At 57.9% G+C, this 115,343-nt stretch carries 78 protein-coding genes and 3 pseudogenes (1 of these 81 running past the window's edge); 30 read left to right on the top strand and 51 right to left on the bottom strand.

The window, feature by feature from the left end; genetic code table 11:
• Both PAN31117_RS25435 and PAN31117_RS25430 read right to left on the bottom strand, forming a co-directional pair.
• Positions 1–2,973: the 5' portion of a multidrug efflux RND transporter permease subunit gene (locus PAN31117_RS25435; RefSeq protein ID WP_150740645.1), read on the bottom strand. 180 nt of this gene lie to the left of the window's left edge; only the first 2,973 of its 3,153 coding nucleotides appear in the window; it begins with the start codon at positions 2,971–2,973; its stop codon lies beyond the left edge, outside the window.
• Positions 2,974–2,978: 5 nt separating this feature from the next.
• The gene (locus tag PAN31117_RS25430) at positions 2,979–4,247 is read right to left on the bottom strand and encodes an efflux RND transporter periplasmic adaptor subunit (protein WP_150740644.1); all 1,269 of its coding nucleotides are present in this window, start codon (positions 4,245–4,247) and stop codon (positions 2,979–2,981) included.
• A gap of 318 nt (positions 4,248–4,565) precedes the next feature.
• Between PAN31117_RS25430 and PAN31117_RS25425 the strand changes: the two genes are divergently transcribed.
• From PAN31117_RS25425 to PAN31117_RS25415, 3 genes are all read left to right on the top strand, one after another.
• Positions 4,566–5,438 carry a LysR family transcriptional regulator gene (locus PAN31117_RS25425; RefSeq protein ID WP_174991124.1) on the top strand — a complete coding sequence of 291 codons (873 nt, stop codon included), beginning with the start codon at positions 4,566–4,568 and terminating at the stop codon, positions 5,436–5,438.
• A 5-nt stretch (positions 5,439–5,443) separates the two neighbouring features.
• Positions 5,444–6,547, top strand: a complete 1,104-nt coding sequence (locus tag PAN31117_RS25420) for a helix-turn-helix domain-containing protein (RefSeq protein WP_174991123.1) — start codon at positions 5,444–5,446, stop codon at positions 6,545–6,547.
• A 114-nt stretch (positions 6,548–6,661) separates the two neighbouring features.
• Positions 6,662–8,944 carry a hypothetical protein gene (locus PAN31117_RS25415; protein ID WP_150740642.1) on the top strand — a complete coding sequence of 761 codons (2,283 nt, stop codon included), beginning with the start codon at positions 6,662–6,664 and terminating at the stop codon, positions 8,942–8,944.
• A gap of 210 nt (positions 8,945–9,154) precedes the next feature.
• Here the strand turns inward: PAN31117_RS25415 and PAN31117_RS25410 are convergent, their stop codons facing one another.
• On the bottom strand, positions 9,155–9,613 hold the full coding sequence (locus PAN31117_RS25410; protein WP_150740641.1) for a YaiI/YqxD family protein: 459 nt from the start codon (positions 9,611–9,613) through the stop codon (positions 9,155–9,157).
• 164 nt (positions 9,614–9,777) lie between these two features.
• Here PAN31117_RS25410 and PAN31117_RS25405 point away from each other — a divergent pair, with 164 nt between their 5' ends.
• A complete protein-coding gene (locus PAN31117_RS25405; RefSeq protein ID WP_150740640.1) occupies positions 9,778–10,203 on the top strand; it encodes a GFA family protein in 426 nt (141 codons plus the stop codon).
• A 58-nt stretch (positions 10,204–10,261) separates the two neighbouring features.
• On the opposite strand, the gene PAN31117_RS25400 is transcribed toward PAN31117_RS25405, so the two are convergent.
• The gene (locus tag PAN31117_RS25400) at positions 10,262–11,338 is read right to left on the bottom strand and encodes a zinc-binding dehydrogenase (RefSeq protein WP_150740639.1); all 1,077 of its coding nucleotides are present in this window, start codon (positions 11,336–11,338) and stop codon (positions 10,262–10,264) included.
• Positions 11,339–11,429: 91 nt separating this feature from the next.
• On the opposite strand from PAN31117_RS25400, the gene PAN31117_RS25395 reads away from it, so the two are divergent.
• Entirely contained in the window at positions 11,430–12,356 is a 927-nt protein-coding gene (locus tag PAN31117_RS25395) for a LysR family transcriptional regulator (RefSeq protein WP_150740638.1), read from the top strand.
• Here PAN31117_RS25395 and PAN31117_RS25390 read toward each other — a convergent pair.
• From PAN31117_RS25390 to PAN31117_RS25375, 4 genes are all read right to left on the bottom strand, one after another.
• Positions 12,353–24,562, bottom strand: a complete 12,210-nt coding sequence (locus tag PAN31117_RS25390; protein WP_174991122.1) for a filamentous hemagglutinin family protein — start codon at positions 24,560–24,562, stop codon at positions 12,353–12,355. The genes PAN31117_RS25395 and PAN31117_RS25390 overlap by 4 nt on opposite strands.
• Positions 24,563–24,718: 156 nt before the next feature.
• Positions 24,719–25,720, bottom strand: coding sequence for a FecR family protein (locus PAN31117_RS25385; RefSeq protein WP_174991121.1), 1,002 nt, complete (start codon positions 25,718–25,720; stop codon positions 24,719–24,721).
• Between the two features lie 22 nt (positions 25,721–25,742).
• Positions 25,743–26,276 carry an RNA polymerase sigma factor gene (locus PAN31117_RS25380; protein ID WP_174991120.1) on the bottom strand — a complete coding sequence of 178 codons (534 nt, stop codon included), beginning with the start codon at positions 26,274–26,276 and terminating at the stop codon, positions 25,743–25,745.
• A 2-nt stretch (positions 26,277–26,278) separates the two neighbouring features.
• A complete protein-coding gene (locus PAN31117_RS25375) occupies positions 26,279–27,040 on the bottom strand; it encodes an STN domain-containing protein (RefSeq protein WP_150740634.1) in 762 nt (253 codons plus the stop codon).
• A 450-nt stretch (positions 27,041–27,490) separates the two neighbouring features.
• On the opposite strand from PAN31117_RS25375, the gene PAN31117_RS25370 reads away from it, so the two are divergent.
• Positions 27,491–28,756, top strand: a complete 1,266-nt coding sequence (locus PAN31117_RS25370) for a tyrosine-type recombinase/integrase (protein ID WP_150740633.1) — start codon at positions 27,491–27,493, stop codon at positions 28,754–28,756.
• A 578-nt stretch (positions 28,757–29,334) separates the two neighbouring features.
• Here PAN31117_RS25370 and PAN31117_RS25365 read toward each other — a convergent pair.
• From PAN31117_RS25365 to PAN31117_RS25295, 15 genes are all read right to left on the bottom strand, one after another.
• Positions 29,335–29,889 (bottom strand): cytochrome b, encoded by a 555-nt coding sequence (locus tag PAN31117_RS25365; RefSeq protein ID WP_150740632.1) that lies wholly within the window; start codon positions 29,887–29,889, stop codon positions 29,335–29,337.
• Positions 29,890–30,144: 255 nt separating this feature from the next.
• Complete coding sequence (locus tag PAN31117_RS25360; RefSeq protein WP_174991119.1) at positions 30,145–31,158, bottom strand: helix-turn-helix domain-containing protein; 1,014 nt, start codon at positions 31,156–31,158, stop codon at positions 30,145–30,147.
• Between the two features lie 33 nt (positions 31,159–31,191).
• Complete coding sequence (locus PAN31117_RS25355; RefSeq protein ID WP_150740630.1) at positions 31,192–32,202, bottom strand: helix-turn-helix domain-containing protein; 1,011 nt, start codon at positions 32,200–32,202, stop codon at positions 31,192–31,194.
• Positions 32,203–32,854: 652 nt separating this feature from the next.
• Positions 32,855–33,280, bottom strand: coding sequence for a lysozyme family protein (locus tag PAN31117_RS25350; protein WP_150740629.1), 426 nt, complete (start codon positions 33,278–33,280; stop codon positions 32,855–32,857).
• A gap of 130 nt (positions 33,281–33,410) precedes the next feature.
• Positions 33,411–34,505, bottom strand: a complete 1,095-nt coding sequence (locus PAN31117_RS25345; protein ID WP_150740628.1) for an ATPase, T2SS/T4P/T4SS family — start codon at positions 34,503–34,505, stop codon at positions 33,411–33,413.
• Between the two features lie 39 nt (positions 34,506–34,544).
• On the bottom strand, positions 34,545–35,639 hold the full coding sequence (locus tag PAN31117_RS25340; protein WP_150740627.1) for a type II secretion system F family protein: 1,095 nt from the start codon (positions 35,637–35,639) through the stop codon (positions 34,545–34,547).
• 3 nt (positions 35,640–35,642) lie between these two features.
• Positions 35,643–37,055, bottom strand: coding sequence for a GspE/PulE family protein (locus PAN31117_RS25335; RefSeq protein ID WP_217426851.1), 1,413 nt, complete (start codon positions 37,053–37,055; stop codon positions 35,643–35,645).
• A 143-nt stretch (positions 37,056–37,198) separates the two neighbouring features.
• Entirely contained in the window at positions 37,199–37,756 is a 558-nt protein-coding gene (gene pilP, locus PAN31117_RS27860; RefSeq protein ID WP_370855789.1) for a type IV pilus biogenesis protein PilP, read from the bottom strand.
• A gap of 43 nt (positions 37,757–37,799) precedes the next feature.
• On the bottom strand, positions 37,800–39,089 hold the full coding sequence (pilO2, locus tag PAN31117_RS25325; protein WP_150740624.1) for a type 4b pilus protein PilO2: 1,290 nt from the start codon (positions 39,087–39,089) through the stop codon (positions 37,800–37,802).
• Positions 39,090–40,823 (bottom strand): PilN family type IVB pilus formation outer membrane protein, encoded by a 1,734-nt coding sequence (gene pilN, locus PAN31117_RS25320; RefSeq protein WP_150740623.1) that lies wholly within the window; start codon positions 40,821–40,823, stop codon positions 39,090–39,092.
• Positions 40,816–41,388, bottom strand: coding sequence for a toxin co-regulated pilus biosynthesis Q family protein (locus tag PAN31117_RS25315; RefSeq protein ID WP_174991118.1), 573 nt, complete (start codon positions 41,386–41,388; stop codon positions 40,816–40,818). The genes pilN and PAN31117_RS25315 overlap by 8 nt, the downstream gene beginning before the upstream one ends.
• Before the next feature lie 74 nt (positions 41,389–41,462).
• Complete coding sequence (locus PAN31117_RS25310) at positions 41,463–42,047, bottom strand: hypothetical protein (RefSeq protein ID WP_150740621.1); 585 nt, start codon at positions 42,045–42,047, stop codon at positions 41,463–41,465.
• Positions 42,048–42,248: 201 nt separating this feature from the next.
• Complete coding sequence (locus PAN31117_RS25305; protein ID WP_150740620.1) at positions 42,249–44,066, bottom strand: prepilin-type N-terminal cleavage/methylation domain-containing protein; 1,818 nt, start codon at positions 44,064–44,066, stop codon at positions 42,249–42,251.
• A 20-nt stretch (positions 44,067–44,086) separates the two neighbouring features.
• Complete coding sequence (locus tag PAN31117_RS25300; protein WP_150740619.1) at positions 44,087–44,872, bottom strand: prepilin peptidase; 786 nt, start codon at positions 44,870–44,872, stop codon at positions 44,087–44,089.
• 85 nt (positions 44,873–44,957) lie between these two features.
• Positions 44,958–45,497: a type 4 pilus major pilin gene (locus PAN31117_RS25295; RefSeq protein WP_150740618.1), complete on the bottom strand. Its 540-nt coding sequence runs from the start codon at positions 45,495–45,497 to the stop codon at positions 44,958–44,960.
• A gap of 517 nt (positions 45,498–46,014) precedes the next feature.
• Here PAN31117_RS25295 and PAN31117_RS25290 point away from each other — a divergent pair.
• A pseudogene (locus PAN31117_RS25290) lies at positions 46,015–46,608 on the top strand (transposase); the annotation flags it as partial.
• Between the two features lie 716 nt (positions 46,609–47,324).
• Here PAN31117_RS25290 and PAN31117_RS25285 read toward each other — a convergent pair.
• The 4 genes from PAN31117_RS25285 to PAN31117_RS25275 form a co-directional block, all read right to left on the bottom strand.
• Positions 47,325–48,017 carry a DUF2968 domain-containing protein gene (locus tag PAN31117_RS25285; RefSeq protein ID WP_150740617.1) on the bottom strand — a complete coding sequence of 231 codons (693 nt, stop codon included), beginning with the start codon at positions 48,015–48,017 and terminating at the stop codon, positions 47,325–47,327.
• 319 nt (positions 48,018–48,336) lie between these two features.
• Positions 48,337–49,842, bottom strand: coding sequence for a PglL family O-oligosaccharyltransferase (locus tag PAN31117_RS25280; RefSeq protein ID WP_174991117.1), 1,506 nt, complete (start codon positions 49,840–49,842; stop codon positions 48,337–48,339).
• Between the two features lie 139 nt (positions 49,843–49,981).
• Complete coding sequence (locus PAN31117_RS27295; protein ID WP_174991116.1) at positions 49,982–50,200, bottom strand: hypothetical protein; 219 nt, start codon at positions 50,198–50,200, stop codon at positions 49,982–49,984.
• A 96-nt stretch (positions 50,201–50,296) separates the two neighbouring features.
• Positions 50,297–50,524: a PAAR domain-containing protein gene (locus tag PAN31117_RS25275; RefSeq protein WP_150740650.1), complete on the bottom strand. Its 228-nt coding sequence runs from the start codon at positions 50,522–50,524 to the stop codon at positions 50,297–50,299.
• Positions 50,525–52,322: 1,798 nt separating this feature from the next.
• On the opposite strand from PAN31117_RS25275, the gene PAN31117_RS27290 reads away from it, so the two are divergent.
• Positions 52,323–52,472, top strand: coding sequence for a hypothetical protein (locus PAN31117_RS27290; RefSeq protein WP_174991115.1), 150 nt, complete (start codon positions 52,323–52,325; stop codon positions 52,470–52,472).
• Between the two features lie 570 nt (positions 52,473–53,042).
• On the opposite strand, the gene tnpC is transcribed toward PAN31117_RS27290, so the two are convergent.
• The 4 genes from tnpC to PAN31117_RS25255 all read right to left on the bottom strand — a co-directional run bounded on the left by tnpC (position 53,043) and on the right by PAN31117_RS25255 (position 57,540).
• Complete coding sequence (tnpC, locus tag PAN31117_RS25270) at positions 53,043–54,623, bottom strand: IS66 family transposase (RefSeq protein ID WP_150740615.1); 1,581 nt, start codon at positions 54,621–54,623, stop codon at positions 53,043–53,045.
• A gap of 32 nt (positions 54,624–54,655) precedes the next feature.
• Entirely contained in the window at positions 54,656–55,009 is a 354-nt protein-coding gene (gene tnpB, locus PAN31117_RS25265; protein ID WP_150740614.1) for an IS66 family insertion sequence element accessory protein TnpB, read from the bottom strand.
• Positions 54,985–55,509, bottom strand: coding sequence for an IS66-like element accessory protein TnpA (gene tnpA, locus PAN31117_RS25260; RefSeq protein ID WP_150740613.1), 525 nt, complete (start codon positions 55,507–55,509; stop codon positions 54,985–54,987). Before tnpA ends, tnpB begins: the two co-directional genes overlap by 25 nt.
• Before the next feature lie 940 nt (positions 55,510–56,449).
• Positions 56,450–57,540, bottom strand: a protein-coding gene (locus PAN31117_RS25255) for an IS3 family transposase (protein ID WP_150740612.1) whose coding sequence is annotated in 2 segments (ribosomal slippage) — positions 56,450–57,282 and positions 57,282–57,540 — 1,092 coding nt in all. Because the reading frame shifts where the segments join, the coding sequence is not laid out codon by codon here.
• A 407-nt stretch (positions 57,541–57,947) separates the two neighbouring features.
• Here PAN31117_RS25255 and PAN31117_RS25250 point away from each other — a divergent pair.
• The gene (locus PAN31117_RS25250; RefSeq protein ID WP_246185870.1) at positions 57,948–58,187 is read left to right on the top strand and encodes a hypothetical protein; all 240 of its coding nucleotides are present in this window, start codon (positions 57,948–57,950) and stop codon (positions 58,185–58,187) included.
• Positions 58,188–58,433: 246 nt separating this feature from the next.
• On the opposite strand, the gene PAN31117_RS27285 is transcribed toward PAN31117_RS25250, so the two are convergent.
• Positions 58,434–58,607 (bottom strand): hypothetical protein, encoded by a 174-nt coding sequence (locus PAN31117_RS27285; protein WP_174991114.1) that lies wholly within the window; start codon positions 58,605–58,607, stop codon positions 58,434–58,436.
• Between the two features lie 1,086 nt (positions 58,608–59,693).
• Between PAN31117_RS27285 and PAN31117_RS25240 the strand changes: the two genes are divergently transcribed.
• The 5 genes from PAN31117_RS25240 to PAN31117_RS25220 all read left to right on the top strand — a co-directional run bounded on the left by PAN31117_RS25240 (position 59,694) and on the right by PAN31117_RS25220 (position 64,382).
• On the top strand, positions 59,694–60,470 hold the full coding sequence (locus tag PAN31117_RS25240) for a beta-propeller fold lactonase family protein (RefSeq protein ID WP_174991113.1): 777 nt from the start codon (positions 59,694–59,696) through the stop codon (positions 60,468–60,470).
• 383 nt (positions 60,471–60,853) lie between these two features.
• The gene (locus tag PAN31117_RS25235) at positions 60,854–61,120 is read left to right on the top strand and encodes a transposase (RefSeq protein ID WP_150740610.1); all 267 of its coding nucleotides are present in this window, start codon (positions 60,854–60,856) and stop codon (positions 61,118–61,120) included.
• 32 nt (positions 61,121–61,152) lie between these two features.
• Positions 61,153–61,848, top strand: coding sequence for a DDE-type integrase/transposase/recombinase (locus PAN31117_RS25230; RefSeq protein WP_150740609.1), 696 nt, complete (start codon positions 61,153–61,155; stop codon positions 61,846–61,848).
• Positions 61,796–62,916 (top strand): IS3 family transposase gene (locus PAN31117_RS25225; protein ID WP_370855788.1). Its coding sequence is split into 2 segments (ribosomal slippage): positions 61,796–62,024 and positions 62,024–62,916, totalling 1,122 coding nucleotides; the frame shifts between segments, so codons are not numbered across the junction. Before PAN31117_RS25230 ends, PAN31117_RS25225 begins: the two co-directional genes overlap by 53 nt.
• A 365-nt stretch (positions 62,917–63,281) precedes the next feature.
• Positions 63,282–64,382, top strand: a complete 1,101-nt coding sequence (locus PAN31117_RS25220; protein WP_150740608.1) for a porin — start codon at positions 63,282–63,284, stop codon at positions 64,380–64,382.
• A 57-nt stretch (positions 64,383–64,439) separates the two neighbouring features.
• On the opposite strand, the gene PAN31117_RS25215 is transcribed toward PAN31117_RS25220, so the two are convergent.
• The 4 genes from PAN31117_RS25215 to PAN31117_RS25200 form a co-directional block, all read right to left on the bottom strand.
• Positions 64,440–66,809, bottom strand: a complete 2,370-nt coding sequence (locus tag PAN31117_RS25215; RefSeq protein ID WP_150740607.1) for a CoA transferase — start codon at positions 66,807–66,809, stop codon at positions 64,440–64,442.
• Positions 66,810–67,592: 783 nt separating this feature from the next.
• The gene (locus PAN31117_RS25210; RefSeq protein WP_150740606.1) at positions 67,593–72,545 is read right to left on the bottom strand and encodes an autotransporter outer membrane beta-barrel domain-containing protein; all 4,953 of its coding nucleotides are present in this window, start codon (positions 72,543–72,545) and stop codon (positions 67,593–67,595) included.
• Between the two features lie 2,291 nt (positions 72,546–74,836).
• On the bottom strand, positions 74,837–76,219 hold the full coding sequence (locus tag PAN31117_RS25205) for a hypothetical protein (RefSeq protein ID WP_150740605.1): 1,383 nt from the start codon (positions 76,217–76,219) through the stop codon (positions 74,837–74,839).
• Positions 76,220–76,322: 103 nt separating this feature from the next.
• On the bottom strand, positions 76,323–77,723 hold the full coding sequence (locus PAN31117_RS25200) for a hypothetical protein (RefSeq protein WP_150740604.1): 1,401 nt from the start codon (positions 77,721–77,723) through the stop codon (positions 76,323–76,325).
• Between the two features lie 1,135 nt (positions 77,724–78,858).
• On the opposite strand from PAN31117_RS25200, the gene PAN31117_RS25195 reads away from it, so the two are divergent.
• Positions 78,859–79,967 (top strand): IS3 family transposase gene (locus PAN31117_RS25195; RefSeq protein WP_150740603.1). Its coding sequence is split into 2 segments (ribosomal slippage): positions 78,859–79,108 and positions 79,108–79,967, totalling 1,110 coding nucleotides; the frame shifts between segments, so codons are not numbered across the junction.
• A gap of 43 nt (positions 79,968–80,010) precedes the next feature.
• Here the strand turns inward: PAN31117_RS25195 and PAN31117_RS25190 are convergent.
• Both PAN31117_RS25190 and PAN31117_RS25185 read right to left on the bottom strand, forming a co-directional pair.
• Positions 80,011–81,213, bottom strand: a complete 1,203-nt coding sequence (locus PAN31117_RS25190; RefSeq protein WP_150740602.1) for a hypothetical protein — start codon at positions 81,211–81,213, stop codon at positions 80,011–80,013.
• 453 nt (positions 81,214–81,666) lie between these two features.
• Entirely contained in the window at positions 81,667–83,232 is a 1,566-nt protein-coding gene (locus tag PAN31117_RS25185) for a complex I subunit 4 family protein (RefSeq protein ID WP_150740601.1), read from the bottom strand.
• 819 nt (positions 83,233–84,051) lie between these two features.
• Here PAN31117_RS25185 and PAN31117_RS25180 point away from each other — a divergent pair.
• The 5 genes from PAN31117_RS25180 to PAN31117_RS25160 all read left to right on the top strand — a co-directional run bounded on the left by PAN31117_RS25180 (position 84,052) and on the right by PAN31117_RS25160 (position 90,215).
• Positions 84,052–84,858, top strand: coding sequence for a bestrophin-like domain (locus PAN31117_RS25180; RefSeq protein WP_150740600.1), 807 nt, complete (start codon positions 84,052–84,054; stop codon positions 84,856–84,858).
• 1,003 nt (positions 84,859–85,861) lie between these two features.
• Positions 85,862–86,992 carry a hypothetical protein gene (locus PAN31117_RS25175; RefSeq protein ID WP_150740599.1) on the top strand — a complete coding sequence of 377 codons (1,131 nt, stop codon included), beginning with the start codon at positions 85,862–85,864 and terminating at the stop codon, positions 86,990–86,992.
• Positions 86,983–88,059 (top strand): hypothetical protein, encoded by a 1,077-nt coding sequence (locus PAN31117_RS25170; RefSeq protein WP_150740598.1) that lies wholly within the window; start codon positions 86,983–86,985, stop codon positions 88,057–88,059. Before PAN31117_RS25175 ends, PAN31117_RS25170 begins: the two co-directional genes overlap by 10 nt.
• A gap of 81 nt (positions 88,060–88,140) precedes the next feature.
• Positions 88,141–88,809, top strand: coding sequence for a hypothetical protein (locus PAN31117_RS25165; protein ID WP_150740597.1), 669 nt, complete (start codon positions 88,141–88,143; stop codon positions 88,807–88,809).
• 17 nt (positions 88,810–88,826) lie between these two features.
• Positions 88,827–90,215, top strand: coding sequence for an LpoB-related protein (locus PAN31117_RS25160; RefSeq protein ID WP_174991112.1), 1,389 nt, complete (start codon positions 88,827–88,829; stop codon positions 90,213–90,215).
• A gap of 947 nt (positions 90,216–91,162) precedes the next feature.
• Here PAN31117_RS25160 and PAN31117_RS25155 read toward each other — a convergent pair.
• On the bottom strand, positions 91,163–93,055 hold the full coding sequence (locus tag PAN31117_RS25155) for an amidohydrolase (protein ID WP_174991111.1): 1,893 nt from the start codon (positions 93,053–93,055) through the stop codon (positions 91,163–91,165).
• A 1,427-nt stretch (positions 93,056–94,482) separates the two neighbouring features.
• Between PAN31117_RS25155 and PAN31117_RS25150 the strand changes: the two genes are divergently transcribed.
• On the top strand, positions 94,483–95,079 hold the full coding sequence (locus PAN31117_RS25150; protein ID WP_150740594.1) for a hypothetical protein: 597 nt from the start codon (positions 94,483–94,485) through the stop codon (positions 95,077–95,079).
• Positions 95,080–95,140: 61 nt separating this feature from the next.
• Here the strand turns inward: PAN31117_RS25150 and PAN31117_RS25145 are convergent.
• The 5 genes and pseudogenes from PAN31117_RS25145 to PAN31117_RS27280 form a co-directional block, all read right to left on the bottom strand.
• Positions 95,141–96,243: pseudogene (locus tag PAN31117_RS25145) on the bottom strand (IS3 family transposase).
• Between the two features lie 376 nt (positions 96,244–96,619).
• Entirely contained in the window at positions 96,620–97,195 is a 576-nt protein-coding gene (locus PAN31117_RS25140) for a hypothetical protein (protein ID WP_246185871.1), read from the bottom strand.
• A 99-nt stretch (positions 97,196–97,294) separates the two neighbouring features.
• Positions 97,295–97,504: an autotransporter outer membrane beta-barrel domain-containing protein gene (locus tag PAN31117_RS25135; protein ID WP_150792044.1), complete on the bottom strand. Its 210-nt coding sequence runs from the start codon at positions 97,502–97,504 to the stop codon at positions 97,295–97,297.
• A 294-nt stretch (positions 97,505–97,798) separates the two neighbouring features.
• Positions 97,799–98,158, bottom strand: coding sequence for a hypothetical protein (locus tag PAN31117_RS25130; RefSeq protein WP_150740592.1), 360 nt, complete (start codon positions 98,156–98,158; stop codon positions 97,799–97,801).
• 989 nt (positions 98,159–99,147) lie between these two features.
• Complete coding sequence (locus PAN31117_RS27280) at positions 99,148–99,285, bottom strand: hypothetical protein (protein WP_174991110.1); 138 nt, start codon at positions 99,283–99,285, stop codon at positions 99,148–99,150.
• A 114-nt stretch (positions 99,286–99,399) separates the two neighbouring features.
• Here PAN31117_RS27280 and PAN31117_RS25120 point away from each other — a divergent pair, with 114 nt between their 5' ends.
• Together PAN31117_RS25120 and PAN31117_RS25115 are read left to right on the top strand one after the other, a co-directional pair.
• Entirely contained in the window at positions 99,400–100,380 is a 981-nt protein-coding gene (locus tag PAN31117_RS25120) for a DUF932 domain-containing protein (protein WP_150740591.1), read from the top strand.
• Between the two features lie 369 nt (positions 100,381–100,749).
• A complete protein-coding gene (locus tag PAN31117_RS25115; RefSeq protein ID WP_150740590.1) occupies positions 100,750–101,052 on the top strand; it encodes a hypothetical protein in 303 nt (100 codons plus the stop codon).
• Positions 101,053–101,099: 47 nt separating this feature from the next.
• Here PAN31117_RS25115 and PAN31117_RS25110 read toward each other — a convergent pair whose 3' ends face one another.
• The 3 genes from PAN31117_RS25110 to PAN31117_RS25100 form a co-directional block, all read right to left on the bottom strand.
• Positions 101,100–101,357, bottom strand: coding sequence for a helix-turn-helix domain-containing protein (locus PAN31117_RS25110; protein ID WP_150740589.1), 258 nt, complete (start codon positions 101,355–101,357; stop codon positions 101,100–101,102).
• 144 nt (positions 101,358–101,501) lie between these two features.
• On the bottom strand, positions 101,502–101,870 hold the full coding sequence (locus PAN31117_RS25105; protein ID WP_150740588.1) for a helix-turn-helix domain-containing protein: 369 nt from the start codon (positions 101,868–101,870) through the stop codon (positions 101,502–101,504).
• Between the two features lie 69 nt (positions 101,871–101,939).
• Positions 101,940–102,239 carry a hypothetical protein gene (locus tag PAN31117_RS25100; protein ID WP_150740587.1) on the bottom strand — a complete coding sequence of 100 codons (300 nt, stop codon included), beginning with the start codon at positions 102,237–102,239 and terminating at the stop codon, positions 101,940–101,942.
• Between the two features lie 155 nt (positions 102,240–102,394).
• On the opposite strand from PAN31117_RS25100, the gene PAN31117_RS25095 reads away from it, so the two are divergent.
• The 7 genes and pseudogenes from PAN31117_RS25095 to PAN31117_RS25065 all read left to right on the top strand — a co-directional run bounded on the left by PAN31117_RS25095 (position 102,395) and on the right by PAN31117_RS25065 (position 112,528).
• Positions 102,395–103,732: a toxin-antitoxin system YwqK family antitoxin gene (locus tag PAN31117_RS25095; RefSeq protein WP_150740586.1), complete on the top strand. Its 1,338-nt coding sequence runs from the start codon at positions 102,395–102,397 to the stop codon at positions 103,730–103,732.
• 352 nt (positions 103,733–104,084) lie between these two features.
• Positions 104,085–105,113, top strand: a complete 1,029-nt coding sequence (locus PAN31117_RS25090) for an AraC family transcriptional regulator (RefSeq protein ID WP_150740585.1) — start codon at positions 104,085–104,087, stop codon at positions 105,111–105,113.
• A gap of 1,244 nt (positions 105,114–106,357) precedes the next feature.
• The gene (locus PAN31117_RS25085; RefSeq protein ID WP_150740584.1) at positions 106,358–106,540 is read left to right on the top strand and encodes a hypothetical protein; all 183 of its coding nucleotides are present in this window, start codon (positions 106,358–106,360) and stop codon (positions 106,538–106,540) included.
• Positions 106,541–107,312: 772 nt separating this feature from the next.
• Positions 107,313–109,880, top strand: coding sequence for an autotransporter-associated beta strand repeat-containing protein (locus PAN31117_RS27765; protein WP_150740583.1), 2,568 nt, complete (start codon positions 107,313–107,315; stop codon positions 109,878–109,880).
• Positions 109,772–110,527 (top strand): annotated as a pseudogene (locus PAN31117_RS27600) (autotransporter domain-containing protein); the annotation flags it as partial. The gene PAN31117_RS27765 and the pseudogene PAN31117_RS27600, both read left to right, overlap by 109 nt.
• A gap of 367 nt (positions 110,528–110,894) precedes the next feature.
• Positions 110,895–111,080: a DUF3311 domain-containing protein gene (locus PAN31117_RS27855; protein ID WP_150740581.1), complete on the top strand. Its 186-nt coding sequence runs from the start codon at positions 110,895–110,897 to the stop codon at positions 111,078–111,080.
• 44 nt (positions 111,081–111,124) lie between these two features.
• Positions 111,125–112,528, top strand: a complete 1,404-nt coding sequence (locus tag PAN31117_RS25065) for a sodium:solute symporter family protein (RefSeq protein ID WP_150740580.1) — start codon at positions 111,125–111,127, stop codon at positions 112,526–112,528.
• A 119-nt stretch (positions 112,529–112,647) separates the two neighbouring features.
• Here PAN31117_RS25065 and PAN31117_RS25060 read toward each other — a convergent pair whose 3' ends face one another.
• From PAN31117_RS25060 to PAN31117_RS25045, 4 genes are all read right to left on the bottom strand, one after another.
• Positions 112,648–113,475, bottom strand: coding sequence for a methyltransferase domain-containing protein (locus tag PAN31117_RS25060; protein WP_150740647.1), 828 nt, complete (start codon positions 113,473–113,475; stop codon positions 112,648–112,650).
• Between the two features lie 40 nt (positions 113,476–113,515).
• On the bottom strand, positions 113,516–113,812 hold the full coding sequence (locus PAN31117_RS25055) for a hypothetical protein (RefSeq protein WP_150740579.1): 297 nt from the start codon (positions 113,810–113,812) through the stop codon (positions 113,516–113,518).
• Positions 113,813–114,044: 232 nt separating this feature from the next.
• The gene (locus PAN31117_RS25050; RefSeq protein ID WP_150740578.1) at positions 114,045–114,638 is read right to left on the bottom strand and encodes a hypothetical protein; all 594 of its coding nucleotides are present in this window, start codon (positions 114,636–114,638) and stop codon (positions 114,045–114,047) included.
• Between the two features lie 177 nt (positions 114,639–114,815).
• Positions 114,816–115,343 (bottom strand): autotransporter outer membrane beta-barrel domain-containing protein (locus PAN31117_RS25045; protein ID WP_150740577.1); only part of this gene is annotated, 528 nt, incomplete at its 5' end.

The following is a 115,343-nucleotide window of genomic DNA, read 5'->3' as shown; positions in this document are numbered from 1 at the left end:
ACCCGACGCGGGGCCGGTCGCAATCGCCAGCGGCACCACGCCGAAGCCGAACGCCAGCGACGTCATCACGATCGGACGCAAACGCAGTCGCGCAGCTTCCACCGCCGCATCGAACCATGTCATGCCCTGCTTCGCGAGATCGTTGGCCACTTCCACAATCAGAATGGCGTTCTTCGCCGACAGACCGATGGTCGCAATCAGGCCGACCTTGAAGTAGATGTCGTTGGGCATGCCCATCAGACTCACCGCACCGAGTGCACCGATCACGCCGAGCGGCACCACCATGATGACCGCCGCCGGAATCGCCCAGCTCTCGTAAAGCGCTGCGAGCGCGAGGAACACCACCAGCACCGACAGCGCAAACAGGATCGGTGCCTGCGCGCCCGACGCCCGCTCTTCAAGCGACTGACCGCTCCACTCGTGCCCGATGCCCGCAGGCATCTCCGACATCAGTTGCTCCATACGCGCCATGGCTTCGCCACTGCTCTTGCCCGGGGCCGATTCGCCCTGAATCGTGAACGACGGATAACCGTTGTAGCGCTTCAACTGCGGCGAACCGAGCTTCCATTTGAGCGTGACGAACGACGCCAGTGGCACCATCTCACCGCTGGCGTTGCGCACACGCAGATTGCCGATGTCTTCCGGCGACACACGCTGACGCCCGTCCGACTGCACGACCACGCGACGATTCTCGGCACCGAGCATGAAGTCGCCCACATACTCCGAGCCGAACATGGTGGCGAGCGTGGTGTTCACGTCGTCCATGCTGACCTTGAGCGCTTCCATCTTGCGACGGTCGATAGCGATGTCGATCTGCGGCACCTCGCCCTGCCCGGCAAAGATCACGTTCTTCAGCACGGGATCCCTGGCCGCCTTTTTCAGCAACTCGTCGCGCGCGGCGGTGAACACTTCTGTGCCCACACCGGCACGATCCTGCAAGCGCAGATTGAAGCCGTTCGACGAACCGAGTTCCGGCAGCGCCGGGCTGTTCATCGCGATCATCATGCGGTCCGGTTGGCCGGTGAACTTCGCGTTCACACGCTCGACGATGGCGTTCACGCCGTCATGCTTCGACGTGCGCTCATGCCAGTCCTTGAGCGTGACGTACAACATGCCGCCGCCGGGGCCCGCGCCGAACTCGTTCCAGCCACCCAGCACGAACACGTGCTTGACCGGCTCGTTCTGCATCAGATAGCTCTCGATGCGCTCCAGCGCCGTCATCGCCTCGGGCAACGTTGCGCCTTGCGGTTCGGAGGCCATCACCATGAAGCTGCCGGTGTCTTCCTCCGGCACGAAGGCGGACGGCAGACGCATGAACGCCAGCGGCACCGCGATCAGGATCGCGCCATACACCAGCATCGAGCGCCACGGATGACGCAGCGTCTTGTCGACCCGGCGCGTGTAGCGCTCGGTGCCCATCGCGAACGTGCGGTTGAACCAGCCGAAGAAGCCGCGCTTCTCGTGGTGGTCGTGCGCCACCGGCCGCAGCAACGTCGCGCACAGCGCCGGAGTCAGCGAGAGCGCGAGGAATGCGGAGAAGCTGATCGACACCGCGAGCGTGACCGCGAACTGCCGGTAGATGTTGCCCACCGCCCCCGAGAAGAACGCCATTGGAATGAACACCATCACCAGCACCACCGTAATGCCGATGATGGCGCCGCTGATCTGCTTCATCGCCTTGACCGTCGCCGCGTACGGGGACAACCCCTCCTCGACCATGATCCGCTCGGTGTTCTCCACCACGACGATGGCATCGTCCACCAGAATGCCGATGGCCAGCACCATGCCGAACATCGTGAGTGTGTTGACGGAGTACCCGAGGCCCAGCAACACGCCGAACGTGCCCAGCAACGCCACCGGTACGACGAGCGTCGGGATCAGCGTCGCACGCAGGTTCTGCATGAACAGGTACATCACGATGAACACGAGCACGATGGCTTCGAGCAGCGTCTTCACGACCTTCTGGATCGACACCTTCACGAACGACGCCGTCTCGTAGGGCATCTGATATTCGACGCCCGCCGGGAACAGCTTCGCCTGCTCGTCCATCACGGCGCGCACCGCCTTCATCACCTCGACGGCGTTCGAGCCCGCCGCGAGCTTGATGCCCATGGCCGTGGCTGGCAACCCGTCGACGCGCGACGAATAGTTGTAGTCCGACGCCCCCAGTTCCACACGCGCGACATCGCCCAGCCGGATGGCCGAACCGTCGGCGCGCACGCGCAACGGAATGCTCGCGAACTGCTCCGGCGTGGAATAGGTGGTGTCGGAGACGACGTTGGCGTTGATCGGCGCGGACGTCGGCGTCGAGCCCGCGCCCAGATCGCCGACCGTCACGCGCGCGTTATAGGCGCGCACCTTGGAGACGATGTCCGAGGCCGTGAGATCGAGCGCGACGAGTCTGGCCGGATCTGGCCAGATGCGAATGGCCTTCTCCGTCCCCCAGAACTGCACCTGACCGACGCCCGGCACACGCTTGAGCTGATTGACGACCTGCGACGCCGCCAACTCACCAAGATCGAATTCGCCGATGGCCGGATTGCGCGACGATAGCGTCACCACCATGTGGATGTTGTCGGCCGCACGTTCGACCTTCACGCCATAGCGACGCACGACTTCCGGCAAGCGCGACTCGACCGTCTTCAGACGGTTCTGCACCTCCACGGCCGCCAGATCGAGGCTGGTGCCCTGACGGAACGTGAGGTTGACCGACGACTCGCCGTTACCGCTCGTGGCAGACGTATACATCAGCCCCGGCGCACCGTTCATCTGACGCTCGATGATGGCCGTGACCGAGTCTTCGACGACCTTCGCCGAAGCGCCCGGGTAGCTGCTATACACGCTGACCATCGGCGGCGCGATGTCAGGGTATTGCGCGACGGGTAGCGCTCGAATGGCCAGCAAGCCGACGAGCGTAATCATCAGCGAGATCACCCAGGCAAAAACCGGGCGATCGATAAAGAAACGAGCCATTTGGATTACGTCTCCGTTTTGGAGGCCGGACTGCCGTTGCCCTGAGGCTCGGCGTCGGTGGACTTGGTGGTGCCTTCGCCCGCGCGCTTCACGTCTTTGGCGTCATTGCCCGCGACCTTGGTCTTGACCTTCATGCCGTCGGAGAACTGCGTCAGGTTCTGAACGATGACCTGCTCGCCGCCCTTGAGACCGTCCGTCACCAGCCAGTCATGACCTTCGATGGCGTCGGCGTGGACCTTACGGTCATGTACCTTGCCGTCGGTGTCGACCACACGGACGATGGCGCCCGCCGTGGTACGCGTGAGCGCTTCGCGCGGCACACGCACCACGTTCGGATTCACCGCGCCCTGCATCCGCACCTGCACGAACGCGCCGGGCAGCAGCACGCCGTCCGGGTTCGGCAGCAATGCGCGCATGGCGATGGTGTCCGTGCCGGGGTCGACCGCAAGATCCGTGAAAAGCAGTTTGCCGGGCAAGGTGTACTCGCGCCCGTCCGGCAGCGTGACATGGACCTGCGGCGCGGACGCCTCGTTGCCATGCTCCAGCTTGCCTGCCCGCAGGTCGCGCGTCATGGCGTAGACCTGCGCCGCTGGCTGCGAGAAGTTCACGTAGATCGGATCGATCTGTTCCACTCGCGTGAGCAGTGTGGGCGAGTCGAGGCCGACCAGTGCGCCTTCGGTGACTTCGGCACGACGCACGCGTCCAGCGATCGGAGAGACGACGCTCGTGTAGCCGAGGTTGAGTTCCGCTTTACGTACTTCGGCGCGGGCGGCCAGCACTTCGGCACGCGTGCGCGCTTCGGCAGCACGGGACTCCGCGTCTTCACGGGCGCTGATGGCGCGTTCCTCAAGCAGGCCACGATAGCGCTCGATCTTGTCTTTCGCGGAATCGTGTTCGGCTTGCGCTTTGGCGAGCGCACCGCGTGCGGCATCAAGTGCAGCGGACAGCGGCTGCGGGTCGATGCGGAACAGCACATCCCCCTTGGCGACCTTCTGGCCTTCCTGATATTTCCGCTCCATGACGACGCCGCCCGCGCGGGCGCGTACGTCGGCACTGCGGTAGGCCTCGAGACGACCGGGCTGCTCGGTCATGAGTGGCTCGGCGCGACGCTCGACCGTGCGCACGACGGCCTCCGGTGTGGCGTCGGCCTCTTCCTTTTTGTCACGGCCAGAGCACGCGGCGAGAAGCAACACGCTGGCGATCAGAGTGACGGAGACACCCGTCAGGACTCCGAAACGGGTACGGAGAGTTCGGTTATCGATTTTCGATGACATGTAAGCACGTTGGATTTACGACATCCGGTCAAGGGTGTCGCAACCGCGTTCGGTGCGCGGCGTCGAGCGACGGGCTGGCTGCAAGTGAGCCAGCGATGGGGGAGGACCGGGGGCCCCGCATCGCTCCGGAGACACCATGGACGGCAGGTACGCATTGCGCGAAGGAGGTCTATGCCCGAGACCACCGGACCGGGGGATCCGGTCGTCTGCCGCCAAGCCTATGTTGGCATTTCAATCTGGCGTTTCATATTGGAGCTGCGCGATTCTGCCGCGAAATTGTTGTTAGAAAAAGTTGGAACCTATCTATAAAATGAATGGATGAACTGGACAATAGAACAATTGCGCTACTTTGTGGCGGCAGCGGAGGACGGCTCGATATCTGCTGCCGCCCGTCGTATGGGGAAAGCCCAGTCGGCGGTGAGCACGGCGATTTCGTTGCTCGAAGCGGATTTGGGATTTGAGCTATTCGACCGCAGCCGACGAAATGCGCGCCTCACCGACCAGGGGGAGGTGATGCTGCTCGAAGCCAAGGAGTTGCTGCGGCAGGCCGAGGGGCTGAACCATCGTGCGAACGCGCTGGCGTTCGGCGAGCAGCCACAGTTGTCGCTGGCGCTGGACGAGGCGCTGCCGTATCAGGCCGTCAGCGAACTGGTGCGCGACCTCGCCTACCAGTTCGCCTATCTTGAACTGACGCTGCTTAACGGTACTTCGACGGAAGTCGCCGAGTATGTGGAGAAGCAGCGCGCGGATATCGGCTTTCACGTCGACCGTGGCGCGATTTCGTCGGCGCTCGGCCACAAGTACGTCGGCTCGGCCGTGCAGGGCGTGTTCGTCGCAGGCGACCATCCGCTGGCCTATCGCGATCAGGTCACGCGCGGCGATCTCGCAAAATATCGTCAGATTCTGTTGCAAATGGACGACATCACGCCGTTACAACTCAGCCCGTCGATCTGGCGGGCGGACAGCTCCTATGTCATCGCCAGCATGGTCGTGGACAAGCTAGGCTGGGCGGTGCTGCCCATCGATATTGCGGAATACGAAGATCTGCATGAGCTTCGCTGCGACGATCTCGGTCTTCCTCAGTTGCCGGTGCGCATGCTATGGCGGTTCGGTCGCGAACCCAACGATGTCATGCGCTGGTGCGAAGCTCGCTTCGGGGAGTTGTTGCGGGCGAGTTCACAGGGGACCTGAAAACAATGCACGACGCGTCGCGGCAATTCTTCGCCCGGTTCGACAGCCGGACACACCCGGAAGCGCCGGAGATCTGGCGCACGTTGGTGCGACCTTATGTCGACGTTGGCATCGAAGCGAGCCCGCAGGGGTTTCAGGGGGAGATGAGCGGCACGCATCTGGGCGATTGCCTGATCAGCCGGAGCACCTGCTCGGCCTTGATGACGCATCGGCGCAGCGCGGCAGACGTGCGGCGCAGCCACGTCGATCACCTGATGATCCAGTTGGTGACCTCTGGCGGCATCGAGGGTGAGTACGGCAAGCGCACGGTCAATGCCCGTGCCGGGGCCATCAGCGTGCTCGATCTCGGGCAGACAGTGAACAGCCGCACGCCATCGTTTTCGACGATCACGCTCACCGTGCCGCGCGACCGCCTGCCGACGTCGCTGCGCAACCGCAAGCTGCATGGTGCCGTACTGGATCCTGCGCTAGGCACCTCCCGACTACTCGCCTCGCACCTGAGCGAACTCATGCGAAGCGCGCACACGCTTTCGAGTGAGGAGATGGCCGCGTCCGTGAATGCGGGACTGATTCTGCTCGGCGGCGCGCAGTCGAAGCTTCTGGACAGCGACGCGCAGACGCAGCAAGTGCTCCGCGACGGCGTCAAACGACTGGTGCAGGCGCATATCGAGCGTCATTTGCACGCCGAACAGTTGTCGCCGGAGCAGATCGCATTGGCGATGGGGGTCTCGCGCTCCAATCTGTACCGATGGTTTCAGGATGACGGCGGAGTACAAGCCTACATTCAGGCCCGCAGGCTCGACCGGTGTTTCGACGAACTTCTGCTCTCCACCGGCCAGCGAATCGCCATCATCGAGATTGCCTACCGTTACGGCTTTTCGAGCGAGAGCGTGTTCAGCCGAGCGTTCCGTCGTCGGTTCGGTGTCAGTCCCGGAGAGGTGCGCGCGAGTGCGCACAAGACCATGGTTCGCCATCCCCATCCCACCGGCTTACCCGGCTCCGATGGCGCAGCGCTGTCACGAGACGAGACGACCATCCGGACATGGCTGGAGGGCCTTCAGCGCTCGCGTCCCGGCCCATCCCACACCGCATCCGACGTGTCGGCCTGAGCGTGGTGAGCATGCGTCCCGCCGTTGGGACGCGCAGTCAATCTTTCCGGGACGCCGTGCGGGGCGGGCCATTATTGGTTCGTCGAAGATCGGGCTTTTTTACGATCCTTCACGATGGCCTTCGCTCATACGCGCCCGCACTCGCGCCCCCGCCCCTCTCTGGTTGCCCTGGCGGCCGGCGCACTGCTTAGCCCGACCGCCTACGCCGCAGATTCGGTGAGTGCGGAAACGCCCATCTTCTTCTCGTTGCCACAAGCGAACGCTACGAATTCCGCGGGTATGAGCGCGGACGGTTCGACCGTGATCGGTACTTTGACGACGCCAGCGGGCCTTCGCGCCTTTCGCTGGACCAACGCTACCGGCGTCCAGATCATCAGCGACGTGGGCGGCGAAGCCAACGCGGTGAACGCCGACGGCAGCGTCGTGGTCGGCTACGTACGCACGGGGTCCAGCACGAGCTATGCCTTTCGCTGGACGGCTGACGGGGGCACGCAGAGTCTCGGTTCCCTCGGTGGCGTCTCGTCGAACGCGTTCGGCGTAAGCGCAGACGGCACCACCGTCGTGGGCGGCACGCTGGTGAACGGCATGGCCGACCAGCGCGCGTTTCGCTGGACGGCGGCCGGCGGCATGACGAATCTGGGCACGCTCGGCGGCGATGCCTCGATTGCGATCACCGCGAACGCCAACGGCAGCGTTGTGGTCGGCTGGTCCGGCGCGTCGGCCACCGACGCCTCGGTGATACACGCGTTCCGCTGGACCGCGTCCACGGGCATGCAGGACCTGGGGACGATCGGCGGCACTATGTCCAATGCGAAAGCGGTGAGTGCCGACGGTAACATCGTGGGCGGCATGGCCAACACGGCGAGCAACGCTCAACGGGCATTCCGCTGGACAAGCGCGACCGGCATGAAAGATCTTGGCACCCTGGGCGGCGATGAAACGGCATTTAGCGCCATGAGTACCGATGGCACGACGATTGTCGGTGGCAGCCAGACCCCGGGCAACCCCTATTGGCACGCATTCCGCTGGACAAGCGCCACCGGCCTGGTCGATCTGGGAACAATGGGCGGGCCGCTATCCGTGGCAACCCACGTCAGCGCCAACGGCGCCGTCGTGGTGGGGGGATCCTACACAGCGCAAGGTGAACTGCGCATGTTCCGGTGGACAAACGTCACCGGCATGCAGGATCTGCTCACGCTGCTCTCCAATGCCGGGGTTTCCACGAGCGGCATCTCGCTGAGCACTATCTCGGGTCTTTCGGCCAACGGGCAGTACATCGCGGGAGACGGTTTCCGCTCCGGGCTCAATAGCCCCCCTCAGGTGTATGTCATCCGCTATCTCGATGCGACGGTGTTGCCGAAGCCCGATCCGGACCCAGCAACCCCGGAGACGCCCTCCACCAAGCCTGACGGCAGCACCTCCCCCGGGACGTCTCCCGGCACCGCCACCCCGACGCCGCCGGTCATCGCCGGTATCACGACCCCCGCATCGGTGCAGGCGTCGGCCGATCAAATGGGCCGTGCGCGACAGGGCGTGATGGGACAGATGCACGGCTTCGCCGATCAGATGCTGGGCGAAGGTCAGATGTCCGGGGCATCCGGCACGTCCGGCGCTTCGGGGCCGACGGGTGGTGTCGCCGCGTTTGGCGCTGTCGGCTCGCTCTCCGCAGGGATCACGGGGCACCTGAATCTCGCACCGTTCGAGATCGTGGCCGGGGTGGGCTACGCGTCCGAGACCTACGCCGACACGCAGATGAAAGGAGCCTTCACGGCAGCGCTCAAATTGCGTTACGAGCACCGGCTCGGTGAGCGCTTCGGCTGGTTCGGCGAGATCGGCGGCTTCTACTCGCCGGACAGCAATTACCGCTTCTCGCGCAACTACGCGAACGGGTCAGGCACGGCCACGGGCAGCGCCAATGCGTCCGGGCGACAGGCCTATGGCTTTGCCCGCCTCGGCATGCGCATCGATGCGACCGACAACGATCAGTTCAGCCAATCGATTGAACTCGGACGTCAGGTCATGCACACGTCGACGTATAGCGAAGTGCTTTCTCCGGGCAACCCCTTCGAGGCCAGCATGGGGGCGTCGTCGTCGTCGATGAACGTCTTGAAGATCCGCGAGAAGTGGGTGCATGCCTTCACGTCGAGCATCGATGCGGCGGTCTGGGGCGCGTGGGCGCACGGTTTCAATTATCGCGACGGTTCGCAGTTGAATGTCGGCGGCATCGGCAGTCTCACGCCGCAGGTCTCAAGCCGTCTGAACTGGGTGGAATACGGCGCGCGGGTGGGCTACCTGATGACGAAAAAGGCGAAGGTCTCGGCGTTCGTGAACGGCGTGGCAGGCGGCGACGTCGGTTCGCGAACGCACGTCGGGGTCAACCTGGAAATGTTCTTCTGATTGTGCTGGCATACTGCGGGGCGAGCACGGCCCGCAGAATTGCCGATTGCCACACTGCGCCTGCTGATCGATACGGGGGCAGACCCCGCGATTGCCGACGACCGTGGACGAGATTGTGTGGACATAGCCCGCGAACGGAAGCTGCCGAGCGATATCTTGGAGATGTTGGTCGCGCCGAGGGCGCGCAGGCTTGGCGAGGCTGAACGGGGCTTAACGAGGTGACTTGCGCTGGCGCGCCAGAAAGCGGTCCAGCTCACCCGCAAACGCCTTGCTGTCACGCGGACTGAACGGGGCGGGACCACCGGTCTCGATCCCGGAGGTGCGCAACTGCTCCATCATGTCGCGCACGGACAAGCGCTCTCTGATGTTTTCCGGCGTGAACCAGCTGCCGCGCGGGTCGAGCGCACACCCGCCCTTCTCGATGACCGCCGCCGCGAGCGGAATGTCGGCGGTAATCACCAGATCCCCGGCTTCGACCATCTCGACGATACGTGCGTCCGCCACATCGAACCCCGACGGCACCTGAATCGATCGGACGAACGGCGACGGTGGCGTGCGCAGGAACTGGTTCGCCACCAGCGTCACCATCATTTCTTCACGCTTGGCCGCGCGGAACAAAATGTCCTTGATGACTGCGGGGCAGGCGTCGGCGTCGACGAGGACTTGCATTTCAGGGCTTTTCCGGGAGAGAGGCCGTCATGATACGGCAAGGCGCGAACGGTGCCGTCTTGACGAATGCTAGACTCGGGCGCTACGCGAATTCGTGACACGGGTTCGCAATACGAATTCGTTCCCCCCGAAAAGATTGTCGACATCATCTTAACGAGAGACTCATGTCACTGAACGTCACGTGTTTGTGCGGAAATATGGCCCTGAAATTGCACGGAAGTCCTGCCGCGCGGGCGAACTGTCACTGTTCGTCATGCCGGGACTTTTACGGCACGTCGGTCTTTTCCGCGACGGCTTGGGCGTCTGAGGCGGTCAGCGTTGGCGAGCGCGCCGGACGCACGTTCAAACATCCGGAAAAGCAGATGACGAAGACGTTCTGCGACGTCTGCGGCGAAGTCGTCTTCGGTACCAATCGTCTTGGCATGCGTGTGGTGCCGAACGCACTCACCGCCCGCGCGACCGGCGGAAAACTCGACGCCGCACTCGCGCCGACAATGCACCTGTTTTACCGGGAGCGCGTGGTGGATGTCGTCGACGACTTGCCGAAGTACCTCGACGGCTGGGACGGCCCGACTTACACGGTGGCGTAAGCCCCCGACGACGGCACCACGCATGCACCAGCGTCGTGACGCACACCCACGATCTCACTCAGTCGCGGGCAAACGAAACCACAGTGGCATCTAACCCCGCCTGCATACCTGCGGCGTCGATCGCGGCTTCGATATCGTCGAAGGCGAAGGTTTTCACGCCGATCGTCTCAAGAGAAAGCTGGTTCGCACGCACCATGGCCACCAGTGCGCGATAGTCGGACGGCGCGTACATGAAGTGCCCCATCACCTCCCAGCTGTTGCGCAACATCTCGCCATAGGGCAGCGGCAAGGGCACGTTCATGCTGCCCATCAGCACCATGCGCCCACGGCGTTTGAGGCTTCGCAGTGCGGCCAGCGTGCTGGACGGGTCCGTCGCCTGCCCCACCATATCGAACGCCAGATCGACGCCCGAGGGCGCGACCGACCTGATCGCCGCAGCGTCACGCACCGCGTCGCCGGACAAGACGACCGGGCGTACCCGTTCGCCGCCGGGTCGGGCGAGCGATTCAAGCGGCTCGATGCGGCGTCCCAGCGCGATGACGCTCGACGCGCCCATCGCCAGCGCAGCCAGCACGGCGGCCGAACCGAAGGCCCCCGTCGCGCCGTTCACGACCACCGTCTCACCCGCCACCAGACGCCCGCGACGCAGGCCGCCCATCGGTACGGCGAATTTGGAAAGCGTGGCCAGCCGTTCCGACGGGACATGCTCCAGCCCCTCCAGACTCACCAGCGCCGACGCAGGAAACTCGGCGATCTCACGCAGCGTGCCGTGCGGAAAGTCTCGCAGTAGCGGCGCGCTGTCGTCGCTGATGCCCGTCAGCCCGATCAGGACTTCCGCAGGCGAGTCGACGTTTTCGCTGCTCGTCAGATACGGATTGACCGCCACGCGCTGACCGACACGAAAGTGATGAACGCCTGCCCCCGTCGCCACGATGGTGCCGACGCCATTCGTCCCCGGTGTGAACGGGCCTTCCGGGTATTGATACGGAAGCTCGCCCTTCAGATAGGCCCGCGTGTAGCTGAGAAGCGGAACCGCCTCCATGCGCACGAGCACGGCACCGGGGCGCACGTCGGGGGTATCGACGTCGCGCAGTACGAGGGGTTGTCCGACACGTTCGAGAATCCAGACTTTCATGATCGACACTCCGGGTTGAGATGACATGCCTTGCACTCTAGGCGCGCCGGACGTATGTTTGAAATAGATTACAAACATACGAGACATAACCGTGGTCGATTTCAAGGGTGTGGACCTAAATCTACTAGTGACGCTGGACGCGCTGCTCGCGGACCGGAATGTGACGCATGCCGCCGAGCGACTTGGGCTGTCGCAGCCTGCCGTGTCGGCGCAGTTGGCGCGATTGCGACGCCTGTTCGGCGATCCACTCTTGATCCCGGCCGACACCGGGCGCGGCATGATTGCCACAGCCCGTGCACTGACGCTGCTCACGCCGTTGCGCGCAGCGTTAAGCGACCTGGCGACGGTCGTGCATCAGTCGCCGACGTTCGATCCGATGTCCGATGCGCGCCGCTTCGTCATCGCGGCAAGCGATAACGCGACGTCGACGATCGGCATGGCGTTGCTGGAGGCACTGCCCTCCGTAACGGGAAAAGGGGTGCAGATTGCTTTCGTCCACGCACGTGCAACGGACATCGCGGCGCAACTCGAATCCGGCGAAGTCGATCTGCTGATTGGCTCCGAGCGCATGGTGCCGCCCACGATGCGCGCACGCAAGCTCGTGGATGAGACTTTCGTGATGGCACAGCGCAAGGCGCATCCTCGTGGCACCCGCAAGCTCACACTGAGTGCTTACTGCGCGCTGCGGCACGTGCTCGTCTCGACGAGCGGCGGCAGCTTCACGGGCTTCGTGGACGAACACCTCCAGTCACTCGGACGCTCACGCGATGTCGCAGTCTCGGTTCAAGCGTTCACGGTGGTGCCGGACTTGCTGTGCCACAGCGACTACGTCTGCACGATGCCCGCGCAACTGGTGTCTCGATACGCCGACCGTCTGGACGCCTTCGCCCTCCCGTTTCCCCTCCCCGGCTTCTCGCTAAGCGCGGCATGGCATCCGCGCAACCACAACGATCCGGGCATGGTGTGGTTGCGAGAGAAGCTGAGTGAGGCGGCTACGGCTTCGAGTGCGAGGGCCTAGCGAGCGCGCGAGAGACTTTGCCGTTGCGTATCGCTCAGTCGTGCGACTTGCTTCGCGTCGTAGTCCGTCCCCACGCCGATCAGTTGGACGGCACTCGCGGAGTCGTAAGTGGCACCGCCCGGATGCACGGACGTCGAAGGGGCAAACGTGCCGCCTGACGGCTCGCCCCCAAGCATGCGCACGGTGAAGATCGACGGCGTGTTCTGTCGCTGTGCCACACGTTCACGCGCCATCGCGTCCTGTGCTGCAGACGACGCCTGCGCTGCGGTCGCGCTCGCATTCGTCAGCGCCCCCACGTTGACTGCGGCAATGACCGGCAGCCCCGTCGACTTACCCTGCACCTGAACGTTCGCCGCATTCACCACCGCCAGCGCGGCGAAGTTGACGTTACCCGACACCCGCACCCCAGCCTCGCCTGCATCGATCGTGCCCAGCGGCGCGACCAGATCGACGTCACCCGACGGCACTTCCGGCAGCGGGGCCAGCGTGGCAATCCCCGCGCCGCTCGATGGCACCGACGGCGAGAGAGTCACGTTGCCGTTGGCGTCGTACACGCGCTTCGGCGGCGTGTAGAGCACGGTGGTCTTCGCACCGCGACCCGCGTTGATGTCGCCCTGTGCCGACCACGCCTGAATGCTGCCGCCGAAGGTCGTCATTACGCGCGAGAGACCGAGCAAGATGCTGTCGCGGCTGTAAAGCTGAATGTCGCCCTCGCCCTGCGTCACGACACCCGCCGTCGCCCCCGGCGTCACCCCTTCCACACCGACAAGCGTCCGTCCGCCCGGGTTCAGCATCTGAATGTTGCCGCCAAAATTGGTGCGCACGTTGGCGTCGGTCGTGACCGGCACCGGCTTGCCATTGACCGTCGTGGTTCCGGTCACGCTGCTGAACAGCGTAATCGCGCCGTCGTAGGTCACCGATTTGCCTTGCGTATCGGTCGTCGGGAACAGCGTGGCGATGGCGTTGCGTCCGCGCAGGTAGCTGCCGTAGCGCGAACTGCTCTCGTCGTTGTACTCACGTCCTGCCAGCAATAGCTCCTTGAAGTAGACCTGACGCACGAACACACCTTGTTGCGCCGACGGCAGCGCGAGGAAGTACGCCAACGCGTCGGCGGGCTTACCGTCGTAACCGAAGCGGCTCTTGAGCCAACTCACCAGTTCATCGCCGTAGGCATGTGCGACCTTACCGCTGTCGGCGAGCACCGCACCGCTCGCAAGCTGATTGGCCGGATCGAAGTAACGTTGGGCGAAGTCTCTGTAGTCCGGGCCGCTCGCGCCTACCCCCCCGAGTACCGAGATCCCCGCACCACCATTCGTGTTCGCCGAGTGGGTGACGTCGCCCACGCTCTGCAACTGACCGTAATAGCCCTGATACACGTTGCGTCCGGCCTGCAACTGAAGTAGCCCCGGGCCGACGACGTTCGCCGATTGATAGATGATGTCTCGCCCGGCCTTGATCAGCGAGATGTCGCGGTCCGTCTGATTCAGGAAGGTGCTCGGCAACGTGCCCGTTCCGACGATATCGCGCCCCGCGATCATCTCGACTGGCTTGGCGGCGACGTACCACGTCGAATGCGTCGGCGTGAACTGGCTCGACGAGGTAAAGGTGACGTATGGCGAATTGCCAACCTGGAGATCGTCGATGTCGACACCGGCGTATATCTGGGCCGGTGCCGCGTCTTGCGCGTGCAGATTGCCCGAGGCGTTGTCCTCGCCGAAGGCAATCGGGCTGAGGCTGTTGATCCGTGACGTGGAGTTGCTCGGGGCGTTCGTCACCGTCGTCGGATTGAAACCCTGCGTCGAGGCGAACAACGGGTGGAACGGTGTCGCCACGCTCGCCATATCGGCCCCCGACATCGCGAGGATGGACTGGCCACCATAGATCGATCCCGCCGCCAGCACCTGAAGCTGACCGCTCGGCGAAGGCATCAACTCAAGCGTCTGACCTTCGCCGAAGCGGACATCGCCATTGAGCGCCGCGACGCTCAGGCTTCCCGGGTAGAACCCCGTCGTGTTCACTTTGTCGCCGGAGTTCGCGCCGCCGGACAACGGTGCGACGTCGCCGCCCACCGACATCAGGTTGATGCCTGACGTAGGTGTCCAGAGGGTGAACTTGCTGAAGCCGCTCTTCGTGATCGATCCCGACGCGTTCGTGTAATAGCCACCCGCCGAGTCCGCAAAGAACCCTATGCCCGCATCGCCTGCGCCAGCGATGACCAGATCGCCGCGCGCGCTCACATTGACTACGCCGTCACCCGAGATCAGCGTGGGGCCTGCCGTGCGACTGGTGCCCTTGATGGCATTGGGATCGTAGGCGCGCGGATCGAGCGTCCCGCCGACGTAACCGATCGGCAGTGCAATCGCGCCGATGGAACCGGCGTCGAGCGTCGTGTTACCGCGCAGTGCTGTGACGGAGCCGAAGTAGTCTTTGGGGAAATTGTTGACGCTCGTGACGCTGGCTCCGTTGAGCATACCGCCGACCTTCAGCGTGATATCGCCGCCGCCCGTTTGCACCAACGTGCCGTCGGCGCGCACCCGGCCGGTCGACGCCACCGCGAGATCGAGCCCCGTCGAGGTCTGCCCATTGACCGGCGACATCACACCGGCGTCGCGCCCGGCGATCACCGTCAGGTTGCCCCCGCCGAGCGTGCCGATCCCCTGGAAACCGATCAGTTGCATGTCCGTGGCATTGGCGTCTGTCTTCGCCAGTGCGCCGAAGTTGACGGACCATGCGGTCGGGTCGTTCGTCGCACCGCCGCCACCCTGACGGTACAGCCAGTTCGAGACCAGATTGCTGTCGACGTATCGCAGCGGATTGTTCGTGAGTTGCAGGTTGCCGCTCACGTCTTGCTGCGCCTTGACCAACACGTCGCCGCCATGCTCCGGATACCACGCTTGCAGCACGTTGCCGGTGGCCGCACCGGCGAGGTTGTACGGGTTGTGTCCGTCGGCGCTCAGGATAGGTGCGGACTGTGTGCCCGCCGTGTAGACGCCGTAAGGTGTGGCTTCATTGAAGCTGCCTCCGGCGATAAGATCGAGACCGCCGGTACCGGTGCGCAGCACGCTGAAGAACGTGCCGGTTTGCGACGCATCGTACGCACTGTCGCTCAACGTGAGATTGCCGCTTCCTGCCAGTGCCGCTACGCTCTGCAACCCGCGCTGATCGGCTGCTGACAGGTCAGCCCCTGCGACGAGCCGCAGCGACGCCGAGCGGCTTCCCGCCGCGAGCAGGCTCGCGCGTGCCGATGTCGCCGCTGCGGCTGGGGTGCCCGGGTCCGTTTGAAGTCTCAGAGCGCGTGCAGTCGATGCTTCGGCCCCCACGGGCACATACACCCGGGTCAGTTTCGTGCCGAAAGGAATGACGGCCCCTGTCGCATAAGTCGTACCGTCTTCCGCCATCGGCCGGAAAGGCGCAGGCAAGACACCTCCCGTATTGAGCGTCGGCACCACCCAGCCAGAGGGGTCGCCTACTTGCATCACGTTGTTTGGCAGCATCCTCCAAAGGACTGTGCCTTGCTTGGCAAAGTGAGCCGTGTCGGTCGAGAACGTCGTCGGCGTCAGGGAAGAGAACGTTGGCGCACCCGCGACCGTGCCAGTGAATCCGTCGGAGATACTGCCGTCGATCTTGAGATTGCCGCCAGCGCGAAGCACCAGCGCCAACGGTTCGCCTGCGCCGTAAGTCGCCGACGACGGGTTGCGGTCGGCCCCAGCGCCGTAGCGATATTTCGCGAGATCGATATCGCCGGATGTCGAGAGATCGCCGATCGATGCAATCTGCACAGCCGGACGCAGGTGATAGACATTGCCATACGCCGCAAGGCCTGCGGTGCGCGCAGACAGCGCCCCATTGGCAGCGGCGCTGTTCATGAACGCCGTGTTAGCTGTGTCGTAACCGTCGAGCGTGCTCTGCGTGATCACGCTGCCGGATGGCAACGTGTACGTCCAGACACCATTGAGTGCAATGCTGTCCGCGCCGCGAATCGTGAGGGGTCCGGCGGCATTGATGGCCACATCGCCCGCCGTTTCCGCCGTGCGCATGGCGTTGAGGATGACATCCCCGAAGTGCGTTCCTCCCGGCGTGCTCACGTCGAGAGATGCCCCCGGCGACAAGGTCAGCGTGCCGCCAGCGGCCGTCAGTTCGATGTGTCCGCGATTCTTCGCTTCGATGGATGCACCATAGCTGTCGACCTGAAGCTTCGTGCCATGCGCGTCGAGCACTGCGCTGCCGCCGAGCGTCAAACCGTTGCCCGCCGAGAGACGGATGGTGCCGGGTGCAGCACCCGATGCATCGATGGTGCCGTTGACGGTGAGCGCGCCCGCGTCGGTGGCGATGCTCACGTTGTGCGCCTTCACCCCGTTGCCGACCAGCAGATCACCCTGCTTCTGATCGAAGCTGCGCGTGTCGAAGAACCCGCCCTGCGTCAGCTTCGCATTCAGCCCGGCGAAGTCCGCGAACGTGCCTGCCGACGCGCCGAAGGCACCGCTCGTGTAGCCGTCGTTCGCTGCACCGCGCACACTGCCTTCTAATGCGACGGTGCCCCCCGATGCATCGATCGAGATTGCGCCCGCACCGGCCTTCTGCGCCGTGACATCGATCACTGAGCCAGCCAGTTGCCGGAAGCTGCCTTGTGCACTGTTGAAGGTGGCGTTACCGCCGAAGCCATACGCCGTAGCGTTCTGAATCACGGTCGGCTGACCGCTCAGATCGATGCGGCTCGCGCCGTCGAGCACGATGTCGTTCGCGGCCTTCACCACGAACTTGCCGCTGGGCAACAACACGGTGCTGCCGATGTTCACGTTGCCGCCGCTCAGAGCGATCTCCGCGCCCGCGACGCTCGTCGTAGCGTTACTCGGTGCCACGCCTGCGGGCGCGACCAGACGCAGCGTGCCACCCGCCGTGTAGTTCATGATCGACTTCGCCGAGCCGGTCAGCAGCGGTGTGGCGAGCGTCAGGTTGCCGCCGGTGCCGCTTTGCCCAAACACGTCGCCCGCCTGCATGCTCGGTGCCTGATACACGTACAGCGAACCGCGTCCTGCCGACACGATTCGGTCGCTTGCAGCGAGATTGACGTCGTTGAAGCCGTAGATCGTGCGACTCGGATTGGTCGTGTCGAGCGTCGTGGTCTGACCGAGATCGATCTCACGGGCGACGAGTCGAAGCGAGCCGAGGCCCGTTCCGGCACCACCGGCAGTCACGGCCGGTAGGCTCGCGCCTTGGACGCCGTTCCAGATAATCCGGTCTGCCGCAATGACGGACTGATCGCCAGACGTGCCCGCCCCGAAAATCGCCGACGCGTTCAGTACGAGGTCGACACCGGTGCCGCGTGTGTCGAGTCCATTGCTGCCAAACACGTTGATAGCGTTCGCCGTACTCAACGTGAGACGTTGCAACGCCGGTGCGCCGCGCGTCGGATCGCCTTGCAACAATGTGTTGAGCAGCGACTGATTGAACGTCACGCCGGCAGGGTTGCCGATGGCCGAGAGCTGCGCTGCATCGCCGACGTTCAGTGTGCCGACTGCAAGTGCGATATAACGAGCGCCGAAATGGGCACTGTTGTCGATGCTCGACGCCCCGTTGGTGGCGAGCGCCAGCGTGCCCTCCGAGAAGAGGCCCGAGCGTGCACCGATATTGATCGACCCGCTGCTGCGCGCCGACCCGAGGAACTGGATATCGCCGTTAGAAAGCGCGAGTACGGTCGAAGTCCCCGGTGTGAATTTCATGCCCGTCGACGGCGTGTCCAGCACGGCGGGCCCACGGCCCACAGTGGTCAGCGTCACGTCGTTGCCGAGGTTCAGATTGTTGCCGACGAGGTAGATCTCCCCGGCACTCAGCGTGACGCCGTCGCGGATGTACAGATCACCGGCACGGGCACTGGTTTCGAAGTAGAACGTCCCGTCACGCGGGCTCGACGTGCCGTTGATGCTCAGGCGTGGCGCGCCGATGGCATTCAGATCGCTCGCGGCCACCGACAAGCCGTTAAATCCCGGCGTCGGATCGCCGTTCGTAATTTCGCCGATGTTGAGCACCGCGACCTGCCCCGACATGCCGCCCGCCGCAGGCTGGAACAAAGCCTTGCCGTCGAACTTCAGCACGGTCGTCGTGGGCATCGGGTCCGGCGCGTAGGGTACGTCGAACATGAACTGAAGGCCCTTGCCGTCGCGCGGCAACATCGGCATCAGGCCACCGAACTGCTGCACCTGATTCGTGAAGAAGGTGCTGTAGTCCTGCTCGTTGTACTGCGAGTACTTGCGCACGGCAGTGCCGGGTGTCACGAGCAATGTCGACGGCAACTGACTGCGCGACGACGTGTTCGCAATGCTGGTGTATCCCGAAGTCAGATAGGTGCCGTTGCCCGCCGCCGTGGCAGTGGTCGGCAGGTTCTGTCCCGTGCCGCCGATTTCGACGCGATAAGCCCCCGGCAGCAACGCGTAGTTCGACGGCAGCAACGTGTAAGTGCCTGCAGACAGCCCCGGCACGCCGTCGCCGATGGTGATGCGCTGCCCCACGACCGGATCGCCCGCACCGTTCTCCGCCCCAACCGGCGCGTACGCCGAGCTGTACCCAGGCACGATGGCGTAGACCTTGTCGGTCGCCCGGCTCAGCTTCATCGTCGGGTTCGCATTGACGAGTGGGGTGTTCAGCACGTTGACGGAACCACCGCGCCCCGACACGAAACCTGCGCCCGCCAGCGTGCCACCGCCCGACAGGTCAAGCACAGCGCCGTTGTCGACACGCATCGTCAGGCTTTCGAGCGAAATGCCGGAGCCGGCGGTGTATCCGATGCCGCTGCCAGTGAGCGCCGTGACCGGGGTGCCGTTGTAGTTGTAGGTGACGCCGTCAACCGTGCCGCCGTACGGCACGGTCAGGCCGTTCATCGATACCGACGTGACACTGCCGGGCAGAAACGCGATGTCCTTCACCATGAGGTCGCTACCGACCGCCGCGGTCGGCGGTCCGATCAGAATCCTGCCGAACGGTGCGCGCAGCACGCCGCCCTGTCGGACCGTCGGCGCGGCCAGAAACAGCGTGCCCTGCACGGACAACGGTGCATCGGGCACGGCTGCCGTGGTGCGGCCGAGCGTGAGCGTCCCGGCATAGTCGGTGATGCGCTGCTGGCCCGCGACGACGTTCGCCACGGCCCCCGTCGTCGGATAAATCTGCGCGCCGTCGAGCTCCATGTCCCACGAACTGATGAGCGTCGTGCCCCGTTGGAGCGAAGGCGTCGGCAGGAACCGGATGTCACCTTGGCTGACGAACTTGACGTTACGGAAGCCCGGCGACGAAATGTCGACCCACACGTAGTTCACCGAGTCGTAGTAGGAACGACTGGTGCCGAACACCGTTGGGCCTTTCACGTCGATGAGATTGGCATCGATCTCGAACGTGGCCGTCGTCGGCCGCCCCGAGGCGCTCGGATTGCCGATGGTGCCGCTGGCCATGCCGTCCGGCTGCGAGAGCGGGTTCGCACTGAACAACACATAAGGGGCGGCAATGCGAACCTTGTTGTCGGGTGCACTTGCCTTCGGATCGCTGTTCGGGATCAACGGCGTCCCGGAGGTGTAGGCCCCTGCATTGAGCTTGACGCTCTTGTCGAGCGCGAGCGACACATCGCCTTTGAACTGCATGAAGTCGGTGGACGTGAGCGAGAGCGAACTGAAACCGCCGTCGCGCACCATGTCGGCACTCACGGTCCCCGAGCCGAGCGATAGTGCAGCCACCGGTGCCCCCGGCCCCGAGAGATCGGCGGCAGCCGTGCGCGATTGCGTGACGATGAGCGTGCTTGGGACGAGTACGCTGGCGGGTGCCCCCACCGTCAACGTCGGGTACTGAGGCGTAATCATCGACACCGACAAGTCGCCGCCGGAAGCCCCGGCACCGCCAGAGAACGCATGCAGGTTGCCGTCGAGTTGCAGGCCCGCGCCAGAACTCAGTGCAATGGCACCGCCGTTAGACACACGGGTCATGCGACCGATGGCATTCGTCGGCTGGCCCGGCACCGTCGCGGTATCGACAGCCAGGTTCGCGCCGTCGGCGTTAAGTTCTGCGCCCGGGCGAATCACAACGAACGAAGTCGCACCGCTCACGCTGATAGCCCCACCGTCGAAGATCGTGCCGTAGGTGCGGCCGTTGGTATCGACCGCCGAATAGCCCAGCCCCGAGACATCGAGCCTGGCATTCGTGCCGAGCCACAGCGAATTGCCGAGGATCTTGCCCGCAGCGTCGAAATTGACCAGTGTCGCGGCGCTGCCGTCGGCGTCGCTGATCAGGTTAATCTTGCCTGCGCGCGCACTCAGCGTGCCATCGATCGTCATCTGTCCCGGCCCTTCGAGCGTGATGCTCTGCCCCGGATCGACCGTGATCGACGCCCCCGGCGCGACAGCGACAACCCCGCCGGTCGGATTGCCCTGATCGTCCTTGCGTTGCGAGCGTAGCGTCATACTCGCGCCCGCCCGTTGCGTGATTGCGTCGGTCTGGGCAGACTCGGCAAACAGCGGCGGCGTCCAAAGCGTCATCGCCTTGGAGGGGGCGCTGCCGGTCGCTGTCGTCAGGCTGTCGGCCGTGAAGCGGTAGACGGGCATCACCGGCGCAAGTGCTACGCCGTTATCTACGCGCACCCCTTGCCCGCCGTTGATGTCGTAACTGGTAAAGCCTGAGGCGAATAGCGAACCGCCACTTCCCGAGTTACCCGCGTTGAACATCGGCACACTTGAGACCGCGACGGTCTGCCCGAGCGTTGTGCCAGCCGGAATGATTGCGCCGACGGGATAGGTCATCGGCGTCGTGAGCACGGCCCCCGCCGCGTAGACGTAGCGGTAAGGCAGCACCGGAATCCCGTTGGGGAAGACGCCCGAAGGGATGACCGTTCCCTTCGGGATCACGCCGGTCCCGCCCCATCCGGTAATCACCGTCCCCATCGGGACCGTCTGCCCGGAGAAGTAATAGTTCGTCTGACCGTCGGCCTGCTTCGACTGCATGAGCATGCCCTGGGGAACGACCCAGTCGGCAAGCGTTGCGCCATCAGGCGGAGCGCTCATGTAGACGTCGGCCTGCAACGGTGCATCGAAGACCACTGTGGTGAGTGTCTGGATGTATTGCATTGGCAACGGTGTACCAGCGGCGACAGTAAGCGTCTGCGCGAGCTTCACGGCGACCGCAGCGGGCGTTCCGGCGGCCAGCGTTCCCCCGGCGATGCCTGCATTGTTGCCGATGAGGATACTGTCCGGCGTCGAGACCGTGAGCTTGCCACCACCGTTCGCCCCATACGCCTGCACGTTACCGTCGAAGACCAGCGTGCCGACGCTCGATCCCGAAACCGGATCACCGGCGATCAGCGTGACATTGCCCCCCGTGCCGCCTTTCGTTTTGCCTCCTGCGAGCACCGCGCCGCCGGAGGACACGTCGATCAGGCTACCGCCGGCAATCGTGAGATCACCTGTCGTGTCGAAGGTGACGTTACCGCCGTTGATGAACGCCACGAGCGGTGTGGTGTTCGGGTCGAGCGCGGCGTTCACCCAGACGCCGCGCGTACTCACACCGAATCCGGGCGCGAGCGTGATGTGCGCGCTGCCCTTTGCAGGCGTAATCGCCGTGGCGAACGCATCGCCTGCGCGCCACAGCATGTTGGACACGCTGACGATACCGCCCGGCACCGTGATGTTGCCCTTCAGATCGATGGCAGGTGCCGTCAGCGTGAAGCGGCCGCCGTTGTCCAGTTGAAGATCCGAATTGACAGCGATGCTGCCACTTGTCGCGAGATCGATTTCGCCGAATCGCGTCCGCGTCATACGTGACGCATCGAGCCACACCGTATTGACGCGCGATGCATCGAGCGCATCGGCCGCCTGCATCGCGGACGTGATGTCGGGCAGCGCGCCGATCTGAACATCGCTGGCGAACGCGCCGGTGCGTCCCACACCCGTGTACTGGCCGAGCACCAGCGAACCCGCACGCGCGACGGCGAACTGGCTCAGCGCGTAGCCGTCGGTCAGACCGGTCGCACGCACCTGCGTCTGCACCGGGCCGGTATACACGTTGGCAATCACGTCGCCTTCGAGCACCGCCGTCGGCGCGGAAATGTTCAGGCGACCGGCGTCGCGTCCTACTGAATAGCCGTTCTGCAACACCTTCGTCGGCGCGATCAACGGGCTGGCGTACGCTTCCGTTGTGCTCTTGCCCCAGCGCGGGTGATCGACTTCGAAGCCGTTGTACACGCCGGTGTACAGCACGTTCGACGGCGCCGTGTTGACGTTGTAGAGCTGACCGTCGACGCCCTTGAGCCACGACTGATTCAGATAGCCGGTCTGCACGTTCAGCGAGCCGCCGGAGAGGTTGATCGTCGCGCCTGTTTGCGTCACGACCTCCGCCCCCCCCAGCGTGACGGTGCCGCCCTGTGCGGCCCACTCGCCGATGCCGTGCGCCTGATTCGAGAGATAGCCGCCGACTTCGAGCAAGCCACCCGGTGTGTACCAGCGCTCGTTGGCATAGCCGCCGACAGCCGCAGGCACATACACCAGACGGCGACGGTCGATGTAGACGTTAGCGTTGTTCAGCGCGAGGTTGTCGCGGTTGCCGGGGGCGTCGCGCTGCTCGTTGCCCTGCACGTTGAGCTTGACGTTGTTGCTGTCCATCGACAGCGACACGCCTACCGCGCCCGACACGTCGAGTTGCGCACCGTTCGCCACGAAACTGCGGCGCGCCGCGCTTACAGCGATCTGACCGCCCGTGGCCAGCGTCAGAGAGTCGCCCTGAAACTCGACGTTGCCACCGGTCACGATTTCCACGCGCGACTGATCGCGACGATCCGAAAGCGTGGACAGGTTGTCGAAAATACCGGTGACGCTCTTGTTGCGGAGCGAATCCTGCGCAGCCGAATCCTGAATCATCGCCGTGCGCTGGCTATCGAGTGCCATTGCGCCGTTGTCGCTGAGCAGCACCGAGGTGAGTGCGCCGCTGCCGAGCGTCACGCTCCCCGATGCGTCGCTCGCCGAGTTCAGCAGGTGGATCGTGCCGCGCGTGTTGACGGAGGTCGTCGATACCGCCACGCCAAGTTGGCGGACATCGCGTCCTGCCATCGTGATGTCGCCCTCCGGCGTCATCAGCAAGCCGGTATTGACGACCTTGCCCGCCGTGCTTTGTGCGACGAACTGCGGCGAGATTTCGTTACCGCGCGTAGTCGACGGGAGATTCGCGTCGGTCCCGTACCCCTTGCGAATGACGAAGCTATCGCCAGCGGACATCGCCACCTGCCCTTGCGGCGCGACGATGGTGCCCGCATTGCTGACTTCCTTGCCGAGCATCAACACATAGCCACCGCCCTGCGTGACGGATGTCGGCGTACGTGCCGTGATGTTTGCACCGGCCTGCACTTCGACTTTGCCGAGGGCGTCGGTGAAGCTCGGTGTCGTACCGCTGGCCCCGTAGAGGCCGCCCGTGCGGAATTGCGCGTCGGACATCTTCGTCGCAGCGACGACGAGGTTACGTGTGTCGACCTGACTCGTGCCACCGAAAATGACGCCGTTTCGGTTCAGGATTATCACGGTGCCATCGCCGCGAATCGTCCCCTGAATCTGGCTCGGACGCGCGTTCGGATCGTTCACGCGGTTGAGCACAGCCCAGTCGCTTTGTTGCGCGAAGTTGACCGACGTATTGCGTCCGACGTTGAAGGTCTCCCAGTTCAGGATCGCCTTGTCGGCCGTCTGCTGGATGTTGACGTTGGTCTTGCCGTTGGATGCCGATTGCGTCGGCGCGTTGGCGTTGATCCAGCCCTGCGTCAGGCTGTTCGTGTCGACCTTGAGGCCGCCTTCCGTGAGACCGTCGGGAATCGTGGCGGCGGTGTTGGCTGCGGCGGTGCGCGCATTGGCTTGCGCGGCTTGCATGGCGGCAATATTCTGCGCCGCCGAGCCGAGATTCGCAATCGAGCGCTGCAACTGCGCGTTCGCCTGTTGCTGTTGCGCCGACGGGTCCATCAGCGATGTGACCGGCATGCCGTTCGGCAAGCGCCCCGTTTGCGACGCCGTTGCCTGTGCTGCCCCCCGCGCGGCGAACCACTGGCTGCTGAACGCTTGCTGCGCGTGGACTTCACCGACCGCGCCCATCGTCGCCAGCGTCAATGCAATTGCCTGTGCGATAGGCACCTTGCGAAGCACCACCCTGCTGTCGCGTTGTGATCCCTGCCCGACGCTGCGCTCGCCAATGCCCATTTCCATGCCTGCCCGTAAGTGAGGTCGTATCGCCCGGACGGCGTTCTGTGCGCGAATCCGGGTTCGTCGTGCGCTCACCTCCTGAGCCTCGATGGGCATCAAGTCGGCATGCGCGATGCCCTATGACGGAAGAGACATCGCAAATACCGCAGTATTTTTTCGTCAGGTCAGAATGAGGACCTTCCCGGGCAGCGACTGGGCGTTCAGGCCAAAGGCATGTTCGAGTTGTTCGAGCGCAAGATCGAGCGACGCAATGGCAAAACGTCCATTGACGGGGCGATGGCGTGCCTGATCGTTCATCAGCACGACCTTGCCCGGACGGTAACGATTGATCTCTGTAATCACATCGGCCAGACGCGTCTGGTTGAAGACCAGTTCGCCGTTGCGCCACGCGCTCACCTGCGCCGGTTCGACGTTCGTGACGACGCTGAGCATGCTGGCGTTGTAAGCCGTCTGCTGGCGGGCGAGCAACGTGTGACGTCCCGCAGGATGCTCCACGGTCACGGTCCCTTCGAGGCATGTGACGCGCACCCGATCATCCAGATTGCAGACTTCGAAGCGGCCGGTCTGCGCGGCGCTACGCCCCACCCCGGCCATCACGACGAACGGCCGCGGCGAGGTCGAGAGATCGACTGCCGCTTCACCCGAGATCAGGTCGAAACCGACCGTCTGACCACCGACCTTCTGCCTGCGAATGCTGGTGCGGGTGTTGAGTGTGACGCTGGCGTTCTGCGCGAGCGACAGCGTGCGTTGCTCGCCGATGCCGGTGCGCTCGTCCGCGCCCCATGTGGCCAGCGAAGGCCACAACCCAAGCGGCGGGTACACACTCGCCACCCCGGCCACGGCGGCCAGGCTCACCGCCGAGCCGAGCCAGTAGCGGCGGCGAGGGTTGAACGCGCTGGCGGTGCCCCCCCTGGGCGGCACGCTTTGCGGTTTCGCCGGGGTCAGCATGACCCCTTCCGGCAGTTGCATGCCCTCCCAGCGGCGGCGCACCTCATTGAATGTGGTGCGATGCGCCGGATTCAGACTGATCCAACGCTTGAACCCTTTGACGTCCCACGCCTTCGGCTCGCCCGAGGTCAGCAACTGAAGCCAGATCAGGGCTTCGCGCTCGACTTCGCTGGAGGTGGTGGGGTGGCCGGTCATGGCATCGATTTGGCTCATATCCTTAGACGAACGGCGTCGCTCAAAACCGCTCATCGTTTTCCCGAGCGCTCATGTAGGCATTCAAATAATCATTGGCTCGCTGCAGATCGGACTCTACAGTTCGCAGCGAGACGCCCAGCGCCTGCGCCGCCTCACGTTGCGTCATCCCGTTCCAGCGGACCATCACCACGATCTGGCGACGACGCTCCGGCATGCGGTTAAGCACGTCCATCAGCGAGGCCAGATCGGCGCGCGACTCCGTCACCTGAAGCGGGCCGGGCGACGCGTCGGCGATCTCGTCAAGCAATTCGTCGATTTCGCTGCCGGAGACTGTACGGCCATGTTTGCGGCGCGCGTCGACAGCGAGGTTGACGGCCATCCGAACGAGATAGGACGCCGGACTCTGGATCGTGCCGGACGCCTCGTCCTCCTGCTTTTTCAGACGCAGCCATGTGTCGTGAAGTGCATCGTCGGCCAGCTCGTCATCCCCCAGCACCTTGCGCAAGCGCAGCTTGAGGTTGTGATAGCGAGTGGTCAGGTAGTCTAGCAGCAGCGGGGGCGCGTTCTCGGCCATAGCTAGTTTGCTCGCATCCCCGAAGGACATTGCGCGCGGACATTCGGCCCCTGAAGCAGCACGGCCATGGTAAGTATTCTCCCTGCGAGAGGCCTGGATGGCGGTGCCATCCGGAGTTGTGCGAGGACCGACACGATCGCTGCATCGCGACTGGGACTGCCCGTCGGATCGAGCAGCCGGACATCGCGCACATATCCCTCGGCGTCCAACCGAAACTGGAACAGGGCGCTGTAGTTGCCGGGCGTCGTGTTCGGGTCCGCACAAAGTGCCGACAGAATCCCGGCCTGCACTTGCGCCTGAAAACCTTGCGGATTCGCCAGCAACGAAGGGGAGCCTTGCGGTGAACCGTCGTCGACAGCCGGAATCTCGCTCAATACAAAAGTCTCTCCGGCGGGCGTGCGAAGCTTGCGCGCCGACACGCCCGAGCCTTGCAGCAACATGTGCAGCGCGGCTTCCGGAGTCAACCAGCCATGCACCGCAGACGCCATGCGCCCGGCCGCCAGATCCCCCGGATAGACGACCGGTCGATGGGTCAGACCGGCGTATCGATCCAGCGCATCGGCGAGCGGCTGCGCCGGAATCTCGAAATTCATGGGAGAACTGCCGGTGTCCCCGGGGCCCGCCGCGCGCTCAGTCGAGCCGGTATCTGCCGGTATCGACGGCGCGCCGCTGCCCGCATGCAAGGATGCGCAGATCACGCACAGGAAAATGCCGAAGGAAAGCCACTGCCAACGCATGTCGATGGGTTTCGTGCGCTGAAGCATTCCCCATTCCCTCGATGCGTTGCGCCAGGTGTCCGCGTGTTGCCTTCATGCCGGACATCAGGACGGCATGCCCTGACGTCGCCCGTTTCGGGCAATGTCAGGTGCTCGCATAGTCGCACCGGATCATGAATTTTTTTTGACATTCGCGATTCGGCGGTCGCGGAGGGCGCGGGGTCGCAAACGCGGTGAACGTGAGACTGGAGACCTGACCGATATCGCAAGGTCGTCGTTTAGCTGGCCTGCCCAGAGGGATTCGAACCCCCGACCGTCGGCTTAGAAGGCCGAACAACATTAAATTGACCGAAGTTGACACACACCCAAAATAATCAACAACACATTGATTATATTAATAAAATTATTTCCTGAAAATTTCTCCATGTTGATCGAGAGTGACCCAAAAGGTTAGAATTTGCCTACACAGCGCCTACACGGCACCTACACGAGGCAGCGATGAACAAGGTCAACTTCACCAGCGAGCGGGTCGCAAAATTCGCCGCAGTACCAGGAAGACAACAGACACTCCATTGGGATGCGAAAACGCCGGGACTTGGCGTACGTGTGACGTTGCACGGAGCCAAGTCCTACATCTTTGAAGGGAGACTCAACGGCAAGACAATTCGTATCACGATCGGCGATACCCGGTCGTGGACGATCGCGAAGGCTCAAACGGAGGCAACGCGACTTAGGCTTCTGACAGATCAGGGGCGCGATCCTCGGGAAGAGAAACGCGAAGTTCTGGTAGCGGCACGTGAGGCAGAGCTGCATGTGAAGCGCGAGCGAGCCACGGTATCTCAGGCTTGGACGGAATACTTGAACGTCAGCAAGGCGAATTGGGGGACACGTCATCTGCAAGACCATATCAATCTCGCGCAGCCCGGTGGAGAAACCAAAATTCGCGGAAAGGGCCTTACCAGACCAGGCCCACTTGCACCGATGATGCAGCTTCGGCTTGCCGAGCTAACCCCCGATACAGTGTCCAAGTGGCTCGCAGCCGAATCGGCGGATCGCCCGACTGGGGCCGAACAGTCCTATAGAAAATTGAGAGCATTCCTGATCTGGTGTGATGAACAACCGGCGTTCGCGAACATCGCCCATGCAAGAGCATGCTCCGCTCGGGCGGTGAAAGAGTCGGTTCCTCGTCCAAAGATGAAGAAGGACTGCTTGCAGCGGGAGCAATTGGAACCATGGTTTTCGGAAGTCCGAAATATTCCGAACCCCGTCATTTCTGCGTATCTTCAGGCACTACTTATTACAGGTGCGCGACGCGAAGAGTTGGCCCAGTTAAGCTGGGGCGATGTGGACTTTCAATGGGGAAGCCTGTCACTTTCGGACAAGGTGGAAGAGACGGGACGAATTATCCCGTTGACGCCCTATCTGGCTGAGTTGCTGAAGCAACTACCACGCGTTAATGAGTGGGTCTTCAGCAGCATCACGGCTGAAGAAGGGAGAATTGTCGAGCCGAGAAAAGCGCATATGAAAGCGCTAGACCGAGCAAACCTGCCACACATCAGCGTGCACGGGTTGCGCCGATCCTTCGGGACTCTGTGTGAATGGATCGAAATGCCTGCAGGCGTGTCCGCCCAAATCATGGGGCACAAGCCAAGCGCATTAGCGGAAAAGCACTACCGACGACGCCCCCTTGACATGCTTCGCATGTGGCACAACCGGATTGAGCAATGGATGCTTGAGCAGGCCAACCTACTCCCCACGGCGTGACCATCGAGCAATTAGGCGCCTCACGACCGAATACTCACCGGTATTGCCAAGTGGAAGATTCCTTGAGGCTCCATCTCTTGCAAAGGCTGAAGAACTCTGTGCCACCGCAACTTTCCCGCTGGCATTAGCACTCACCCCGATACCACCTCCAGTCTGGCAACGTCGTTTCCGAAAAAAATGCTGCCTCACGCGGAAGCGGCATCTCCCCTCACCTGACTAGGCTAGGAAGGGCAGCCCTCGATTCCTCCCCCCGAACGCGATCGAAGCCCGACCGATTTCAGACTAGCCACGACGCCCGTCAATGACAATCCCCTCAGCCCCCTCGCCCGCGAGAACACTCATTCGATCGCCATATCGCGTTTTCAAAAGTAGGCGACCATCTCGACACGTCCGGGGCGCGATGACGATTGATTCATGTGCATCAACCTGCACAGGCCCTCATGACTAAAACTGACTGCAATAGTAGTAAGGCTGCAAGGATGCTGGTCGGGAGGCATCCCCGCAGAAGAAATTTGAGACTGTCGCAGAAACTATCTGCAACCGTGCAGGGGCATAGTCGAATGACAACGCTTGCCCCCTCACGGAAGCATGCGTCGTAACGTCGAATCTCGCAGGAAATAGTGGTGCCATAATGCAGCCATGGCATGCAAGCTAATGACCCAGTAAAACGCGCTGCCTATCGTCTCGTGCACAGTCTTGATTGATTTGGCCCACTCGCTGTCAAACCCTGCAACGACAGGCAGATTGATACCCAACAGGGAAAGGCTGAGCGTATGCCCGCTGGCATTCATTGCAAGATACCCTAGGAACGGCTGCGCAAAAATGAATGCGTAGAGCAAGAAGTGCGTCATCGCTGACATAACATGCACACAACGACTATGCCCCGGCAACGGTTGGAGCCCGCCCTTAACGAGACGCCAAATCAAGCGAGGCACCGCGAAAATTAGCACCAAAGTGCCAAGCCACTCATGGAGTGCCATCGCAGTAGCACGCAGCACGGATCCCTTAGGGAACTCCCCATTAATCAGAATTGCCGCGTACGCAAGCAGGACAAGCATTGCTACCACCCAATGAAAGAACACGGCGAGTGACGAATAGCGCGTTGCTCGCGAAAACTGCAGATTGTCATCCATGAAGCGTGGCCTTCCTTCTCAACAACGGATCGTTGTCTGTCAGAGTGAATCGTTCCTTTCGCGCATTCTAGTTATTCATTCTTTGCGTGAACGGGATCCTTCGCACCGATTCTAGCTTTGGCCACGCGGAGGACTCGATTGGCGCAACTAGATTCGCGCCAATGAAACGGGATTTCAAAATCGGGCCGCGAATATTCAAAACTCGCGAATATCATGCATCCCACAAGATCGGCACGATCCCCCTCCGAACCTTCATCAACCTTTTCGCTGCAAGTAATTCATAAAATGAGATTGCAATCCTTCAATCCCGCCACCAGCGAGGTCGAATTTTGGAGCATATTCTCTCGCCTCACTCGGCGTTATCCCGAAGCGAGCCCGGAAAGCTCGTAGGAAATGATTGCTTCCGGAGAACGCGAGCTCATATGCCACACGCGTAATGGATTGGTCGAGCGAACCGCCCCCTAGTACTAGGGCTCGGTACGCTACGTCCAGCCGCCTATCGCGGATGACACTGGCAACCCCGCCGTCAGATGCGAAAATGCGATACAGATGAGCCCGGGAAACACGGAACTTTTCGATTATTAATTCGGGCCTGAGCTCAGGTGAGGTTAGGTTGGCATCGATGTAGTCAAGCACTCCACGCCGCAACACACGACTCACTACAGAGTCATCCGACTCAAGATTCACACTTGGACGATTCGCCACGGCATCAGCGAAGAGTGCCAACAAGCTGGCTTCGGTTGCCGCCGCGGCCTCCCCTGCAAGCGCCGGGGCCTCGTCCACCATGCCATTTATCAAACTGACCAGTAGACGGACAATCGGAATCGCCGCGTCGAGCACCGCGCCATGGAGGTCGCGTCCCGGGATCGCCTTGTCAATCTTTTGTCGCGGAAGAAAAATCGTGGCAGTCGAACCTGGATCGACTTGCATGCGCGCAACACGGCTGAGATCCAGGACAAGGATATCGCCAGCACGCACGCTGACGGACACACCGTCGCAATCCCCGACGAGTCCTCCGGAAACAAACAAGCTAACGATGTACAGGTCCAGTCCACTCGACAAGACGAGCCTGCGACTGCGCTCATACCTCTGAGCACTAAGCGTAGACTTTCCAATTAGCAATTCGCCAACACGACTGAGCCAGAGCCGCCCTTCAACTTGAGTCCCATCAACCGGTGTGAATTCAAAAAGCGGTGAAATTGCATCTCGCCAAACGTGATTGCGAAGATGTTCAGGGAAGCGGGAGGTCGAAAATACGATATCTGGCACGCACATCATCTTTCTCGATATTGACATGGGGCTTCATAACGACCGCGGGGCAGACCTTTCGAAGTGTGAGAGAAGGTCTCCGAGATTTGGAGCGATAATATTTCGTGCGTTGGCGTATCTTGCTTCGCTCGGCGGAAAGCCAAACTTGCGGTGAAATGCCTTGAAAAACTGCTGCGAATTTGAGAACCCACACGCATATGCGACTTGTGCAATTTTCATGTCGCCCCTCACCAACAGGGAAAATGCCTTCGCGAGCCTCCGCTCGCGAACAACCGTTGCCACTCCCCCATCCATTTCCATAGCGCGGTACAAACTGCTCTTAGAGATACAAAAACGATCAGCAATCATTTCCACACTGAGGTTTGGATCTTCCAGTTGCTGGTCAACAAACCGCAGAATTCGACCTCGGATTGTCTCAAGGAAATTGAGCTCCTCTTCCGGAGACAACCTCAACCTGTCTGACTGCCCCCCTCTGAGCAGGTTGCCAACCACATCGATCGACAACGATGCTGCCCCCGGAGTGATGTCAAGCGAGACACTCCATAGCTCAACCATGTAGTCGAATAAGATTCTTGTTACCGGCTGGCGGCGCCTGAATACCTGACCATGAAGATCCGGCCGACCCATGAGCTTTTCCAAACGGTCTCGCTCAATCATCATGGTTAGCCGTGCCCCTGAGCTCGCCTGATTCTCGCAGGTGCGGCTAAGATCCAAAATCCAAATATCCCCAGGCCCGAGTTGAAGATACTCCTTGCCGACGTTCCCACGCATCTCTCCACTCGTCAGAAACTGGAGAATATAGCCGTCCAAACCAGAAACTTGGACCTTCCTCTGTGATCGAGTGAATTTCTGTGATGAGAATGTCGTGCGGCCGAGAAACAGCTCGCCGTTCGCTCGACTTCGCAGATCTCCGACGGCCGTATTGGCGCGTAGTCCGTCTAAAGCGACGATGTCAAAGACAGGTCGCGTCATCTCGCGCCAATAATCACCCCGATCATGTGCATCCACGCTGTCGTGGGAAAACACCACTTCAATCGCTTCCATCCAATTCTCCCGCAGAACATCGCCCCGCTTTCATGCATTTAAAATGCATTTTTATTTCTAGGATGAAACAATATCTGCGCGCCATTGACCACTAGGAAAAGCGAGGAGATGCAACTTTGCGACATCTTATCGAGGACTTCACAATTCTTAGCAGTGCCGCCAGATATATCGCACGTGAAAGACCTGGAGGGCTTCGGTGTGAATTTTCACTCGAATATCAAGAGATATCGCAGTGCAGAGGGGTTTATTGCACTGCGATAGATGTGATGCGGTCGTGACCGGAGGGATCGAACCGAGGCACATGCTCCGTGTAGGGCGATTTCGAATGCAATCGAACATGCAATTCTACGGCACCCACCATTCCCACATCATGAGAACTACTCGAACATCCCGATCCGTTGGGCATTTCGCGATGGTGAGTGCACTTGGTCAGGCCGAGCCCCCCCCCAGTTCCGCGAGCTGGGGCCAAGGGCTACCTGAACAGCATTGCTGATTGCTCGCCGGAAAACCGCGATGACCGAAGGTCGATCCGATGCCGATAAAAATACGAATCAGCCGGGTCAATTTTTCTAACCTGACTCTACCCAGAGCGTGGTACCGTCGAATGCATGCAATTTAGGATCACGCGGCCACCAAGATCTCTCGTCAGAAACTATTGCGCGTAGTAGACAGGGAAATTCCGAGCAAGCCAATTTGCCCATTTCATTCCCCGCACCATGATTTTTTGCCGATAGTCTGCGTTGTAGATCGGTGTTCTCGAGTGATAATTCGCCACACGCGTCCAAAAATCACCGGAGTCGTGAACAATATGCTGACGGATTCGCCAAGCTGCTAATCGATACGCGTAACATCCCGGGGCGGCGACATCCGCTGCCCGAATGCCGTAACCAGCCAATTGACGCAGGTATGATGTATTCAGCTGCATAGCACCTACGTCAAATGTCCCGTTTGAATTCTTCATCCAGATGCCAGGACGCCCCCCCTCCTGCTCGGCGACGGCGAGCATTGCATTGACCGGAATTGCAAACTCAATCGAAGCGCTAACGGAACATTGAAAACGTTCGCTCGTGATGTCCACTCGGGCACTGTGGTCACCCGCGAACGCGAACGTACAGCCCAGTCCTAAAATAGCGAAAAAAGCTAATAGACTGCACGTTCGGGTTAGCTGTCGAGCCCTCGAACGACCAACCGAGGCTTGCAACGAACGGTTAAATCCGCGGCTTGAATTCACTTCGACCACTACTAGTTTGCATCCGAAGAACGTTCATGTTGTAACGATCGTTCATGTATCCGGTGACCTCACAGATTTCGCTTACCGTGCGCCCCGGTGCAGCCGGCGTCTTTTCAATGACCACAACCAAATTGACTGCTGACGCAATCATCCAACCAATCGTCTCTGGGGGGAAACTTTGCGCTGCAGGATCCTCAAAGATGTAATGTGCGAGCTTTTGCAGGCCTTCTTCAGCAGAGTTGGCGTGCATGGTCGCGACGCCTCCGGGATGGCCAGAGTTCCAACTCTTCAAGAGCGTATATGCCTCCCCACCGCGGACTTCACCGACGATAATTCGGTCGGGCCGCAAACGCATGGTGACACGCAGCAGAGCGCGCATATCGACCTCTTTACTGGTCCTCAAAAGTGCGTTATTCGCAACGCTAACCTGCAACTCCATCGTGTCTTCGATAGCGACGATCCGATCACGCGGACATTGAACACCGATTTCCTGCAATACAGCATTGGTTAACGTGGTTTTCCCGCTCCCCGTACCGCCGACGATCAGGATATTTTTGCGCAACGACACGGCCTCACGAATAGCATCTGTCGGGTGCACAAAGCTCCTGGCCTTGCCCATTGCGATGTCGGTACCGAGTCGCACCGGCGCGGCCCCGATTGGCTTGATGATTCCGCTCTGCTGGTAGTCCTCGAGCGAAAAAACGCTTGGCGAGCGCTTCCGAAGTGAAAATGTCGGGCCTTTCACGAGTGGGGGCAACAAGCCGGCGACGCGTGAGCCATCGATTGGAAACTCGCCCTCGATAATCGCCGAATTCGTCGCCTGTGTCGCACGCTGCATTGATGCGGTGAGTGTCAAAATCTCGTTCGCTCGTTCTGCCGAAAATGCAGGGTCTGCGATATACATCCCCTTTCCGTGCGCCTCAATCCAGAGCTTTCCATCTGGATTGACCAGAATTTCAACGACGGCGCTGTCATTCAGCGCCTCGAGAATGATAGGGCCACATGCGGCCTTGAGTTTTTCCAGTGCCGCATCGTAATCAGCGACAGTTCCAAATGTAGAAGTGTTGGTCATGCTTATATAACTTGATGTGAGTTGGCCTTGGAAGGCAGATCATTTGTTCGCGGCCGCTGACTGCTCGATGGCGCTTTCGATTCCTGAAACCGCAGTAACGGTCAGTGTCAGCATTCCGCCCATCAAGATGATCGAGGCGAGCAGAAATCCACGCGCCGCCCCTTGGACTTTCAGTATGGTTTCGTCTAGCCAGTGGCGAGCAAATCTTGCCATTGCCTGATCGAAGCCTTGCAGACGAGATAGCAATCGCAGATAGGCGATCGCCTCAGGATCTGGAAAGTTGTAGCCAGTTTCCTGTAGCGCGCTTCCGAAATCGGCGCCCGCAGCAATCTTCGTCAGCGTTGCACCGACGCGATCTTTCAGCCATCGAGACCCCGCACGCTGGTACAGCAATTCGAGCGAGGACTGAAGCATCATTCCAGACCTGATCAACAACGCCACGTTAAGCATGAAAATGCTTCCGTGGATCGTGCGATACAACGCCCAAGGTGGGAATCGATCCAGAAGAATCCGGGCTCGCCCCCCAAGTAGCGGCAGCGAAATGACAATCAGGCAAAGCAACGTGCTCAAGACAAGCACTGTCCACAGTCCATAATGCGTAACAAATTCCGCCATCAAATACAGGATGTACGCGGCGCCCTGCCAATTTTCTGGGTTCGAGACCGAAGCGAGTTTGGGAACCAGGCTTCCCGCAACGATGTTGAGCAGGACACAGAGCATAATGACAAGGACCATCGGATAAAGCGACGCACCGAGCAATGCACCTCTGATTTTTCTGCCAGAGTCAATCATGGCAATCGCGTCCCCGAAGGCACTCCCCAAGTCGCCAGACTGTTCGCCTGCAGCGATCACCGCAACTTCATTGGGACTCACCCATGGCTTCAATCCTTCAGCGAGCGTACTGCCATGGTTAACCGCCTGGTGGCAGCTATCCAGAATGACTGCAAAGCCATTCATTGGGTTCTTTCCATCCTTGCTCGCGATGTTGTACATTTCACGTAACGCATCGACAAGCATCACGCGGTTTTCGATCATCATCACGAGGTTCTCGTAGAACTTGATGCGTGCGGCAACACCGAACTGCGCCTTTGCAAACCAACGATTGGCACGTTCTACGTATTCATTAAGATCCATATTTCAAGTTCCCAAGGTCAACAGAGCCGGAACAACCGGTCCGATGACTCGCTCTCCGGCGCGCGGGTCGACGAATCCTTCATTTATCTTCCGAATCAGTGCGTCCACCTTGCTCAGACCGCACATGTCATGAAGCCAATACTTCAGAGCGCCCAAATGATGTCCGTCGGCATATGCCTGCATCAGTCCTGGCGACGTTTTGATCACTTCCGCCACAACGGTGCGGCCGGCAACACCGCGATATCGGCAGTGTTCGCAGCCCGGCCCCTGGAGAAATACAGATTCAAGCCTGCAATGCGCGCGCAACCGTTCGAGTAGGCGCGAGGAAACCTCGTTTTCGTTCCCGATCAACGGCATCTTGCAGTGTTGGCACAACACCTGCACCAGGGACTGGTTGACAAGACCGGTCACAAGCTTCGAATCTGTCAACAACGTTTCCATCACGGACTCGTCCTGCAACCGAGGGAGAATCGCTAGACCATCGTTTGCGTGAATCGTGGTCCAGATCAAGTGCCCTGTCATCGCTGCACGGAATGCCATCTTCGCCGTCACCGAATCACGAACCTCACCAATCATGATGACATCGGGATCCAAACGCATTGCGTCGGAGATCGCATTCGCCCACTCCTGAGCAACACCGCCGGCATCTCCCCGATCTCCAGTCACCGGCGACTGATTTGCACCTTCGATTTCGTACTCGGGCGGGTCCTCCAGCGTAAGCAGGTGAATCCCTGCCTGTTCGGCCATCAGCTTTTGCATGATGACCTTCAGTGTCGTACTTTTCCCGCTACCTGTCGGCCCCGACAGCAGTACCATCCCAGTACGTTGCTCCATCAATTCTTCGAGGATCTCGCATTGCTCGGGCAAGTAACCGAGCTCGCTCAACGTTTTCACCGCCCCTGGGCTCTCTGCATAAAGCAAACGCAGCACCATCAACATGCCCCGCGCGAGCGGGCGAGTATTGATCCGTGCCCCGGACAAACCACACTCGGCCAGAAACTCGTCCTTCATACGCGCACGTTGTGCCTGCAACGGCTTGAAGGTGGGCTCGGCGACGTCGCACATGCTCTGGTAGATCGTCGCGCATAGTCGCACCCCTTCGTCGCCACGTAACTGCTGCATGGGCTGCAGAACCCCATCGGACCGGCACAGAATTTCGCAGTAGCCGCTACGCACCACAATATGAAGATCTGACGATCGCAATTCCGTTGCCTCATCGATCAGGCCGACGATGTAGCGCTGCAGATCGGAGTCAGAGGCCGCAAGCTCACCGGATCTGGCGGGAGAGAAACGGTACAGATCCAGCACACTGCGCATGTCACACGGAACATACTCGCACTCCCACCCCAGGCGCCTAACGTTTTCCTGGTAATGCAGCACGTGTGGATCGAGACGATGCGACGTGGAGATCGCCATCACCGCTCTCTTCTCCCGCCCTGGCACGGCAACGAGACACATGAGCCCTCGATCCTCGGCGTCAACCTGCAATGGCCCTTCTTGTAGCGACAGAACCGACGCACCGGATCGAACCATTTCGATCAGTCTCGCGAAGCCCTGACTCATCGTCGAGTGGCCCCTCCCATAGCGCCCATCGGGAGCGGAGGCGCGAGCATGAGCCCCCCCTCTCCCGGGCCAATGCCCCCCGCGAAATCGGCAGTCGGGGCGACCGGATAGTTCCGTCCTTGGCGAGAGAAGGTCACCTCGCGCGAATCGATGCGCGCCACCTTGTAGCCACCAGAAATGTGGTCTCCCTCACGTACCGTAAGTTTCCCTCCCTGGTCGAGACGAATGGACGCGCTCAACATGCCGTCCCGTCCATAGATGGAAGTAACAATCGGCAATTGCGCGCTCCCTCTGCGGCCTGCGTTGGCACGATTGACTCCCATTGCCTTATCCAACTCCGCCTGGGCCGTTGCTCGCTCGGTCTGCGCGCGAAGCAACGCGACCTCTGTTTGCAGTTTCGCTAAATCAGCGACGACGGAATTTGCCGGCGTGGTTGCAGCGGTTTCGCCGCCTTGCGGCCTAGCTGCCTCATTAGGCTTGACGCCCGCAGCAACACCTGGCGCCGGCGCGGGCGCCGACGAGCCTTGCGCCTGTGCAAATGCGGCTGGCCCCATTACCGCGACCAATACCGCAACCGCCGCCGTCTTCGCTGCCCATTTAATGCTTACTTGCATACACTACCCCCTTCGTCTTCCAGTGCGGCGCGCCGTTCGTCGTGTCGATGACGACACTGATCACCCTGACGCCCGGCCATGGAGCCAATCCAATCACCATCGCTGGATCGATGTCTGTTTCCATTTCCCAGCCGTAGGTTTCCCAGTCCGCTGGCGCCCATTGCCGCTTCGGCTCCCCCTTGGGGGACGGCGGTAATGGTGGCGGCATTTCCGCTGACATGGGCTTCAGAGTGGGCGCGGAAATACCCAGCGACTGAAAGTACGAGATCCAATCGAGCAACAGAGCGCTGCTGGGCTCGAGCGTTTCCTTCCCTCGCCCCGCAGGGGGACTTAAATCGCGGACATACTCACCTCGCCCCCCTTCGGCATCCACCTGCGGTCGAACCCCGATCGTAGCCAAGGCTTGCGCCCGGAACGCCTGTACGGATGGCCCCGACTTCCTCACGTAGCCCGCTGTCAGGCGATCCTCCTGCAACACGATCATCGCAACGGGCCAACCGGCGATTGAATACGGCACGCGCGCCGCGGCCTGCTGCCAAACTGCGAATTGTGCGTCAGCCGTCGGCCATTTCTCCCAAGGGTTCGGAGGCGGAACCAGAACCACCTGATTCGAGCGCGCTTGCAATGCCTCGGCTATCCGCTCTTTGTGCATCTTCCAAAGCCAGTTCCCGGCCGCCGCCACAACAATCATTGCTCCGACGCCGAATAACAGCGTCAGCTGCTTACGGGAAATCTGCCCAGACAACGACTTAAGGCGTGTACCGGACTTGAGGTCCGACTTGGTCAGAACATCCTGAAGAGGGCGCTCCTCCCATGGCGTCTCGAATTCTTCCGGCGCAAAAATAGCTTCGAGGGTCTGCCCAGCGTCCTGAATCAATTGCACCGTCGAGCGCAACAACGACTCCACTTCGCCGCGGGTACCAATGACATCGCGCCCCGCCATGATGGCCCCCTGGAGAACCCCCACTAGCGCATAGCGCGAGTCGGGCAAGCGGAACGCACCGATCCAGTTCTCATGCTTGAGTTTGTTCGCCAAGAGCAGCGCGAGCGAGTACGCGCCGATCAGCGATGACTCGTGGGATACGTATCCGATCTGAATCGCATGCCCCACCCGGTGTCGGGCCATCAATCCAAACCCCGACGCAAGTCCCTCCTTGCGAGCACGTGCGCGAGAAATACCACCGTCAGGAGGCTGCCAGACCAACCCGGCCACCACCGTTTTTCCGAACAACTCGGTTCGCGAAGTGGGAACTTGCGTTTGCTGCTCGTCCATTTATCCCCCCAACACCACAGGGGTGATAATGATCACGATGACGGTGTGATGTCGGTGCCCGTCGCGCGCGCCACCCAGCCAGGGATTGTTCGGACTCCCGACGCCACTTCGGATGCTCGCACCGCTATCCGCGTCGAACCCCGTAAGCACTAATGTCTCTCCCGAATGCAACCGCACCTTTTGACTGAACCCTCGCATGTCGACGGTCGGAAGCTGGATCGTGCCCGCCGAGGTGTTGTCCTTGTTCTTATCCTTGTCCGTATCGGGGTCCGTGTCGGAGTCCGTACTTTGGCCCGATGAAGCTTTGAAGTTCTTGAGAGCCGTCAGCGAGCTGAGATTGATGTCGTATTTCAGCAAGACTTCCTTGTTCGCCAACACATACGGCAGCAACATCATGTTGAAGCCCGTGGTGACGGTACCCGGATTCACACCGGTCGAAGAGCCGACATTCGCCGTATTTGTGGTGTCCAGCGACGCAACGTACGTCGTTTCCGTCGCCACTTGCATCGGAACGGCCTGGAGGTTCAGAGTCGTGACAGAAGGTTGCGTAATTACCGACACTTTTCCTTGTGAGGAAAGTGCCTTCATCATCAGCGAACTATTGCTGAAAGGCCCTCTGACGATCTTTACGCCTCCACTTATGGCACCGTCAACGGCATCCGTAGCATTCCGCAACGAGGGGCTGACCCCTCCGCCCTTATAAACGAGGTCCCAGTCGATGCCGTATTGGTCTTCACGATCGAACGTCAAATCCAGAATTTTGACGTTGAGCACCACCTGTGTCTCAAGCAATTTGTTCTGCCGGTTCAGGTAGGATTTCACGCGAGCAAGGACATCCGGCGTATCGGTCACTACCAGTGAAGCGGTCGAGCGGGAAAGCGTTTCCTTTCCCGCCCCCGGGGTCAACATGGATTTAACCGTCTTCTCTATGTCGTCCAGCACGGATTGGGTCAACGACGACGTTACAGATTGTGCGTTCGCCGCCGTGCCGCTGGCTCCGCCACTGCCGCTACCACCGCTGCTACCACCACTGCTACCACCACTGCTACCGCCACTGCTACCGCCACTCGCCCCGTTATCACCCATCGACGCAGATCCGGCCGAATTCATTGAAGTCGTCAAGGCGTCCGTGCCGGGTAGCGCGTGGATTTGAAAAACTTCGGTAGCCATCCGATAGAGGCGGATTCCTTCCTCAGTCACTTCCCAATTCAGACCTGCTTGGGCGCTAATGGAGTCCATTAATCCCGAAAGCGGCCCAGACCAGTTGGCATCGACCATAGGGTCGGCGTCACGCTGGCTTGCGTCCGGCAATGGCAATCCCGACCTGCCGCCATAGACGGTCATACTTGTCTGGGGATTTCCTGCGCCCGACTGCACTGTCGTCGCGTCACCCGACTTGCGTATATCGGCACTGACCCGCACACGGACTTTACATATCTGCCAAATCTTGTCAGCTACGGAAGTCAGTTTCAACGGGCCCGCGGTATTCAGTGTGAGATCACAATCCACTGTCTTGGCCGGCGCGACCAAAAGCCGCGATTTCGTGGATACCCAATACCCCGTCTCATGAACATTAACGACCGATTGCGGTTTGCCCTCACGCAAATCCTGCAGCGTATCGGTGGCGTGCCCCATGTCTTCATCCGCACGATGGTCGAGCGCATTGATCTCACCGCATCCGGCCAGCATCACAGTTGCCGCCAGTGCAACGGCACATTTGAGAATGTTACTCATCGATTCCCTCACCCCGAGCCTTAACATGAACGAGCCTCTGACCTTGATAGATGTCGACACTTAGTGGACGGTCAGCCGTTGCATATGAATCGAATATCTGGGAAATGGCCGAAACGAAATCTCCCTGAATCTTCACCGTCGCCACAATCGGATAGTCATACGAGGCATCCCAGACAAGCTCATAACGCTCTTTGCCGGCCCACTCCGCGACGATCGCCTTAAGCGATGTTCCCGCTGGCGCGACCCAGATGCGTTGTGCCACACCGGGTGCAGCGGGGACACGCACCGCTTGTTCAATCACATCGTTCGTCTCAGTCATCGCCGCATTCTCATCCACCGGCGCAGCAATCAATCTACGGCTCTGAAAATCCGTACCAGGTGACGCCCCGCCCGATGCTGCCCCGCTGCTCCCTACAAGCCCACTATCCGGGAAATCCACTTGCGAGAGAGGACCACCCTCACCTATCCTCGATTGACTATTTACGTGATCGTTCACTGCGTCCGGTTCGCTCCGGGCAAATGCGACATCGCAAAATCCCGTGGAAAGCAGAAAAAACACAGCCATTACGGCGATTTCGCACTTCCGCATTTCACCACCCCTTAAATTCGACCATCAAAACAAAACCCAAATATATTAATTCAATTATTTTTTAAAACACGAACCAAGGCGCCTTCCGGAACAAGCCCATCTAACACGGTTACAGGCGGAACAGACGTCACCAATTTTCCGGACGGATCCAACAACTCCCCTTTATGGAGAAAACCCACCTGCGATTGACCGGTAACGATCACCCCCCCGGCATCGGTAGCGTATAGCTCAGCATATGCAGCCAGCATGTGTTTCTTGTCGCCGTCGTCAACTTTATAAACGTACGCACCGTCCTTTGAATAAAGCGCCCCCCAACTACACCCTCCCCCGCTGCTATCATCACACCAAGAGTCGACATTGAGCCATCGCATACCTGATCGTTCGCGCTCGAACTCCATCTCGCACGCCATTATTCGAGTCACTCCCGACATAGAGGGCCCCTGCGAACAATCCGGAATTACTTGTGTTTTTCCAATTTTTGCAAAATCTCGAGTTCCAATATCGTAAGCATTAAACATCTCAACGATACCGCCACTAATCCTTCTGTCGTAAATCGCGTTATCCTTGTAAGCAACAAGACCAAGAACCCCAACGACAAATGAAAAAATCAGAAGCACGATAGAAATCGGCCACATACACACCTACCAAGCAGCTCAATTCGACCAACCATTATTTTGATTTCCCTCGAAAATTCCGGAAATTTCAAAACAACGATTAACAATAACCACGTCACACTTAGGCTCACAATCAACGACCATCATCCCGAGCAAAATCATAACATTGACCGTCATTTTTTATGAACACACCTCAAGAAAACTCAACTCACGCCAACCCCATCAGTAGGAAACATCCACCGTATTAGTGTCACTGACGTCAACCTTATTACCATCCAACTCCCCCTCATCACCGTACAAGGTAACAAAGGATTGCCCATTACCATTTCCATAACCATAAGTATCATTAGGAGTCCACGTTGCCCATCGGGTAATAACACTTTTATTTGGCGGAACATAAAATGAAAGCTCACAAGAATCAACCACGGAATCTGTCGTCAACGTTTCTTTGGATGAATTTCTAGGCTGATCAGCATTGTCATTTGAACTCCTTGGCGTATACGATATGTGCGTATAAACCAATGGCGGAGCGCCCGCGCTTGGCTCACCACCAGGAGAACTCAGCCAAGCAGCCATCTGGCACTTAGTTGAGAAAGAGGAGTTTTTATCCTCCCCTCGCATCACCCCGTTCACATCTGACTGAACCAACCCCACCGCGGTTATCGAAACAAAGACTGGCACGGTCCCATTATTGGTCACCGATCGAGTCGCCATGCCCACGTGATTGTTGTACGCTTTTTTGTTACCCCATCTCGTCTTGCAGCTGCCCACATCACCAGAGTCCCAACTCCATGCATAACAAGAGAGCTGATCACGGAAATTACCCCACGTATAGTCTTCGGGAAGCCCCTCCACTTGCTTGGTCTTGCTGAGGCCGACTTGCAGGTATTTCATACTCTTGCTACGAGCTGACACCAGCGACCACGTCGAACTTGAAACACCTGTTTTGGCGTCAGTTGCAGTGGAACAGTAGAGCAGTTCCCCCGTATCCTTTTTCGTTGATATGCGTCCAATGCCGTCGCAATTTTCGCCGACGTCATGTTTCGAGTTCACAAACACCATTTGCGCTTCCCGGGCGGCGACGATTTTTCCCGTGACCTGCTCATCAGCCGTCACATTCGACGTCCAAATTCCGCCTGGGGCGCCGTTATTACCCTTTATCGTCATGCTCGGGTTTTGATTGGGATGCGTTGCGTCAACGTTGTTAGGGTCGTCCTGGGCTCCGACGTATACCACACCATTTTGTGTCGTTAGATCTAGCGAATTGCCATTCATATCGATATCGGTTGTCATCTGATTCCACTCAGGGTGCCCCTTCGTTTCATGGCGATGAAGAAATTCGTCCGCATCCAATCCTGGCGCAGTCGCTAGGTCGGAGATAATTGTCGGAACATAGACGACGAGCCCAAGCGATGGTTTTAGGTTGAACTCACTCAACGCATCCGGCTTGTCAAGTTGCCCATAGGCCCCCCAAAACGTCAGCGTTGAAGTTGAACTCGCTCGATTTAATTTGTCCCCGTAAAAACCGCCAGCACCCAGCAACTGCGCAATTTTCATTGCGTGATCCGGAACGCTCAATTGCCCCGCACCGGGGATTGCCACCGTATAGATTGCAACGTCGTATGTCTTATCCTTACCAGGCACCACTCGCGGAACCGCGGTCGCGTTGTACTTAACCCCAATTGGGCTGGCTGGCGTAACACTGATGCCGGGAGGCAAATAATCTTTCAAGGCAGTCCAGTCACCGTTCTTAACGATGTCATGCGGCTGTCCGACGGGCCAATTGTTCGCATCGATGGGATTCGCATGGACGTACGCAACCGCCGCGTCCCCTAGAACGCGCATTTGTTCCGACGCATTCTGGTTAGCAGTTTGATCGCTCGATCGATTGATGAAAACCACGGCGACCGATACCATCGAAACCATCACAATCAGCGCGACAATGACTTCGATCAGCGTGAAACCCGCTTGAGTAGTTGTCGATCGCACTACAAATCCGTTATTTCGCTTCATTTCCCACTCACGCTCAATCAACACCATTAACTGCCAATCGGCAGAGCTCAACGAATTAACGCGACCGCCATGCCAGCAATCGCAAGCCCAGGACCGAACGGCAACTGCGATGTCCCGCCACCCCGCAACTTGTTCACAAGCATCCCCACGAGAGTAGCCATAGCGGCCAACAGAACGATCATCGGAATATCCCGATAGCCTATCCATGCGCCGAGGGCGGCTAGCAATTTGGCATCTCCCATTCCGAGCGCCTCGCGCCCCGCAATCTTCCCCGAGACAATCCCTACAGACGCGAATAACAGGTATCCGCAAACGGCGCCGACAATGGCGTCCCGAGGAGAAACGTATATGCCAACCGAATTTGCAAGAAGACCGGCCCACAGCAGTGGTAGCGTGAGCCGGTCAGGCAACAGAAGGTGCAATAGGTCGATTCCCGACAACGCAATCAGAACTGTTGCCAGAAAACACCATCCGGGCAATCTCGGATCCCATCCAGCCACAGCGGCGATGACAACGTAAGCCACCGCAGTAACGCATTCGATCGCCGGGTACTGAAACGAAATCGATACGCTGCAGTATCGACACTTTCCCCGCAGCGCCAGAAAGCTGAATACAGGGATGTTGTCCCACGGCGCCAAGGGATGCCGACAGGCTGGGCAACGAGAGCGAGGGAAGCACAGACCGAGACTCTCGTCACCGGCAACAGCACCGATCATGATCGGCACCCGACCAACAATCACATTCACGAAACTTCCGACGCACAACCCGATAGCCCCGGCAACAAAGCCAAGCAGAACTTTTGAACTCGCCAGTAGCGAAATCAACTCCTCCATGCGATTCCTCGACGCTCCCCACACAGCAATTCGAACCTACATGGGGAGTGCGTAATATTGTGCCCCCCCCACAAAACACGCGCGATTAGCTCGCAGACGTGAACGTCATCGTGTTTGAATTGGACGCAGAGCAAGCCGTACCGATATCCGCAAGAGAGCTCGCCGAAGTGATCTTCTTGCCGCCAACGTCAATGCTTCCCCAGCCTGCCGTGCTCAGCTTCTGAGCGAGTTGGGTGCATGCTTCAGTGGGGACCTGATTGTAGACAATGGTGTACGCCTGGTCGCCGCTAGCGGTGCCAAATACGACCGCGCCATTCCATGCGTTCGAAATAGTGTGGGCCGTCGTATCCTGAGCCATGTTCACCGGAACAATGTTGTACTGCTGAGCGATCGTATTATTCAACCCCTTATAGCCTTGCCCACCATTCTTGACGGACTTCGTGTTGGCTTGCATCTGGGTGATGTTGTTCGCCTCAGTCGAAATATCTGAAGTCGAGAAGAGCTTACCGATACCAGCGGCGGCAGCGGCAAGAATCACGACGCCGACAATCATCACAACCAGCGCTTCGATCAAGGTGAAACCTGACTGCCGCTTCAGATCATTCAAATGCTCGACATCTTTCATATTCAATCCTATTTCCACGTTAATAAATAGACTTTTCGGCCGGAAATTCTTAACCACAAACCGGCTGCCCCAACAAAAAATTGGAGACTTCGAGTGTACGTAGTCGCGACATAACTGATCTTCAGATCGAGGAAAATAGGAGAAAGACCTTGGATATTTGGCTAACGTCGATGCCACCGCCCTCGCCCATTTGGGGCGCGAGGAGATACAACAGGCCGATTTACCGCCTCACTGGATTTCAGGCGCATCCAATTGGCATCGCCATATGCCCCCCGTCGTAGTCATGATCCGTGAGGAGTAGTCACCAAGTCTGGTGGGCGGCTGGTGATCGCCGATACGGTTTGGCACGGGACCTCCCTCAGCCATCCGTCACACGGATGCCGAGACTAGGCACCGCGGTTGTTGCAGGCCATATCACTTCCTGGCTGAACTCCAATGCAAAACGATGAACCGCTCGCGGAGTGGAATGCTGTGCGGCTTCGACGACGACCTAGCCGCCCAACTCAGTCAAACCAGTAACTGCATTCGCGGCCCGCTCACTCAGATTCATCCCGCGCTCAAGCGGGTGCTCGGGCCTCGCGTGGATCATCCTACGGTGCTCGACTTGCCCGAGCGCTCCCCCTCCCCGCCACGCTGATGATGCCGAGCCCGGCCCAGCAACTCCCAGCCCAGCGTCAGCAAAGCGATGAAATGCAGCCGAAGTCGAGCGCCTGATGCACAGCGCCCCTCTTTGGCCGGTCTCGAGTAGCACACCCAGCTTCCGGCTCAAGACCGCTGCACGACTCCTGACGGAAGTGACCCACAAGGCGTTTGCCTTCGCCGCAGAATTGGCGGCCGACGCAGGCCTGGCGCCAATGCCCCGGCGCTCAGGCTCTTTGATTCGAGGCGTGGTAACAAAGAGCTCAAACGCGGCTAGTTTCTCTCGGCCTTTGCCGCTTTGCGCGCCCACATCTCGCGGGCCTACTACGGTCGAAAGATCCAGTAGGGCAAGCGCCACAACCAAGCGCTCGTCGCTCTGGCACGCCAGGGCTGCGACGCGCTCTTTGCCATGCTGCGCGATGGCACCGTTTATCAACCCAAAGCCGCCCCTTGCGCTTGCCAAACTACATAAAGCGCCCCCCCCTCCAGGCAGTGCGCGTCTGCATTCGGAGCCAGTGCTCCCGATCTATGGCCGCAAGGCGCTTCTCACTCAATCCAACCGTTGCACCCGATCCACGCAACCTCCAGCCCGCCCCAAATGAAAACGAACCGGCACGTCATTACCATGTCCGAACGTACGGGTCCCGGCATCAGGCTGAAGGAGTTACTATGGTCGGCACCGCTAGCGATGTCTAGCATTTGCTCAGAGCAGAAGTTCGTAGAGCAGGAGCGGCACTATCTTCGTGCCCCAGCCGCCTGTCCAACAGGTGGACGCAGGTGCCGACCGGGCTCAGCAAGAACCGATAGTTCGCCGTCGAATGCGATCAAGTCTTTCAGCGAAGGGCTATTCAACGCGCACGAAAATTCCCGATCACGCGAGCACGCGAGCACTCAGCGCAGCTATATCCGCAGATCCATCTGATCGCAAATCGTGAGGGCTAGAGGCGCGGAAATGATGCCGAAGACCGGCGCTGGCGGCAGGGAATCTTATGGCGAAGAACCTGCAAAGGAACCTTGATCAACTGAAATTCCGCATGCCGGCAATATCACAAACGCGATATATCGGCGAATGGCACCGCCAACTAATCGCGAGATCCTTGTCGGATAGTCCGCGACGCTACCAGTAACCCGAATCCCCACCGAACCAAATCGTTCCCGTATCAGAGATTAGACAGACACCCACGTTCGTCACTTTATCGAACGCATGAGCTCCACATCAGCCCCACTTTGCTCAGACTGCAGCGCCCCAACTCGTTGCTGAAGGCCATCCAAGCGCTTAAGTGCAGAAGCGTTTTCTGACTCCAACGCTGAAGCTTGCTCGCGTGCCGCCTTCTGATCTCGAACTAGCGCTTGTTCATGCTTGCGCTGAATATTCAGATCATTTCGCACAGCACCAAGTCGGGCCTCACTTCGAGCGAGCTCCTTTTGCATGATCGCTTGCTGCGCTTCAAGTACCGTTCTACGGATCTCAACCTCGGCCAAAGCTTGGGTTTGCTGCACAAAGTTGGAGTAGAGAGCCTCCGCACCACTTTCGTCAGCTACCTTAACTACCCGCCAGAAACTACCATCGTGAAACATGGCGACGTAGTACCCCATCGTCTGCGGATAGAACAACAGACTCGCACCGTAACGGGCGTTGTATGCAGTACGGAGTTCCGTGACCTCCTTCCCTTGAATTCGATCGCGCAACTCCTGAATCAATCCAGGAGCCAATACGGGGGCATTCGCGGACGGTGTCACATCGGCACCCGCCTCAATCTGCGCGTCTGCCACACTCGGCACATTGCCACGGAAATCCGCGGCATGGGCCGAGAAGGCCCATGCCGCCAAGCATGCCGCGGCCCCCGAACAAAACCACCACCGACTCTCAATAATCTTCATTTCCAGAATTCCTGTTGATATGCCAAAGCGCGTCCCGGCCTATTGCCCATGGCAGACAGATCCACGCCCAATCTAACCGCCTCCCCACCAATGACCGCTCTTCCCACTTGAACCCCAGCGCCCAACCGACGAGACATAAGAGCGACTTGGCCACAAAGCCATTGCCAGTGTGGAGATAAAAAACGACTGCTTTGCGCCGTGATGCGCTAAAGTGCGCTTCGAGACGCATAGGAATAGGCCGAGAGAGCAAGAATCCACCGCCCCAACCACAGGAAGGGATCTGCTCTCTCAGCTCGAAAAACCTCCTTGGCAACGTCGCTTAAGGGGCACCCCAAGCGTCGAAGACACGATTCACGAACGGCTCCAGATCAGCACCATGTTCTCGCAACATGGTAATGAGCGTCCGGTATTGCTGCGCGAACGAGTTCGGGCTGTAATTCTTCAAGCGCTTGATGTCATTCAAGGCTTCCTCATCTCGCCCAGCAAGCGCTAGAAGAACAATTTGTCGCTCAATGAGGTCAAGCGGAGCATTTAACGCCAGCGCCCGACGATGCATTGCCAATTTGGTATCCAATTGCTCTCGATTGAGATCGAGAGCCCACGTGAGCGCGTACTCGCCATACGGGGCAAAAAATCTTGCTGGCGCGGCGCGATACATCTGCATGTCGTCCCGAAGAATCGCAACTTCGAAGAACGCGTTTTCGACACGCTGGTAATCACGGTAAACCCAAGGAATCGCGATATAACTGAGCAACACGATTGCGAGACTAGTGGCTCCTGTAGCTATCGGGGGGAAATACCTTATCGCCTTCCGTTCGCAGACGCCAATCAGAAACGATGCCGGCAGAAGAAAGTATGCATAGCACTGAGGGTATTCAAGCATCGCATGAATGAGAAGCATGCCTAGCAAAATGAGTGCGAACACGAAAGCCGCAGACGCGTTACCGACTCCCCGTACCGCGCGGACACACCATGTCGTTAGCGGCACTATAACGAGCAGGGTACCGAATGCACCGGTTTTGACCAAAAGATCCAGCAAAACATTGTGCGCGTTGTTCGCCATCACAGTCGGGCCAAGTTTGTCAGCCAGCGCGAACACGGCTCCCCTGAAGTTCGTCCACCCCACTCCAAACATCCAGTGCTCACGAAGAATTGTGAAGCTGTACCTCCAAAGACTTATGCGATCAGCCACGTGTTCAGGTTGCTGCATGCGTGCAGCAACACTTACCTCGAGTTGCAATCCCCACGAAGTGTTTGCCCACGTCACGAACATCGCCGCCAGGAGCAGGAGAGGGAGTATCACTGCGGGCATCAACCATCGAGTGCCATACCGGCCTTGAGCATCTGCCGATTTTTCTTTCCAGGCGAGCCATAGCCCGAATAGCGACAGCAGTGTCAATTGCAACCATGCAGTCCGCGATCCTGTCACGCAAATGCCGACATCCAAGAGTGCCCATATTGGCAGTCCGATCCAAGCGGATAGCTTGCGCTGCCGCCACAGATAGAACACAGCAGCGCTAGCGAACGAGAGATACGTCGCAAGCAGATTCGGCTGAAACATATTGCCAAACGGACGCCGCAAAACCGACTCAGGGAGCCTTACGACAAGCCACGGAACATTCCCTTCTAGATGAAAAACTTGCGCAATTTGCGCACCGACGGCATACCCGCCCCCCAGTGTCAATGCCGCGGCCATCCAATACGACAACGGTTCCCACCAACCAAGTTGTGCGATCCAGAATCCAGAATTTACGGCGACGAGCATCGCAGCGCCGTAGAGCATCGCGGCCACCATCAACTGCGGCAGTTCCGTGGGAACAGTCAAGCATTGCGCCAAGATCACGGATATGAAAGCGAGAGGCACCCATGCCACACGAGGCAAGCGAAGCAGACGAGTGTCTCGTCTTGCGATGGCGACCATTGAAAGCGTGCCAAGCATCGCAAAGAGCACAAACGTCAATATTTCAGAGTAGAACGATGAAATCGGAATAGCGTGTCGGACGATGTTGTACGGCAAAGCCGAAATCAACACCAGAGTCAGGCCGATTAGAGAGAAATTCAGAGGAGGAAACAAAATAATCGTCGTGCAAAATAATTAACAAAAGAGCAACATCGCGATGTCGCCAGAATTCCCGCCCCCCTTCATGAAATCGCAGATCCAAGCGAGCGGAATGATCGTTCAATTCACCGCTCCTTGTTCCGGAGCCCTCTCTCACTTCCTTGACGGAAGTTCAATTTCGCGGCAATCACTGGGCGAGACAGAACATGCCCCCCCCCACTCAGGCGCGAATAAGCTTTGCGCCACATGCCGTCTCGTCACCAAACTTTGCGATCCGCAAGCCTCCATGACGGCGAGTACCACTTGCAATGATTGGATATTCCCCACCACACTTGGGGCAAAACACCAGATGCCCGTCTAAAGCCACCGGGATTCCCATGTGGCGAAGCGTGGAAGCCCCCTCGAGAACAAGTCCTCCATGACTCGTCACGTCACCTTTGCACACCATTTCCCAACCGCATTCTTCGTCAACCACTGATATCCCTTAAACCGCCCCCCATTTTTGCCACCTTGCAAGATCGGGCATCGGCAGCGTCCCGAGGTTGTAGATATCCATACCCATGAGAGCCCGGTCAGCACCATGTGTGCATGCGTGGCAAACCGAAGCTAGAGGGGCAATTCGTTCGGTGCGACCTTGATTAACCGGATAACACGAGTTCCCAAACGCCCCATCCGGGAAGGCAAACGGAGGCGCTATCGCACACGACGCTACCGTCTCGAAATTTTCCGGCACTTTGTGAACCTATGCGCTCATCATGTTCGGCTCATCAGGGACGTATAGTGGGAGCGCCCGAAAGCCGCGACGCAAGCACAACCAAACTTAATATCACTTACAAGTACCATAGGAAATGAGGCTATTCGCAATGCAGTCCGACAAGCGGCTGCAATGAGACGCTCGCACAAGAAACAATTCAAACTTTGAACAGACACGCCATCAGTCCCCTCCCGGCTTTGATAGCGAACATGGACCGTTTAGGAAGAATTCCCTACCTTTTGGAGGGCGTTCGTGCCCCCCCCTTTACCACGCACTAATGTCAAGCTCAACAAATGGAGAACTCTTATGGTGGTTTTCGATTGGTGCGGTTACTGGTTTGAAATCCGGGAGCGGTCGGCGGCTTTGCTACCCGAAGCTGGCGTTTACGTTTTCGTAAAGAAGATTCACGATGGCTGGGAGCCGATTTACGTTGGCCAAACAGGCGATTCCTCGAATCCCCTGCCAGATCGTAAGTTGCGGCGTCTCGCTTTTCAGATGGGGGCCACGCACGTGCACACGAAATACGTTGCCCAGAAAGACCGTCGAGATGCGATCGAGCAAGCGCTTACGAGGAATCTGAGCCTCCTACCAAACCGCGCAAACCAATGACGAGTCGCCTGGACGACGCGCGATCATCCCGATACACAAGCCTTGCCACGCCCCCCCCCCCCAATGAAACCGGAAGCGCGATCTTGGCGGGCGTGCCATTACCCCAATTGAGAGCGAGATACCGCAAGAATCGCCCGGTGATTCGGAAGCAGCCCACATCGCTGGCTACAGGAAGGGGGACCGCCGGACTATTGGCGTTTGGATCTCGCCCGTGGCGATCGGCGCCGTACTCTTCGTGCAGTTGCATTCACTCCGGCGACAAGAAGAAGTGAAGGCGTCAATATCGGTGCAACAAGCATTAGCCAAGCTAAGCGCCCGACTGCTACAGCAAGCCCTTCGGCCCTCCAAACTCGAATCCAGTTGATATGGGTGGCAACCACCGCCCAGCAGGCAAATGCAAGCCAATACACGGCAAGTCAAAGTTGCACCTCCTGAATATCCATCGGAGCGGCAGGCCTCGATGTGTGCCTAAGGTGGTTGTGAGATTTCTTGTATCCCCCAATAGTGAGACGGCTGTCTAATCACAAAGTTGGGCACAACCGTGAAAAAATAAGGATGCCGTCCACGCCAAGACGGCATCCTTAACCCACAACAGAGGAGACATGACACGACCGATTGCGGACGGAGCCCCCCCCCAGGCGGAACCGGATCTCGGTCGCTTACAGAGTATGAGTCAGGCTCGAAAATGAAAAGGCAAAAAGCCAAGTATCGACGCGATAGAGCAGCCATTCAACAGCCAAGACGAGCTTAGCAATGAAGGCAAATAGTCCTAATGCGACTTTTCTCAGAGTCTCGCGAACGCCACTCCCTCTCTGGGAAGATTTGACCTGCATCGTAGACGCGACTAGCGCTGCATTTGGTTTGAAAGCGCGAGGACCTAGACATGAATCGTGTCGCTCAGACCAATCTCGATTGCTCCGTGATGGCCGAGGGGGCAGAAGCCATTCAGTTTCATCACGGCGACTCTGCACCCCTCGGCCTCGATCGTCCATCGGTCGCGGCCACCACGTCGACCAATTCCCACCCGACGTGATGACAATGCGGCAGCAGCTGAGAACGCTTGGCACACCAACCGCGGCCGCCCCTCATTCCGAACGAGGAAGCCGCAAGAATGGCCATGTTCGCAAGCATTTGCCGCCCGCCACGGCCCGAGGCGCGGACCGCAGAAACGCGACTCCAAAATTTCGAGAACTTGCGATCTCGGGCGAAAAAAATGCCGCTTCTTGGGGAAGCGGCATTAGGCCATTGCTCACGGGGAGTGGCGCAATGGAAGCTGAGCGTCGCCACACCCGGGGAGGCGGAGGCGACAATTCAATGTTGCCGTAACCGACGCAGCCGTGCGTTTGGCAATTGCACCACACCGTTTGATCAAGAGCGCCACAGTGTCACGAAGAGGTGGTCAAGGTTTAGCGGAAGCCATGGGTAGCATCTGGCCGCCAGGCCGGAATGTAGTGGTCTGGAGCGGCCCCCTGAAGGTCCGGACAAAGTCTCCCACTTACAATAGCGGGTAGGCATACGACTGTGTTTTTGACTGTATGCGATCCACGAATAACGTCCCTCAGAGAAAAATCACGAGGTACGTGAGGCGTGGCAACAAGGCGGGTCAGCGCAGATCGGCGGGCATCTTCCAGGGCAGCAGAGCGTCATAGTCGTCGACGCTCTGCGCCAGCGGCAGACGCTGAAACAGCCAGGTGAGATAGCGATACGGATCGATATCGTTCGCTTTGCAGGTCTCGACGAGCGAGTAGAGGTTGGCGCTGGCGTTCGCGCCGTCAACGGTGTCCGAGAACAGCCACGATCGGCGGCCGACGCAGAACGGGCGAATCGAGTTCTCGCAAGGATTGTTCGAGATGGGCCAACTGCCGTTCTCAACGTATCGCGCCAGCTTCGTCCACTGTGCGCGCAGGTAGGTCAGCGCCTTGCCAAGCAAGCCCTGCGGTACAACGCCGGGCGACTGCTCAAGCATCAGTGAGTGGATGGCATCAAGCACCCGAGCGCTGTATCGTCGTCGCAATCGTTGTCGTCGTTCGGCATCCCACGTTTCGGTGCGTGCCTCGGCGGCAAACAGCTTGCCGATCAGCGCGATAAAGCGCATCGCGAGCAGATCAGGAGTTCGCGCGGCTTTCGGCACATTCTCTTCCGCTTTGACGAAGTAGCGTCTGGCATGAACCCAGCACCCCAGATGCACGAGCTGGTAACGCCGGGCGATATCGTTATAGGGCTCGTAGCCATCGCTCATCAGCACCGCACCCTGGCGGATGCCAGTGAACAGCTTGTCTGCCAGTTTGGCGCCGCGCCCGGGCGTGTAATTGAAGCACCGGATCGGCGTTTGCGCCTGCGTCATCTGCGACCACAGATAGCTCTTCGATTGCGCTCGGCGGTTTTCTTCTTTGAGCACCTGGAACGTGGTCTCGTCGCAATAGATGATCTCGGCCTCTAGCAGTGCATCCCGCATCAGGTTGATCACCGGCTGCGTCGCGATGCCGACGCGAACCATGCTCGCGGCGAGCGTGTTCGAGGAGATGTCGCCGCCGAAACGGCGCAGCAGACCGGCCTGGCGATACAGAGGCATCCCGAACTGATACTTGCCGGTGGCAATCCACGCGAGCGCCGATTCGGTAAGCAGTCCGCGCGCAATGATTCGCGGCGGCGCCGGCGTGACCTTGATGCCCAGATCGCAGCACGGGCATGCGTACTTGACGCGCTGGTGCTGGATCACACGAAGCTGCTCCGGGATGACGTCGAGTTGTTCGCTGACTTCGACGCCAAACTCGACGAGCGCGTGGCCGTCGTTCGAACAGAAACGTTCCGCTTCAGGCAGTTCATGCCGCACGACTTCGCGCGGCAGATTCGGATCGCGTGGCTTGCGCTTACCTCGTTTCTTGCGCTTGTGCGCCGCAACTGTAGATTCCGGAATATCCTCCCGCGCGGGGGCGCTGCTCTTGCCAAGCACTTCGGCTTCGTTAAACAAGCCGAGTTGATTGTCGCCCCTCGCCTCGCTCTTTGCACCGAACAGCTCGCGGCGATAGGCCCGAAGCCGCTCCTCGGCGAGATCTCGTTCTGCTGTCACGAGCCGCAGAGCACCGCACAATGCCTCTTTTTCTTCTCGTAGCCCGCGAGCGGCATCGCGCTCGGCAAGCAGCGCTTTCAGTTCATCGGCGGTGATCGTGACGGTGATCGGCATGCGCGATTAGACAGGCATGCCACTCGCCTGTTTCAGCTCACGCGCAGATATTCTTGCTTCGCGTGGCGCCGAATGGCTGTGATGTCGTCACCGTCGAGCAACGCGTGCAGCACGTCGGACGTCATCGTGACGACCTCGGTCTTGTTGTCGGGCCAGATGAAGCGGCTCGCTTCCAAGCGTTTCATCAACAGCCAGAAGCCGCTTCCATCCCAGCCAAGAATCTTGACCCGATCGCGACGCCGGTTGCCAAAGATATAGAGCGAGCCGTCCATCGGGCTCAGCTGCATCGACTGCTCGACGAGAATCGACAGGCTGTTCATGCCGTAACGGAAGTCGACAGGATCGCGGTGCAGGTAGACCTTCAGGCCTTCGTCGAACCGGAACACGGCATCCTCCCCAGAATCCGGACCAGGGTGGTCAGCTCCTCGATCGACGCGATGGCGCGCCCCATCTCGAGCTCGACGCCGTTGGCCAGACGCACATGCAGCTCGAGCTGCATCGACGCAGCCGACGGTGCTGGCACCTGCACAGATACCGGAGGCGTCGAAACGACCGGTACGAAGGCCGGAGGCACCGCGGTGGCCGAAACCAGACTATGCGTATCCGGCAAGTCGATGGTCACGCTCTCGATCTCGCGCGACGAAAGGCCATCGATATCTCCGGCGCGTTGCATCGGCAAGAGTCCTTGCTCGCGCTCCATCAGATACTTCGTGATCCATTTGCGCAGCAGGTTGGCATTGACACCGTGTTCTTGCGCGAGCCTCGCCACCGATACGCCCGGTTGTAATGCCGCCTCGATCAGTGCCCGCTTGCTCTTCTCATCGTAACGGCGCCGGCCGTCACTACTTTGTCGAACGACTCTCAACTCAGAGTCTTTGTCAGCCATAGGTGTCCACCTCCGTAGTAGGTGGACACCTATGCTCCTCCTTCACCAGGCCCTTGGGTAGACGTCGTTACTCGACCGCTTACACTGAAGACGAGGGGACGTCGAATCCAGCCCCCGGCTCCGCGCACTCCTTCTTGAGCGTCGACAATCCATGTATTCCACCTCAACGATCGCCAGCCCGACTGCGCGGCACACGGCATCGAGCTTGTCGAAAGCGATACCAACCCCGTTCGATACCTTGTTCAGCATCGACGGATCCCGCTGGGTCGCATCGAGTACCTGACGCTTCAGTTCAGGGTCCACAAACGTGCGACGGCACGTTTGCTCAAAAAACTCCCTGCTGCTTCGGCAGGAATTCAACAACGTTCTCCATCATTCAACGTCCTGCAAAATCAACGAATGACCATGAATCGGAAAGCCCTTACGCTTCTGGGCATGGACAAGAAAACAAGCAATTAGGGAAACCAAGAAAAGTCGCATCCGCTTGCTCAAAAAGGGACAGACACCCCTAATCGCGTGAAAATCCAGATTCCTCGAACTGATCTTTCATTTCAAATGGGGTACTCATGACAGACGATTCAAAATTCATGGAACTGGAGGGGCAATTGCGAGCGACTCAGATAGCCATCCGTGCGCTAATCCTTTGCTCCGCAGATCCTCAAACGTCCACGCTTGCAGTCCTGGATCAGCTAAACCGCCTCATTTCGGCCGTACTACAGTCCGAAGAGCCCGATGCGTTCTTAATAGGCGTCGAAGTGGCCAAACGAACACTCCTGCCGTCATCGGGCAACTCCTGAGGCGCTGTCGATGACTCGCCGTACGCGGCACACATATGCCCACAGGCAAGCTTGCCGCGAACTGTCCGCCGAAGAAATCGACCTGACGAACCGGATCCGACGTCCCCCCGTCTTCAGTAGCACTGAGCTTTAGAGTCCGAGGGTTAATGTAACTGCATTCCTGCCAATTTTCGGGCGTAGGATGCCGGCGTTAATCCGCCCAGTGACTTCTTCGGTCGCTCCTCGTTGTACTCCCGTCGCCATGCCTCGATCACCACCTTGGCGTGCGGCAGGCTGGTGAACCAGTGTTCGTTCAGGCATTCATCCCGGAAGCGTCCGTTAAACGATTCGATGTAGGCATTCTGGTTGGGTTTGCCCGGCTCGATCAGGAACAGTTTGACGCCTCGCCCGTGTGCCCAGCTCAGCATCGCACGACCGCAAAATTCCTTGCCGTTATCGGTACGGATCGCTTGTGGCAAACCTCGATGCAACGCCACACGATCCAGAATGCGCGTTAGCGCTAGGCCGCCAATCGCTCGCTCCGGCACAATGGCCACGGCCTCATGCGTGGCGTCATCGACCACCGTCAGGCTCTTGATGACACGGCCCTCCGCCGTTCGGTCGAACACAAAATCCATCGACCAAACCTGATTCGCCGCCGACGGCCGCCCCAGCGGCTGACGATCCGATACCGGTACCTTCTTGCGCTTGCGACGACGCACTTGCAACTTTTCTTCGGCATACAGCCGCTCAACCCGCTTGTGGTTGACTGTCACGCCTGACTGCCGCAACTTCAGATAGATCATGCCCGAGCCATAGCGACGATGCCGCTGAGCCAAGGCGACGATCTGCGCTCGCAGGGCCTGATTGCGATCCGGCGCCGGTTGATAACGGTAGGCGCTGGCGCTCATGCCGATTACCCGCAGGGCTCGGCGCTCGCTCAAGCCACTATCGGTCATATGGCGCACCAGCTCTCGGCGGGACGGGGCGCTCACCACTTTTTTCGCAACGCCTCGCGCGTCACCTCATTCTCCAGCAGCGATTGCGCTAGCAGTTTCTTCAACCGAGCGTTTTCGGTCTCCAGATCCTTCAGCCGCTTCGCGTCAGAGACATTCATGCCGCCGAACTTACTGCGCCATAGGTAATAGCTGGCCTCTGAGAAGCCGTGCTGACGGCATAGTTCCTTGACCGGTATGCCCGTCTCGGCTTCCCTCAGGAAGCCGATGATTTGCTCGTCGGTGAATCTCTTCTTCATGTCCAATCTCCTGACTACGTGATTGGACTCTAAATCGTCGCGCTACTCAAATCGGGGGTGACGTCGGATCAAGGCTAAAGGGGCCGAATTGCTTGCCCTAGCTGACGAATTGGAAACGCACTTGGACGGCGAGATCAACGCCAAGGCCGACGCATACAACAATGTCGATGTGCCCGACTACCGAACTTCGCCAGACGCCATTGAGTTGACCCGATTCAAAAATGCCGATCCTCACAAGTGAGCCGGTATCGGCAAGCTCGACATTCAAACCGGAATCATGTCCCTCGTGCGCGCCGTCGCCCAGCCGGCTATCTGACCAAACGCCTCCCCGGTGAGGGAACGCCCCCGATGATGCAGGCGTGACGGCCGCCAGAGTACGGCACCCTTTTCAGTTCGACGGAGGACGTATGGGCGTCAAAGAACTTGAGTCGAGAGCGGGCCGTGAAAGCTATTTGGCAACCGCGCCGATCGCTTCAGGTGGTGAGTGGAAACGACGCTGTGCCAAACTGTTTCAGCAACGCGGCGGTGTCACTGAGGCTGTGGCGGTCGACTTGGCCAAAGCCTGCTTCGAACAGCGTGTCAATTGGGATCACGAAAGCGATCCGGAAGGCGCCGCCGATGTCAAGGCGAGCTACTGGAACGGCTGAATTACCTGCCCGCTTCGGCGGGCACCTTCAAGTGAGCCGCCCCAGTGTCGGTGCGGCGACGTTAAATAGCCCATAACGGCAAAAGCCCTCATCGGCACGGGGCTGCTCACCTGAATGCATGGTTTCATCGGTAGTATCCTCAACCGAGCAGCCCGGCATGTCGGCTCGGCGACACAAAATATCCTGTATCCCCATCAACCACGATGGATCGCACTGTCGGGCTGCTCTCTTGAGGGTGCTGCCTCATTAGTTCGGACAGATCGCAGGGGGGTCGATTTCTCCTCGCTCACCGGACGCTAGACGCTCGCTTTGAGCAGCCTTCATTTCCTGACGCGCCTCGGCACAGTTCTGCTCGTGCGCCGCGATCACCTCAACGGCAAACACGCCCGCGCAATGCCGGCAGTGCAAACGCTGATTCATAGCAATCTCCCCGAAGTGCCGCGCACCCGGCGCGGATCACTCTACGGTGTCCGGAAGCGTGGGACGGCGTGCCGCCCCACGATCCAAAGGGATGCTAGCCGGAAATATCCCAGGCAGATTCGCAGCAAGACATTCTGCCAGGCATCTCCCCAAACACACCTGCGAACACGTCGGTCCACACGCCAATAGTAGCAAAGTGCGGCAATGACTTTAATCCGGGCTTGGTCGAGTGGTCAGGCACAAGCCTTCCAAGCTGAGCACACCGGTTCGACTCCGGTAGCACGCTCCATCCCTCCCCGCGAGCCGCGAATCGCGCACCTTTTCATCGGATAGACACATGGCAGCGACCAAAAAACGCTGGAGATCCAGCTCGCCAAGACGAAGGTGGTTGAGGAAATTAGGTTGTCCGCGAGCAGATTTGCTCAGCTCGCAGGCGCGCGCCTAAGTGGATCGCAACAGCCGATGCGACGAAGTCCGCTGAATAACGGGACCTTGCAGAAACGAAGTTCGCGCGGATTTCAAACTTCCCGCCTGCAAGTGGGGGGCAACAGCCTGAACAGGCTGCGTGACATCCTCGCCCGTGAGCACATCACCCTCGATCGCCTGACACAGAGAGAATCGGTCTTGCTGTAAGGCGAGTTGCGCCGCCAACGGAAGTGACAGCTTTTCAAATGAAAACTCAGCAAAAGAAAAACCTCACTCACGACTGCAGTAGGAATATCGGTATTCCTATCCGTTCTAGCGCATGCGCGCTCGGCCAACAGGGCAGCGGCAGCTCTGAACATTTCTTCACATCTTTGATGAGGCTACATTATGGGCTTATATGCATACGCACTGCGATCTGGGAAAATTTTGGCTTATGACGTCCTCGATGACGGGAGCTTGGTACCTCTAGGTGATCCCGCGCCTCTTTCGTTCCCGACAAATAACTCCATGTGCGCCAGTGGCGACACGGTATTTGCACTTGGCTTAGGCCCAGACGAAACCACATATGTCGATATTTACCAAGCAGATCGTGCTAGCGGTCAGTTGATTCCGAGGCTACTGCGTCATCCGCTCGGTAATTTCGATAGCGGAGAGCTCGGTATGGCCGCCACTGCACCAACCGACGAAGTCATCTATTTTTACTCTTGCGGGGAACCCTACACTGACAACGATACCCCCTCCACTACTCTCTATGCTTTCATATATTCCCGGGCCCGCCATGTAGTTTTCCCGATCGGGCAACTCCCCCTCCCAGGGGGAGGCGAGGCGACAACATTGCAATTCGACGGCACGGGAAAAATGCTATACGCGTCTGTATCGAACGGGGACTACAGTCCGGCGTCTTTCGCTATCGATGCAAAGGGCATGCCTACGCTCACGGATAAGGTTCCAATGGTGAACCCCCTCCAGTTTGGCCTTGCCGTAGACCCGACCCAAAAATATGTCTATACCGGGTCGGCGGAATTTTTTAATCCTGAAGTTCGCGGCTACAGTGTGTCTCAGGGCGTATTTTCTCCACTCAAAGGCGTCGCCGACCACACGAAAAGCATGGTTAGCGTGATGACGATGAGTCTGGACGGCAAATACTTGTTTCTTTCAACCACAGCGAGTCCTTTCACTGGCATAGGAAAAAATACTGTCGTTTCTTATGCGGTTAATCCTTTAACCGGCGTTCTGACGCCAATTAACGAGCAGGCTGATGGTCGTGAAGTATTAGCGATAGCAGTGACACCCGATGGGAAATACTTGTATGCCGCATCCGCGCGCGAAGATACGATCTATCGATACGGAATAGACCAAGGAGCGTTGTCGACTGGAACACTCGTTGCCAACGCCGGAATGGAAATCGACGGCTTCGTACTGGTAAGCGAGCCCTGATAGGCCATGAGTTAGCCGCGAATGATCCGCTCCGTAGCGGCAGAGTGAGCCGGCCCTCTCTCCGGGACATCGCGGACATGGCCATGTCCGCCTGCAATCCGCCCGCGCTTGCGCCATACTTCGGCCATCATCAATAGACAACTGGTTTGCGGGCTTGGCAGCCCGGGCTCGATAGGCGCATAAGCCGCGCCGTCCTCATGACTCACGGCTTTTTTGCGCGCATAGCTTCCCCCTATGTGCGGGGCATGTGGGAGGGCTTCGGCCCTGCCAGCCCCTATCGACCGGTCTGCCAACCTGCATTGACGTGTCCCCGGAATATCCGAACAGGTCAAAACTAGAGGTAAAGTTGCTTCTCAGCGCCCCGAACGGGGCGAGGAGTCGCCATGAAACGCTCGAGATTTAGTGAAGAGCAGATCGCCTATGCGCTGCGATTGGCCGAGAGCGGCACACCGGTGGTCGACGTCTGTCGGCAGATCGGTGTGTCGGAGGCAACGTTCTACACATGGAAGAAGAAGTACGCCGATTTCGGCGTTAGCGAGATGCGCAAGCTCAAGCAACTCGAAGACGAAAACGCGCGCTTGCGACGTATCGTCGCCGACCTGACGCTGGATAAACAGATCCTGCAAGAGGTGGTGCGAAAAAAAGTCTGAAGGCCGCCAAACGGCGCGAGCTGGCGGCTTAGATGCAAGAGCGTTTCCACATAAGCGTGCAGCGTTCCTGCGCGTTGGCGTTGCTGCAGCGCTCGACTTGGTACGCGAAGAGTCGTGCACGCGATCAAAGTGCGCTGCGCCAACGTATCCGGAACATCGCCTTAAGTCGTCCGCAGTTTGGCTATCGGCGGGTGCTGGTGATGTTGCGTCGCGAGGGCTGGGACGTGGGTAAAAAGCGCGTCTACGGGCTTTACAGCCTAGAGGGCCTGCAATTGCGGATGAAGGTCAAGCGCCGCAAGCGCATCGCGCTGCTGCGAGGCAAGCCACCGGCGCCCACCGGACCGAATCAGCACTGGAGCATGGATTTCGTTCATGACCAGATGCTTGATGGACGCCGCTTTCGCATTCTGACTGTCATCGATCAATGGAGTCGCGAGAGTGTTTGTCTGGAGGCCAACTTCCGACAGACCGGCCGTGCGGTGGGTCAGGCGCTGGATCGTTCTGCGGTCCTTCGCCGATGGCCCGAATCCATCACCGTGGACAACGGCACAGAGTTCACTTCTCGCGCTTTAGACGATTGGGCATACCGACGCGGCGTGAAACTCGATGACCTGCTCCCTGCAAACAGGGCCAGCCGGGGTCTAGTAAAGTTCGTTTTCGGAGAAGAAGACGAACATGAAGAAGCGATTTACGGAACAGCAAATCATCGGCTTTCTGAAGGAAGCTGAAGCCGGGATGCCGGTCAAGGAACTGTGCAGGAAGCACGGGTTTAGTGACGCGTCGTTCTACACCTGGCGCGCGAAGTTCGGCGGCATGGAAGTCTCCGAAGCCCGTCGGCTCAAGGACCTCGAGGTTGAGAATGCCCGGCTGAAGAAGCTGCTGGCCGAAGCAATGCTCGATATGTAAGCCTTGAAGCTCGTCGTCAAGGGAAAGCCCTGAGCCCGCAAGCCAAACGCGAAGCAATGTCGGCGATTCGGGAGAAGGTCAACATCTCCGAGCGCCGCGCTTGCCGGCTTGTCGGGCTTTCTCGCAGCGTGCTGCATTACGACGCGAAGCCGGACCACGAGAATGAGGTGCTAGCGGCGCGTCTAGTGGAGCTGGCGCACGAACGTCGTCGATTCGGCTACCGCCGATTGCACGCTCTGGTGGAACGCGAAGGCACGCACGCCAATCACAAGCGCATCTATCGCCTGTACCGTGAGGCAGGGCTGGCTGTGCGGCGCCGTCGCAAGCGCCACGGCGTAATGATTGAACGCGAGCAACTGGCATTGCCGGGCGCACCCAACGAGGTATGGTCAATCGATTTCGTGATGGATGCGCTTTCCAACGGCCGACGCGTGAAGTGCCTGACCGTCGTCGACGATTTCACGAAAGAGGCCGTCGACATCGTCGTCGACCATGGCATCTCAGGTTTGTATGTCGCTCGGGCATTGGACTGTGCAGCTCGCTTCCGTGGCTATCCCAAGGCGGTGCGAACAGATCAGGGCCCCGAATTTACGAGCCGCGCGCTTGACCAGTGGGCGTATGCGAACGGCGTCACTTTGAAGTTGATTCAGGCGGGCAAGCCAACGCAGAATGCGTACATCGAATCGTTCAACGGCAAATTCCGCGACGAATGCCTTAACGAGCACTGGTTCACAACGCTCGCGCACGCTCGGGCTGTCATCGCGGCATGGCGTCAGGACTACAACGAGCAAAGGCCGCACAGCGCACTGAACTACCTTGCGCCGTCAGAGTTTGCGGCGAAACATCGGGCAACCGCGGATGCTCCTGCCGCTTTCCAGGAGTTGGTTTAAGGGACTTTGCTAGAAGCCGATTGGCCCGATTGAAGGGGGCAGGTCAGCGTGGCTGAATGCCATAGCTCGACATTTGAAATATGCCAACCTGCCACCAAGCAATTTGGTTTGGTGCCGGCACTAAATAGCGGTCCAGACAACCTAGAACAAGACAAGTGGGAAAAACGTCAATTTTTGCCGGTTCGGGCCTCAGTACACTCCTCATCCAAAGACTGAGCCCCCCCCACACACGTGCGCCCTGAAATTTGAACTTAGCAGGTGCAATATTGATATCGATAGGCACGTCCCCCATCCAAGCAAATCCATTGCATTCGACGGTTCGCAGCCGAGCGGAGACTCGGACGAAAGGCGGGCGCCCCAGACCTATGGCGACGCTATGCGCCCTAACCGCTATTGCCGCCGCATTTTTCTCGAGCGCGAAATCTGCGATTGCGCAGTCGGCACTCGTGATGTATGGGGTTGTGGACACGGGGGTGCGATACGTGGAGGGAACGTCCTCCACGACGAGAATCTCGACTTGGTCTGTCACTCCAGGTGGGGCTGCGCAGAGTTTGATTGGCCTACACGGCCAAGAGAATCTTGGCCAAGGCGCCAAGGCATATCTTCGCCTGGAAAATCGCTTCTTTGGCCATTCTGGCGCGCTAGACCCGAGCCATCCGTACTTCAGCACAGCGCTACTCGGAATGGAATCTGATCGATTCGGCCGCCTGACGCTTGGGCGCCAGACGAATCCTCAAGCTGACGCGGCCGTCCGAGCATTCGCGAGCAACCCTTGGCTACCCACGTTCTATCTATTTCGACCAGAAGCGACAATGGCTGCCGGGGCTTGGACGGACAATATGCTGAAGTACACCGCGGGCGTTGCCAACCTTACCTTCCAAGCATCTCAAGCCTTCGGCAATCAACCCGGACACATGTCATACGGAAGCCAAAGCTCAATGTCTCTCACCTATGCGATCGATCGGTCCTTTGCACTCGCAGCGGCCTACCTGCTAACAAGAGACTCAACCAATGGTTCGCCAGCGAAGACGTGGACTTACGGAGGATCGTACTGGCTCGGCATGACCCGCCTGCACCTCGGAGTCGCTGTCAACCGATTCTCCCAAGGATTCCGGTCATTCGGCCGCTATTCGGAAGCGTCACTTGCCGCACTTGGCATGCTAGATTTGTCTGCTCGCACCATGTATTTCGCAGGCGTCACGCAAATCGTTGGTCGAGCTCACCTCAGCGCCAACTTTTGGCGAACGCTCCAAGATGGAGATATGCCGTCAAAGAATGGCAACGCAACGCAGCTTCAGCTCGTTGCCAATCTGTCATTATCTAAGGGCACGGCATTGTATGGCGAAGTAGACTACGCGAGGTATTCTGGTGGACTGATCGGCGCACAACTTCAAGGGGACACCACGGTGATGCCTCCCGTCACGCGCCAACTAGGCGCTATGGCTGGCATACGACATCGCTTCTGAGGCGAGCCCACTCGGCGCAAAAGCAACGGCCCTCCTGTCGGAGGACCCACCTTCTGCTTATGACGTACTGGCCCCTCGTCTTATCATCCAATCCGGCTCGCCTACCGCCCCCTCGTCCTTCATGCGTGTGATCTCTGCCGGGTCGATACCGAGGAACGCAAGGATCGAGTCGGCATCGGCGCCGGGACGCCCCGAATCACCAGCATGCCCCAAGGGCGCCCCATCAAACTGAAACCAAGTCGGCTCAAGAAGCGTTACCTCCAATCCCTGGCAATCGCTCTGCCTGAAGCTCACGGTGGAACTCGGATGCTCGAGGAACCGCTCCCGCAGCTTGGCGATTGTCTGCACTGGGACCGCTCGAGCACCTTGGCGCTTCGCCTCCGCAATCGCATCATTGACGCTAAGACCAGTCAATTCGGGAAGCGAACCGTTGGCCTCAACGAATATCCAACCGTCTGCTTGTTGAAGCAGTGATGATGCTTGATTAGGTCCAGTGGCTTTGGGTCCGACCGCGCACTCAGGAAGGCCGCTAGACGTCCATTGGAATGGAAACTGAACCAATGAAGCCGCTGAGGCCAAGGATGTTTCCGCCCAATCCCCGCGCTTGCCACCATTGCGCTCGCGAGCCTGCAAAGCCGTCAGTGCCGAAAACGCGCCAAGGTAGCCCGTTAAATAATCGACGCATGATGCAATCCCATGAAGGAGCGGCAATCCGGGTGTCCCAAAACGCGACATGATGCCGGCAATCGCCTGCAGCAGTGGATCGTATCCCGGTCGATCATCGAAGGCGCCAGCGAACTCGCCTTTGAAGGCGCTCACCTGAACGACGACCGTGGCCGGATTGATCGCAGCGACGGCGTCTTGCGTCAGCCCCAGCCGTCGAACCCCCGCATCGGTTTCGTTCATGACGAGAATGTCGGCCCGTTTGATAAGACGGTGAAGCACATCCCGGGCGGAGTCCATCCTCAAATCGAGCAAGATGCTCTGCTTGCCTTGGCTTGCTTCCGCGCCCCAATCCACGGTCACCAGCGGCTGATGATCCGGACGCGTTGTGTCAACCTTGACGACGTGCGCCCCAAGTTCGCCCAATATCCGTCCACAGGCGGGCCCCGCAATGACATTCGCCATATCAAGGACCGTGTATCCGTCCAGCGGCTTAGTTGTATTTCGCTTACTGGCATCACCGCCATTCGATGGTGCCGGCGTCAGAACAGCGTCCAATGATGTCTTTGCAGCACGCAATGGCGGATAGGGGCGCGCAGAGTGAATATTCACGGCACGTCCGAGTTGAGGGCTATTCACGCCAATTGGAGCCACCACCAAACCAGCCTCTTGAGCCCACGAAGCCGTCATCCACTCGTCGAACGTTTCGACAATTCCGAGCGGAACCTCTGCTTGAGCAAACACGGCTTCCCAGTGCTCGGCAGTCTGTGTGGCGAACACCTTCGCCATGTCGTCGGCAAGTGCGATGGAAATATCCGCACGCATCGCTTGAGGAACCGCGAGATTGGTCTGTGCAAACGACACGTTTTCCGGAAAATACGGCGAAACATTGACCACCCCAAGGTCTTTGGCTCGCTCCTCGAGCCCAAGCACCACAAGCATCGCTTGGGCAAGCCGCCGATTGACCGTTGTCACCGGCATCACCAGGCGTCCATCGGACGTGCGATAGCAACCTGCCGTCGGGTTCAGGCGGTTGACGAAACGGAGCATTTCCTCTTCGCTTTCGCGCGCGCGAGGCAGCAGGGATGCCAACTCTTCAGGCAAGCCTAGAAGAGCCGGCGGAACCAGGTGGGGTTTGATCCCACGAACACTCATGGCTAAAACGCCAATGGCGGAGAGGCCGGCAGACAGGCGAGGAATGACAATCGACGCGCCTACTCCTGTGCGCTCCCGTTGGACCAACGCGGCACAGACGGCAGAAACGGCGAGTACACCCGCATATACAGAGCACAGCGGCAGCGGAGTGTAGATGACCTCGCGCCCGAGCAATCGACTAGTCACACCGAGATCCGTGTAGAAACCGGCGAGGGAGTTTAGTAGATCGTCACTCGCGTCATCCGGAACATCGAATGTTTGATCTCCGGGTACAACACTCGTAAATCCCAGTACGATCTGTCGCGACGAAAGCCGAGCGGTCACTGCCCCGTCGAGGATGACCAAGTCCGCGTCGGCCAGTCCGTCCAGTCGCTCAACAGGCAGAAGCGTCTTGCCTCGATCGAGATAACCATCAAGCTCGCTCACCGAACCACCGGGCCGCTCTGCAGCAAAAACTTGAGCCCCTTGATCCGCCAGGAGTTGGCCTGCGAGGCGTCCCGCAAGCGAGCAACTCCGTTGCAACACGCTCAAATGCGCCAATGGCAACGCGGCCCCCTGCACGCAGCTCTGACCATCCGCACGTGCCGCCCCGACTTTTGAATTTTTCATCTACACCTCGTCCCTTCCACCAAATGAGAGATTGACGACGATGGCCTAGCGTTCCTTCAGGACAGGCAACCTAATTGGATAGCGTCCGCAGCGTCGCCGTTGAATTTGCCAACCAGCACCACACTGAGATTAGCGTCGGCCCTCGCGCCGGGAATGTCGAACGCCTCGCCACGCACACCCCGTGATGTGCGCGGCCACGTAAAGCAGCGCTGCAAATATCGCTGCGGCGAGAATGCACTCAAGAAGGTCAAATTCGTAGCCGAACGCGACCAAACTGGTGACGAGGGCGAGCCCAATATTCAAGCTCACCATGCAAGCCGATATCTCAGGAATGATTCGCACAATGCCCCTCCAAGAGCCATCTGAGCACAGACAGCCCAACTCAAAACGCATGCGAATTTGATGGGCCAGAAAACTTGCCTGAAATTGAGCCAACGCCTGTCGGCGGCAACGTGAAACTCAATGGCAAGGACAACCGTCTCTAGAGGAACTACTAAACTCCACGCTGATCATTCCGAGCAGTCGAGTTTGTTTCCGTACACGGCAATCAGAGGCAACCATTCCTAATCATCTCCGTCCAGTTTGTGTTAGCTGCATCCTCCCGGGCACATCGACTCCCTCTGCCCCGTGAACCAGCAAGTTAACCTTAGGTCCTTCAACTCGCGCACCACTCAAAATCAGAAGAACGCCCCAAAATTACCGGGGACGCTCCCGGCATTTTCGGGCGAAGCGGTAGCAGATTTGTGAAGCCGCTCATTAATACAAACATCAATACACACACCATCAGAACTCATAGCGGAGCCCGACCTTCCCACCGACGCCGGAATTACCGTGTCGCCCGGTGCGGACCTGCCCGTTCACCTCAGCGTAGCCCTGGAATCTCGGGCTGAACTGTCCAGTAAGGCCGAGGGCTAGTTGCATTGCACCGCCCACGCCTCCTGTCGAAAGCGGATCCGTGCCGGGCAAATTGACATCCCCCCCGAACATCTGGGTGTATCCCCAACCGATATCGGCGTAAGGTCTGGCGCTCGATGCAACACCCTGTATCGGGTAGCTGACACGCACGCCGGTGGCCGCCGTAATCGAGCGGCTATTGTTGATCCCTACGGCTACGCCATCCGCATCGGTCATATTCCTGAAATTTGCCGTATGGCCAATAAACTGGACGCGCGGCTCGATCATGAGACCGGAAGTTAGCTCGATCTGCCGCCCGCCTTCCAGCGCCATGTCAAGGCCGGTTCCGTAAAGCGTACCAACGTTGCGAGCAAGGCTTTTCACCGTGGTCCGGTAAAATGTCCCCCCCAACACCGCATCGGCATACCAGCCCTCCTGCGACATCCAGGTGGCCGTCAATGCGAGCGTCTGGGCCTGTACCGACAGATCACTGCTATTGTCCGCGGTGGTTCGCGGGGTCGCATGGGCCGAACCAATCGTAGCAGCAACGCCGACCCGGAATGCATCGCCTCCCGATGTCGTGTAACGCAGGAAATTCCCGCCAAACTGCATCGCTTGCGTTTGCTGATCAAAGCCGTAGCCATATTTTTGGAAGGGGAGGTTCGGCGTATAGCTCCCTGTGTCGCCAAATACACGTGCAAAGGCTTCGCCACCCACAACCGACGAACCGTTTGCACCGTGTCGAATATCGCCTAACCGAGAATGGAGCCCGTCCATCACCGTCGCCGCGTAACGCTGCAACACGAGCGGCGCGACCAAATAAGCACTCGCTTGCGGCACCAGCAGCGGCCGGCTCGGTACGACGGGGTCGTCTTTGGGTTGTCCCGGCGTCACATTACCCCCTGGATCTTCGTAAGCCGTCTGAAGACGATAGTCCCAGGTGTTGTCGCCGTTATTAGGCATAACACTCTGCGTCGGATCGGCTGCCCCCCACTTCGAACCCGGGCCGTAAGCAAAAAGCCGGTACTGATAGGCACTGTTGGCGCCCACAACATAGTTCGTGTCGAGTTGGAAAGAATTTGCGGCTGCAGTACCCCCGACCTGCACAAGCGAAATCCCTTCGTCACCATGCGCTTTGTTGTCGTTGCGCGTATTGGAATTCCCGCCCGAACCCGTCGTCGTCATATGCAATTTCGTGGTGCCAGTCGCATCCCCTGTGACGATCATTCGGTCGGTATGCTGGTTGCTCATGCTCCCGCCGAGATTGAGCTCAGTACGCATGGCCAGTGTGCCGCCACCAGTGTAGTCACCGGCTACCGAAAGCGTTTGATACCCTCCACCGGGCGCCCCCCCTCCGAAGTTGACAGTTCCAAGATTGGTGAGGCTGTTGACCATCGAGTCGCCAGTCATATTCCACTGGCTCGCTGCGTCGGTGATCGCCATGTTGAACGTGCTGCCTGCGTCCGCTGCAACCGCTCCGGTATAGGTACTACCGGGATCCAAGCTCAGATTCACCGTGCTGCCTGAGCCACGCGTGAAACTACCGGTGTACGCGCTGCCGTTGTTCAGGTTCAGATTCAGCGTGGTTCCGGCATCTGCCATCACGGTGCCGTTGAGCGTTGAGCCGTTTGTTGTCAGCGTGCCGTTTCCGGCGGTCACATGGTAGAGCGCAGAGCCTGCACCGGTATTCACCGCCGTGTTGTTCAGCGTAACGTTCGTGTTGCCGTCGGAAACAATCCCGTCGCCAGCGCTATTGATGGTGCCGTTCGTAAAGCTCACGCTACTGTTATTGTGGGCTGCCACCGCGGCAACGCCGGCCGACGTGCTGTTGACGGTCGCAGGCCCCATATCGAGCGTGCCAGCGTTGGCGATTACCCCCGACATCCGGCTCGCGCCCGAGAACGCCAGCCGGCCATCGCCCTCTTTTGTGAATACAAAGTCAGTGCCATTGCTACCATGCACGCTACTCCAAGTCGTATCTGCACCGGCGTCGACGATGACGGCGCCATCCTTACGCAGCTCGATGTCGCGTTGTGAGGTGAAACTCCCCGCCACTTCGAGCTTCCCGCCATTGAGGACCACCTCACGCGCAACGCTCGTATCGCCCAGGTTCTGATCCGCGCTGATCTTTAGAATACCGCCGTTGATGCGCGTGTTACCGACATACTCGTTGTCGCCGGTCAGCTCCAGCGTTCCATCTCCATCCTTGAGTACAAAAACGCCCTTACCGTTCGGCGACGCGGTACCGCTTCCGATTTGATAACCGATGGTCTCGGTATTACCGGTGCCAATGTCGTAGTGGACATTGTCATCAGCGCCAATGACACCGCCCTTGGCGGCATTCGTTCCCTGGTCTATCGTGATGCGAGGCCAATTGGTGGCGTTGGTCTCATTCGGCGTACCAGCCTCCGACAGATCCAGCCAACCGCCGTCCAACGTGAACGTTTTGGTAAATGTTCCGGGTGTGACATTCTGCAACGCCAGCACACCGCCCTGAATATCCGTAGCGCCGGTGTAATTGAACGCATTGCTGCCAGACAGCGTGAGCGTGCCGCTGTTCGTCTTGACAAGGTCGCCAGTGCCGTTGATCGAACCAGAGAATGTGCCACTGTTGGTGCCGTCGACTGTCAGCGATTTAGCACCGATATTGATAGTGCCGTCCCCCGTTATCATGCCAACAGTGAAGCCGGTGCCTGAGACCGTTTGAGCATCCAACGTGCCAGACGTACCGACGTTGATCGTATGACCGCTGGCATTAGCAGCACCGGTTGCCGACAATTGTCCGCCCTGAATGTCCGTAATGCCGGTGTGGTCGAACGAGTGGGCGCCGCCCAGCGTCAGCGTGGCGGTTCCATTTTTTATCAGTTGACCGTCTCCGTCGATCGTCCCGCTAAAGGCCGAATCGGTGGTGCTGTTGTTGACGTTCAGATTTCCGCCTAGATGGATCGTGCCATCGCCCGCAGTATTGCTGGTAATGCCGCCGAGTTCGAATGTGCCAACGGATGCATCGACGTTGAGCGTCGCTCCCGGGGCGGCAAAATCGAATTGCTTTCCCGCCGCCGAAGTTGCCGCGTCGCTGACCCCCAGCGTGGCAGTATCAGCGATATGCACCCCGCCGCCGAACGCAAATGCGTCGCCCCCCGTCAGTGTCAGCGTACCTGTGCCGGAACGAGTGACGTCACCCGATCCATCGATTTTCCCTGCGTAGGTGGTGCTGGCCGAACCGTTGACGATCAAACCATGCGAACCTAGTTCCATGGTTCCGCCCTTTCCCTCAAGCGAATCGATCGTAAGACTCGGTGCATTGATCCGCGAAATATCAATCGTTCCGTAGTCGTCGATCCGGAACTTTGTATCTATCGCTGCCGCATCGTTCAGGTACTGAACGCTCCCTTCTTGTGCCGGGGTACCTCGCGCCCATATCCCAACACCACTAGTTCCGCCTCCGGCGCCTTGGAAGATAACGGCGCCTCCATTCTCCGCTAGAATTCCCCATGATTCAGCCCCCAGAGTCATCGATGCGCCGTCGAACAGCGCACCGCTGAATGTTGCCGTACTGCTCACGCCGGTTACCCGAATCGCTGCAGCGTCTTTGCCGCTGACATCGAATGTAGGCAAGACACTGCCAGGCAAAAATGTCTGCTGAGCACCGTTTGCAAGCGTCAAGCCGTACGCTCCATCGGCCGTCGTCTTCAGCGTGGTCGCTGCATCGAAATTCAACGTGTTGCCAGCCCCGTCAACATATACGGCATCTTTGCCGCCGTCGCCGGTCGATATTGTTGAATTGACCGTCGTCAAAGTGCCACTCCCCGATACGTTCACGCCCTCGCCTTGGTCGGCAGAAACACGTGTATTGGTGAGTGTAAGACTAGCGCTGCCCATGACATGGACACCGTCGGAATTGGAGCCATGCGTAGCAATGTTCCCGTCAGCCCATGCGACATTGGCATCAGTACCGGCGAGCAGCCCCAGCGAGCTCTCCCCTTTTGTCTCAATGCTGGACGACGTATCCGCGGTCAGCGTGCTCTTATTGCCATAGAAAACCACGCCAATCGAATTGTCTCCTGCAGTCGCAACTCTGAGATTGGTGAATGAAAAGTTATACCCCATAAGGCGTCCAACATTCACGCCGTAAGCGTAACTGCGATCCGTACTGATGGTACTGTTAGAAATAGTCAGCGAGGCGTTTCCTTCTCTTGCCAAAATACCCGCATTGACTGAATCGTAATCCCCGCCGGCATTCGTACCGTGAACGGAAATATCTGCGCTATCGATAGTGGCCGCTGCGCCATTCCCCATCTTTATCCCACTAGCACCATAACCGCTCACAATGACAGAGTTGCGCCGCCCATTGCTCACCGTCATATTCAGCTCGCTACCACCATCGACATATATCCCGTGCGCAGCATTTCCGTTTCCGTCATCATCACCTGATGTAACAACCGACACGTTATTTAGTTCCGCCTTCGATCCTGAGCCGGACAAGAAAACGCCGACTGCAGCATTTCCTCTAGTCGTAATGACATTGTTGTCGGGGGCGGCGTAAACGTTGCCGTCCGTGACAACAAAACCATGGTGACCATCGTCGGTTGTCACGATGGTATCGGCCGACGACAAATCTGTATTCGTCACGGTGTCAGCGTAGTCCACCGCATACGCTGCACTGCTCATAGCGGCAAATGCAACAACACCTCCGGCCGCTGCAACCCGGCCCCACCCCCCGCCACTCTTAGCAAGCTCAGAGGCCACCACAGTTCGACCGGTATTTTTGTCTTTCGTGAGACGATATATTCTGTTCATAAGAAAATCCGTTGAACGAGCACTTTTTTCACCATAAATCAAGCGGCGCTCCTCCACGTTTTCAAAACCGCCTTTTACGTTTGATCAGAACGCAGAGATCTCGATTTCCGCCTCTTTCAGCTTGAGCTAGTATGTCGAAGCCAGTGCATGAGGCGACGGCTGCTCGAAAAGCAGGTGACGGATTTTGGGGCAGGCCGGCCAATTCACGCCATGTAGCAAAGCGCACGGCGTGCTATATGCGATGGAGCATCGCCCATAGAAATCAACGCTTGAGTGCGAACTGCGGCCCGATTGGTCCGAAACATGACGAAAGGGCCCGCGTACGCTTTGGATCGCGGCGGCCCTGCATCCCCCCTCCCCGCGCGGGTCGATGGGAGCCCTTCGCGCGGTTGTGGGTTCTGGCCTCCGTTTAGACGAGCACTGCTGCACGCCGCCCAGGTCGGCGAGGTCAACCTTCGCTGCCGGACAGCTGTACAATTGATCCGTCACGACCTCGTACGGCGCCAGTGCCACGCGCTGCACGCGCTTGACGAAACGCTTGGCAGCGGCCTTGTCGCGCGGCTTTTGCTGCAGGATGTCCGATTCCGCGCCGAGCTTTTCGACGGCACACCCCGATGGCTCTCGTACATTTCACGCGTCGCACTATCTTCCGGCCGCAGCTTTGTCGATAAGCGTAAATTCAGCCCCCCACAAATTCCCAGCTAAACGAGCGCAAAGCCTGCGTCCGCAACTGCATCGCGCCGATGCAACCGGTGATATGCAACGAAGTTGACTTCGTTGCGCTCCGGGCGACTGCCGTGTCAGGTGGAAACCGAGGTCCGTCGTGCACCGATACGCTTTGCTCGCCGTTACGCGGCAACGGATTATTCTCGTGCGACGTCAAACGCTAGTAAACTGCAAATATCAGCATCCGGCGCGTGCCACAGCGGCTCCGTCAGCATGTCCAGCGATAGGCAGGGATAGCCACCACAAGCTCCGCACGTGAGCATTAAGCTGTGGGCTGTAGCGCTCGCTTTCGAGAGGGGTAGTGCCTGTCCGGGCAGGCCGGTAGGTGTAACAGTCGGCGCTTGAGCCGTCCATAGAGACCAGCAACGATAGCCGCAGCCGCCAGTCGCATAGCCCGGAGTCCAGGGCAAATGTTGCGTCGGGAGCCCTGAAGGGCGATAGGATGCTAGCTAAGCTAGCACAGCAGTACGAAGACAATCCAATCTGGACCACTTGCGCATACGAAGGCTCGGTTGCACGAGCGCGAGGCGGAAGTATTCGAGACGGGCATAGTGGACTTCAGCCGTTCGCCCGAGGACCTCATGGTGCTCCACGCGAAGATCTGACAGCAGACGCCAGGGAACGATTATTTGGAACGCGCGCTCGGCAAGGCGGGGCATTAGGCACAAGGCAATGTTTGACCGAAACCACGCACTACCCGTCGTGCAGCAGGCGCCGCCTGATGCGAATTACCCATTCGAGCGTCAATTAGAATCGCGGCCAGCCAACGAAACGGGCCTAAAACTGACGCACCACATCGGCAAACCTCATCTCGAGCCCCCTCCTCGATCGCTGGAGCAGCGCGCCTGCCGGGTCGCGTGGCATGGCAGAGGAGCGCCGGCACTTGGGTACGCTGCTGAAGCGTTTGGGCATCGAGGCGCTGAACCGCAAGCCGAACACGAACCGTAGCGACGAGCAGCACAGAATCGGGCAAGCGCCGCTGAGGTGATGACACTCGACCGACCAATCAAGCGCGAGCGCCCGGCACCGGCCACACCTCGCTAGCTCGAGGTTTTGTGTACCCGACGCGACACTGGCCTGAGATAGCCGAACGGTACTGGCCCACCCGGTGGTGATCACAATGGAAGTAATCCATGCCGCGGAAGCGCTTGACGAGGCCTGCACAAAATTCAGCAGACACAATGCTCCAGCGCGGGAGGACCTCCTCCATTCCGTACACTAGCGCGTCGTCAACATCCTAGCGGTCGTGATAGCAGCGATCGTCTGCACTCGCGCGGTGACCCAGCAAAGGCTCCGCACTCGCCGCCGCAGCGCTCCGCGTGCGCTCTCGCGATTGAATCCACGTATGTGGCTGGTTCACGGTCCGCTGGCCTTCGTCGCGAATCCGACAATCGATACTCGCGGTTGATGGTAAGCATCAATCAGCTTGGGCTCATGGTCAGCGCCAAGCTTTCGCTTCCCGCTGCTGTCACGCTAATCAGCCATAACGCAATGACGTCAACTCCCCTCCCCCCTTTATCACTTGCGTCCGCAAGTCGTTACCGCGGACGCAAGCGTGGACTCGTTCAATTGCGAATTCTAGGCGTGCATAAATTCGCGCTCGCTCCTTATGTATTGATCTCCAAGCGTGGCATCATCTTGCGCGAATGCTCCACCTCTTTGCCAGAACGTTCGACAACGTAATAGGCATCCAATGTCCCCACACCGGAGGCTCGCGCAGACGAATAGCCGTAGAGCAACTCGGCCGGGATCAGGCAGGTCTGGCTAACACTCGCATCATCAACTACTACCTCCCCCGTTGCTTGCCCAACATGAGACCTGGAACTATTTGGATAGTATGTATTGTTCATGTAACAAATCAGCGTGATCTTGTCGCCCTTTTTTATATCAGCGTATTTTGGGATCGTGAACTCAACTCCACCGTCTTTCGAGAGCACCTGATCGTTGACCGTCTGTATGGCCAACGTGGTCGGATATGGAGCACCTAATGTCCCGTCCGACGGAGGATAATTATCCGTGCTGCCTTCTGCTGTACACGATTCGATCGACCCCGTCACACCATCGGCGCTCATCCAATAATATGTATTGGACTCCCCTCCCGTCAGAAAATATGCCTTAGGAATACCGACTGTTCCGGCGATCAAGTCCCTCATCTCAACGACCGGGGATGCCATCTCATTATTTACTACTACAACCACTTTTGTTGTTTGTGGAATCGAAATCTGCGCCGGGTCAACCGATACCCCCACTTGCGTACCAGGTAGATCATCGAGATATAAAACGTCGTCTCGCACTCCATCAAAGATCAAGGGGCTTTGCCTACCACCTTCGGGGTCACGATCCAAAAACACCAATTCTTGAGTTGCAGCGCTGTCTCTCGAGCCGTAACCAGCTTTCACTGAGACAATCCCCGCAGAGATCGCTGCAGCAAACTTCGCACCCGCGACTCCGCTACTACCGGTGTTCAGGAAATACGATTTTACTGGAAGCTGATCATCATACGACATCTCCTGGCCGGAAAGCGTGAGAACTGCGATGTTACCGGAAGGTTCGATAGCAACTGAGAAATTCTTCGTTACGCCCCCTCCCGACGTTGGCTGCACGTATCCAACAATGTTGTATTCGTCAACATTATATTTATTTGGATCACCAGCCACATACGCCCACGATTTTCCCAAAACTATCGTACCCATAGCCACGTCTGCAACGGTAAATTTTCCGCTCGTGGCAAGAACTGTTCCGACATCATCCAAAGCCTGCACCGTAAACTCCTCACCAACATTTAAATCTTTATTTATTATATAAGTCCCCAATGAGGAAATCTTATCATCAACACTTCCACCTGGCGGGTCAAATCTCACCCCCGCGATACTTGCCTTGAATGTCACGTTCCGCGACCCACTTGCCCCTTCCGAATCATAAAAAAAATAGATTCTTGAGTCACCACCAAGTGCCACGGTTCCAAATTTTGGCGAAAAAATCCCGGCCATAGATACCCCCAAAAATTACAACCAATTAATCCGCATAAATTTCTAAAAAACCACACAATATTAAATCAACCAGAACCAACAAAAAACAAATTCCGCCATCGAGTTATGTGTCTATTTTCATCTTAGGACTCATCGGCAATGAATATGCAAAATTAGCACCCGCCCTTGAAACCGTGTAATAGCACTCGAACGTACTTTCACCCACCCCGGACTTTGATCGAGAAAACCCACTCAACTGCAACGAACTGACCTTACAAGGCGGGACGCTGTTCGAGCCGGCACTCACCGTCACAGTTACTTTATCATTATGTGGAGTGTCCGTACCTCCGTAAAAAGCATTTATGTAACAATTAAGCGTTACTTGATCCCCTGACTTCATACCTGCATAATTTGGAATATCGAACTGAATAAAACCATCACCATCAGCCAGAGCCTCCTCATCGATCACCTGCAATGTTGGATCATCGGCCATCGGCCTCTGCAGCGTTCCGTCGGTCGGCGGATGGTTATAGGCGTTGCCTATCACCGTAAAGGAACGCACCGACGAAGCAACTGTTTCCCCCTCTGCCGATGTCCCCATCCAATAAATTGCATTACCTTGCTTTTCAGAAAAAACAGCAGGGGATAGATACAATCCATTTGACAAAGTCCACAAAGTAAAAATATCACCCACCATCTTATTATTCACGATCAATACTGCCCGCATGTTTAAATCCACCCCAGAAATATCAGCCCTATCGACCCAAACGCGAACACCTTGAGGCGACTCTTTGTCGAGATTAAGTTGATCATTGGAGTCCAGATTCAGCTTAGGTGGGGGCAAGGTTCCGGCGTCGGGCTGCTTGCTAATGAACACAACATCCTTTGCGTCAGAGGTGTGCCCTTTTCCAAACCCTGCTTCGATGGAAAAAATTCCAGTACTGTGATGTGCCGCCAAATTAATCTTTGCAACTCCGGGCTCCTCGGTAATTACAAAATAAGAAAAATAATCAAGCTCCGGATCGGGGCGCATCATGTTGAAGTCAGAATCCATCACCGCAAAATTTCCACCACCACGAGGCGTGAAATCAACGATATAATTATCGTAACGATTGTTGACCATCGGATTTTCAAGCGTCAGATGCACTTCTATCGATTGATCCTCAGCCTTATACTCGGACGGCGTATTTGACGTGTATGCCCATCGTCGATTCAACATAACAACAAAATTATTTGGGCTACGGACATCACATCTCGAACTAGTAATGTACGCACCATGTGAATCCGTTGCTGTTACGGTGAAATTCGTCCCTTCTAGATCTTGGGTATTGGTATTTTCAATATTAACCCAGGTGTAAAGTCTTCCCGTACCTGGCTCCGGAAATCCAGAGGGCGGATCAAAAGTTACCCCAGGAACATTCGACTCCCATCGGACTTCATCCTTGCCAGCGTACCCATCAAGAAAAATACGAGTCGTAGAATATGATGCCATTCTAAATTTCATACTCGGAACGATATTTCCCATCTTTATCTCCAAAATCAACCCAACAAAATTAAAAATACCTCACCACCACACTTTTAATTATTAGATTTACGAGCATCACGCTTCGGTGTTTGAAAAATTGTAGATCAATTAATAATCTTCCCAATTGATGGGCATATTGACGAAGAAACGTGCCGCAAGTTGATCGGACCTTTCAGAAACTAGCGCTACGCCTTTCGTTCGATGACTTTCGCGTCTGACGTCTTGGCCTCCCGCTGTTTGGTGCCAGTGACGAAAGCACGAAATCGCGACGCAGTTGAATGCTGGCACGCAAGATGTGAACTGGACGAACGCTTGGGAAGCACTCTGCTTAGTGGCCATTTGGACGTCCATTGTGTGCCTTTGCCTGAACCGAGACATTGGCCGAGGAGACGAAACGGCCGAACTCCCCGCGCAAGTGAGGTCAACTCTTGATCAAGAATGTGTGGCGAACCGCAGGAGGGCCTGCGGCAGCGGCCAGGCCCAAGAAGTTCCAATTCGCAGATCACAATGTATCCTCAATCTTGATGAAGCCGAGTTTTAAGCCTCATCAACGGTTTAGCGCGGCCGGTCTCCGATTGACCAACCTCATTGCACGAGTCAACTACCGCGTTGCAGGGGCTCCGTCCTCGGCGCCGTCGGCTCTGGCTAACGAACTCACCGCCAGAACAGCAATGGCGACGCCAAGCGCCGCTTCATCATTGGGTCAATTGACCAAATTGCTATGGCTGATACTCAGCAGCAGATGATTGTGCCCCGCCCTAACCCATCAGATCTGCTGCACAAGCCGTGGCGAATCAGGCCCAAGGAGATTGAAGCTAAAAAAGGGCTAAACCAGTCTATCCAGACATAGGCCTTCGGGACTTTTGCATTCCAGCAAAAACGTTTGATTTCCAGATGCATTTTCCGCGGATTGGCGTGCTGGAAATGCCCTGAGCTCATCAGCTCCCAGGGCGCAGAGGGAAATTTGCTGCACCACCGGGCCGCTCTGCAGCAAAAACTTGAGCCTGACCTGACGGATTTTTTCGTACCACTGGTGTCTAGAGATTCACGGCCCCGGTGGTTGTGACCTGTCTTGAAAATTTCGTACCAATCAATTCTAGGGATAATGGCTCCTCAGCTCAGATAAGGAGTTGGCATGAAGAAAAGCCGGTATAACGACGAACAGATCGTGCGGATACTGCGCGAAGCGGATCGAGACACAGTGCCTGAAGTGGCCAAGCGCCACGGCGTAAGCGAAGCGTCGATTTACGCCTGGCGCAAGCGCTTCGGCGAGATGGTCAGCGACGACGTCAAGCGCCTCAAAGCGCTTGAGGCCGAGAACGCGCGACTCAAGAAGATGGTGGCCGAGCGCGATCTTGAGATTGAGGTCATGCGGGAGATCGGCGCAAAAAAGTGGTGAGCGCGCAGGTTCGCTGCGGGCAAGCCCGCTTTGCGATGAAGCGTGGCTTGAGCCAACGGCGAGCGTGTGCGCTCATGCAGGTTATCCGATCAAGCTTGAGTTACACGCACAAGATGCCGGGTAAAAACACACCGGTGATCGACACGATGAGGACGTTGTCGGGGCAATTCCCGCGCTTCGGTTCACGCCGCATTCGAGTGTTGCTGGGGCGCGAAGGCATTGTCGTGGGCCGAGATCGATGTGCCGCGCTCTGGGCGCAGGCGGGCCTGCAAGTACCGAAGAAACGATGCAGGCGCCGCGTGGCCGGCAGTCGGCCAAGCCCCCATGCGCCGGCAGCTCGAAACTCGGTGTGGTGTTATGACTTCGTATTCGATGCCTGCGCAAACGGCCAGCAAGTCAAATGCCTGACGGTGGTCGACGAATATACGCGGGAGTGCCTGGCGATTGATGTGGCGGGATCCATTCGCTCAAGCCGAGTCATTGAAGTGCTGAGCCGGTTAATCAGCGTGCATGGCGCACCACGCTATCTTCGGTCAGACAACGGGCCGGAGTTTGTTAGTACAGCGCTTTTGAAATGGGCCGTCCAGGAGCAGATCGAGACGGCGCTGATTGATCCAGGCACGCCTTGGCAGAATGGTACAAACGAGAGCTTCAACGGAAAATTCCGTGATGAATGTTTGGCGATGGAGTGGTTTCGGAACAGGATCGAAGCGAAGATCGTGATCGAAGACTGCCGGACTCATTACAACGAAGTTCGGCCGCACTCGAGTTTGCAGCACCAAACCCCGGCCGAATTTCGTCGGGCAAGCGAATGTAACTCAACCACCGGGGCCGTGAATCTATAGACACCAGTGGTACGAAAAAATCCGTCAGGTCACCATCATCACATCATGTTGATGCGCCTTGCCCCTCAATACAGGCCCTTGGCAGTGGGCGAAATCGGGCGAGCCACGATGGGTTAAGGTGCCGGAGCGTAAGCGTTATCGCACCCGCCAAAAGGATGCCGAAGACTACAGCCAACGGTGACGCTTTGAATAAGGCGACAGTGGACCTCCGATTCGGCGTCGTCGGCCCCAAGATGAAGTCAGGAGCATCAAGGCGCTGATTTCTGACATCTGTAATTACCGCGGACACACGGTTAATTACCTCACGATGGAGATCGTCGTCGGGCGCGCTCTCGCGAGTCACCGCGAGTGTAGCCAAATACGCCCCCTTCAGACGAGCACCAGAAGCCAAGTGTGGGGAGCGTCGTCTCAGCTCCACGAAAAACGCTGTTTCAAAATTGTTCTGTTTCTGCCGCCGCAGCAGTCTATCGAGTTCCACTTTTGCGTCGACCAACTCGGTCTCAAGTCCAACAATTTGGGTTACAGGCGGAAGGAAACGACCGTTGATTTCTGTCGTGACGATTTGTTGCTCTTTAGCCGGAACGGACTGAGGATACTCGCTTGCAATTCGTCGAGCCTGACCTAGACGCCTATCGAGCTCTCGAATCCTCAGTTCCGCATTAATGATTCCGTTGTCGATCTTTAGCGCTTCAGTCGCAGACTCCCCCTCCAACTTGTCGGTTACGGCTCGAAGATATCTCCCTAACATGACATCCGTGATGTAGCTCGCCAGAAGCCGCAGCTTCTCCGACGCGTCCTCACCGGACAGCGTACTTTGCACTTTGAAAGAAATACCAGAGGTCAACAGACCTCGAGCATCCTTGTCGGCGATGAATCTTGAGGCATTCTTGTCATATTGCATTTCCAGCTTCACGTGTTCGGCGATAAACCGTTCACTGATCTGGGAAATGAGATATCGACCAGCAGGTGTATTCGATTTTCCGACGAATTCTAGATATTCCCGAAGGCGTTGGGGATCCACAAACGCCGGTTTCTCAAGGTTATACGAGGCAACATCGCGCGTGACCGAAATAAACGCCTGACTCTCGAAACGAGCGGAAATAAGTAGGCAAGCGACAAGAATCATCAAGGACGTCACGACTGCCAGAAGCACAAAAATCCTCCAGCATTCCAGCAGTCGCGTGAGCCAGATGGGCACTGATAGCTCTCCGTCAATTTCCACCTGATTATCCGAGAGACTCGTCATGTAACACCTAATACGCAAATGGAACAAAGTCTTTTATCACGCCGGGCCAGGCCCAACCTTTGGAACGGACGTCATTCCGTTTGATTCCGACGCCATCCTTGCCATACACAAAGGGGGCACACCCACTGAAAACTAGTGGCGGCGCCACCTCCATATGGCGCCCCTACCATTTGCGTAGGTGCTTCTGCATTTTGACGAACAGGACGGGCTGCAGATCTACATTCGGCCGGCTTGCAGCTAATGCGGCCCCACTATCACAGATGCTAACTCGCCCCTCATCCGTACGACTAGTTCGAAGTCCGCATGGCGTTACAACTTTGAAACGTCACGGCCCTCTCCATACCAAGCATCCCATGCCAGATCGCGACAGCACGAAACAGCCCCGGTAATGTGCCGCTTCTTCATCATCCGCTATTGCATGAGGGCTTTCACTTGACAGCGCACGCCTCTCATTCAACCCGCAGATGACATTCTCTTCACCACCGCCGCTGCGTGACCCGCCGCCTCACCATGTCGGCGTCCGGCCATTTCACTGCCGCCAGGCTCGTTCTCGGGAAGCCGGTGACGTTCGATGTCCTGTACGGCATGAATAGCCGTCGCGTCGATACCGTTGGTGAGCGGCTTCGGGTCGACACCGATCGCGAGTACCATCAGCGCCATTGCACCCAGCAGTGCGAACTCGCGACGGCTCAGATCGCGCAATCCCGCCACCCGAGCATTCGCCACGCGCCCGAAGATCACGCGCTTGAACATCCACAACGTGTACGCCGCGCTCAACACCAGCGTGAGCGACGCCAGCGCGCCGATCCAGAAATTGGCCTTGATCGCGCCCATCAACACGAGAAACTCGCCCACGAATCCCGACGTGCCCGGCATGCCCACGTTCGCCATCGAAAACAGCATCGCAAACGCGGCAAAGCGCGGCATCGTGGCCGCAACGCCACCATACGCATCGATCGACGCACTTCCCGTGCGGTCATACAGCATGCCCGTGCACAGCAGCATCGCGCCGGACACAATGCCGTAGGAAATCATCTGCATCACCGCGCCGTCCGTGCCCAATTCCGAGAATAGGAACAGACCGAGCGTGACCAGCCCCATATGCGCGACCGCAGAGTAGGCAAGCAACTTGCGCAAATCCGTTTGCACCAGCGCCACGAGGCTCGCGTAAATCACGGCGATCAACGACAGCACCACCATCAGCGGTGCAAGGAAATGGCTCGCATCGGGTAGCAGCGGCAGATTGAAACGCAGCAGGCCGTAGCCGCCCAGCTTCAGCATGCCGAGCATCACGGCGGCGCCGGTGGGCCCATCCAGATGCACTTCCGGCAGCCACGTATGCACCGGCCACATCGGCACCTTGACGGAAAAGGCGCCAAGGAATCCGACGAACAACATGACCTGCACGGCGAGCGGCAGATGCAGCGTCTGCCAGCGCGCAATGTCGAAGCTCCGGGTCTGCATGTACAGATAGAGCATCGAGAGCAGCATCATCAGCGAGCCAGTCAGCGAAAAGAAGAAGAACTTGATGGCCGCATGCGTGCGATTGGCGCGTCCGTACACGCCGATCAGCAGATACAACGGCAGCAGCGTGGCCTCGAAAAAGACGAAGAACAACATGCCGTCCTGCGCGGTGAACACGCCCTGCATCAGCCCCGAGAGCACGAGGAAGCTACCGAAGTACGCGCTCATGCGCGTCGTCACCGCACGCCACGACGCCAACACCACGATCACCGTCGTGACACCGGTCAATGCCACCAGCCAGAGCGAGATGCCGTCGATACCGACATGCCACGACGCATCGAACGACGTGATCCAGCGAAAGCGCTCGACAAACTGAAGACTCGTCACACTGGTACGAAAGCCATGCACCAACGGCACGATAGGCGCCGCAGAGATCACCGCGGCAATCAGCGATGTCCAACGCACGACATTGGGGTGACGATCCTGGCCCAGCAGCATGACGAGTGCGCCGGCCAAGATGGGAAGCCAGATGAGAAGCGACAGGATGGGGAACATAGAGAGATCTGATGTGCTGCAACAAAAACCAGGCGCTGTTGCACGACATCCGCGCAGTGTGCGGCGAACCAGACTCAGCACGCCCACGGATGGCGAAGCGCAACTCAAGACAAATTAATGCTTGAGGGAGGGGACGCCATGCGCGGCGGCGTCAACGAAGGTCGCAAGCATACGCGTCTCGAAGGTATTTTGCATCGCAGCAAATTTTACAAATGATTGCGCAAGCGTCACGGGACCGAACTGTCAGTAAGCACCGCGGAAAATCTCAATTTCCATCGCAGAATCAAATGAACCTGCCTGAAGTTCAAAGCCTGGCGCCATCGAGATTTGCTAGCGTGTGTGCGACGCATGAGTTCGAATCCCCCAATCCTCCGACAGGCAATGACAAGTGGGGCAAACGACGAGCGCTAACAGACGTTCATCTTCAACGCGCCCTCGATTGCTTAACTCGGGATGAACCTATGGCGTACGACGTGCGGCGCCAGTAGCGCAAAGTTGCTGCAGCTACGACATTCGACCACTCAACGGGATATTTTGGATTCGCAAACTCGTGTCACGCGGAGCAATCGTCCATGCGCTAAGCCAATAGCTACGTCATTCGAGAGAGTGCACCGAATCATCGGATCGGAAACGATGCGCTTCCTCCTCAGCCCTTCGTGTACATCACTCGGTGCGAAGCATGTCTGTCGACGAACAGAACCGGGCGCACATGTGGCATCAGTTGGAGGCGAAGCAGTGGCGCAGATGTCGCGGAGGCCTCGGATGATCGTCCTTGTCGAGGGCTTGAGAATTACTTTGCGCGTTCGCGCCTGATTCGACATGTCAATTTCGTTAAGAATCGTTAGTCATCCCGCCACGCTATTTCTGATTTTGTTTTTTTCGATGGTGATCGCCACAATGGTCGGGGCATTTTTGCTTCGCGAGAAAGCACCACTTGATGCGCCGGCAAGAGAGAACTTCAATGTGATCCATGCTGCGACGCTAACATTGTTCGGACTTTTGGTTGGGTTTACGCTGTCGATGTTTGTGTCCCGATACGACAATCGAAAGCACGACGAGCAAGAGGAAGCGAGCGCAATCAGTACGGCATATCTGCGCGCCGACCTGCTTGATGGCGAGGTCAGCGCCTCAATAAAGGCAACTCTTCTTGCGTACTTGGACTTACGAATCCGCGATTACGGAGCGTCTGACGAGGCCGGGCTCCGCGCCGTCGCGCACGAGACTGTCACGCTACAAGATCAACTATGGCGCGCAGTCTCGCCAATCGGGCAGAAGCGCTCGGATCCGGTCATGGCGCTAGTTATTGCGAGTGTTAATGAGGTGCTCAATACTCAGGGCTACACGCAAGCCGCGTGGCGAAATCGCATTCCTGCTGGCGTCTGGGCGCTGCTACTGATAATCGCCCTCCTATCGAGTGTCATGCAGGGCTACATGTCTCGCGGAGCTCTCAAAAGAAACCTGAGTCTGCTGATCTTGCCCCTTAGCGCTTCGCTGTCAATTTCGCTCATCGCCGACATCGATAGCCCGCGCGGAGGCTTTATTCGGGTTGTACCGCAAAACCTAACCGCGTTGGCAGCGAGCATTGCGTCGGATGGCGCAAACCACAATACAGTTGTGGCACCGTGAACCTAGGCGCGCCCAAGTGTTGGCGCATCGTCTGCCATATCTGCGCCGGAGGATATTGGAACAGAAGCGAAGTGCGCCTGAGCGTGTGCCCCAAAACGCTCAGGCACTCTGCCACCAATTCCTCGGGTCGACTCGCCCTAGCGTTTTCGTCAAGCGCTATCCACGAACTCCTGAAACGCCTTCTTTTATCGGAAATTGCTTTGAGAACCATTGTCATCGTTCGTTGCGCGCTCGCGCTTGCGGCATTCGCGAGCCTTTCAACTGCGCACGCAGAGCATGCCTACCATGTGACATTCACGAACATAACGAAAAGTGAATTGACGTTGACCTATGCCGGAGACGAGTGCATGCATGAGCACGGTCCGGAGACAATACGGGTCATGCCAGGGGAGTCTTCTTCCCCCATCGAATTACGAGATAGCGGTAGCCTATTCGACGATTGTACGTCCGCGACAAAAGGCGTCGAGTGGCGCGGGGAGTTCGAGGCTGATGAAAGGTTTGTAAACCCTTCCTTCAAGCGAACGCGGCACGACGGGCTATGGTGGACACAAGTCTCCGGCGGTGCGAGAAATGTCCACTTCCTCGCCACGTGCGGTGGCGACGAATGTGACTCGGCCGACGGGAAAGGCGGGGACAACCCAGGTGCCATCCGAGTCATTGTTGGGCCATAGGCGCTACCGGAATGACTGCCATGTGGCGTGGGGCCGATTAGCGTGCATCTTCCGCACCGGAAGAAAAAGACAAGCTTTTCGACACCACCAGCAGAATTACAACGCCAGTCGCTAGCCCGTGATTGTTGTCCATCCTGCGTGTGACGGCTCCGGAACTACCGGCTCCCAGGCCGGCATATGCGGCAAACCTCATGTGATCGCAGCGGAAACGTTGTTAGATTTTCTCGCTTTGCTCCTCTGCACCAACAATGGAAGCGTTTGAGCCTCGAAGCATCAACCGTGAGTCAGGCTGCAAGTCCTGCATTCCCGCTCTGAGAGGGCTTGCCTTGTCAATGGCACTCCTCATCGGAACTGCCGCTCATGCAGACCAAACTGTCGCTTTCGCCGGTTTAGCGTATGCGGGCGACGCAGCACAGATTGACGCCCGCTACCCCGTCACCAGATCGCTTGACGCTTCGCTACGCGAGTCAGGAAATCCGGCAGGAAAGACCATCATCGCCGAACTGAAGGCCCATCCCCCTCAGAATTTCGCTATGCAGTATGCGGGGATGGCGTCACTTAACGGATCGGACCAAGCGTTAGCTACCGCATTGGTCATCACCAACGAGACGATCTCGGATGAGCGCTTTGGTGACATGCACAAAGTGCTTGTCGGTCTTCGCGCTCAAGCACTGGTCTTTGATTTCCGGGCAATGAAGATCGTTCGTGCATATCCGTTGGCCGCAACCTACTTGGATGTGATGGATCACGTCCCAACTAAGCAGGAGTCACGCGATCGCGTTCTTCGCTTGCTCTTAGGCGACACGGGAAAACCCGGCCTATTTTCTCGCTACGCGGAAGTGATGTCTAAGGCAGCCCTACCGGATTCGGGGTCGAAGTACTTGCAAGTGGCCCACGTCGGCATCCCTGACGCTGCACTGGCACATCTCCCGTCTGCGCTTCAAGCCCCCGGTGCCGCGCAGGCTTGGCTGGCCGACATGATGAGCGAAGCCATGCTGAATAAGAGCCAAGTGCCGATGCTGCCGTACTCGGCCGGATACGCCATCGGGAATGCGATGGCAATGCGCTTTTCCGATGGTGACATTTTCAATTTGAAGCTGCCGGCACCCGATTACTCGGTCGACATTGATTTGAAAGGCTTCAAACGGGTCGACTACGGAAGCAGTAGCGCGGGAAGCAGCTACATCTACGCGACTTACAGCCACATCAAGCTCGCGGAGCTCATGTCCGGGACAACCTACCTTGATGCGGACTTCAAGAACGGCGAGGTAAAGAACGTCCCGGTTACACAGTCGCAAGTCGACGACCTTCCCGCCTACGCCGAGTCAGCGCGCGGGCTGTTTGACAAGTTGGCGAGCGCCCTGGCAGGCGACAACAGCGATTGGTTGTCTGCGGCGGCCTCCGGCGAGCACATCAAGAATCAGATTGACAATACCCGAGGAGTCTTGAAGTCATGCAAATAGCTCGTCGTATGTTATCAACGCTGATGTTTGTCAGCGTTGCGGCGTCAGCACAAGTCGTCACTAGCAAAGGAATGGCCAGCGTCAAGTACGACGGTTCGCTATTTTCCAGCGGCGCGAACTCAGACGTGAAGACCAAGGCATTCCACGATGCGCAGATCAATGCGATCGAGCGCTACTATGCCGAAAATGGAGAATCGCAATCCGAGAATTTCGACGCGATTGAAGCAAAGGTGTCCGAGAACCTCGACAAGTTCATCTTGGGTTCAACACTCGTTAGCGAATCAGACAAGACAGATGCGCACATGTACTCAGCCGTTGTCCGAGTCGACATCAACGTAGCGAAACTGCGCAACGCAATAAAGGGAACGTCACCCACGGGAAGCATGGCGACCAATTCGCCTCATTCCCCTCTCACGTTTCTCTTCGTCGCACGGCAACAGGCGTCGGTGAAATCGTACGACGATCGAGTCTATAAGCGCGCCGACATCAAGGAGCATGCAAGCGAAAAGTCGACTCGAAGCGGATATTCCGGGAACGCTTCCGTATCGATTGAAAGCGGCGGCAGCCGAACTCGAAAGGCCGATCAGGTGTCCTGGAGCATTTTGCCATCGGGCAATCTGAGCACCATCGTTACCGGCGTCTTCGCCCAGTCGGGATTTCAAGTGGTCGATGCTGAATATGTTGAACCGTCCTCCGGCGGACACCTTCGTATGAGCGCCTTGGCGAAGGATTACCAGAATGGCGACGACATTCAGCCGTCGACGATGCGAGAAGCCGTTCTGGGATTGAGGACGGCTCACGTTCCGTACCTCGCTTTAGGCACGCTCGACGTGGGAATGCAAGACACAGACGACGTAACCGGTCTCGCCCGCGTCTACGTGAGCGTGACTGCAAAATTGGTCGACGTCACCTCTGATTTCCCAAGAACTGTATCCGCAGTGGGCCCTGTTCAGTTTTCAGGGACCGGGCCGGACACCAGCGTAGCGCGGACCAATGCCTTGAAGAAGGCCGCCGATTCCGCCGCACGCGAACTAATGGCACAAATGAACAACGCGCAAGTTCGCTAGTTGCCAACTTCGACCGCTTCAAGCGCTTAGGTTAACCAATGGGCGGTCGTGCAATTCCCTCATCATTTCCTTGGAAAATTTATGCTCAAGAAAACCCTCGCCTCGGCTGCTGTTGCAATGCTTCTCGTGAACGGTGCTCACGCGTTCCCGTCATTTTCGGGGAAGACAACCGGCACGCAGAATAGTGCGCCCGCTGCCGACGCAAGCGGGGCGCAAGCCGCTCTTGTCTCGAGTTATGCTGATGCCGGCCGTGAGGTCCTCATTGCACAATCGTATCTGGCTGACGCCGTCGGACTGAAGGAGCTCTCCGCCAAGGCGAAGGCCACCGCTGAATCCCTCGGCAGCGGTGCCACGAAAGACAGTCTGCAGGATTCCGACAAGATGATGAGCGATACGTCGATCGCCTTGCAGGAACAGTTCAAGGCCGGCAATCTTCAGATGGATGCGTCAAGCAAGAAGGCCTATTCCGAGGGGATGCAACATCTGGGTAGCGGAATTCTTCGATACGCGGGCCTGCATGGCAAGATCACCGATTTCTCGAATGAAGCTAAGGCGCAACTCGAGAGCTCGTCCGTCATGGATAAGATGGCTGTGACGAAAAAGCTTTCAACCGGCACATACATCGTGTCAGAGACCCCGAAACAAGTGAGCAATCTGGGATCGACACTGAAGACGGCGGCGGCATTCGCCACCAGCCAGGATATTCCGGTGCCGAAGGACGCAACAGCAGCACTGTCGGCAAAGTTCTAATGAGCGCGGGCGCGGGCATGTCGATGATTTCACAAGGATCCTGGCGTTCTACTGCCGTCGCATTGGCGGTCGGAATGCAGCTTGTAACGCTAGCAGGCTGTGACAAACTCAACCACCACAGCGAGGAGGTCACGGTGTCGGCTATCGTGCCAGCGCCCGCATCTGGTTCGACTTCGCAAAGTGATTCGTCCGCTCCCGCAACAAACATAGGCACCGTAACACACGTTCACGTTCGCGCCGAAGGTATAGGGGCGAGCCCAGATGAGGCGCTGAGTCAAGCGTTACGACAAGCCATTATGCAGGTGAACGGCACGACGCTGGATCTCGCATCTTCTCAATTTAGGGCCGCTCTAACTGTCTCGACTGGAAGGTCGATGGTAGATTTGCAGTCGAGTGGGTTCGCCGAGTTGGTGCAACAGGAAAGTCGGGGGGCGATATCAGATTTTCGGGTGACCGAACTCCGACGCGAGTCGTCCTCAGACAGCTCAATACACGCCGTCATTGAGGCTAACGTCGCAAAATTCAAAGGTCCGGATAGTGAAGGCCGCCCACGAATTATCGTGGCTCCCATCCGAATCAGCGGCAATGTCACACCGGCACTGAATCGAGAAGCGACATTGGTTCGCCAACGTATCACCGACGCACTGACGCAGAGCGGCCGGTTCATCGTTCTTGAGCACGGTGCCACCCCCGAAATTGACGCGGAGTTGGAGCGGATCGCTAACGGCCAAGCTTCGCCTGACCAGTTTTCAAAGCTTGGTCAGGGAGTTGGCGCAGATCTTGTGTGGGTTGGCCGCTTGAATGCGCTTTCGCCGACCAACGCTTTAGACGAAGGAAGCGCAGTCAGGGGCCGAGGAGAATGGTCGATTTCTCAGCAGTTGGTCAATGTCACGACATCCGAAGTGCTGCTTAGCGACACGACGCCCGTTGATCAAAATTCCAAACTCGCGGATGGGCGCACGAGCTCGATCGAGAATTCAATCGCGTCGAAAGTCGTCTCTAGTATTCTGGTTCAGCTCTTTCCGGTGAGCATCGCGTCGCGCGATGGCATAAACGTTGTGCTCAGTCAGGGAGGGCAGTCGGTCAAAGTCGGGGCCTCTTACCAAGTCGTCTCCCTGGGCAAGGCCATCAAAGATCCTCAGACCGGACGTATGCTCGGGCGTACAGAGCAAGAGTGCTGTACCGTCGTCGTTGACAGGGTGGCACAAACATTATCGTACGGGCATCTTGAAAACATGAAGATCTCGCCCGACGAGCTAGTTGACGGTAACCTTGAATTGCGCCAACAAGTTGCGAGCGTCGCCCCGCCAGACAACCAACGTCAAAGCGCGGGCACTCAGCGAAAGGGAAAATCTACTCACAGAGGGAAAGATTCCGCTGCGTCTGAGCGAGACGACGACTGGTAAAACATACACGGCAATCGACGAAAAGAAATAAGGTCGACCAGCGCTGCCCCCCCTCCTTTTGGGATGGAACTGGCACTTGGGCACTCTCAGAGTAGGCCCAGCGCTTCCGACCATACAATCGAATTCCAAAAACGCCGCTGACGTGCAATGGAAACTCAATCGCCACCCTCACGTTTCGAAATAATCCCCAGTCAGTAGCACTGTAGCGGACCAAGCAGGCGACAGAAATTGAGGAAAAGTTCTCGCGCGGAACAATGCCACGCACGCATTTGTCAACTACGAGAAAGCCACAGCCAGTGAGTTCGCACCGTCCTTATGGTGACCTTCTCCCTCTGCGCGGGCCAATATCGTCTCCGTACATCTGCTCCCGATGATGAGGGTTTTCGGTACTGGTTACATCATTCGGCGTTCGGCGACGCCAAGCCATGCGGCGCTTGACAGACCGCTGCGACAGCGAAGAGAGGATCGAACACAACTTTCGGACGTGCATTCAGACTCCCCTTGGAAATGAGGGGGGCGGGGGGACTATGAGGTAAAAGTGTACCGAGACGCTAATACCTCACTCAGCGCTTTTTCTCGTTGGTACGAGATGTTTTGGCTGCAAGGTTACCGCTGGGAGTCGCATTGCTCGCAGCATTCAGGCAATTCCGCTCAGCGTTCGCGCGACGCGCTTGCTTGACAATTTTTGCCGAGTCTTCGGTCTTCCGATATGTCCGGGCGAGATGGCACTCACTGGCGGACGCCGCTGCCGAAAGTATCATCAATGACACGGCAAGAACGCTACCGCCAACGTATCGCAAAATTTCCATTGCGTTTCCCTCCACCTATATACGTGTGGACCTCATCGATCGCTAAAATGAATGCGGCGCGATCCCCTCCGCGCCCTCTTGACTAGGGCAAGCACGAAGGGGACCGACCGCTTATGCGTCAGGCGAAGCGGCCATCCGTTAAGCAGCAAATTTCTTCTGGCCGCCAACCCACGTTTCGCTCACGTTGATGTCCATGAGTTTGGTAGGATCAACCGCGTACGGGTCGCTCTCGAGAATCGCAAAGTCGGCAAGCTTGCCCGCCTCAATCGATCCGAGCTCATCTGCCATGCCAATCTGCCCTGCCGCAAAATTCGTAACCGCTCGAAGTGCATTGGTCAGCGAGACGGCTTGCGCTTTCCCGATAACCGAGCTGTCAATATTGCACTGACGGGTCACAGCCGTCTGCACAAGCTGGAGCGTTCCAAGGTTCGAGCACGGAGCGTCCGTATGGAGCGTGAACGGTAGGTTTCGACTCACACAGCCGCCAGCGGGATCCATGTCTACAGTACGCCGAGGCCCAAACAGTTGGTCACGATAGGCCGCACCGTAGAAGTAGACATGGTTCATCAGAAAACTGGGTTGTACACCGAGTCGCGCCATCCGATCAAGCTGATCGGATGTCACCATGGTGCAGTGCTCAATACGATTGACACCCGAGGAAGGATGCGCGCCATATGAAGCCTCAATGGCATCAAGTGCATTGTCGATGGTCTGGCTGCCGTTACAGTGAATCAACAGCGGCCATCCCGCAGCTTTGACTGATGCTACCAACTCCTTAAGCGCTTCCGGTGTGTAATTGGGGGTGCCATTCGTCCCATCGAGATATGGAGCTCGCTGTGCAGCTGTTCTCGTTTGATTCGATCCATCACCAACCACCTTCATGCCATAGATCGAAAATTGCGTGTTCGGAATACGCGTGGCCTTTGCACCGTAGCCAAACTTTTTGTACGGCTCGGCAGCCTTAAGACTCTCCGGCGAATCGACCATCAGGCTAACCGACGCCCGGCACGACGCCTCGTTCGCCACGGCCATGTAGTCGCCAATCAAGTTGTCTCCGCCGGCGCCTGGCAAAAGAAGTCCGGCCTCGTGGATGCACGTGTTGCCGTACGACGCATTTGTTGCAAGCCAGGCAGCGACCGCCGCGCCCGCGTTCTCCGGCGTCAACTTTTCCGGAGGAATTGCGGAGCTGAACATCGCAAGCGCCGGCATTTCATAAATGACCCCATTTGGCGTACCGTTCGGGTTTTGGCCGAAGTGCCCCCCGCCATTCGCCATGAGCTTTTTGTTCAGGTCACCAGCATCGGTGTTTGTGCTGATGCCCGCCGCTTTGAAGGCCGTACTATTTCCCGCGGCGGTATGCATGTTGATGTAATAGACGAGAATCGGGTGCTGAGTGGAAATGGCATCCAGATCAGGCATCCAAAAATCGCCCCCTCCCCCATGCATTCCATCGCCCTGCAATAGGTTGTCGTAAGCATAGAAGAGGAGCCACTGCCCCGGAGGCGTTTGACTGGCCTGCTTCGCAATGAGATCGATGACCGCCTTTCGATTCGGATAGCCCTTGGGAGCTTCCGGCTTCATCGGACTATATCCGCAGTACGTGAAGACAGACTTAATAAGCGCGCCGGTAACGGTGTGTTGATGAGGGTCGATGAAGCCAGGAAGAAGTGAGCGCCCGGCCAAATCAATCACTTGGGTCGAGGCGGACTTCTGCGCCATGATTTCGCTCTCAGGCCCTGCGGCCACAATACGTTCTCCCTTTACGGCAACCGCCCAATCGTGGAAAGGGCCGTCCGCAGTCGACTTGCTCGCCAACGGTATGATCGGCCCGCCGCGGAAAATGTAATCAATCTGTACAGCACTTCCCCCACCCCCACTCCCCTTTGCGTAAGCTGATGCCATAGAGGGTAAGATCAGCCCGGCGCCCGCTGCGGTAGCGAGAAACCGGCGGCGCGAGAAGGAGTTTGAAGATTTGAGACCGCTGAGCGCGCCCAGCCGACCAAAGAAATTACCTACGCATGCTTGACACATTTGTCGCTCCTGTCTCGAGGGATGCCCTCGTTTGAACAGCATTACGAAAATCAGAATTGAATACTACGGAAGTGGTGGTCGGACAGGAGCCGTCATCTGGGCACGCCTGCCTCAGGCATCCTGTATTTCTTCGGTCCTCAAAGAGCCTTGGTGCTCGTCCGAAATGGGCACTTGCGAATGCGCGCTCAGTATCCGTCCCTGTTCAGACGTCGATCGGTACCTTCGCTTGAGCGTGGCGCGTAGCCAATGTCCCACAGCGACTATCACACCGAGCACTGTGAGCGCGAGGAAAAAGTCATTTGCGATACTTGCCACCAATGTCGGCATGGCGATGGGAGAATGCGGTGAACTCTCACCGAGAATGCGTATCTCAACCCGGACCAGGGCATAAATCACTGAGCCGTAAATGACAAGTTCCACCAGTCGGCGCATACCGCGTCTCCGGAGAGCGGGGTCAGCCCAGCCATTGGCAGCCAGGCGGGACTATCCTGACAAGTCCCAACACGGCACATCAGCTCGACGCCCTGAGTTCGTATTTCGACGCAGCGCCTGAGAACGTGAACGAGTTCTCACCAGTCGATTAGCGCCGATTCTAGTGCTGGCTCTACGCTGTCGACATCCCAACGCCTCCTCAACGTAAATGCCGCACCGAAACTCAAACGCAGACGCCGCATTTTCAAAAGCCCAACACTCTCGCCCGCAATGTCGCCCCTATCTTTATCCGCGTCTGCTCAATTCACGAGCAGCGGATTGGCAGCACCTATTTCTCGGCCTTCGCATGACTTATGCACAGCCTTGTCCACCGAAAATGTGGATAACGAAAAAATTAGTCTAGAACATCAACACGATTCGCTAGAGCTCGAGTGGCCTGGAGACTGCTTGCCATACCCTATATGCTGTCGTTCATGGAAATAGTGAATACGAAACCTTCGACGGTGCTATACGCGGCGTCGAGTCCTCCGATGGCGTCGGTAACGCTATTTCCGAGGGCTCGTTTTTTTGATTTTTGTTGGGGAGGTCGTGAGATGCTTGCCGTGAATCGGTACTTAATGTTGTGCGCAATCAACCGAGTGCGTTCACATGTTCCTGTTCTGATATTACTGGCGACGGCCACTGGAAATTGCCTTGCTGTGTTGCCACCCAGATATTTGGGTATTGAGAAATTCGATCAGTGTTTGGCCGAGAAACGTGTCAGTACGTTTCGGGTATGGTGTATGCCAGAAGAGAAGCCCCAAGCATGCCCCCGCTCGAGTTGGAAGCAACTACGCGCGCTGAAGGGACGAGAAGCAATCTCCCCGTGTGCCGAGAAAATTCCATCGTCTCAATGATACATCCTAGGCGCGTAAGGATATGGGACAAGGTATACCGCTATGCTGGAGCGAGCGACTGTCGAGTTAATCGCCTGATCCACTATGGAGTGTTTCACAATGACAGATGACAATTCGGTCAATGTACTGGCGGTGGATGTCCGTGGACAACTCTCGCGAGTGCCTGCAGCTTCACTGCTCATCGAGTTTTCCAATGGCCAATCGCTTGAGTTCACGTGGCGGCAACATGCGGACGATCCTCGACCGCCGTCCATCCAGGTGTGGGGCGGCCGAGTGCCACGCGATGAAGCATCCGAAAGAGAGAGACCCGTTCGCCCATACGGGCTATCGATTGTGCCGTGTGCCAGTAATCTGGTCACGGTCCAGCCACGTCCCGCTGGCGAACTGAGCTTGGCCTCGGCGAATGTCTACGCCGTGGATGACAATGATCGTTACGTGGCGATAGTCGCGGAGTCGCTGGTTGTAGAGTTAGTTGGCGGACGGTCATTCGAGATCGCATGGAAGAATGAACAGACGGCATCGGTTGCAATCTACGGCGGACGGATGGCACGAAAAGAATGGCTGTTCAGTGAAGTGCAACTGCGAACGCAAGCACTGGCCATTTTCCCTCTCGCAGGCAATGTCGTTCACGTCCATTCGTTTGCATTGCAAGAATTGGAGAGCACGACGGAGCGACGTCACCCCCGATTTGAGTAGCGCGACGATTTAGAGTCCAATCACGTAGTGACCTCCCCCCCGGATAACTGAGCACCTTGGCCTAGAGATCTCCGGCGTCAAGGTGGGCAAGTCGGAACTCACCCGGAGTCAGATCGCCTAGTGAGCTATGCGGCCTGAAGTCGTTGTAATCCTGTCGCCAGCCTTCGATCTTTTCTCGGGCATCGTCCAATGACAGAAACCAATGCACATTCAGACATTCATCCCGAAAACTGCCGTTAAACGACTCGATGAACGGATTGTCCGTGGGTTTGCCCGGACGGGAGAAGTCCAAGGTTACGCCATTTTCATACGCCCAGTGATCCAGCGCATGAGAAATAAATTCGCTCCCATTGTCGACCTGTATCCGTTTCGGGGCGCCTCGCAGCGCTTTCAGGCCCCATCGTTGCCACCACATCGGCCGCCCTCAAGGCGTAATCGACGGTGATCGCCAAGCTCTCCCGACTAAAGTTATCGACCACAGTTAAGGCCCGGATTTTCTGTCCGTTGAACAGCTGATCGGCCACGAAATCCATGCTCCAGCAGGCATTCACCGTAGAGATTTCGGGTCGCTCCATGCGGTGTGCGGCAGCGACACGACACCGAGGCCGAGGCCGCTTACGCCGAAGATTCAGCCCCTCCTCACAGTAGATCCGGTACGTCTTCTTGTGATTTATCAGCCAGCCCTCGCGTCGTAGCAGAACATGAATGCGTTCGGCACCATAACGTATTCGCGTTTCGGCGATCTCCCGGATACGCCGCCGCTCAGCACGGTCATCGCGGGGATGAGGTCGATAAAAATACGTGGCCTGACGCAGTTGCAACACTGCCGTTGCTCGTCGGATGCTCACCCGATACGCCTGCATCAAGAAGTCAGCCAGCTCGCGCTTGCGGGCCGGCTTCACAGCTTTTTTGCACCACCTCCTGCAGCATTTGCTTGTCCAGGCTTAGGTCCGCCACCATGCGCTTGAGTCTGGCGTTTTCCTCTTCCAACTGCTTGAGCCGGCGCAGCTCCGAAACGCCGAGACCGCCGTACTTCTTCTTCCAGTTGTAGAACGTGGCCTCCGAAATACCCATCTTCCGGCAAACTTCCGCCACCGTCGTACCCAGTTCGGCCTGTTTCAGCGCAAACGCGATCTGCTCTTCTGTGTACTTCGATTTCTTCATGCAAACCTCCCGCCCGTCAGGGCTTCAAATTTGCCAGAAATCTCCAGTTTTCGGTGCTACGGTTTTTCGGGGGGAGGTCAGTACGGTACACGTTACATCCCAGCCTAGCGCAACTAACCTCGAATTCCGAGGAAGTCCGGGCAGCCGACTACTCACGATTCTCGTCCTGTAGCGTCGGCCATATTCGTCAGCGTTCTACCGCCCCCGTCGCACTTGTTACACGCCGTGGTTACACGCCAAACGGTATCGGCACGTTGTTGGAGAACACGTCAAAGCCGCTGCATGAGTCCACAGCCTCTGAAAAAACGTCGGACGGAGTTCTGGTCAAGTTATTTATCCAGATGCACGCAAAGTGAAGTCATCGCGATTAGCAAGATTAAGAAGGCGACGGCAGGCGGAGCTGCGGCTTCATCTGAGCGATGGAATGCCTGAAGCCAGCATCCAAGCGGGCTGGCGACACGAGAAACGCCACGTACCAAATAGAGAAATTTAGGCAAAACGCAAAGACGAACACCAGGCTCGTTGCCGTGATAAGAAAAATGTCGTTTTCAGGAGCCGTGACGCAAATCCATTGGCCGAGCAAAAGCCCAAACATCAACGCGCCGAGGGCATATGTGTTCTGCAATACCTGATATGCAGCGATCGCGAGCCATTTTTGACGAGGGGCCGCTATCAACAAAGCGGCAAAAATTATCCCAAGAACAGCGAAGACATTCCAGATATGTGGCCCAATGCCTTCCTGCACTGACATCTGCAGATATTTGACTGACAGGTGGCTACTGAGCCAGTCCGTTGCGATGACTCCAGCTATCGCGGGAAGCGCCCAAGCCGCGAGGACAATCGCGGCTTGTTTTAACTCCCAGCCTGGCCAAAAGTCTGTTCGCCTGAAGTGGTCGGCGTGGTGCCGAACCCAGACGCGAATTCGATCTAGTTGGGCCCGAACGGATGACATGGTAGTTAGTTCCTTCATCTGTAGGTGGGGCGGAGAACGGTGGTTTGACGTTGGCGCAATGGTCGCGGACCTGATTGTCTTGTCGCAATCCTTCGGGAATTAGAACTTCATTCTGAAGCCGAGATTGGCCTTCGCGTTGTAGTTCCCATCGAAGTGATTGACCGACGCGCTCACCGAGCGCTCGCCATACTCCGTGTACTTGTTATCCGCCCACGAATATGAGCCACCCACACCGGCTCCCATCCACGTCCTATCGGTCCTCGTGTCAAAGTTCACACCCGCCACACTCACCGACGACCCTCCGAGCATATCCTGATAAGCCTTGTGAAATTTCCGTAAAATCACACTTACTTCGACGTCTCAGTAGTTCTCACCGAGGACTACGATGGCTCCGCGCAGCAATACCAGCGGAATGAGAGGGTTCGTATTGGTAGGCGCACACTCGAGATCACTCAATGGCTCGGGATCATTTCGGCCTTGGCGAGCAATCAAGCTTAGCGTCGCTACGTTATAGGTTACAACCAGCGCGTCGAGCCAACCGATCACGCCCTCCCGTAGCCGTGGCGACCGCGTGCAAAGCTGGCCCGGCCGGCCAATCCCCGTTCACCTCGCCTCTTCGCACAATTGCTGATGCAGGCTGAGCTCCTCACCATACCCCGTCATCGGATTCCACGCCGGAGAATGGATTGGTCCCGCTATTGCTAGGTCGACCGTTGTTTCGCTTCTCGTTGGCTCGGCAATGTCGGCATGACCCGGGACCGCTACCGGCTGCAATCTGGCCCGAGTCACGGCAAGCTGATACTCATATGCACGCGAGACCTTACGCTCGACGAGTAGGCCATCATCCATGAGTTCCTCAACGACCAGATCAACGCACCGACGGGAAATGCCGCAGATATTCGCTAATACCGGCCTGCTGTACCACTCGCCCTTGTCCATGCAATCCAAAATGAGATCTTTCACTTCCTCACCTCAGTAACCGTCACGTTCCGCGCAAGCTTCAGTTGCCGCATAAGTCGACTCGTTATTACACCGCACCATTAGCATCACCCATTTCCGTCGCATATGGGCACTAACCGACAAAGTCCACGATGTACCGTAGTAACGACCGCTTGCGACTACTGATTGCTGTGATCGGCGGGAGCTCGAAAGTCACTTGCCACACGAGTTTCGGCTCGACCGCAGGCCTTCGCACCTGAAGCAGCTCTTGCGGCGGGCGGCATGGCACAGGCCAAGTGTTCAGCGTTGCAACCTGCAAATGACTGCTCCGCAGCGTGCCATCTCACACCCTGGCGGCGGAAACTGCCCGGTTTGTGGGAATTTTCAAGGTATCGCGCCTGACAATCGAACCCGCTTCCGCGCTCTTCGGCCGTTGCAACATGCCTTCGGGCGAATTCCAGAAATTTTCAGCCACATATCACCAACTCGAGATAGGACAGATGTCCGTCTTCGTCCATGCAATCGAGCATGAACGCACAACGGAAGCACTTATGAACGAGCTGAGCATCAAAACTTCCCCCTCATTTATGACCATGGCCGCCACGCTCCTCTTCGCCTGGCTGCAATTCAGACCGCTCCGTCGAACGAACGGCCCAAGGATTGCAAGCCTCTCCGTCGCGACTCGCCGCACACTGGTGGCAATAATCGCGCAATTTCGGCCCGACAAGAAGGGCTCAACGCAAGCGCTCTCATGTGAACACCCCCGGAGCACGTCGTCTCATGCATCAGGGCACCACTTTGGTCATGAGCCCGAGCGGCACAAACAGGAACCGGGGGCCAAGAATAAGCCCTACTGCCCGCGATGTCGCTCCGAGCGCGTCGCTCATCGAAATGTCGGGCGAAAAGCGGGAAGCGCAATCGGTGCGGTTGCCGGCGCGGCGAGCGGAATAGCGACAACCCTCTCCGGAGCGGAGGTAGGTGCGACGGTCGGACTGGTGGGGGGACCCATCGGATCACTCGTCGGGGGCGTAGCCGGTGCCGTGGTTGCCGGGCTCGTCGCAGGTGCTGCCGGTTGTGCGGCTGGCGCAGTTGTGGGCGATGTTGTGGACGAAAACGTCCTCGGCAATCGGGAGTGCCTCGATTGCGGCCATCAATTTGCCGTCTCATCACGCTAGCCCGCCACACTCAGCTTCTCCTCACAAATCCGCGCCACCGAGTAGCGCCGCCAAATCCAGCATTCCCTTTCGAACCTTCGGAGAATTCACATGCACCTTGTGCAATCCATGGCATATGTCAATGAAAAACCCTGGCACGGACTAGGAAACCGCCTGACCCTGAATCAACCACTCGATGTCTGGGCAGACCAAGCCGGGATGAACTGGCGAATTGAGACAACCGACGTTCGGTACGCCGATGATGACGGCTCGACAACCACAATTCGAAAATTTGAAGGGCAACGCGTGCTGTACCGGTCTGATACGAAAACACCTTTGGCGGTCGTCTCCAAGCGCTATCAGGTGGTTCAGCCGCAGGAGATCCTCGAGTTCTACCGGGATCTGACTGACGTGGGCGGCTTCCAGCTTGAAACCGCTGGCGTGCTTAAGGAAGGGCGCAAGTTCTGGGCACTGGCGCGCACAGGCCATCGGACAGCACTCAAGGGTCGTGACGAAGTCAACGGTTACCTCCTGCTAGCGACCGCGTGTGACGGAACACTCGCCACGACCGCGCAGTTCACGTCCGTTCGGGTGGTATGTAACAACACGCTTGCGATCGCGCTTCAGGACGGCACAGGGACGGTCAAAGTCCCTCACCGCTCGCAGTTCAACGCGCAGGCAGTTAAGCGTCAGTTGGGAATCGCCGTGTCGTCGTGGGAGACCTTCATCTCCCAGACGCATGCGCTCGCAAACCGCAAGATCACAAGCTCGGATGCGGAATCCATTTTGCGAAAGGTCATGACGTATTCAACTGGAACCTCGGGAACCGCTAGCCGCGCGCACGCGGACTCCAACACCGTCAACGAGCGTGCAATCAAAGCGATTTCCCACCTTTATCAAGGGCAAGGGCTGGGTGCCGACTTTCCTTCCGCTCAAGGCACCGCGTGGGGTTTGCTCAACTCCGTTACCGAGTACGTCGACCATCATCGGCGCGCAAAGTCGCCTGACCATCGGAGAGACGCCGCGTGGTTTGGACAAGGAGCCACCATAAAGCAAGATGCCTGGAATGAAGTCGTGAAGCTTGTCGCCTAGAGCACCCCAGTACCCAAGCAGAAGAGCAAAGAGCCCCGTTGGCAACGCCAACGGGGCTCTTTGCATTTCAGACTCATCGGGACCACACGCACTATGGAAAACATCAAGAACCCCGCGTCTCACAGACGTGTTGCTCTGCGCATCGCACGAGACACGCAAGACCATTTCATTGTGGAGCTCAGCCGAGGCCCCGCCTATCGATTCCCGCCCTTCTACTCGCATGCTGACGTCCTACACGAGCTCGGAGCACTGGGCGTCGACTGCACGAACTTGCACGAATCCCCAAGTGGGGCGCTTCAGGACAAACCCGCAGCAACCCTCACCAGCACCGACGAGAAGGCCACGCCGTCAATCTTTAATGGAACAGTGATGCAAGGAAAGACCACTCATGACCTCGTCGATCTGCGACTACCGCTGGGTCGAATCGTGGCAACGCCGGGTGCGTTGACGGCCATAGAACAAGCCGACGTCTCCCTGAGCCTGCTTATCTTTCGTCACGCAAATCACGACTGGGGGGAGCTATGCCCTGCGGATCGCGACCTGAATACGTTAGCACTCCAGGTCGGCGGACGCGTGCTCTCAAGCTACCCACTGCCGGACGAGAGCAAGGTCTGGGTCATCACGTCGGCGGATCGGTCGCTCACGACCGTCCTATTGCCGAGTGAGTATTGAGGAAGAACGGAACGACGAAAGAGGCGCTTGCCGCGAAGGTTCGCCGATTAGCTGCGTAGTGAGGTGAGAGGTACTGTCGAAATGCTTTCGACAATCGCCCGCGGATCGGCTTCAGGCACGCGCACATATTCGAGGAACTCAATAAGATCCAGTCGCCGCAAACCATTCTCAGCCTTGGAAACTGAAGATTGCGAGCGACCAATTCGGTCCGCAAGTTCCTGCTGCGAAATGCGGCGCGACTTCCTCAACTGAGCGAGAAGTTTCACGACGCGCTGGTAGCGATGGTCTTCGATAGGGTGCGACATGACGCAAACCATACCGCCGCATCTCGCGCCTAGCCGCACCGGCAATGACGCAATGCGATAACTCTCATGCAAAAGCAACTACCGCGCTATCAACACAAAGCCTCCCCGACCGACGAGGCTCCCCATTAATCCTCACGGCGTCGCCTAACGCCGCCCATGCTCCGATTGCTTCCGGGCTAGACGCGCCGAAAGACGCTCAATCACCTCGACCATCATCTCTCGATCTGAGGATGTCAGTTTTGACAGCAGCCGACTGAGATGGCTGGCTTGATCCGACGGCCGAATACTGGCATCCGTAAGCAAATCGGCAGCATCGCACTGAAAGACCTCAGCCAATTCAAATAGTCGAGCCACAGTCGGAACGACTTTTCCTCGCTCCATACGAGATACAGCCTCCAGACCGACACCAAGCCTTTCGGCAACCTCATCTTGTGTTAAGCCACTGGCCAAACGCTGGCGCGCAATAGTGCGTCCGATTGCGATCTGCAATTCATCCGAATTCGATTTCGACATGATTCCTCCCGGTCACCCGAAATGGTTGACCACCATCTCGTTGACTCGAAGGACCCAACAGGTTGATAATCAACCAATTAGGTTGATATTCAACCGAGTTTCACTCACATTTTGCGCAGTGCGCGATATCCCGATCTCGAAGTCCATGCGTTTCAATTGATCTGTCTCGGAAAGGAGTATCGCAATGCGCATGTCCATCTGCTCAAGATACTTGGAGCTCAGCATGTCGATGCCCGTGGGTTCCATATACGCGCAAGGCTGCGAAGTCAGTGGATGCAAGTTGAGCGCCGCACTGATGCAGTTCAACTTGTCCTGCGTGGGTTCTTCAGCCCCCCCCTCCAGGGCGCTTGCGCGGGAGCGACTCGACACGCATCCCATTAGTCCTGCGATGCATCTCGCCACTGTCGAGTCGTCCTCAAGGCGCTACCAAACCGAAGTCGAAACGCCTCGGGATCGGTTCCTACCTTAGCTATCCAGGCGTTCCCAAGTGAATTTCTTACGTCAACAAACATCCCCCAAAAATTATGAAATCCATCACAGACTTTAAAGACCAGGTAAACACGAAGACCGCTAGGCTTTGGCGGCTAAGCATCGCGACGGTGAGTATCCTCCCGTTCATATGGCTCGCCGCCTGCTCCGACAGAACCCTCGATTTTCGCAACGCGGAAATCGTTAACGGAAAGGCCTACGCTGTAGGCGCTAACAAGCCCTTCACCGGCAAGCTCACCAACATTCCTGAAAACGCCCTGCTACTGAAGCAGGACGGATTCGTCAAAGCGGCTCGCGTTACCGGCATGACCCTTGCCGGAAACATGGGAGGCGCGCAGTCTGTCATGTTTGACTCGTTGTGCGACGCTCAAGTGAGCGACGGCATGTTGGATGGGAAATTCGTTTGCAAGGCGCCGCAGTCTGAGACGGTCATGATCGAGTCGTCTTTCAATCGTGGGGCGTTGGACGGAAAGCTGACGCTGAATGGCGGACCAGGCAATGGCCCGCTAACTGAAGTCAAGTTCGACAATGGCCTGCCCAATGGCACGCAAAAGATCTATGGATGGAGCACCCATAAGCTTGTACACACATATCCGTGGGTGAGCGGCGTGCTCTCTGGCACTGAAGAAGGGTTTGACGCCAACTCGGGCGAGCTCATCAAGCGCGTTTCAATTGTTAACGGTCAATACGAAGGGGAATTGGTACAGTACACGCCCGACGGCAAACAAATGATCCTGCGCGCGACTTATGTCGGCGGACGTTTGAATGGCCCTTTCAAGTCGTGGGATGCCACTGGCTCACTGACAGGGGAAACTTTGTATGCCAACGGGATAGAGGTCGGCACGGATGGGAAATCGGTCGATGACTGTGTTCGCGAATGGGACGAGGCCGATCAGAGCATTCAGACATCCAAACAGATGGCAAAGGGGATTCTGACCGGCACCACACCAGCCACGGAGGAGCAGAAGGACTCGTGGCGCAGCAATTGCCGCGCTGGTAACCATCCAAACCCCACGGAACAATCACAAGCCCGCCAAGCGTACGAGCATGCGAGCGCCGCCATTGATGACTGCATTGCTAACAAGAAGGCCATGCTCCGGCGCAACAGCGGCATGCCGGACAATTTGGCGATCATGGATTCTCAGATCATTGAGATGCGTAACGCCTGTTACCGCGAGGTCGGCCACACCGCGTCAGCCAGAAGCTCGACTATTGCGAGCTCAGGCTTGCCGAAGGCCTCCTCAGCCGAAGATGCGTGCGTGGCGGCATGGACTGCTGCGTATCGACGGGAGAAGGGTGGTGACGCATTAGTCTCAATGGACCAATTGAACGAGTGGGAGGCCTGGTGCAAATCGGGCAAGCGGCCGAGCTAAGGCGTTTCGTTTCGCGCGCATATAGGCAGAAGGAGCGCGATGCGCCCCTTCTGCCTAATTTTTTGGAGCATTCTTTTTTCGCACGTGCTCTTCATTTTTTGTCCCGAGATCTTCCTGCCCTGATGACTACTATCGCCCCGCACCCCAAGGCCTTACCGCCATGCGCTAAGTGCCACGCAACGCCGAAACAATGACTTGGGGCGAAGAGTCAAGGCACTCGTCAATCCTAGTTGACGAAAACAATGTTCTCATTATCATGAAACGCGTCGTGCCTCACCCATCCGCCGTCCTAATAGAAGTCAATAACGCAGCGATGACGACGCAGCACATTCAAATCTGACGGATATGACAGATGACGACGAAAGAGATCGTGCTGACGACCACGCTCGTCGATGCCGCAGATAAGGTCGACTATTGGCGCGAAGCCATGAGCCCTCTATTTGAGATTGGCCTACCGCCCTCCTCCACTGTCTCAGCCTTGGACGGGGAATGTCGGATCCGTTCGACTGGCGAGCTAATGCTTCTTAATACACGCTTCTCCGACCAAATTTTCTTCCGTTCAGAAGCAAAGGCGAGAAAGGCCGACGCCGACGTACTGTTACTCCAACTCATCTGTGGCCACGGTTTGATGGGACGTTTCGGTACTTCTGCGATCGAGCTTCGATACGGCGACCTATTAATTCAAGACATCGCCCGCGCTTGTATCACACCGGTTGTCCAAGGTCGCACGCTAACTATCGTGGTCGATCGCATATGCCTGGAGCGACTATTGGGGCGGTCTGATCTGAACGGTGTCGTCCTGCGACGGGAGCAGCCAACGACCCGTCTTCTCGCGGACTACTTGAAAACGCTTTGGGATGTGGCGCTTGATTTGAACGCGGCAGACGCGTCCCTGGCACTTGATGTCGTTGGACGGCTTATGAAGGCGGGGACCGGCAATGCGTTGGTCATGTCCCCCGAGGAGGAAGCAGCTTACGCAGACACAATGCGCCCCCAGATCCACGCGTACATCCGCCAAAAACTTGCTGGCACTGACCTAACGCCTGAAACCATTATGGCGCGGTTCAATATGTCTAGGACCGGGCTTTATCGCGCAATGGACGGTGCCGACGGTATCGCCCGAGTGATTCGGAACACCCGGCTTGATGCAGCCCTGGCGCTTCTTATAAAACAAAAGGGCCTGCCGATATCCCAAGTGGCCTATCAATGTGGTTTTTCGAGCCCTCAACACTTCTATAAGGCTTTCCGACGCAAGTTCGGACACTCCCCAATCGAAGCTCGCGAAGCACATCATGCGAACACCGCACCCCCGAGTCTAAGACAAATCATACGTCACTACGGGCGCGTAGAGAGGTCGTATATGCTGCCGGAAATTGCATGAAGTTGCTTTGGCAGCCGAACACAACTACAACCTTATGACTCAAGCCGCACCCCATAGCGCGTTTTTCATGTGCCTTGGTTGTGAGATCGTCGAATGTGATCGCAGCAGTGAGCGAACTGGAAGCGTCCGCAAGCACTATCTTGCGATGCAGCACATCCCACAACGAGTCCGGAATCGACTGCTGTGAGCCTTGGCTTTAAGGCGCAGACGCCGACACCCACGGCTTGTATCGCTGCGCACCTCCCCGCCCCCGCGTCTCGGCCACTTGGCGCATAGAGCCTGCGCCACTTCCGTTAGGAACAACGCTTTCAATTCGCCCGAAGTTGGGCGGTCATACGAAATAGCGGACGTAGCCCGCCATGGCGATCGGGGTGATTTGCTCGCACACCGTTTCAGGTGCAGAACGGCATCAGGCAACGCCGTCGCAGTTGACGTTTTCGACGAAATGTCAGCGAGCAGATTCGCCCTCGTAAAACGCGAGCCACACGAGATCGCGCGAAAAGTCGCATTAGTGCTACGGTTGCCATTGCAAAGTTCGCCTTTTATGTTGAGTTTCCGCATGAATGAATCTCGCCGAAGGTGCTGAGTCTCCACGAACGCGTGCATTCGCATATTCTGAAACTGACCCAATCACGGTCTTGCTCGGGGGACCCGGTCCGCGGTTGGTCGTGTCATGTCTCCTCCGCTGTGGGTTGAGGATGCCGTCCTAACGCGGACGGCATCCTTTTTGCCTACTTATCCAGACACTCGTTCATAGCCTCTCCATTTTTGGGGGCACGCAGTTGACAAAATTGCCATGTGCGCCTCCCTGCCCTCGGAATATGGAACTGAGCGCGCGCCATTTTGGCTCATAGCTTTCGGCTAATGCGGGATAACGGAATTTCCAGCGTTTCCCGGCGTGCCCGTTGCTACATAGCCGCCGTACGGATGACGTTCACGTACGCGTGAGAGAGAACGTCAAAACGCAGGGTTGCGGCGCGTGGATCGTCAGGCCTTTTGAATTTCGAGCATCTCATTTTGAAAACATGACCGCCCCGATCGCGCTCATGCACCGCAATCACCGCGTGGGCTAGATCGAAAGCTATGCTCGCTTCGTCACTCCGAATTCCGGGCGTTTCGGCTACGCCGCAACCGATCAACCCCGCCGTCAACTGCAGGATCGAACCAGACCATGAACAATGACAATAAGGACTTCGATCGTTGAGTGTGACCCCAAGCGGCTTCGCCATCTTGAGTCCAGGCAAATGGTGAATCTCGCGCTACTAGTGGCATTGATCTCGACACACCCAAATCCGGAAGCAGCCGCCGAAGTCTTTGTGCAATCGAGTGACCAGTTGATCTCGGGATGGCTGGCACTGCACCTGCCTCAAAAGTTCATCGACTCGGGCATTGCTTATCGAGACTTGCTGCTTGGTTACTTTAGCTGAGCAAGCGCGCGGACACTGATGTTGGCTGACATCGGCCGCCTGGTCTCATCTCCACAACTCGGCATCCTGCACGCGAAACCATCGTCCTAGCATCTCGGACGAGTACGGCTCTTCATGCTGATGAAGATGACGAACTCAGTCGATCGAGTTTTGGTGAGCCACCGCATTTCTTCCTGTCTCCGCGGCCCGCCCGGATACCCATTGACTAAGTCGCTCCGCAGCCTTACTGCGGACCTCACCGGCTGTGGTGCTCCCCAGAGCATCGGAGCAACCTTCGTATCAAAACTACAAGGCCCCTCAGTCCCGCTCCTGCAGGAACCCGCTGCCCGATTGCCCGCTCTCGACGGTGCTAGGCGGACATCGTGTCACTGTCAGCATTAATAGCCCTTTCGCAACATCTCCGAAATCTGCACCTGAATATCAAAAGCCGATGAGGCCTTCTTCAAAGAAGCAGCATATAGACGCTGCCACAATGATCAAGCGCTTGACGCGTTTTCATCAACTTGCAAGACCGGGCTGCGAATCGACATTGGAATGCCATTGCGGGGCGTTGTTGCACACACCTGCAGACAGAGTGACGACCTGACGGTTTCGAAAACGCTCGAACAGAGGCCGCATCTACACAGCTGTTTCCTACATGGATTCCTGGGGATTAGCAGAAACACCCCTCGGGGATGCAGACGTGGCCCATGGCGAAATTTGGATAGCACCAAGAACTCGACGAAGCACAACGCGGGACTGACCGCACGAGGTGCGGTAACGGGGGATCGGAATGCACAGTTTTCAGCAATGGTTGAGAGGAAAGCGTATCGTTGGCGCTATGGTTCAGGGCCGGCGCGAACACGAGTCAATCGCGCGAGCGCTATGCATCCATGACGGTGGAATTGCGCCGACGCTGCCCGTCAGCGTCGCTCCAAGCACGCTGCTCGCACCGCATCCCGTCAAGCTGATCTGCCTAGGCGTGATCACGTCGTTGTCTCTGGCGTCCCATTCGGCGCAGGCAACTTGCACAACGTCCGGCACGACGACTCTATGCGATCCAAACGTCTCCACTCCCTACACGAGCACAATCCAAACCGGCCCCACTACGCCGTCCGGAGCAACGGTCGATGTTGGGACAAACGCACGGGTGATTGTCGGAGATGCCTCCGCAATCTCGGTCGGCGCGAATGCCACAATCAATATTTCCTCCGGTGCCCTCATCCAGAATAGCGCCGTCAAGAACAGCGGCCTGTATAGCACGGGAGCCAACACCATCGATGTCGGTGCAAACAGCACCGTCAATGTCGCCAATGGGGCAACAGTGCTGTCCAACGGCACCCAAGGGAATGCCGAGACGATCAACCCAGAAGGCGCAAATGTCGAGATCAATAACCACGGCACCATTCAAGCAACACACGCAGCAGCGATCTGGTTCGAGAACACGGTCGGAACCAACTACGTCAACAACTTCTCCGATGGCGTGATAGCAGCGCCCGGCAACGTAATCGGGAGTTCGGGCAATGGCGCGGTGATCTTTACTAATCAGGGACAGGTCATCGGGAATCTCGTTTTCGCCGGTGGCGACGACGTACTGCATCTGTTTACCGAATCTTCGATCTCCGGCTCAATCAACGGCGGTGGAGGGAGAAACCTTGTAACGCTTAACGGATTGGGAAGCGACACGATGTCGGCCGGCGCATTCAAGAATTTCCAGACTCTCATCAAACAGGACAGTGGCACCTGGACGTTATCCGACACAATGAGCGGCATCACAATGACGGAAGTGCAGGGCGGCACATTGATTCTCTCGGGCGACAACACTAAGTACGCAGGCAAAATGTCTGTCGGCGTCGTGGGTGTCTTGCAAGGCAGCTCGCAGAACTTGCCACCGACAATAAGCGACGACGGCCTAGTGAGATTTTCCCAGACGACTGATGGCACTTATACGGGCAATATCGCCGGCTCCGGCCGCATCGAAAAGTCCGGTGCTGCGACACTCACACTCGCGCCATCGACCACTGTTGGCAACACCTACTCAGGTGGTACGCTAATTTCACAGGGCATCCTGAACTTCAGCACCGACGCCGCGCTCGGCGCAACCTCGGGCGGCGTAAGTTTCAATGGTGGAGCGCTACAGTTCGGCACTTCGTTCGACCTCGCTGGATCTCGCCTCATTACGCTGGAGGCGAACGGCGGAGTTATCGACACGCAAGGCTTCAAAACAACGATCACGCAGCCGATCACGGGGCCCGGTGGCTTGGCCAAGAAAGGCAGCGGCACCCTGGAGCTTGATGGTGTGAGCTCCTACAGCGGCGGCACGACAGTACTTGCAGGTACGCTCGCAGTGGGGGACCCAAGTCATTCTTCCGCCGCGATCTCCGGAGGAGGTCCCGTGATCATCGCAAGCGGGGCGACCCTCGGCGGCTATGGCACGATCACGGGCAACGTGACCAACAACGGCACGGTAGCCGTCGCTAATGCGATGACCGCATTCACCGGGCAGAACGCTGGCACGTTCGCGATCAACGGCACACTCACTAACTCCGGGCTTGTCCAGGTCGGATCGAGCAACACCAAGACTACCGGCAACACGCTCGGCGTGACGAGCTACGTCGGCAATGGAGGCACGCTGGCCACCAACAGTTATCTCGCCGGGGATGGTGCGCCATCTGATCTGTTGTTGATCCAGGGCGGTACGGCGAGCGGCACCACCACGCTTGCTGTCACGAATGCTGGTGGGCCGGGTGCCCAGACGGTGCAGGACGGTATCAAGGTGATCCAGGCTATCAATGGCGCGACGACCACGGCGGGTGCGTTTTCGCTCAAGGGGGGACTGATCAAGGCCGGAGCATATTCGTATTTCCTGGCTCAGGGCGGTGTGAGCCCGGGAACTTCGCAGAACTGGTATTTGCGAAATACAATCGCGCCGACGCCGGCGCCCACAAACGGGCCAGATGCCCCTGTCATTGGCCCGACATTGGCCGAAGGGACACCAGAATTGCCCGATCCCCCCATGCCCGGTACCGACCCGACCGTGTTGTATCGACCAGAGGTTGCTCTCTATGCGGAGATTCCTAGCGTCGTGCGAATGCTCGGCCTGCTTCAGGCGGAGAGCTTCCACCAAAGGCAGGGCGAACAGGCCCTTCTGCATGAGGGGCAGGGTGCGCTGAGTGCAAGCTGGGCGCGTGTTTGGGGGGCAAGAGCGATTTTGCGCAAGACGGCACCGTTTCTCCAAGGTTCGATGGCAACTCGTTCGGCTTCCAGGTTGGGCAAGACTTGTACACGCACGTGCGCGAGAGCGGCCATCGTGACCATATCGGCGCGTTGTTCGGGATTGCTCGAGCGACCGGCGACGTGACAGGATTCGCGAATGGGTTCGCGGGCGCCCCTGTCGGGCACCTCGCGGTTGACACCTATAGTGCAGGCCTTTACTGGACACATATCGGGCCGGGAGGGTGGTATGCCGATGCAGTGGTCATGGGAGGAGGCGTGGACGCCAAACCCAACTCCGTCGATGGCATGATGGTGTCGACGCATGGCGGCACCGCCTTGGTGTCCTTCGAGGCGGGTCTGCCTCTGAGGCTGCCGATGTCGACGGCCAACACCGCCTGGACCATTGAACCCCAAACCCAACTCGTCTACCAGCACGCATCCATCAACAACTTCAGCGATAGCGCTTCGGACGTGAACCTGTCACCCTCCAACTCCGGGGCCGCGCGCCTGGGAGTACGCCTTGCGGCCGCGTACCCGATTGGGGCGGCACGGGCGCAAACTTGGCTGCGGCTCAATGTCCTGCGTACTTTCGGCGGCAATGACATGGCAAGCTTTGATGGGACCTCGATCACGACGCAAGTACGTGCCACTGCCGGGCAAGTGGAGCTCGGCCAGTGGATAAAAATGGGGGCGAGACTTGGCATGTACGCGAACGTCGGCACGATCTTCAATCTGGGCGGGGCCCGTCAGCGAATGATTCTCGGCAACGTGGGAATGAGATGGACGTGGTAGGACGAACGTCTTGGGTTTCCACATTGGCACCGCCGAAAATTCCGTCTTTCCGCACGGCGAAATTCAGTCAATGGGACCCTGCACTTTTCAAGTGAGCGTCAGCTGAAGTTCTTGTCCGGGCAGGCACATCGGATGTCTGTAGCACCGAATTCGGTCCACATTCGCGTATTGGGTAGCACGCCGATCATCACAAGTTCTCCGGCACGGCGCGCCGCACCGAGTCAACGTCCGCAATTACAAAAAAGGCCGGCATTCCGGCCTTTGTTGTTTCAATTAACAACACAACCTCTTCGTTTTATGCTTTTCAATTTCGTTTAGCTTAAGATTCAAATATCAAGCACCATCCACGTTCTCTTGAAAGGCATGCATGCGATATCTGATCGGCTTTGTCGTGCCCTACGCGCTCGTACTTCTGCCACTGCGTTGGTTGGCCAAATCCGGTGAGCTCATAGGCGGCGTCCCCTTGATCTTCATCTGGCTGATCGGTTGCATCCCGCTCACTTCACTGTGTCTATACACTTGTTGGCGTCTGTTCGACGCAAAGCATCACTAGACTCGCCTCTCTACGTCGTTTGATAACGAAGGATCGACGGCACCATGGCACCAGTCGTTTTTTCACTTTTGATTGCTTTCGCTACGACCCTGGCGATCGCCGCCGGTCGAGGCCGACGAAATCAATCGCCGCTCGACTTCTTTGTTGCATCGCGCCAACTCACGACCATTGCCGTGTTCTGTCTTGCCGCCGCCGAATCTTACGGCATCGGAACGCTCATCGGTTTTTCGGCCGGCGTATACAGTAACGGCGCTGCATACGGCGTTTGGTATATAGGCTACCTTCTGCTCGCGTATCCGATTGGATACTTCCTGCTGCCGCACCTTTGGCGTATGGGCAAGCAGTACGAGGCCATCACCCTGCCCGACCTGATCAAGGGCTACTTTCAGAGTCGCACCTTCGAGCTCGTCGTTGCCATTGGATCGATAGCGTTTCTCGTCCCCTGGGGACAACTACAGCTCATCGGTCTCATCATCGCAGTAAGGGCACTTGGGTTGAACCTCCCACCGATCGTCGTTATTGCCTTCGCCACAGCCCTCGCATTTCTGTTTGTCATCATTGCAGGGATGCGCTCATCGTCACGTATCGCGATGCTCAAGGACCTATTATTGCTGATAGTAATTGTCGCTACGGGAATTTCTGCTGTAACCGCTGCCGGAGGCGTCGGTCCTCTGTTCGATGCGGGTGGCATACGTATTCGCGCTACGCTAACTGACGAAGAAATCAACTTCGCAATCAGCACCATTGTCTTTCAGGCGTTGGGCCTGTATCTAATACCGTTGGCGCCACAAGCGATATTCAGCGCCAAAGATCCCGTTGCATTGCGCCGGGCGCACATCTTCATGCCGCTGTACATGCTACTGTTTCCATTTCTCATCGCTGCGGCTTACTACGCGGCGTCGCGCCCGGCATTGGCAGTCACCCCAAGCGATACATTCCTCGTTACCGCACTGCAAACCCTGCCCGCATGGGCGCTCGGTCTCGTCGCCGCTGCGACGGCACTGACCAGCATGTTCGTCCTTGCCGGAACCTGCCTTGCGATCGCCCCAATTGTGGTCCGCAACGTCGTACCTTCGCTCCCCGTAGCCCGCCAGACCAGAATGGCGCGACTTACCATCACCTTGTTTCTGGTGGTAGTCGTAGCACTGTTGCCGATTGCTACGCCGGTCATGATCCGATTGGTCAACATCACCTATGTAGGTGCCACTCAGTTTGTTCCGACCGTCGCGGTCGCGTTGCTCGGGATCAGGGTCTTGCCCACCGCCCTCATATCCGGCGTGGTATGCAGTTTGGCCTTTGCTGTGACCGGTGTCGCACTCAACTGGACTTTCGCAGGCGTCAACATAGGCGCCATTTCACTAGGGCTCAACGTCGCCGTCGTATGTGCTCTCCACGCCTTTACACGCCGGCGAGGACGAGCCGCTCTCGTGCAACGGCGAACGTTTTAGCACCGCCCCAAGGTCATCCGATGGCCGCCACGCAGTACCTGCGCAGCAACATTCTGGAACAACAAAGGCCGGGAAACCGGCCATTGTTGTTAGTAACCTCTATTGATTGAAGCTGGCCGCTAAGCAGCGCTGGCCTGAATAAGACGTAATCCCCATCCCGTTTTTAGCGTTCCATCTTCACGTTGAATCGCGGCAAACGCCGAAAATAGTTCGCCCTTGAACTGTGAGCGCGTGGTCGCGGACATCCTGTCAGTATCATAAGTGTCCAACATGTCCGACCAAAACCGCTCCGGTGTAGGCGTCCAGTCAACTTCAATCTCTTCGAACACGACACTTGCGAAACCGTGCCGGAGTAGTTGACTCCAGCCGGCTTCGCTGCGTGTACGAGCATCACCGAGTGGCAAATGTGCAAGGTTCGCCATCGCAATCGGTCTGAGTATGTCTAGAAAGACTTTCCCGACTTCCCCGGTCAGAAAGGTTCGCCCGACGACAGCTGAAAAGGTACCTCCTTTACGCAATACCCGGCGAATTTCACGGATTACCTGCACTATGTCGTCCATCAACATCAGAGCCATGTGCGATAGCACGTAGTCCACTGAACCGGTATCGAGCGGCAACTCCTGTGCGCGCCCATTTATCAACCACACATCCTGCGGCAACGCTGCGCGGGCCGCGCTTAACTCGCTATCGCTCATGTCGACACCGATCAACTTGGTTCCTGCATGGCCCCTATCGCTCAGAATTTTCAGCAGTGGCCCATCACCACATGCCAGATCGAGCACAGCGCGCGACGCCCCATCATTCGGGACCCGCTTTACCAATGCATGATAGGACGATAGGTATTCTGCCTCCGTAGACCACGCAGGCTGATTGCCAAAAGCCCGGCGCGTCGCTCCGGCCCGACGCCGATGAAAATCTCTTAGGTAGACTTCCGCTTGGGACGTCATTCTTGCGGTACCCGCAATCCCGAGCTTGAGCGCATAGTCATCAAATGCCTCCCTCATCGAAAATGACGTCCTCGTCGGATAGCTCTACTTTTGAAGGAAAAATGGCAGAAACAGCGACCGGAGTGATTATAAGGTCGCCAATCCGATGCCGCGTCTCGTCGAGAAAAGAGTTCGCTGTGGCGGAAACGAGCGCTAACACAAATGAGATCGAGGAGAACATGCTGACGACGCAATAACGGTTCACCGTCAGATCAAGCTCGACAATCTGCAATTCGAGTCTCATCGCGCTTTCGCACAAGGTGCGATATCGTCGCCGCCCCCCGAGCACGGTAGCCACGCCCAGATCGAACTAGTGCGCATAGCGGGCTTCTTGTCTGGTAAGCACAAGGCGCGGACCATTAATGCTCGTACATCGTCCCCGCCGCATGCAATCATTCCTGCAGCGCAGCCCTCTAGCGTCACACACAATTCGGTGAGCGCATTCTCGCGTCGCTTTCGCGAACCGGTTCGGGCACCGAAGCATATCGTTGAGTTGCAAGACGAGCAGCTTTGGTCGATGGTCGCCCTCCTTAGGCGTCACGTCGCTCGACCAAAGCACTTCGAATTTGATCGATATATTTCGAAGGAAAATTGCTTCCATCAAGCACCTGGAGCGTGGCTTCTAAGACGGCAATGTCGTCTATGCGACCATTGACGTTACGTTGCACATAGTCCTGGTACTTGATTGGCTCAATCATTAGGAGTTCATCGGGAATACCCAACAGGCTCAGGGCACCCTTCACCGCATTGAGCATCGAAGGCCTAGCGCAAGTCACGATGGAAAAGAAGTGATCGCGATTGAGCTTCTTATCGAGTCCGGCGAGAGAACTCATTAGGTAGTATCTGTCGCCCTCACGTATGCCTCTCTCGACCATCTGTTCAAGGTACTTCGCAAACCGATCATCATTCCTCACGCTCGGCGGACAAACAGCGTCACTCACCCCGTGAAGCGCGTCGATAAACTCGTGCGAACCTTCAAGGGCCTCAAATATCCCCCCATCGGTGCAAGATGCCAGGATATGCAGAATCCAGGAGTCGCAAACTCCAGAGATGTGGACCTTTAGTTGGTCCATGATCCAACGTTCCGTAGCATGGTCATGCTTGCCGGAGTCTGGAGTTTTCATGTTGTATTTTTTCTCAGTTGTATTTCGCTCTGCAGGCGTAGAGCACACGTGCGAAGGCTATCGATCTAACTGCATATTTGTGTTCCATACACGCATCAGCGATCATCCTCCTGCATAGCCAAACAGGCTCGCAGCGTTAGCTGAGAGCCTGTTTGTTTGGTCGCAACCCCTTGGTGGTTAGAACTTCATTCTGAATCCGAGATTGGCCTTCACGTTGTAGTTACCACCAAAGTGATTGACCGACGTGTTCACCGAACTCTCACCGTACACCGTGTACTTGTTATCCGCCCACGAATACGAGCCTCCCACGCCCGCGCCCATCCACGTTCTGTCAGTCCTCGTGTCAAAGTCCACACCCGCCACATTCACCGACGACCCGCCGAGCATCTCCTGATAGACGTTCAAAATCCCGTAGAACGACGCGTTCATGGAGCGCCCCTGACTGTCCTTCCACGAGTTCGTGTAGTTCGCCGCCACCCCCAGTCGTCCAATCAGGCTATTGCTCCCGTGCATGCTCACGTCACTTCCCCAAGCATCCTGGAACGCGCGAGCATCGATCGACGACCACATCAGTTGCGCCTGCGGCGTCACCGACCAGTTCTGATCGATCGCCACACGCTGGCCAGCCTCGATACTCGTGGCAACCCCCATGGCTTTGCGACCATCGGCAAGACCCGTATGGGTTGCCCACGACTTCAGGTCACT

The sequence above is a fragment of the Pandoraea anapnoica genome, from assembly GCF_902459765.1.
GTDB classification, from domain to species: domain Bacteria; phylum Pseudomonadota; class Gammaproteobacteria; order Burkholderiales; family Burkholderiaceae; genus Pandoraea; species Pandoraea anapnoica.
Note: the sequence above shows the minus strand (reverse complement) of the source record. Positions and strands in the feature narration are given on the sequence as shown.

Bases quoted from the DNA above. Each gene is read 5' to 3' on its own strand.
- PAN31117_RS25430 (WP_150740644.1), bottom strand. From the start codon at position 4,247: ATGTCATCGAAAATCGATAACCGAACTCTCCGTACCCGTTTCGGAGTC.
- PAN31117_RS25425 (WP_174991124.1), top strand. From the start codon at position 4,566: ATGAACTGGACAATAGAACAATTGCGCTACTTTGTGGCGGCAGCGGAG.
- PAN31117_RS25420 (WP_174991123.1), top strand. From the start codon at position 5,444: ATGCACGACGCGTCGCGGCAATTCTTCGCCCGGTTCGACAGCCGGACA.
- PAN31117_RS25415 (WP_150740642.1), top strand. From the start codon at position 6,662: ATGGCCTTCGCTCATACGCGCCCGCACTCGCGCCCCCGCCCCTCTCTG.
- PAN31117_RS25410 (WP_150740641.1), bottom strand. From the start codon at position 9,613: ATGCAAGTCCTCGTCGACGCCGACGCCTGCCCCGCAGTCATCAAGGAC.
- PAN31117_RS25405 (WP_150740640.1), top strand. From the start codon at position 9,778: ATGTCACTGAACGTCACGTGTTTGTGCGGAAATATGGCCCTGAAATTG.
- PAN31117_RS25400 (WP_150740639.1), bottom strand. From the start codon at position 11,338: ATGAAAGTCTGGATTCTCGAACGTGTCGGACAACCCCTCGTACTGCGC.
- PAN31117_RS25390 (WP_174991122.1), bottom strand. From the start codon at position 24,562: ATGGAAATGGGCATTGGCGAGCGCAGCGTCGGGCAGGGATCACAACGC.
- PAN31117_RS25385 (WP_174991121.1), bottom strand. From the start codon at position 25,720: ATGAGCCAAATCGATGCCATGACCGGCCACCCCACCACCTCCAGCGAA.
- PAN31117_RS25380 (WP_174991120.1), bottom strand. From the start codon at position 26,276: ATGGCCGAGAACGCGCCCCCGCTGCTGCTAGACTACCTGACCACTCGC.
- PAN31117_RS25375 (WP_150740634.1), bottom strand. From the start codon at position 27,040: ATGCTTCAGCGCACGAAACCCATCGACATGCGTTGGCAGTGGCTTTCC.
- PAN31117_RS25370 (WP_150740633.1), top strand. From the start codon at position 27,491: ATGAACAAGGTCAACTTCACCAGCGAGCGGGTCGCAAAATTCGCCGCA.
- PAN31117_RS25365 (WP_150740632.1), bottom strand. From the start codon at position 29,889: ATGGATGACAATCTGCAGTTTTCGCGAGCAACGCGCTATTCGTCACTC.
- PAN31117_RS25355 (WP_150740630.1), bottom strand. From the start codon at position 32,202: ATGGAAGCGATTGAAGTGGTGTTTTCCCACGACAGCGTGGATGCACAT.
- PAN31117_RS25345 (WP_150740628.1), bottom strand. From the start codon at position 34,505: ATGACCAACACTTCTACATTTGGAACTGTCGCTGATTACGATGCGGCA.
- PAN31117_RS25340 (WP_150740627.1), bottom strand. From the start codon at position 35,639: ATGGATCTTAATGAATACGTAGAACGTGCCAATCGTTGGTTTGCAAAG.
- PAN31117_RS25335 (WP_217426851.1), bottom strand. From the start codon at position 37,055: ATGGCGATCTCCACGTCGCATCGTCTCGATCCACACGTGCTGCATTAC.
- pilP (WP_370855789.1), bottom strand. From the start codon at position 37,756: ATGGGGCCAGCCGCATTTGCACAGGCGCAAGGCTCGTCGGCGCCCGCG.
- pilO2 (WP_150740624.1), bottom strand. From the start codon at position 39,089: ATGGACGAGCAGCAAACGCAAGTTCCCACTTCGCGAACCGAGTTGTTC.
- pilN (WP_150740623.1), bottom strand. From the start codon at position 40,823: ATGAGTAACATTCTCAAATGTGCCGTTGCACTGGCGGCAACTGTGATG.
- PAN31117_RS25315 (WP_174991118.1), bottom strand. From the start codon at position 41,388: ATGGCTGTGTTTTTTCTGCTTTCCACGGGATTTTGCGATGTCGCATTT.
- PAN31117_RS25310 (WP_150740621.1), bottom strand. From the start codon at position 42,047: ATGTGGCCGATTTCTATCGTGCTTCTGATTTTTTCATTTGTCGTTGGG.
- PAN31117_RS25305 (WP_150740620.1), bottom strand. From the start codon at position 44,066: ATGGTGTTGATTGAGCGTGAGTGGGAAATGAAGCGAAATAACGGATTT.
- PAN31117_RS25300 (WP_150740619.1), bottom strand. From the start codon at position 44,872: ATGGAGGAGTTGATTTCGCTACTGGCGAGTTCAAAAGTTCTGCTTGGC.
- PAN31117_RS25295 (WP_150740618.1), bottom strand. From the start codon at position 45,497: ATGAAAGATGTCGAGCATTTGAATGATCTGAAGCGGCAGTCAGGTTTC.
- PAN31117_RS25285 (WP_150740617.1), bottom strand. From the start codon at position 48,017: ATGAAGATTATTGAGAGTCGGTGGTGGTTTTGTTCGGGGGCCGCGGCA.
- PAN31117_RS25275 (WP_150740650.1), bottom strand. From the start codon at position 50,524: ATGGTGTGCAAAGGTGACGTGACGAGTCATGGAGGACTTGTTCTCGAG.
- PAN31117_RS27290 (WP_174991115.1), top strand. From the start codon at position 52,323: ATGAATCGTGTCGCTCAGACCAATCTCGATTGCTCCGTGATGGCCGAG.
- tnpC (WP_150740615.1), bottom strand. From the start codon at position 54,623: ATGCCGATCACCGTCACGATCACCGCCGATGAACTGAAAGCGCTGCTT.
- tnpA (WP_150740613.1), bottom strand. From the start codon at position 55,509: ATGGCTGACAAAGACTCTGAGTTGAGAGTCGTTCGACAAAGTAGTGAC.
- PAN31117_RS25250 (WP_246185870.1), top strand. From the start codon at position 57,948: ATGGGCGTCAAAGAACTTGAGTCGAGAGCGGGCCGTGAAAGCTATTTG.
- PAN31117_RS27285 (WP_174991114.1), bottom strand. From the start codon at position 58,607: ATGAATCAGCGTTTGCACTGCCGGCATTGCGCGGGCGTGTTTGCCGTT.
- PAN31117_RS25240 (WP_174991113.1), top strand. From the start codon at position 59,694: ATGGCCGCCACTGCACCAACCGACGAAGTCATCTATTTTTACTCTTGC.
- PAN31117_RS25235 (WP_150740610.1), top strand. From the start codon at position 60,854: ATGAAACGCTCGAGATTTAGTGAAGAGCAGATCGCCTATGCGCTGCGA.
- PAN31117_RS25230 (WP_150740609.1), top strand. From the start codon at position 61,153: ATGCAAGAGCGTTTCCACATAAGCGTGCAGCGTTCCTGCGCGTTGGCG.
- PAN31117_RS25220 (WP_150740608.1), top strand. From the start codon at position 63,282: ATGGCGACGCTATGCGCCCTAACCGCTATTGCCGCCGCATTTTTCTCG.
- PAN31117_RS25215 (WP_150740607.1), bottom strand. From the start codon at position 66,809: ATGAAAAATTCAAAAGTCGGGGCGGCACGTGCGGATGGTCAGAGCTGC.
- PAN31117_RS25205 (WP_150740605.1), bottom strand. From the start codon at position 76,219: ATGGCCGGGATTTTTTCGCCAAAATTTGGAACCGTGGCACTTGGTGGT.
- PAN31117_RS25200 (WP_150740604.1), bottom strand. From the start codon at position 77,723: ATGGGAAATATCGTTCCGAGTATGAAATTTAGAATGGCATCATATTCT.
- PAN31117_RS25190 (WP_150740602.1), bottom strand. From the start codon at position 81,213: ATGACGAGTCTCTCGGATAATCAGGTGGAAATTGACGGAGAGCTATCA.
- PAN31117_RS25185 (WP_150740601.1), bottom strand. From the start codon at position 83,232: ATGTTCCCCATCCTGTCGCTTCTCATCTGGCTTCCCATCTTGGCCGGC.
- PAN31117_RS25180 (WP_150740600.1), top strand. From the start codon at position 84,052: ATGTCAATTTCGTTAAGAATCGTTAGTCATCCCGCCACGCTATTTCTG.
- PAN31117_RS25175 (WP_150740599.1), top strand. From the start codon at position 85,862: ATGGCACTCCTCATCGGAACTGCCGCTCATGCAGACCAAACTGTCGCT.
- PAN31117_RS25170 (WP_150740598.1), top strand. From the start codon at position 86,983: ATGCAAATAGCTCGTCGTATGTTATCAACGCTGATGTTTGTCAGCGTT.
- PAN31117_RS25165 (WP_150740597.1), top strand. From the start codon at position 88,141: ATGCTCAAGAAAACCCTCGCCTCGGCTGCTGTTGCAATGCTTCTCGTG.
- PAN31117_RS25160 (WP_174991112.1), top strand. From the start codon at position 88,827: ATGTCGATGATTTCACAAGGATCCTGGCGTTCTACTGCCGTCGCATTG.
- PAN31117_RS25155 (WP_174991111.1), bottom strand. From the start codon at position 93,055: ATGTGTCAAGCATGCGTAGGTAATTTCTTTGGTCGGCTGGGCGCGCTC.
- PAN31117_RS25150 (WP_150740594.1), top strand. From the start codon at position 94,483: ATGACAGATGACAATTCGGTCAATGTACTGGCGGTGGATGTCCGTGGA.
- PAN31117_RS25140 (WP_246185871.1), bottom strand. From the start codon at position 97,195: ATGTCATCCGTTCGGGCCCAACTAGATCGAATTCGCGTCTGGGTTCGG.
- PAN31117_RS25135 (WP_150792044.1), bottom strand. From the start codon at position 97,504: ATGCTCGGAGGGTCGTCGGTGAGTGTGGCGGGTGTGAACTTTGACACG.
- PAN31117_RS27280 (WP_174991110.1), bottom strand. From the start codon at position 99,285: ATGGCCGCAATCGAGGCACTCCCGATTGCCGAGGACGTTTTCGTCCAC.
- PAN31117_RS25120 (WP_150740591.1), top strand. From the start codon at position 99,400: ATGCACCTTGTGCAATCCATGGCATATGTCAATGAAAAACCCTGGCAC.
- PAN31117_RS25115 (WP_150740590.1), top strand. From the start codon at position 100,750: ATGCAAGGAAAGACCACTCATGACCTCGTCGATCTGCGACTACCGCTG.
- PAN31117_RS25110 (WP_150740589.1), bottom strand. From the start codon at position 101,357: ATGTCGCACCCTATCGAAGACCATCGCTACCAGCGCGTCGTGAAACTT.
- PAN31117_RS25105 (WP_150740588.1), bottom strand. From the start codon at position 101,870: ATGTCGAAATCGAATTCGGATGAATTGCAGATCGCAATCGGACGCACT.
- PAN31117_RS25095 (WP_150740586.1), top strand. From the start codon at position 102,395: ATGAAATCCATCACAGACTTTAAAGACCAGGTAAACACGAAGACCGCT.
- PAN31117_RS25090 (WP_150740585.1), top strand. From the start codon at position 104,085: ATGACGACGAAAGAGATCGTGCTGACGACCACGCTCGTCGATGCCGCA.
- PAN31117_RS25085 (WP_150740584.1), top strand. From the start codon at position 106,358: ATGGTGAATCTCGCGCTACTAGTGGCATTGATCTCGACACACCCAAAT.
- PAN31117_RS27765 (WP_150740583.1), top strand. From the start codon at position 107,313: ATGCACAGTTTTCAGCAATGGTTGAGAGGAAAGCGTATCGTTGGCGCT.
- PAN31117_RS27855 (WP_150740581.1), top strand. From the start codon at position 110,895: ATGCGATATCTGATCGGCTTTGTCGTGCCCTACGCGCTCGTACTTCTG.
- PAN31117_RS25065 (WP_150740580.1), top strand. From the start codon at position 111,125: ATGGCACCAGTCGTTTTTTCACTTTTGATTGCTTTCGCTACGACCCTG.
- PAN31117_RS25060 (WP_150740647.1), bottom strand. From the start codon at position 113,475: ATGACGTCCCAAGCGGAAGTCTACCTAAGAGATTTTCATCGGCGTCGG.
- PAN31117_RS25050 (WP_150740578.1), bottom strand. From the start codon at position 114,638: ATGAAAACTCCAGACTCCGGCAAGCATGACCATGCTACGGAACGTTGG.